Raw genomic sequence first — 112,031 nt, forward strand, 5'->3', positions numbered from 1 at the left:
TCAAGCGTCTGCGCCTGCTCAAGGCGCAGCAGATGCTGATTGGCGAGGGCCTGGGTGTGGCCCAGGTGGCGCACCGCGTGGGCTACCAGAGCACATCGCAGTTCAGCCGCGAATACAAGCGCCAGTTCGACCGCAGCCCCGGGGAAGAACAGCCCTACCAGAGCCTGCCGGCCTAGAGCCCGGTCACTGACGCAGCACCATCGCCACGATGGTCGCCTGCAACTCCTGCTTGGCCTGCGCGGCGGTCAGCTCACCGGCCGCCGCGGCCTGCGACAGCGCATCCGCCGCCCCCACCAGCACCCACAGCCCGGCATCGCCGATCTGCCCACCCGGCGCGAACGGTGCCAGCGCCTGCCGGCACTTGTCCATGAATGGGCCGTCGTAACCCCGCTTCGACGCCTCCATCTCCGGCGAGCCGGCCAGCGCCGCGCTCACACCGGGAATCTCCCGGCCCTGGGTCGCCACACAGTCCACATAGGCCTCGGCGATCACCCTCGCACGCCCCGGCAGATCGGCCGAACAACCCGCCAATGCCGTGTCGAGCATGGCGGTCTGGCGTGCGTCGTACTCCTGGTACAGCGCCAGCAGCAAGCCATTGCGGGTTTCGAAGTGGTCATAAACCACCGGCTTGGTCACTCCGGCCTGCTCGGCCAGGCGGCCCAGGCTCAAGGCATCGGTGCCCTCATCGCGAACCAGTAGCCAGGCCACATCGAGCAACTGACGGCGGCGCTCCTCACGGGACAGGCGCTTGCGCGGGGCGTTCTTTTCATCGCTTGACATCGATTACCTACCAAAAGTAACTTACCAAGGGTAACTTACTGCGAGTATATAGCGCTCGCCATTGCTCTGCATCCCACTTTTGGAGAATCCGCCATGCATGCCCTGATCGTCATCGGCCACCACGACCCCGACTCCCTCACCCATGCCCTGGCCCGGCAGATTGCCGACGGCCTGCGGCAGGCCGGCCATACCAGCGAGTTCGCCGACCTGGGCCGCGAAGGCTTCGACCCCCGCTTCGGCCTGGCCGACCACGCCGTGCACCGGCGCCTGGGTGCGCCACCGGCCGACGTGCTGGCCGAGCAGGCACGCATCGAACGCGCCGACACCCTGGTGCTGGTCTATCCCATCTACTGGTGGTCGTTGCCGGCCCTGCTCAAGGGCTGGGTCGAGCGGGTGTTCAGCAACGGCTGGGCCTTCGACTATGCCGCCGATGGCAGCACCACCAAGCTGCTGCACGGCCTGACCGCGCATCTGGTCGGCGTGGCCGGTGCCGACGCCGGCACGTTCGAGCGGCACGGCTATGGCGAAGCGATGCGCGTGCAGATCGAGCACGGGATCTTCGATTACTGCGGTGCCCAGGTATTGAGCTCGACCCTGCTGGACGACAGCGAAGGAGCCGATCCTGTGCGGCACCTGCAGACGGCGCGTCAATTGGGGGCAGCGCTGTTCGTTGAAACTGCGCATGCGCAATTGACACCTGCCGACTCAGTCGCCTGACAGCATTCGCGGCGCCTGCTCAACGGGTGAACCCGCGAACACCGGCAACGCCGGTGCCATCCACCACACAGGGCAATCGCCTACAACGGGCCAGCCCTGTGCACACCGGCATCGTCCAGCCCCCATTGCGCCAAAGGCCAGTACCGGCCTTTGCGCGACTCGTAGAGCACGAAGCTGCGCGCCGTAAGGTGGAAGTCCGGCGCCACTTGCGCCTCGGGCACCTGCGCCCGGAAATCCCGCGCCAGCGTCAGATGCGGCCGGTACTCCTTCGGCTGACCACCCACGGCCAACGGCAGCACCGCCTGCTGCAAGGCATACACCAGCTGACGCAAGGCGACAGGCACCTGCCCAGGCTCCAGTACCAGCGCGCTCGCACGCTGCCAGACCTGCAGACGGTCGAGCGGCAAGCGCAACGGCGCCTGGGGCCGCTTGAGGCGATCGATGGCGGCACAGATCGCTGGAACCTGGCTTGGGTCCACATCGCCGAGGAACAGCAAGGTGACATGAAAATTCTCCGCCGGCACCGGCTTGCCGCTGCGCAGGCCCAGCCCGCGCCGCCATTGCGCCAGGGCCCGGCACTGCGCCTGGCCGACCGGCAAGGCGAAGAACAGGCGCTTGAAAGGGGCGCCGCTGGGGCGCGCGTCCTGAATCATGTGAAGCTCTCCCTGGCAGCGGTCGAAACACTCATCACAAGGTAAAAAGGCTACATCAGGCTGTTGAAACGTTTACGCAAGCTATCAGCCATTGCACCTAAGTCGGCCAGATAAGACGTAACAATAAGTACAAACCCGGCCCACGATTGTTTATGCTGGCGGGCTTACGCCATGGCGCATGGCCATTTTTTCGACAAGTAAACGTCCATGAAAATTGCACTCGTACTGATCTTCGTCCTTTCGATCGCCTACGTTCACCTGCGCGGACGGGTTCGTCACAAGCTGACCCGCCAGCTGGGCGACCACTCCAGTTTCCTGGCGCCGGTCAACGCCTTCCTCTACCTGTTCTCCAGGCACCCGGCCAAGCCATACCTGCCGGTCGAGGCCTTCCCCGAGCTGCAGCCGCTGCAGGATCACTGGCAGGAAATCCGCGAGGAAGCCCAGCAACTGCTGCATGCCGGCGAGATCAAGAAGTCCGCCAACTACGACGATGTGGGCTTCAACTCGTTCTTCAAGACCGGCTGGAAGCGCTTCTACCTGAAGTGGTACGGCGAGAGCCACCCTTCGGCGATGACCCTGTGCCCGCGCACCACCGAACTGCTAAAGGGCATCGGCACGGTCAAGGCGGCGATGTTCGCCACCCTGCCGCCGGGCGCCAAGCTGGTGCGCCACCGCGACCCTTACGCCGGCTCCTACCGCTACCACCTGGGCCTGGACACGCCCAACGACGATGGCTGCTACATCGACGTGGATGGCGAGAAGTACTCCTGGCGCGACGGCCAGGGCGTGGTGTTCGACGAGACCTACATCCACTACGCGGCCAACACCACCGAGCACAACCGCATCATCCTGTTCTGCGACGTCGAGCGCCCGCTCAAGTACCGCTGGGCGACCGCCTTCAATCGCTGGTTCAGCCGCAACGTCATGGCCGCCGCCGCCGCGCCCAACGATGCCAACGACAAGACCGGTGGCATCAACCGCCTGTTCACCCGCATCTACAAGATCCGCGAACGCGGCAAGGCGATGAAGAAACGCAACCGTACCCGCTACTACCTGGAGAAGTGGGCCGTGGTCGCGGCGCTGGTGCTGGTGTTCATCTACATCTGATCTGGCCGACCGAAAGTGACCGGCCACATGGCCGCTCACTTTCGTTGAGGGCACAGGTTGCCAGGCGCCATGGACCTATCATTTTTGCCAGTTGTGATGAGTGCTTGCCTCTCATTAGTGTGAAAGCACTCGACAACTGATGAGGAAATGGGCCATGAGCAATGCCTTCAAAACTGCCTACTTCGAACTTGCGTTTTCGTTCGGACGTGTCACAGGAACTCTAAAACCGGCGCTCCACGAACACCATGAGCAGTTGCAGGCCACCTCCGCCTTTCTCGAGTTCCTTCCCGCCGAAAGTGACGAGGATGACGAGGATGACGATGTGTATGTGTTTCATGGCTATCAGTTCATCGAGACGTCACCCGAGTTGAAGGCACAAGGCATCCGTCTCTATCTGACCACTGAGGGCCACGTAACATCGGCTTGCGTGCTGCGAAATGATCAGTTGTTCTATGCCGATGAGGATAGGATTGATGTCGAAGTCACGAAATGGCAGCCGCAGCACGGGGTATTCAACGCAACGTTCAATATCGAAGCTCCCGGCCACCGGAATGTTCTACACACCGTTGCCGGGAATCTCTCGCTGGGACGCTGGGATCTACTGATCGTCGACTGACGGCGCACGCGCCCAGCACGTCGCAAGGCCGTTACCGGCCTGCCGCAGTGAGAGGGGATGTCAGACACTGTCGATGTTTCCCTCTTCCACCCACGTCTCACCTCACTGCCTACCATATCGACTAGCCTGAAAGCTCCTGTTGCCAACCAGACAAGGTGAAGACGATGAGCATGATGGACTGGGACGCCTACCGTAAGCAGTTGATGGCCGGCATCGGCGATCTCAAGCACCTCTCCCCCGACACCGTGGCCGGCTACGTGACCGCCAGCGGCGTCGGGGCCAAGACCAACCACCTGGATGCCAAGACCCGTGAGCTGATCTCCCTGGCGGTGGCCGTGACCACCCGCTGCGACGGCTGCATCGCCGTGCATTCGCAGCAGGCAGTCAAGCATGGCGCCAGCCGCGAGGAAATCGCCGAGGCCCTGGGCGTGGCGGTGGCGATGAATGCCGGCGCCGCCCTGGTGTATTCGGCCCGAGCCCTGGATGCGGTGGGCAAGGCCAACGGCTGAGGACAATTCCGGCGCCGCCCTTGCACGGCGGCGCCGCCCCCACCAGACTTGGCGACCCAGCCCGCGCAGGAACCGCCATGATCCACATTCGCCCCATGACCCCTGAAGACTTCGAGCGCTTCTGGCCCACCTTCCAGGCCATCGTCCAGGCCCGCCAGACCTACGCCTTCGACCCTGCCATCGACTTCGAGCAAGCCCGCACGCTATGGCTGCACACGCCCCTGCGCACGCTGGTGGCCGAGCAGGATGGCGAACTGCTCGGCTCGTACTTCCTCAAGGCCAACGCCGCCGGCCCCGGCGGGCACGTGGGCAACTGCGGCTACATGGTCTGCGCGAACGCCCGTGGCCGCGGCGTGGCCAGGCTGATGTGCGAACACTCGCAGAAACTCGCCCGCCAGGAGGGCTTCCTGGCCCTGCAGTTCAACTCGGTGGTGGCGACCAACGAGGTGGCGGTGGCGCTGTGGCACAAGCTTGGTTTCGAGACGGTCGGGCGCCTGCCCAAGGCGTATCGACATGCCGAGCTGGGCCTGGTGGACAGCCTGGTGATGTACAAGTGGCTGGCCGACGAGCCGGTGGTAGAGAAGCCGGCGCTGCTGATCGGGCGCAAGAACATCGAAGCTCGGGTCTCGCGCCGCCGCGGGCGCTGAGTGCACGGTGCGCGCCAAACACCTCTGGATCGCTGCTTCGACAGTTGTTCCGGCCCACTCGAACGATTGACTCCCCCGCCATTCGATGGTCAGATGCGCGCCAGTTTCAGGTGTCCTGCGCCGCCGCGCGCAGGGTGAAACGGGAAGCCGGTGCGTCGTTGTCACGACTAGTCCGGCGCTGCCCCCGCAACGGTAAGCGAGCGAGCCCTTCGACAGACCACTGTGCGCATGCATGGGAAGGTGAAGGCCTCATGACCCTCGCAAGCCCGGAGACCGGCCTGATGCTTCACTTGGCAACCCGCGGTGGGCGGGCGCAGGCCGGTATTCGCGCGCGCGCCTGCGTGCGTGGGTCGCTCGTCCATGCGTTGTTTCCACCGGGATCCATTCATTCCTGCAGCAGTGGAACGACATGTCCCGATACAACAAGCTTCACACCCTGGCGGCCTGCCTGGCCGTCTCCCTGCCGGCACTGGCCGACGAGCACGAGGGCAGCGCCCTCACCCTGCCCTCCACGGCGATCACCGACACCCGCGACCAGGCAGCCATCGACCTGGCCACCCCGACCCAGGCCGGTTCGCGGCTGAACCTCAGCGCCCTGGAAACCCCGGCCAGCACCAGCAGCATCACCGCCGAACAGATCCTGCAACGCAACAACCTGACCGTGCAGGACGCCGTCACCCGCTCGCCGGGCATCACCTTCATCGGCACCCCGGGCAACGGCGGCACCGCCCTCTCCGCCCGCGGCTTCACCGGGCACAGCTCGGTCATGACCCTGTTCGATGGCGCGCGCCTGTACACCGGAGCCGGCACCCAGAGCTTCCCGGTCGATCCATGGATGGTCGAGCGCATCGACGTGATCCGTGGCCCCGCCTCGGTGCTGTATGGCGAGGGCGCCACCGGCGCGGTGGTCAATGTCATCCCGAAAAAACCCTTCGCCGGCGAGATCCGCAACCATGTGCGCCTCGGCTACGGCTCCTGGGACCGCCAGCAACTGGGCCTGGACAGCGGTGGCAGCCTGAGCGAGCGCCTCAGCTACCGCGTCACCCTGAACAAGCAGGAAGGCAACGGCTACGTCGACCGCACCGACTCGCGCAGCCTGGCCCTCAGCGCCGCGCTGCGTTTCGACGCCAGCGACGACCTGAGCTTCACCCTTGCCCACGAGCGAGGCGACGCACAGCCGACCAACTATTTCGGCACCCCGTTGATCGACGGCCATCTGCGCGACAGCCTGAGCAAGAAGAACTACAACGTGCGCAACGACGTGCAGCGCTACCACGACGAATGGACGCGCTTCAACACCGACTGGGTCATCAGCGACAACGTCAGCGCCAGCAACCAGCTGTACTACATCAAGAGCCGCCGTCACTGGCGCAACGCCGAGGATTACACCTGGCAGCCGGATACAGGTTTGCTACAACGTGGCAGCTACCTGGAGATCAAGCACAACCAGGAGCAGATCGGCGACCGCCAGAGTTTCACCTTCGACCACACGCTGTTCGGCTTGCGCAGCAAGACCGTGGTCGGCGCGGAGTACAATCGGATCCGCTTCAACGTCGACAGCAACTCGCCCTATATCGATGCCGAGCCGGGCGACTACATCGACCCCTGGCAACCGGCGCCCGGCGGGTTCCACAGTGACTCGCCGCTGAAACCTCAGACCCTGTCCACCACCCGCACCTTCGCGCTGTTCGCCGAGAACCGCACCGAACTGACGGACCGCCTGTCGCTGGTCACCGGCGTGCGCCGGGACCAGAACCACATCGAGCGCGACAACCTGGTCAGCGACACCCGCAACGACCGCAGCTTGCCAGGCGGCAACTGGCGGGTCGGCCTGGTCTACGCCCTGACCGACGACCTGTCGCTCTACGGCCAGTACTCCACCAGCGAAGACGGCGTCAGCAATCTGGTCAGCCTGAGCCCGACGCAGATGAACTACGACCTGACCGAGGCGAAGCAGACCGAGTTCGGCGTCAAGCAGCGCTTCTGGGAAGGCCGTGGTGAATGGACCCTGGCGGCCTACCACATCGTCAAGAAGAAACTGCTGGTCTATGACCCGGTATCCAAGCTCCAGCAGCAGGCCGGCCAGCAGACTTCCGATGGCCTGGAGGCCACGCTGGAGCTGGCGCTGGGCAACCAGTGGCAGCTGTCCGCCAACGCCGCGCTGGTGCGGGCGGAGTACGACGAGTACCTGCAGAGCACCTCCCAGGGCGTGATGGACCGCGCCGGCAATCGCCCGGCCAACGTCCCGCGGCGCACCGCCAACCTGTGGCTGAGCAAAGGCTTCGGGCAGACCGTCGACGCCGGCATCGGCCTGCGTTATGTGGACCAACGCTATGCCGATGTCGCCAACAGCCAGCAGGTGCCCGGCTACACCGTGGTCGACGCCAACCTTGGCTGGCAGGTGCTGCCGGACGTGCGCCTGGGCCTGCAGGTGAACAATCTGCTCGATCGCCAGTACGTGGCGTCGGCGCACAGCGGTGAGCAGTGGCTGCTGGGCACGCCACGCTCGTACTTCGCCACCCTCGACTACAGCTTCTGAACCACGGCTGGCGCGGCACTGGATAAACGCCGCGCCAGCTGCTCGAGCACGATGGCACGCGCCGGTAAAGCCGTTGCCTTCGATATCAGTTATGCATTGAATGCATTTGTCTGCGACGCCGAACCCATGGCATGAATGCGTGTCCACGCCTTTACGTGACCGCATTCCGATCCAGGAGATTCCGCGCATGAGCAAGCCCCCCTACACCCCGCCCAAGGTCTGGACCTTGGAGGCGCCTTCCGGCGGCCAGTTCGCCAGCATCAACCGCCCGGTCGCCGGGCCCACCCACGACAAGGCCCTGCCGGTGGGCAAACAGCCGTTGCAGCTGTACTCCCTGGCCACGCCCAACGGCGTCAAGGTGACCATCCTGCTCGAAGAACTGCTGGCGCTGGGGCATGCCGGCGCCGAATACGACGCCTGGCTGATCCGCATTGGCGAGGGTGACCAGTTCGGCAGTGGCTTCGTCGACGTCAACCCGAACTCGAAGATCCCGGCCCTGCTCGATCGCAGTGTCGAACCGCCGGTGCGGGTATTCGAATCCGGCTCGATCCTGCTCTACCTCGCGCAGAAGTTCGACGCCTTCCTGCCCAAGGCGCCGGCCGCGCGTACCGAGAGCCTGAACTGGCTGTTCTGGCAGATGGGCTCGGCGCCCTACCTGGGCGGCGGTTTCGGCCACTTCTACGTGTACGCGCCGGAAAAGTTCGAGTACGCCATCAACCGCTTCACCATGGAAGCCAAGCGTCAGCTCGACGTGCTCGACCGTCGCCTGGCCGAAAGCGCCTACCTCGGTGGCGACGAGTACAGCATTGCCGACATTGCCGTGTGGCCGTGGTATGGCCAGCTGGTCCGCGGCAACCTGTATGGCGCGGCGGAGTTCCTCGCGGTGCATGAATACCCGCATGTGCAGCGTTGGGCACAAACCATCGCCCAGCGCCCGGCGGTACAGCGCGGCACCCGGGTCAACCGGACCTGGGGCGATGAGGCGAGCCAGGTGCCGGAGCGGCATTGCGCGGCCGATCTGGCTTGACCTCCTCGCGGGAGCGACGGTGCGTCGCTCCCGCAACGTTTTGCCCCGCTGCAACGAAGCATTTCCCCACTGCATGCCTGCGCCCCTCGGGACCTTCTTGCTACACTCGCCGCCATGATTTTTCCACCTGCACAACTGTGGTGACAGCATGATCGAGGTAACCGAGGTTTCCATTGCCGAGCTGCGCGACGCGCTCGAATCCGGCCGCACGACCGCCGTCGAGCTGGTCAAGGCCTACCTGGCGCGCATCGACGCCTACGATGGCAAGAACACCGCCACCGCACTCAATGCCGTGGTCGTTCGCAACCCTGAAGCACTCGAGGAAGCCGAGGCTTCCGACGCCCGCCGCGCCCGTGGCCAGACCCTCGGCCCGCTGGATGGCATCCCCTACACCGCCAAGGACAGCTACCTGGTCAAGGGCCTGACCGCTGCCTCCGGCAGCCCGGCGTTCAAGGACCTGGTCGCCCAGCGCGATGCCTTCACCGTCGAGCGCCTGCGCGCCGGCGGCGCAATCTGCCTGGGCAAGACCAACATGCCGCCCATGGCCAACGGGGGCATGCAGCGTGGCGTCTACGGCCGCGCCGAGAGCCCGTACAACGCCGACTACCTGACCGCGCCGTTCGCCTCGGGCTCGTCCAACGGCGCCGGGACCGCCACCGCCGCCAGCTACAGCGCCTTCGGCCTGGCCGAGGAAACCTGGTCCAGCGGCCGCGGCCCGGCGTCGAACAACGGCCTGTGCGCCTATACTCCGTCGCGCGGGGTGATCTCGGTGCGCGGCAACTGGCCGCTGACGCCGACCATGGACGTGGTGGTGCCCTACGCCCGGACCATGGCCGACCTGCTGGAAATCCTCGACGTGGTGGTCGCCGACGACGCCGACACCCGCGGCGACCTGTGGCGCCTGCAGCCATGGGTGCCGATCCCGGCCGCCTCCAGCGTGCGCCCGGCCTCGTACCTGGACCTGGCCGTGGGCGCCGACTCGCTCAAGGGCAAGCGTTTCGGCGTGCCGCGCATGTACATCAACGCCGATGCCGAAGCTGGCACCTCGGAAAAGCCCGGCATAGGCGGCCCCACCGGCCAGCGCATCAACACCCGCGCCAGCGTCATCGACCTGTGGAAGCAGGCGCGCCAGGCCCTGGAAGCGGCCGGCGCCGAAGTGGTCGAAACCGATTTCCCGTTGGTGTCCAACTGCGAGGGCGACCGCCCGGGCGCGCCCACCGTGTTCAATCGAGGCATCGTCAGCAAGGAGTTCCTGCACGATGAGCTGTGGGAACTGTCCGGCTGGGCCTTCGACGATTTCCTGCGCGCCAACGGCGACCCGCAGCTCAACCGCCTGGCCGACGTCGACGGTCCGCGGATCTTCCCCCACGACCCGGGCACCCTGCCCAACCGTGAAGACGATCTGGCCGCCGGCATGGACGAATACGTCAACATGGCCAAGCGCGGCCTGAAGACCTGGGACCAGATCGCCACCGTGCCGGATGGCCTGCGCGGGCTGGAGCAGACCCGCAAGCTCGACCTGGAAGACTGGATGGACGCTCAAGGCCTGGACGCGGTGCTGTTCCCTACCGTGGCCGATGTCGGCCCGGCGGATGCCGACGTCAACCCCGAGTCGGCGGACATCGCCTGGAGCAACGGCATCTGGGTGGCCAACGGCAACCTGGCGATCCGTCACCTGGGCGTGCCGACCGTGACCGTGCCGATGGGCGTGATGGCCGACATCGGCATGCCGGTCGGCCTGACCTTCGCCGGCAAGGCCTACAGCGACAACAATCTGTTGAAATTCGCCGCCGCCTTCGAGTCGACCGGCTCGCGCCGCATGATCCCGCCACGCACGCCGAAACTGGGCTGATCGCAGGAGCGACTGCGGGAGCGGCGCAAGGCCGCTCCTGCAGAGATCGTGGGCATGACACGCATCGGCGTGGAAAAATTCAACAAGGCATGTAAAAATCAACTAAATGTTGATTCGATACGGCCCGCATGACCACCTCGCAAGAACGCCAGCTCACCCTCACCGTCCTCAAGGCCGCCCTGCAGGCCCTGGCCAGCGTTGCCCCGCGCAATGTCGAAATCCTCCTGCACGACCTCGATCACCCCGAACATTCGGTGGTGGCCATCGCCAATGGTCACCTGTCGGGACGCCAGGTCGGCAGCCCGATCCTCGCCGCCCCCGAACAGGACCAGGGTTTCAAGGCGCTGATGCAGGCCTCGGCCGACCAGCAAGGCTGCGAACCGGTGGTGCTGCCCGACTACCCCACCACGCTCAAGGGCCGCTCCCTGCGCAGTGCCACGGCGATCTTTCGCGACAGCGCGGGCCAGCCCTTCGCCAGCCTGTGCGTGAACACCGACGTCACCGGCCTCGACGCGGCCATGGCGTTTCTCCAGCATTTCCAACCCCTGGGCGCCACGCCGACAGCCAGCGGCGAGCCGGCCGACATGGCCGTACTGATGGCCGAGATCATCCAGGGCGCGCTGCAACGCAGCGGCCAGGGACGGATGAGCAAGCAGGCCAAGGTCGACGCCGTGCGGGTGATGCAGGAGCGTGGCCTGTTCATCGTCAAGGGCGGCGTCGAGAAGGCCGCCCAAGCCCTGGGCGTGACCCGCTACACCATCTACAACTACCTGGAACAGCTGCGGGGCGAGAGCTCCCCGGCCCCACACCCATGATCCCGGAGCCCGCCATGCCGTTGCACATTTCTACCCCGCTTTTCGAGTCCCGCCCCTTGTCGCTGAGCGCCGGCCGCCCGGTCTGGCTCAAGCTCGAAGCCCTGCAGCCCTGCGGCTCGTTCAAGCTGCGCGGTGTCGGCCACGCTTGCGAAGTGCACCATGCCCGGGGTGCCCGGCACTTCGTTTCATCGTCCGGTGGCAATGCCGGGCTGGCGGTGGCCTATGCCGGGCGCAAGCTGGGCGTGCCGGTGACCGTGGTGGTGCCCGAGACCACCACCGAGCGGGCCAAGGAATTGCTGCGCCTGGAAGACGCCTGCGTGGTCGTGCACGGCGGCTCCTGGCAGGAAGCCAATGCGCACGCGCAGACCCTCATCGCAGCGGGTGATGCGTTCATCCACCCGTTCGACGACCCGCTGCTGTGGGCCGGCCACGCGAGCATGATCGACGAGGTGGCCCAGGCAGGCTTCAAGCCCGATGCGGTGCTGTTGTCGGTTGGCGGCGGCGGCCTGTTGTGTGGCGTGGTCGAAGGCCTGCGGCGCAATGGCTGGCAGGATGTTCCGGTGCTGGCGGTGGAAACCGCAGGCGCGGCGTCGCTGCACGCGGCCATGGCGGCCGGACACACCGTGGAGTTGCCAGGCATCACCTCGGTGGCCACCTCGCTTGGGGCCAAGCGAGTGGCGGAACAGGCCTTGGCCTGTACGCGACAGCACCCGGTGCTCAGCCACCTGGTCAGCGATCGCGAGGCGCTCGATGCCTGCGAACGGCTGCTACGCGACCATCGGCTGCTGGTGGAGCCGGCCTGCGGGGCTGCGCTGGCGCTGCTCGAACACCCTGACGCACTGGCGGCCTACGGCAATGTCCTGGTGATCGTCTGCGGCGGAGCGACCGCCACGCTGGAGCAGCTGCGCGCCTGGCGCGAAACCTGTTGATTCGACACCGGCCCTGTAGGCGCAGGTGTCGGCAAGTGATCTGACGCTATATACTTTTGAATATATCGATTCAGAAGTACGCTCTTGCCATGCCCAGTATCCGTGACCGCAATCTGCAACTGATCCTCACTGCCGCCAGCGAAGAGTTCGCCCTCCACGGTTTCGTCGCCGCCCGGGTCGATGACATCGCCGCCCGTGCGGGCCTGCCCAGGGCCAACGTGTTCTACTACTTTCGCAACAAGCGCCTGCTCTATACGGCCGTGCTCGACCTGGTGATGGAGCCCCTGCTGCGCGCCACGCGCAGCCTGGTGCCGGACGCCCACCCCGAACAGGCCCTGCCCCGCTACTTCAAGGCCAAGGCCGAAGTAGCCCGCCAGCACCCCGGCGCCGTGCGCGTCTGGCTCAAGGAGATGCTGCATGGCGCCCAGCAACTGCCGGGCGAACGCGCCGAGCTTCTGCGCCTGGGCGCCAGGCAGACCCTGGCCTGCCTGGCGCAGTGGATGGAGCGCGGGCTGATCGTGCAGGCCGCGCCCGAGCATCTGCTACTGTTCCTCTGGTCCACTTCCCTGGCAAGCTTCCGCTTCGCAAGCGCGCCGGGCAACTCGGGAAAGATCAAGCCTTCCCGCGCCGCCAGCCAAGCCCAGGCCGACATGCTCCTGCGCGCCCTGCGCCCGGAGCCCTGTTCATTGGACAGGACAGCCTGAACGCTATATCAAGAAAAATACAACGATTAGCCTATCGACAAGGAGTATCGCCATGACCCCGGCCAACGCCGCCAAGGAAGCCGTAGGCGCCCCCTACCAGCTGGCACTGATGAAGCACGCCCAGCGCATGACCTGGGAAGCCGTCGAACGGATCGCCCAAGGCATCCACCCCGGCATGCGTGAGTCGCAGGCCCGGGAGCTGAGCCAGCAAGTGCTGGTCGAACTGGGCATGCAGCGCATCTGGCACCCCACCCACATCCGCTTCGGCAGCAATACGCTGAAGACCTTCAAGGAGCGCTCCGAAGGCGATCCGGTGCTGGGCGAGAACGATATCTACTTCATCGACATGGGCGTGGTCTGGGAAGGCCACGAAGGCGATGCCGGCACGACGTTCGTCACAGGCAACGACCCGCAGATGAAAGCCTGCGCCGCCGCGGCGAAGACCCTGTTCGATGAGGTGCAGGCCCGTTGGCGCCAACAAGGCACGAGCGGCGTGGCGCTGTACGACTTCGCCGCCGAACGTGCGCGCAACATGGGCTGGACGCTCAACCTGGACATCAAGGGCCATCGCGTCAGCGACTTCCCCCACGCCATCTACCGTGCCGGAAACCTGGGCGCTTTCGAGGAGCAACCCAGCGAGGGATTGTGGATCCTGGAGATCCAGATCGCCCATCCCCAATTGCCCTATGGCGCCTTCCACGAGGACCTGCTGGCCTGACCCGCCGACGTCTCAGAGCCTGGCCGCCACCTCGGCCACCCAATCGATGAATACCCGCAGGCGCGCGCCCACATGGCGGCTCGGCGGGTAGGCGACGAACAACGGCATCGGCGTCAGCTGCCAATCCTCGAACAGACGCACCAAACTGCCCCTGGCCACCTCCTCGCGGGCCATGTAATCCGGCAGCCAGAGCACACCGAGCCCGGCCAGGCCGGCCGCGAGATAGGCATTGCCGTCGTCCACCGTCAGCACCGGGCGGCCCTGCACCTGCAAGCGCTCAGCCCCGCGCTCCAGGTTCAGGGGCATGGGCTTGCCGGTACGCGCCCAGAGAAATCCCACCACATGGTGCGTCGGCCCCTCCAGCTCGCGAGGCTGGGCGGGGGTGCCGACACGTTGCAGATAGGCCGGCGCGGCATACACGCCCAACCTCAGATCGGCCACCCGCCGCGCCATCAGCGACTGGTCGAGCAATTCGCCGCCACGCACCACGCAGTCGACATGCTCGCCGATGATGTCGACCATGCGATCGCTGACGCCCAGTTCGATCTGGATATCGGGGTAGCGCGCATGAAAGTCCGCCAGCGCGGGCACCAGCACCAGGCGGGCCAGCGGGCTCGGCACATCGACCCTGAGCTTGCCACGCGGCCTCAGCGCCGCCTCGCCAAGGCTGGCTTCGGCATCTTCGAGATCGGCCAGCAGACGCTGCACCCGCAGGTAGAACTGCTCGCCATCGTTGGTCACGCTCACCCGCCGGGTGGTGCGATTGAGCAGGCGTACCCGCAGACGTGCCTCCAGTTGCTGGACCAGCTGGGTGACGCTGGTGCGGCTGATGCCCAAGGTCTCGGCGGCCTTGGTGAAACTGCCTGTCTCCACCACCCGGGCGAAGGCGCGCATGGCGTCGAAGCGGTCCATCGGTATCTCCAATTGTTTGCCCAAGGCAAACGATCTTAACCCTGATTGGCTGATTATCAGGGCACGAAGGCTAGATACAGTGCGGCCATCCCCACAACGAAGGACGCCCTCATGACTCGACGCGACGTGATCTTCCCGCCCGGCCGCCAGGCACTCTACGAGCGCAACCGTTATTCACCCGCGATCCGCGCCAATGGCCTGCTGTTCGTCTCCGGCCAGGTCGGCAGCCGCGAGGACGGCTCGCCGGAACCCGAGCTCGAGGCCCAGGTGCACAGGGCCTTCGCCAACCTCGAAGCGATCCTGCGCGAAGCCGGTTGCCGTTTCGACGACGTGCAGGATGTGACGGTGTTCATGGTCGATCCGCAATCCACGTTCGACACCATCTGGCAGGTGGTCCCGCAATACTGGGGCGACGCGCCGCATCCGACACTGACAGCGGTTGGGGTGACCTGGCTCTACGGTTTCGATTTCGAGATCAAGGTCATCGCGAAGTTGCCTTGACCTGTGCGGGGGCGAGCAGCGGGACGATCTCGGCACGCAGCCCATCCGCATCGACCTCGATCAGCGCCAGGGTCACCGGCAGGCTGAAACGCCGGGGCCCGGCGCTACCCGGGTTGAGATAGAGGCGTCCTTCGCGGCGCTCGATCAGCGGCTTGTGCGAGTGGCCGGTGATCACCACCTGCACCTGTGGGTCGAGATGGGCCGGCACATCGGCCAGGTCGTGCACCAGCAGCACCTGCCAGCCCTGCACATCGAACCGCAGCACGTCCGCCAGGCCCGCCGCCCACGGCAGCGCCAGGTCATTGTTGCCACGCACCACCCGCAGGGGTGCGACCGTCCCAAGCGCGTCCAGCACGTGTGGCTTGCCGATGTCACCGGCATGCACGACCAGCGCGCAGCCCTCGAGCGCCACCAGCGCCTCGGGACGCATCAGCCCGTGGGTATCGGCTATCACCCCTACTCTCATGCCCTGCTCCTTTGCCATATAGGCCACCTGCCGGCGCCGATTGGAACCGTCATATTCTTCTGCTCAACTGGCCTGGTTGGAAACAACTCCGGCCGACTGCCCGGGACCCGCACCAGGGTGGGTGCGCACCGATCTTCCCACGCCTGTGCCGACAGGTACCCGCGCGACTCGGACGAAATGCGCCTCGCGCCCTTTCGTAGCGCGGCAAGTGAAGGCACAATGCGTGTCCTTTTTTTGGCCGGCCTGGCCGGGGGCCTTTAAATGATCAAGACGCCGTACTACCTCATCGATAAAACCAAGCTGCTGGGCAACATGGAGAAGATCGCCTACGTGCGCGAACACTCCGGTGCCAAGGCCCTGCTCGCCCTCAAGTGCTTCGCCACCTGGTCGGTGTTCGACCTGATGCAGCAGTACATGGATGGCACCACTTCGTCCTCGCTGTACGAGCTCAAGCTCGGCCGCCAGAAGTTCGCGGGCGAGACCCACGCCTACAGCGTGGCCTGGGCCGACGATGAAGTCGAAGAGATGCTCGAGAACTGCGACAAGATCATCTTCAACTCCATCGGCCAGCTGCAGCGCTTCGCCGAACAGTCCGCCGGCAAGGTCCGCGGCCTGCGCGTCAACCCGCAGGTGAGCAGCTCCGACTACCTGCTGGCCGACCCGGCCCGCCCGTTCAGCCGCCTGGGCGAATGGGACCCGGCGAAGATCGAAACCGTGATCGAGCAGATCTCCGGCTTCATGTTCCACAACAACTGCGAGAACGGCGACTTCGGTCTGTTCGACAAGATGCTCTCGCACATCGAGGAACGCTTCGGCCACCTGCTGCACAAGGTCGAGTGGGTCAGCCTTGGCGGCGGCATCCACTTCACCGGTGAAGACTACGCTCTGGACGCGTTCTGCGCGCGCCTGAAGCACTTCTCCAAAAAGTACGGCGTACAGGTTTACCTGGAGCCGGGCGAAGCGGCGATCACCAACAGCGCCTCGCTGGAAGTCACCGTGCTCGACACCCTGTTCAACGGCAAGCACCTGGCCGTGGTCGACAGCTCGATCGAAGCGCACATGCTCGACCTGCTGATCTACCGCCTCAATGCCAAGATGGCGCCCAACGCCGGCGACCACACCTACATGGTCTGCGGCAAGTCGTGCCTGGCCGGCGATATCTTCGGCGAGTATCAGTTCGACAAGCCGCTGCAGATCGGTGACCGCCTGTCGTTCGTCGACGCCGCCGGTTACACCATGGTCAAGAAAAACTGGTTCAACGGTCTGAAGATGCCATCGATCGTGATCAAGCAGCTCGACGGCAGCGTCGAGGTGGTCCGCGAGTTCGGTTTCGAAGACTACGTTTCGAGCCTGTCGTAAGACGGGCTTTCATGAAGGAGAAAAGCTGAATTGAAGAAGAACGTTCTTATCATTGGTGCAGGAGGTGTCGCCAAGGTGGTGGCCCACAAGTGCGCACAGCATAACGACGAACTGGGTCGTATTGCGATTGCGTCACGGAACATCTCCAAATGCCAGGCCATCATCGACAGCGTCAAGGCCAAGGGTAGCCTCAAGGTACCCGCCGACATCCAGGCCTTCTCGCTCAATGCCCTCGATGTCGAGGCGACCAAGGCACTGATCCGCGAGACCGAATCGCAGATCGTGATCAACGTTGGCTCCGCCTTCCTCAACATGTCGGTGCTGCGTGCCTGCATCGATACCGGTGTCGCCTACCTGGACACCGCCATTCACGAAGAACCGGGCAAGATCTGCGAAACCCCGCCCTGGTATGGCAACTACGAGTGGAAACACCTCGAGGAATGCCAGCAGAAGAACATTACCGCCATTCTCGGTGTCGGCTTCGACCCGGGTGTGGTCAACAGCTACGCGAAACTCGCGCAGCAGCAGTATTTCGACCGCATTGACTCGATCGACATCCTCGACGTCAATGCCGGTTCCCACGGCAAGTACTTCGCCACCAACTTCGACCCGGAAATCAACTTCCGCGAGTTCACCGGGCAAGTGTGGAGCTGGCAGAACAGCCAGTGGACCAGCAATACCATGTTCGAGGTCAAGCGCACCGACGACCTGCCGGTGGTGGGTTCGCAGAACCTCTACCTCACCGGCCACGACGAAGTGCACTCGATTTCGAAGAACCTGAACGTGCCGAACGTGCGCTTCTGGATGAGCTTCGGCGAACACTACATCAACGTGTTCACCGTGCTGAAGAACCTCGGCCTGCTCTCCGAGCAACCGGTCAGGACCGCCGAAGGCCTGGAAGTGGTACCACTGAAAGTGGTCAAGGCCGTACTGCCTGATCCAGCCTCCCTGGCCCCGGGCTACACGGGCAAGACCTGCATCGGTGACCTGGTCAAGGGCAGCAAGGACGGCCAGCCGCGCGAAGTGTTCATCTACAACGTGGCAGATCACGAAGAAGCCTACGCCGAGACCGACAGCCAGGGCATTTCCTACACCGCAGGCGTGCCTCCGGTGGCCGCCGCGCTGCTGGTCGCCCGTGGCGAGTGGGACGCCGGCCGCATGGTCAACGTCGAGGAGCTGCCGGCCGAGCCGTTCCTCAAGGCGCTGGACGTGATGGGCCTGCCGACCCGCGTCAAGGATGAAAAAGGCGATCGTCCGTGGGACGCTGAAGCCTGAGTTGCACGACGAAGGGGCGCCAGATGGCGCCCCTTCTGTTTGTGCGAGAGGGCCATCACAGGCAGATCGCTACTTCCTGGCCTCCAGTATCAGGTTGAACGGTGTCTGCGTCGCCCTGCGAAACCGTCTGAACCCTGCCTCTTCGAACACCGCCCGCAACCGCGCCTCCCCTGCCTGCGCCCCCAGTCCCAGCCCCACTTCCTGAGACAGCGAATTCGGCGTGCAGATGAAGGTGGACGCCGCATAGAACAGCCTGCCGACCGGATTGATGTTGGCATCCAGCGTATCTTCGGCAAACGGTTCCACCAGCATCACCGTGCCGTCGTCCTTGAGTGCCCGATAGGCATGTCGCGCCGCCCCGACCGGATCGCCCATGTCGTGCAGGCAGTCGAAGAAACACACCAGGTCCAGGTCGCGGCCGGGATAGTCCTTGGCCGAGGCCTGCTGGAAGCTGACCCGGTCGGCGACCCCCGCATCGCGGGCCCGCTCGGTGGCGGTGAGCACCGACGGAGCGTGGTAGTCGTAGCCAGTAAATTGCGAGGCTGGGAACGCCTCGGCCATGACGATGGTCGAGGCACCATGGCCACAACCGACATCGGCCACCAGGGCGCCGGCCTGCAGTTTGGCCACCACGCCCTCCAGGGCCGGCAGCCAGTCGGCCACCAGGAAGGTCCGGTAACCCGGCCTGAAGAAACGCTCGGTACCACTGAACATGCAGGGATGATGATCGCCCCAGGCGAGTGCGCCGTTGCCGCGCATGGCCGCGACCAGCTTGTCCTTGTCATGGAACAGCGCCGCCAGCACCGAGGCGCCGCCGGCCATATAGACCGGGGAATCCTCCAGGGCCAGTGTCATGGCCTGCTCCTCGGGCAGGGTGAACTGTCCATCACGATGCACCAGATAACCCGCCGCCGCCTGGCCATTGAGCCACTCACGCACCAGCCGTGGCTGGCAGCCGGTGCGTTCGGCCAGTACCTCGGGCGTGATCGGCTGGCTGTCGGCCATGGCCCGGTACAGCCCGAGCTCATCCCCAAGGATGACATTGGCCAGCGTCGCCGCCGCGCCCATGTCGCCCACCAGCTTGCCCATGAATTCGTGAAGCCGTGCCTCGTCCATGACCTGCCCTCCTCTCGCCAGAAGGCCACCGTCGGCGACGTCAGGTCCAGAGGCGGTGGTCGGATGGATGATCGGACCGCTTTGAAGCCGGTCCAGGCTTTAAGTCTAGACCCGCCTGCGCTATCTTCGCCGCGCTGCCGGCAGCCCCGCCAATACCGGACGGCCGCACCCGTGCAGCGAAGGAATTGCCTGCATGCTCTCCAGCCGTACCCTTGTCCTGATCCTCGGCGTCGCTTTCATCATGCTCGACCAGTGGGTGAAACTGATCGCCCTGGTCGCCCTGAACAACCACAGCTATGTCTTCGGCAACCAGATGGTCTGGCTCGACCTGGCCCTGAGCCTGAACCCGGGCGCGTTCCTCAGCCTCGGCGCCAGTCTGTCGCCGGGCCTCAAGCAACTGATCTTCGTGGCGGCGGTGGGTGTGGCGTGCTGCTGGGCGGTGACCTGGGCGCTCAGGCACTGGCAGGCGACACCGGTGAGGGCCGGCGCGGCCTACTTCATCGCCATGGGCGGTCTGGCCAACCTGATCGACCGCGTGCTGCGCGACGGTCATGTGGTCGACTACCTCGTCCTCAACCTGGGCCCATTGCATACCGGCGTCTTCAACCTCGCCGACATCGCGATCATGGCAGGTGCCCTGATCCTGGTGCTGGGTGCCCTGAAAAAACCGACAGAGATCTGAAGCCCGCCCTGGCAGGCTTTCGGGCGCCTGGGCGCAGGTCACTGCACCAGCTGGTTGATCTCGATGATCGGCATCAGCACCGCCATGACGATCAGCAGCACCACCCCACCCATGACCACGATCATCAGCGGCTCAAGCAGCGCGGTCATGCCCATCGCCCGCCGCTCGATGTCCTTGGCCAAGCTGTCGGCGGCGCGGTCAAGCATCGGCGGCAGGTTGCCGGTCTTCTCGCCGCTGGCGATCAGGTGGATGAGCAGCGGCGGAAAGACCTTCTCCAGCGCCAGCGCCGAAGCCAGCCCGGCGCCCTCACGCACCCGGGCGGTGGCTTCACTGACGCACTGGTCGAGGCGGTCGTTGCCCAGGGTCTGACGCGCCGCCTCCAACGCCCGCAGCAGCGGCACGCCGGCGCTGCCGAGAATCGCCAGGGTAGACGCGAAACGCGCGGTGTTCAGGCCCAGCACGAAGCGCCCGAACAGTGGCAGGCGCAGGATCCGCCCATGCCAGGCCAGGCGCGCCGCCGGGGCACGCAGGTAGATCCGCCAGCCCCACAACGCTGCGGCCATCACAACGAAGCACAGCACCCCCCACTCGCGCACGAAGTCGCTGGCGCCGAGCATGGCCAAGGTCAGCCCGGGCAGGTCCTGGCGCGCCTGGGTGAAGGCGCTGACCACCTGCGGCACCACGTAGCTGAGCAGGAAGATGACGATGCCCACCGACACCAGGCCAACCACGCCGGGATAGATGAAGGCCGTGAGGATCTTGCCGCGCAGGGTGTTGCGGTCCTCGATGTAGTCGGCCAGGCGCTCCATCACCTGGGCCAGGTCGCCGGACTCCTCGCCCGCCGCCACCAGCGCCCGGTAGATGTCGGGAAAGTCACGCGGCCGCTCGGCCAGCGCATCGGCCAGGCGCATGCCGCTGCGCACATCGGCGCGCACCGCCCCGAGTACCTGGGCGACATGCTTGCGCTCGGACTGCTCCAGGGTCGCGCCCAGCGCCGCCTCCAGCGGCAGGCCGGCGGCCAGCAGGCTGGCCAGCTGGCGCGTGGCCCAGGCCAGGTCGCCATCGGACAGTTTCGGGCTGAACAGGCCAACACCCTGCCCGGCCGCCTGGACCTCGACCTCGAGCGCGGTCAGACCTAGGAGGCGCAACTGGACCATCGCCGCCCCCGGGCTGTCGGCCTCGAGCAGGCCATTGACGATGCGCCCCTGGGCATCGGCGGCTTCGTAGCGATAGCGATTCATCAGGCGTCCCTTGTCACACGCAGGATTTCTTCGAGGCAAGTGCTGCCACTGTCGACCCAGCGCTGGCCGTCCTCGCGCATGCTGCGCATGCCATTGCGCCGGGCCGCGGCGCGCAGGGCCTGTTCGTCGGCGCCCTGGTGGACCAGGCTGCGCACCTCGTCATCCACGCAGAACAGTTCGTGGATGCCGGTGCGGCCGCTGTAGCCGCACTGGTTGCAGTGCGCGCAACCCACCGCCCGATACTGCCCGGGCGCGGTCGGGTCGGGTTCGCGGCAGTGCGGGCACAAGCGCCGCACCAGGCGCTGGGCCAGCACCCCGAGCAGCGCCGAGGCCAGCAGGAACGGCTCGACCCCCATGTCGACCAGGCGGTTGACCGCCGACACCGCGTCGTTGGTGTGCAAGGTGGCGAGCACCAGGTGGCCGGTCAGTGAGGCCTGCACGGCGATCTGCGCGGTCTCCAGGTCGCGGATCTCGCCGATCATGATCACGTCCGGGTCCTGGCGCAGGATCGCGCGCAGGGCCACGGCAAAGCTCATGTCGATGCGCGAATTGACCTGGATCTGACTGATCCCCGGCAGGTCGTACTCCACCGGGTCCTCGACGGTAAGAATGTTGCTGACGCTGGCGTCCAGCCGCGCCAGGGCGGCATACAGGCTGGTGGTCTTGCCCGAGCCGGTGGGGCCGGTGACCAGCACGATACCGTGGGGCTGGCGAATCAGCTGGTCGAGCCGCGCCAGCAGCGTCGCGTCCATGCCCAGGGCCTCCAGGCGCAGGCGCCCGGCCTGCTTGTCCAGCAAGCGCATCACCACCCGCTCGCCATGCCCGGTGGGCACCGTCGAGACACGAATATCGATGGGCCGCCCGGCCACACGCAAGGCGATGCGACCGTCCTGGGGCAGGCGCTTCTCGGCGATGTCCAGCTGCGCCATGATCTTGATCCGCGACACCAGCGCGCCATGCAGCGCCTTGCGCGGAGAGACCACATCGCGCAGGGTGCCGTCGACCCGGTAGCGCACCAGGCAGTGGCTCTCGAACGGCTCGATATGGATATCGCTGGCCTGGTCCCGCGCCGCCTGGGTGAGCAAGGCGTTGATCATGCGAATCACCGGGGCGTCGTCCTGGGCCTCGAGCAGGTCGGTGACCTCCGGGATGTCCTGCAGCAGGCGGTCGAGATCGACCTCGTTCTCCGCCGCGCCCACCACGGCCGCGGCGCTGCCGGTATCGGCGTAGGCGCTGACCAGCAAGGCGTCCATCCGCGCCTCGTCGAGCGCCTCGACGCGCACCTGGCCATGCCGCCGGCGCACCTCGGCCAGCGCCCAGGCGGGGCTTGACGGGCACCGCGAAAGCAGCGCCCCATCCTCGCCGTGCACCTGCAACACCAGGCGCTGGGCCTTGGCCCAGGCGTATGGCAGGCGACTCACCGGGCGGCCTCGTCGACCGGCACCGCGCGGATCGATGCCCGCGGCGTGCCCAGCACCGCCGGCTGGGCGCGACCTTGGCCGGGCACACCCTGCTCGGCCGGCGGCAGCAACGGCATGTCCATGTCCGGCAAGGCCCAGGAATGTTCGGGCTTGAGGTTGCCCTGGGCGCGGCGAATGAAGTCGTAGCGGTTGAGGGTGATGCTGCGCCCGACAGCGGCGTCGCGCACGATGTACGGGCGCAGGAATACCATCAGGTTGGTCTTGGTGCTGGCCCGGCGCTCGCTGCGAAACAGCGCGCCGACGCCCGGCAGTCCGGAGAGCCACGGAATGCCCTCGTTGCTCTGGGTATAGCCGTCCTGCAGCAGGCCGCCGAGGACCATGATCTGGCCATCGTCGAGCAGGATGCTGGTGTCGATGGCGCGCTTGTTGGTCACCGTGCCGGCAGCGCCGGAGGCGCGCTGGTCGACGCTGCTGACCTCCTGATAGACATCGAGCTTGACCGTGCCGCCCTCGGAGATCTGCGGGCGCACGTTCAGGCGCAGCCCCACTTCCTCGCGCTGGATGGTCTGGAACGGGTTGTTGCTGTTGCCGCCGCCATCGGTGACGTACTGGCCGCTGACGAAGGGGATGGTCTGGCCGACGAAGATGCTCGCGGCCTCGTTGTCCAGGGTCAGCAGGTTGGGCGTCGACAGCACGTTGCTGCCGCCCTTGCTCTTGAGCGCGCGAGCCAGGACCTTGAGGTCGAGCACTTCGCCGATGCCCGGGATCGTCACGCTGCCATCGACCACCCCCACCGACAGCCCCGGCGGCAGCACATCGATACTGCTCGGCCCCTTGACCAGCCCGCTGCCACCGAGGTTGGCGCCACCGAACACACCGTTCTTGCCCAGGTTGCCGGCCTGCCACTGGATACCGAATTCGTTGGCGTCATCCTCTCCCACTTCGACGATCAAGCTTTCCACCACCACTTGGGCACGGCGCTGGTCGAGCTGGTCGATGACCTCGCGCAGGCTGCGGTACAGCGGCTCGGGCGCGGAAATCAGCAAGGTGTTGGTGGTCTTGTCGGCCTGGATGGTCGCGCCGCCGGCGGAAAACGCCGTGCCCTGGTCGTTCTGCGATTGAGCGTTGCCGTAGCCGTTCGGCGTGCTGCCGGCGCCCAGGCCATTGCCACGGTTCGAGCTGGCGCTGGCGCCGCTGCCGGTGCCGGCACTGTTGGCCGGTGTGGTCGTGCTGTTGCCAGAACTGCCGCTGCCGCCTGTGAGCATGCCGCCGCCACTGAGCATCGCCCGGGTGCCATCAGTGCCGGCACTGTCGCTTTCGCCGGTCAGCAGCCCACGCAGGCTCTGCGCCAGCTTGTCGGCCTGGGCGTTGCGCAGGTACACCACATGCAGGTTGCCAGCGCTGTTCTGGGCGTTGTCGAGCTTGTAGATCAGGTCTCGGGCCAGCTGGGTGCGTTCGGGGCTGCCGGAACGGATCACCACGCTGTTCGAGCGCGGATCGCCGAGCACGCTGATCTTCTGCGTCGGGTCGCTGCCCTGGCTGTCGAGCAGCTCATTGACCATGCTGGCGATATCGCTGGCGATGCCGTTCTGGATCGCCACCACATCGGTGTCGATGGCACTGGGGATATCGACGCGGTCGAGAATCTGCGCCACCCGCTCGAGGTTCTCGGCGTAATCGGTGACGACGATGGTGTTGTTGCCCGGATAGGCGTTGATCGGGTTGTCGGGCGAGACGATCGGACGCAGCACCGGGATCAGGTTGACGGCGTTCTCGTACTGCAGGCGGAAGGTACGGGTGACCATGCCGTTGCCGGCATCGCGATCGCCACTCACCAGCGCGCCGCCCAACAGCTTGGCATCGGCCTGCGGCACCACCTGGGCCACCCCGCCCACATCGACCACGCTGAAGCCTTGCATGCGCAGGGCCGACAGCAGCATGGCGTAGGCCTTGCTCGCAGGCACCTCGCCTTCGGAGACCAGGGTCAACTGGCCCTTTACCCTGGGGTCGACCAGGAACTGCCGTCCGGTGGCCCGGGACAGACCACGCACCACCGCCTGGATGTCGGCGTCGACGAAATTCAGTTGCACCGGCTGCTCACCCAGCGGATTGATCGGCACCGCAGCCTGCACGCCACGGCTGTGGCGTTGCCCGACCCGGGGCGGCAACGGGCGAGATGCCGGTCGTGCACCGGCGCCGACCTGGACAGGGTGATCCGGCGTGGCTGCCAACGTCCGCGCCTCGGCCAGGGGCCGGCCCAGCTCGCTGCTGGCCAGGGGTTTGTGCGGGGCCGGCGGACTGGCGCAGGCGCCAAGCGCCAGGGCCAGCGCCAAGGGCGCGAACGGCAGCAGTCGTGAGGGAAGGCAGGTCATGAAGGGTCCTTAGCGCCAGGCGCCTGATCCATGCGAAGGGTTCCGGAAAACGTCACGGGGCTGGCGGACTCGGCGTCCGGGTCCCGGCGCAGGTCGAGCCGGCCGATGCTCAGCCCAAGCCGGGGTGGCACACGCTGCAGCCAAGCCATGGCAGCTTCGGCCGGGGCCTGCTGCCAGCTCAGCCAGCGGGCCTCGCCCTCGACGCGGAGCCGGGAATGGGCCTGCAGACCAGCGTCATCCAGGCTGCGCTGCAACGCTTCGTCGAGATCGGTGGGCCGCGCCGCCAGACGCGGGGCCAGCAGCGTATCGAGGGTCTGGGCCTGGCTGCGTAACCGAGGCGTTTCGGCCTGCCAGTGCTCGATCCTGGCCAGCGCCGGCGCAATGAGCACCTGCCAGCCGAACAGCACGGCGAGCAACGCACCGGCCGCGCCCACCGCTCGCCGCTCACGCGGGGCCAGGGCTCGCCAGCGTTGCCGGGCCGCGCCCAGGTTGGCCTTAATCGACATGGGCCAGTTCCTCGCTCGCCGCGCTGGACGCGCGCAAGGTCCAGCCCTGCCCGCTGGCCTGGGCGTCGATGCCGCGGGCGGCGAGGTCGGCCTGCCAGGCGCTGTCGGCGGGGGCCTTGCCACCCTCGGCCAATGGCGTGATACGCAGCACGCCGTCCTGATAGGTCATTGCCGCGACATTGCCTGCCAGGAACGGCATGACCCGACCGGCACCGTCGAGCAACGCGCCCAACCCCGTCGTCGTGGTGACCGATCCGTTCTGTAGTTGCTGGCGGGCCTGCTGCAACGGATTGAGCACCACCGGCAACTGTGGGAAGGCTTCGCGTACCTGGGCGACCATCCGCGAGCGCAGCGCCTCGCCCTCGCTGGCCAGCTGCGCGGCGTAAAGGTTCAGGCCCAGGCACCAGATCAGCGCCGCCGCGCTCCAGATCGCCACCGTGCGCGTCCAGTCCAGCGGTTTTGCCGGTGCTTGCAGGCCGCCGCTCAGGTCAGGCGGCGCCAGCGCCTCGGCCGGTTGCGCGAACAGACCGCTCAGACGGATCTTGTCGGCCTGCAACCAGGCCTGCAACTGCGCCAGTTGCGCCAACCCCAGCCAGGCCACGGCCACCCGACCATCGGCTTGCCGGGCGCCGTGGGCGACATGGACCTGCCCGCTGTCCCCCAGCAGCAACCCCTGCACCGCGCAGCGTACGGCGGCCTCCAGGCGTTTGCCGGTCAGCGGCGGCAATGCGATGGCCAGAGCCAGGCTGTCGTCTTCATGCAGGTGCAGGCGCCAGGTGGCACCCCTGGCCTGTGCGGCCAGCTGCGCACGCGTTGCCTGGCCATGGTGTTCGCCGTGGTGGTAGTCGAGGAGCGATGCCGCCTCCAGCGTTGCCAGCGGCGGCAGTCGAATCTGCAGCGTCGTGCTCATGTGCCCACCCGTGTCCAGATCACATCCGGCAACTGCCCCTCGCGCAGGCGCAGCAACGCTTGCATGGACAGCACGCGCGCGCCCTGGCGCGCCTGGCCGTGCAGGCGGAACCAGTCGCTGTTGATCCCCACCCGCACATTGGCCATGGCCAACTGCGGCATGCGCAGGCGATTGACGAAGTCGCCACGATTGACGAACCAGCGCCCGGCATCGCGTTCGGCGACCAGCGCCGCGGCCTGCTGCAACGGCAGGCCCGGCACCTGGGCCGCCAGGACTTCGGCGCTGGCGGTGTTGCCATTGACCCAGGTAAGCGCTGGCAGCACGGTCACGAAATGGCGCAGACGCCGCAGGATCTCGGCATCCATGCCCTTGAGCGCCGCCAGGGCATCCAGGTCGCGCAGCATCGGACGCCTGGCGGGCAGCGGCGCGGCGGCCGACGGAGAAGTCAGGCGGCCGCTGTCGAAGCCCTGACGGACGGCGGCGGCAACCACCGGACGCTGCGGGTAGCTGTCGATCACCTGCCCGGCAATCGCCGATGCCAGGCGCTCGTCGATGCCGATCAGCCGGCACAGGCGCTGGAAGGTGGCCAATGCCTCGCCATCGACCAGGCCATCGACCACCAGGTTGCGCAAGTTGAACTTGCCCTGCTCGTCTTCCAATTGCCCGTCGAACAGCACCCCGCCCGACGGTACATCGAGGATCGGCCGCGCCCACGGTTGGCCGATGCGTACCAGCGGATCGCGCTGGCGCTGCTCGAACAGGCGCTGGCGGCTAAGCTGCACGCCACCTTCCAGTGCCCATCGACCCTGCAGCGCCAACTGGCGATTCTCCACCTGCCGGGTGAACAGCCCCTGGCGCTCGATCATGCCGGCGGCGATCACCGCCACCACCGCCGCGATCAACAAGGCGCTGATCACTGCCATGCCCTCCTGGCGCGCCATGGCCGATCACAACTGCCACGAGCCGATATCGCTGTTCACCCCTTCTCCACCGGGCTGGCCGTCGGCACCCAGGGAAAACACATCGATCTCACCGTTGGCACCCGGGTTCAAGTACTGGTACGGGCGGCCCCAGGGGTCGTTGGGCAAGCGATCGAGGTAGGCGCGCCATTGACCATCCTTGGCCTGCGCCGGCTTTTCCACCAGCACCTTCAGGCCTTGGTTCTGGCTCGGATAGCCACCGTTGTCCAACCGGTAGAGCTTGAGCGCCTGCATCAACCCGGCGATGTCCTGGCGCGCCGCCGTGGCGCGGGCCTGGTCGGGGCGGTCGAGCACCTTGGGCACGACCATCGCCGCGAGGATGCCGAGAATCACCACCACCACCATGATCTCGATCAGGGTGAAGCCTTGCTGGCGGCTACGGCGACCTGCGGCGCTGCGACGGGCGATCTGCATCTCGGCATTCCTTGCTTGAATTCGAATCGGGGGCCGATTGTTGCAAGCCGGTATGTCACGGATATTGAAAAAGCTCGGGAGTGGCCGTCGTCAAACCGTCATCGCGCCGCTCTACAGTGCCGCTTTGCCCTGGGCGGAGGGAACGTCGTGCGCGCCACCGAGGACGGCTTCACCCTGATCGAAGTGCTGGTGGCGTTGACCATCGTCGCCGTGGCCATGGCCGCCGCCGTGCGCGCCACCGGGCTGATGACCCAGGGCAACGGGCTGCTGCGCGACAAAGGGCTGGCCTTGCTGGCGGCCCAGGGGCGGCTGGCCGAGCTGAAACTGGAAGGCGACGCTCGCCCCGGCGTGCAGCAGTTCGAATGCGACCAGGGGCGCCTGCGCCTGCGCTGCGAGCAACGCGTAGCGCGCGCGCAGGGCGGTGTCATGGAGGTGTCCGTGCAGGTGTTCGACCGTCAGCACGAAGGGCCGGCGCTGGCGCGATTGCAGACGCTGCTCGGTGCACATCCCCCATGACAAGGGTCGCGCCCCGAACTCAGGATGCCAGCGGAGCTCGCTCGCCTTCCTCGACCCGCGCGGCATAGCGCTGCGCCAGCACCGCGCACACCATCAGCTGGATCTGATGGAACAGCATCAACGGCAGGATCATCGCGCCGATGCCACCACCGACGAACAGCACCTGGGCCATCGGCACCCCGGTTGCCAGGCTCTTCTTGGACCCGGCGAACAGGATGGTGATGCGATCCTCGACACTGAAACCGAGCACCCGCCCGAGCAGGCGCGTGCCCAGCAACACCACCGCCAGCAGGATTGCGCACACGGCGAACAGCCCAGCCAGATGCTGCGGCGACACCGTGTGCCACAGGCCGGTGACCACCGCCGCGCTGAACGCGGTGTACACCACCAGCAGGATCGAGCCCTGGTCCACCACCTTCAGCCAGCGCGCGTTGCGCTTGACCCAGTCTCCGATCCAGCGCCGGGCGATCTGTCCGGCCACGAACGGCACCAGCAACTGCAGGGTGATCTTCAGCACCGCATCCAGGCCGGGGCCGGTGTCCCCGGAGGCGCCGAGCAACATCACCACCAGCAATGGCGTGAGGAAGATCCCCAGCAGGCTCGAAGCCGCCGCGCTGCAGATCGCCGCCGGCACGTTGCCTCGGGCCAGCGAGGTGAAGGCGATGGCCGACTGCACCGTGGCTGGCAAGGCGCACAGGTAGAGCACGCCCAGGTACAGCTCGTTGCCCACAAGGGGCACGAACAGCGGCTTGAACGCCAGGCCCAGCAACGGGAACAGCACGAAGGTGCAGGAGAACACCAGCAGGTGCAGGCGCCAGTGGCCAGCGCCGGCGATGATCGCTTCGCGCGACAGCTTGGCGCCGTGCAGGAAGAACAGCAGGCCGATGGCCAGGTTGGTCAGCCAGCCGAACAGCACCGCGCCTTCGCCGGAACACGGCAGCACGGTGGCAATGAACACCACCCCGAGCAAGGCCAGGGTGAAATTGTCGAACAGCATGCGCAGGTACTTCATCACAGGTTCCGTCTTGTCTTTGTGCAAGCCTGGACGATAAGGTCTTGGCCTTCGAACCGCTAACGCCGGAACCCCTGCCAGTGTCGCCCAACGGACACCACGATCATCGCCTGGACAGCCTCGGGCAGTTGCCCCGCCCGGTTTACGGCCAGGCCGACAGCCTGCCGAACATCGCCCTTGGCTATCGTCACCAGCATCCCTGGGGACAGTTGTCCCATGCCCGCTCGGGGCTGTTGCGCGTGCGCACCCGCGAAGGCCTGTACCTGGTGCCGCCGCAGCATGCGGTATGGATCGCGGCGCGGGTGCCGCACCAGGTCAGTTGCGACGCCGGCACCCACATCCGCAGCCTGTACATCCAGCCCGACGCCTTGCCCTGGCCCGCCGCGCAGTGCCGGGTCATCGCCGTGGAGGCGCTGCTGGGCGAGTTGATCCAGACCTTCGCCGGCCTGCCGGTCGAGTACGACAGCACAGGCGCCGACGGGCGCCTGGTGCAGGTGCTGCTCGATCGCCTGGCCTGCGCCCGGGAAGCGCCGTTGTTGTTGCCGCTGCCACGCGACCGCCAGTTACGACAGATCTGCAATCGCCTGCAGCGCGCAGCGGACGACCCGCGTAGCCTGGGTGACTGGGCGCAACGTCTGGGCGTCTCGCAGAAGACCCTGAGCCGCCGCTTCCTGCGCGAAACCGGCCTGACGTTCCGACACTGGCGCCAGCGCGCGCGCCTGCTCACCGCCCTGCCAGCACTGGAGCGCGGCGAACGGGTCACCGACGTTGCCCTGGCCTGCGGCTACGCCTCGCTGTCGGCGTTCATCGCCGCGTTCGGCGAGCATTTCGGCCAGTCACCCGGCGAATTCCTGCGTCGCCGGCCCCACTGATTCACGACAAGGAACGCCCACCATGAAACGTCCCCACCTGCTACTGGCCACTGCCCTGACACTGGCCGCGCCGCCCCTGCTGGCCGATGAGCTGCAAAGCACCGTCGATGGCGTCATCCAGCCGCTGATGCGCGAGCAGAACATCCACGGCATGGCCGTGGCGGTGTATGCCAACGGCCAGGCGCGCTACTTCAGCTACGGCTGGGCGAACAAGGCCGACCAGCAGGCCGTGAGCCACGACACCCTGTTCGAGGTGGGTTCGGTGAGCAAGACCTACACCGCCACCCTCGCCGCCCTCGCCAGCGCCGAAGGCAAGCTCGACCTCGCGGCCCCCGCGAGCCGCTACCAGCCCGCCCTGGCCAAGGCACCGATCGGCAGTGCCAGTGTGCTGGAGCTGGGCGCCTACAGCGGCGACTGCCTGCCGCTGCAGTTCCCCGACGAGGTACAGACGCCCGAGCAGACCCTGGCCTGGTTCCAGCACTGGCAGCGCCGCGCCGAACCAGGCACCCAGCGCTGCTACTCGAACCCGAGCCTGGGCCTGTTCGGTGACCTGGCCGCCCGGCGCCCCTTCGCCGAGCTGATGACCCAGCAGCTGCTGCCTCGCCTGGGCCTGAAACACACCTACCTGGAAGTCCCGGCCAGCGCCCGTGGCCTCTATGCCCAAGGTTACGATGCCCAGGACCGACCGGTGCGCGTCAGCCCAGGTCCTTACGCCGACCAGGCCTATGGCATCAAGACCAGCGCCAGCGACCTGCTGCGCTACGTGCAACTGCAACTGCAGCCGGCCGAGCTCGATCCGGCCCTGCGCCAGGCCATCGCCATCACCCACTCGGGCTTCTTCCAGGTCGGCGCCATGACCCAGGGCCTTGGCTGGGAGCGCTACCCCTATCCGGTCGCGCTCGAGACCCTGCTGGCCAACAACGGCACGAAGATGATCCGTGAAGCCCAGGCCACCCGTGCCCTGACCCCGGCCCTGCCGGCCGAGCCCGCCGCCTGGTACAACAAGACCGGCGCCACCACTGGCTTCGGCGCCTACGTGGCGTTCGTGCCGTCGAAAGGCATGGGCATCGTCCTGCTGGCCAACCGCAACTACCCCAACGAAGAACGCGTGCGCGCCGCGCAACGCATCCTCTCGAGCCTGGAGTGACGGCATGCTGAACATCCTGGGCAAGGCCTCGTCGATCAACGTGCGCAAGGTACTGTGGACCTGCGTCGAGCTGAACCTGCCCTTCCGTCGCGAAGACTGGGGCAGTGGCTTCAAGCCCACCGACTCGCCCGAGTTCCTGGCGCTGAACCCCAACGCCATGGTGCCGGTAATCGTCGATGGCGATTTCGTGCTGTGGGAGTCCAACACCATCCTGCGCTACCTGGCCAACCAGCACGGCGGGGCACACCTCTACCCCGGCGCGACCCGTGCCCGGGCGGCGGTGGACCAGTGGCTGGACTGGCAGGCCACCGACCTCAACGACGCCTGGCGCTATCCGTTCATGGCCCTGGTGCGGCAGTCGCCAGCCCATCAGGACCCGGCCCTGCTGGCCAGCGCCAGCGCCCTGTGGACGGCGAAGATGAGCCTGCTCGAACAGCACCTGCAGGCCACCGGTGCCTATGTTGCCGGTGAGGCATTCAGCCTGGCCGACGTCGCTATCGGCCTGTCGCTCAACCGCTGGTATCGCACGCCACTGCAGCACCCACCGCTGCCGGCATTGGCGGCCTATCATGCGCGCCTGCGTCTGCGCCCAGGCTTCCTGGAACATGGCGACAATGGAACTGCCTGACAGTAAAAGCAGGATTGTCGGACAAGATGTAGTGCATAAAAATTTTCACTACAAATGTATTGACGCCTTTCCCAGGCCTTGGGCATGATGAGGCCGTCTCCCTGATCGGGAGCGGTGGCAAGGGTGTTCCAGACGGCTTGCGCGGTAACGCAGGCCGTCCGTGGAGAGGGAAACTGCCCAGAAGGCAGCGTGAGAAAGCCCCTGTTGCGATGCTGCTGTAGCAGCCTTGGTTAGCGCGCTACATAACGTGGCGCCCAATGTGAAATTCAGCCGAACTTCACCAACGAATGAGAGTAATGGGGGCTTTATGATGAACTTGAACAACAATCCAACCATCGACCAACTGGCTCAGCTGTTCGCCGCGCGCAAGGACAGCCTCGACGACCACCTGCTGTGGGTCAGCCAGTCCGGCGAGGTCCGCCTGGACCGCCTGCCGCCGAACACGGTCGAAGATGAATTCGAATCGCACATGCCCAGCATGCGTGCCCGCTTCAAGGTCTACCGCCGTGGCCAGGGCTACGTCGGCAAGAAGGCCGCCGCCGACACCACCTTCGTCGGCCGCGTCCTCGAGACCCTGCAACAAGAATGGCCTACCGCCCGCGAGCGGCAGGCAGTCAAGGTGATCGACTCGCTGAACTGAACCAGCCAGTACCGCACCGCATCTTCAGCCCGGCCCCACAAGGCCGGGCTTTTTCATGCCTGCATGAGGGCCACCGGTTGCCCGGCGCAACCGTCACGCTCAGGCCTGAAGCCGCTCGGGCTCCGGCAGCGGCAAGGCGCCGGTGGCCAAGGCACGGGCACGGTCCACGCCCCACACCAGCGCGCGGGTCATGGTCTCGCCAGGACGTGTGGGGTAGTACTCCTCCAGCAGGGCCTTGCCGTCGCGGGCATACAGCCCCAGGAACAGCTGCGTGGCCCCAAGGCGGGAAAGCCGCACCTGCACATCGATGCTGGTGCCGTCGCTCAACTCCTCGTCGTGACAGCGGCTGTGCAGCTGCGCATCGGCCCACTGCCAGTAGGTCTCTTCCCTGATTCGCATTGAAGTCAATACTCCGTATCTGAAATGCCGCGCAAGAAAAGCACAGCCACGGGCCCGCGGCGAGGGGGACACGCCGATACCATGAGCGGGGTCAAGAAATGGCGGGAAAAGCTTGCCGTTGGGCGGTTTCGTGACGACTGGACAGATGCCATCGCAGGGCAAGCCCCGCGATGGCGTTCAGCGCTGGTTCATTTCTTCGAGGGCACACGTGGCGTGAAGCGGCCCTTCTTGGCGCGCTGCAGATGCGCCGGTTGCAGCTGCTGCGATTCGTCCAGGGTCATGTTGGCAAAGCCCAGGCGTAACGCCGACTGGCCACAGCGCACCTGGCTGTTGATCGGAAACGCATCGTTCAGGTCTTCGAAATAGGATTCGCTCATGCCCAGTGTCCCTCCAATGGCGACCGTGCCGACAAGCAACGCGCTTGCCTAGATAAGCGGCGGTCCGTTGAAATGAGACTAGCCGGTCATTTGCGGACCAGCCGGACAAAACCTGCCAGCCCGACCAGTGGCAACTGGCCTTACTTCAAGCGCACCGCCGTGCCGGTGGCGAACACCACGACCATGCCGCCCTGCACCGAAGGCATGCTGATCTCGAAGTCCACCCCCACCACGGCATCGGCCTGCAACTGCCGTGCCCGTGCCTCGAGTTCCTCGGTGGCCTGCTCACGCGCCAGCTTCAGCGCGCTTTCCAGAGTCTGCGAACGGCCCCCGAAGAAGTCGCGAAAACGTGCGAAGAAATCGCGCACGAAGTTGATCCCCTGCACCGATTCGGCGCTGACCACGCCGAGGTACTCGGCAACGGGACGGCCTTCGAGCTGGCTGGTGGTGGTGATGATCATGGGGAACTCCTGAGGCAAGGCGAAAGGGCGCGATCCTAGCAAATCCGCGCCGGGCAAATTACACAAGCAACAGCTTGAACAATTATTTTCCGGCTCCTAGACTCCCAGCGCAGGCACACGCAAGGAGCGCCCATGACCGCCATTCCCGAACAGCCACCTGCCCGCTGGAGCGAACTGCTCAGCGGTGGCAACGCGCTGCGTTCGATCGCCCTGGCCGGTGGCGTCGCCCTGCACGCCATCAATGTCTATATCGTCACCACCCTGCTGCCCACCGTGATCGAGGAGATCGGCGGTCTGGCCTTCTATGCCTGGAACACCACGCTGTTCGTGGTGGCGTCGATCATCGGCTCCACCCTCTCCACCCGCCTGTTGGCCCGCGGCGGACCGCGCGTGGCCTACCTGCTGGCACTGCTGGTGTTCGTCATCGGCTCGACGCTCTGCGCGCAGGCCACCAGCATGCCGATGCTGCTGGTCGGGCGCAGCGTGCAAGGTCTGGGCGGCGGTATCCTGTTCGCCCTGAGCTATGCCCTGATCCACCTGGTGTTCGCCCCCCGCCTGTGGCCGCGCGCCATGGCCCTGGTCTCGGCGATGTGGGGCGTGGCCACACTGTGCGGCCCGGCCGTGGGCGGCGTATTCGCCGAAGGCGGGCACTGGCGCTGGGCATTCTGGTCACTGTTGCCGGCGGCCGCGGGCCTAGCGCTGATCGTCTGCCTGCGCCTACCGGCGCGACAGACTCGCGACGACGACGGTGCGCGTCCGGCCTATGGACTGATCGCCTGTCTGGTGGCCTCGGTGCTGGCGATCTGCGCGGCCAGCCTTTCCGGCTCGCCGTGGATCAGCCTGGCCTGCATCCTCGCGGGCCTTGCCCTCGCCGCGCTGATCGCCCGCCTCGATCCCCGGGCGCGCCATCACCTGCTGCCCACCGGCGCCTACAGCCTCAGGCAGCCGATGGGCGCGCTGTTCGCCATGATGTGCCTGCTGGTGACGGCCATCACCAGCGAAATCTACGTCCCCTACTTCCTGCAGCGCATCCATGGCTTCGGCCCTCTGGCCGCCGGCTACCTGACCGCCGTGATGGCGGCCGGCTGGACGGTCGGCGCCCTGGCCAGCGCCGGGCGCGATCGCGACGGCGGCGCCTGGCAGATCCGCTTCGGCCCGCTGCTGGTGGCCGTTGCGCTGCTGACCCTGGCGTTGCTGACGCCCGCTGCCACATGGATGGCCGACACGCCCGGCCTGGTCCTGTATGCCCTGGCCCTGGCCGGCGTGGGCCTGGGTATCGGCCTGGGCTGGCCACACCTGCTCACTCGGGTGTTGCAGGCCGCGCGCCCAGGAGAGGAAAACCTCGCCTCGGCCTCGATCACCACCGTACAGCTCTATGCCACCGCCCTCGCCGCGGCCCTGGCCGGCCTGGTCGCCAACGGCGCCGGGCTGGTCGAACCCGGCGGCGTCGAGGGTGCACGCCAGGCCGCGCTGTGGCTGTTCGCCGTGTTCGCCTGCGCGCCATTGCTGGCACTGCCGCTGGCGCTTCGAATCACCTCTCGACGCAAGGAGTGCCCATGAAGGAATCCAAGGAAGTCTACGAACGTATCAGCGAGCAGTTCGAGGACTTCACCAGCCACGCCAGCCAACGCGGGGTGGAGGTCGACACGTTCCGCTACATGGCCGGTGACGTAACCGGCGAGGACATCCTCGACCTGGCCTGCGGCCACGGCTTCTTCAGCCGCCGCCTCAAGGACTGGGGCGCGGCCCGGGTACACGGCGTTGACATCTCGCCGAGCATGATCCATCAGGCGCGCCAGGCCAACGACGGCATCGCCTACGAAGTCCGGGACGTGGCGAAGATGGGCGGCATCGGCCAGTTCGACAAGGTCACGGCCGCCTGGCTGTTCAACTACGCCGCCAGCGTCGAGGAGCTACGGCGCATGTTCGAGACCGTCTCGCTCAACCTCAAGCGCGACGGGCAACTGATCGCCTACACCGCCAACCCGGCCTTCGATCTGGGACGGGGCAATTTCACCGATTACGGCATTCGGGTACTGGACGAGCAGCCGGTGGAAGGCGGCTTTCACTGCCAGGGCCAGTTCATGAGCACGCCACCCGCGGACTTCACCTACTACCGCTGGCACAAGCACGTCTACGAGCAGGCCGCCCACGACGTGGGCCTGCGCAACGTGCGCTGGATCGCGCCGCTGATCAGCGGGATTCGCAAAAGGGCGCATCCGCCGGGGTACTGGGACCTGTTCGAGCAGAACAGCCTGCAGATCGGCTTGATCTGCAGCCGTTGAAATGATCGGGGCTTGCGCATTTCCCTGTGGGAGCGGCCTTGCGTCGCGAAAGGGCCGCAAGGCGGCCCCGGCAATTTCAGCGTTTCACCGCAACAAGGGCTGCTGCGCACCTTTCGCGACGCAAGGCCGCTCCCACAGGGACAATACGGCGCTCACGAAGGCCTCAGACCTGCACTAGCCATTCGTCCACCAGCCCCTGACGCGCGAGGGCCTCGCACCATGCGGGCTCGGCCTCGACCTGGACTTCGTTGCAGTCGAGCTCGTGCAGTACCTGCAGCACCCGCTGCGCGGTGACATCCTCCAGCACCTGGCAACGTACCCGGGCATGGCGCCCGTCACGCCGGGCCTGCGCCGCATGCAGCAGCAGCGTTGGCACGCGGCCGTCGAGCACCTTGGCCGAGGCCGGACACGCCAGTTCCCGGTCGACCAGCACCCGCAACGGCGCTACCGGCTCGGCCCGCTGCGCAGGGACCTGCGCCAGCAGCGAGGTGTCGCACGCCTTCACCCAGTCGCAGGTGCTCAGCAAGGCCGAGGCCCGTCCGCGCCAGTGCTCCAGCGGTGCCTGCTCATCGCAGTGGCTGAGCATCGCGCCCTCGCCCGCCGCGCCGATCGCCAGCGCCGCGGGCCGCAACACCCGCACCCAGGGGCGTCGGCGCTCGATGCGCGAGAAGAACCCGCGATTGAGCGCCCGCGCCTCCGGGCACGGTAACGCCTCGACCTCGATACCCGCCTGGCGCAGCCGCTCGGCGCCGATGCTCTGCGAGGCATCGGCGCTGGCGCTGACCACCCGGCGCACGCCGGCGGCCACCAACGCATCGGCGCACGGCGGCGTGCGCCCCTGATGGCCGCAGGGTTCAAGTGTGACGTAGGCGGTGGCCCCTCGCGCCGCCGTGCCCGCCTCGCGCAGCGCGTGCACCTCGGCATGGGCCGAGCCGGCGCACTGGTGCCAGCCACGCCCCACCACCTGGCCATCGTTGACGATCACGCAGCCGACCCGTGGGTTGGGCATCGTGCTGTACAGGCCCTGGCAGGCGAGTGCCAGGGCCATGTCCAGGTAATGCCGGTCGAGAGTGCTCACGTACGGACCAGCGCCAGCAGGTAGCGCGCTTCGCCGTGCTGACGCTCGATCACCTCCAGGCCCTGCCAGGTGAAACCGTGGGCCTGCAGGGTCTGGCGGATGCCATCGTCGGTGAAGAAGTAGCCTTTGCGCCCGTTGTCCATCTCCCGCCAGCCTGCCTCGGGGTGGGCATCATCGACACCGAACACGTTCAGTCCCACCAGCGCGCCTGGGCGCAGCAGGCGGCGCACATGGGCCAGGTACGGGCCCCACTCCTCCGGGTGCTGGTGGTGGAAGCAGCCGTTGTCCAGGGCTGCGTCGAACACCGTCCCCGCCACAGGCTGCCAGTCCTGCATGGCCTTGTTGACCAACGCCAGGCGATCGCCCCAGCGCTTGCGCAGCAATGGCCAGCTGGAGTTCTCGACGATGTCGAGGCCGGTGACCCGGTGGCCAGCGAGGATGAACGTGGAGGCATCGCGCCCGCGCCCCACGCCGATATCCAGCACATGCTGGTCGGCGCGGTCGTCCAGGCGCTCGAGGAAGGCCTGGGCCGCCTGGATCATGCCGATATCCCACGACCATTCGTCTTCGCCATGGCTATAGCGATGCACGAACGATGTGTCGAGGGCCTTGCGGTAGTCATCCTGGGCCATGAAGCCCGTTGCTTGCTTGCTCATCGTGCTGCTCCTTCAGGATGCCAGGCGGGCGTCGATGCCGTAGATGCGCCCGTCATAGGAGCTGGCGAGAAACGCATCGCTGGTGGCGTCATGGGTCAGGCAGGAAATGCCGCTGGCGGTCGGCCGCTGCACCGGCAACCAGCGCCGCGAAGCCAGGTCGAACAGCGCCACGGTGCCGTTGTAGGCCGCGGTGGCGATCACCCGGCCATCCTCGGAGGCGGCGATGCACTTGATCGAATGCTGGTGCGGCGAGTCGAACACTTCGTCGCCGGTATCCAGCCACAGGCGCAGCTTGAGGTCGCGGCCGATGCTGGCAAAGCCGCCGGTGATCGGGCAGCAGCCGTTGGAAATGCGCGTGTGCGCGCCCTCGATATGCCGCACGCAGCTGAAGTCGGCGATGCTGTGCAACGCCGCGTCGGCCGAGGCGCAGACGCTGAACAGGTGACGGTCGTCGGCGGCCACGCCCTTGATCGCGTTGTCGTGCATGGGGATCGACGCCACCAGGCGCAGGCCACCCTTGCCGTCGTGGGCGAACACCAGCCCTTCGCCGGTGTAGGTGCCGATCAGCGCCAGGCCCTCGCCGTGCCGGACGAAGGTGGCGCCACAATTGAGCGGCGACCGGTGCTGGTACAGCATGCGCCCGGACAGACCATCGAACACCTGGCCCATCTGGCCACCGGTGAGCAGCAGCGGGCCGAACGGCAGGAGGAAGTTGCACAGGCTGCCGACAGAGGTCACCGGCTGATCGTCGCGGTGCAGGATGCCGGCATCGCCGATGCTGTACTGACGCTCGTCGCTGCGCACCACGGCATTGATGCTCACCGCAGGCTCGATGCCCGACACGTGCCACCGGTCCTGCTCGTAGTTCCAGGTGGCATAGCGTGAGCCGAAGGTGGCGAACACCAATTGCTCGTCGCCGACGAAAGCGCAGCTGCGTGGCCAGACGATGCTCGGCAGCGCGGTGCTGCGGCGCTTGACCAGGTTGCGCCCGGCATCGAAGGTCCAGAGGATCGCCGAGCGGTCGTAGCTCAGGCTCACCAGCAGGCGCTTGTCGTCGTTCCAGACGATGCGCTTGATCCCCGCCGCATGGGCCGGCACGGTCTGCACCTGACCTTGGGCGATGATCGAGATGCGCCCCTCGTCGTCACCGGCGAACACCACGCCCTCGCGGGTGATGGCGATGGTGTCGGTTTCCACGCCGCCGATGTCCACCTCGTCGCATTGCTGGCCGGTGCGGGTGTCCCACTGGCGCACGGTGCCGTCGTCGCTGCTGGAAATCAGGCGCTGGCCGTCCGGCGACCAGACCACCGAGATGACATCGGCCTGGTGACCGTGAAACGCCTGCAGCTGCGCGCCGTCGAGGTCGAAGATGCGCAGCACGTGATCGCGCGAGCAGGTCGCCACACGTTGGCTGTCGGGCGAGAACACCGCCATTTCCACGTCATCGCCATGCCCTTGCAGCACGGCCTTAAGGCGCATGCTCGGCACTTCCCAGATTCGCGCGGTGTAGTCGCTGCTGGCGCTGACAAGGTACTTGCCGTCACTGCTGAACGCACACTGGTTGGCCAGGTGGTCGTGGTGCACGCGATGGATCGGCTCGCCGGTGGCGGCGTTCCACAGGATCACCTGGTTGTCATAACCGGCGGTGGCGACGAAATGCGCGGCATGGGCGGCGATACCGCTGATGGGGCCAATGTGTTTCATCGAAAGATCCTTTTTCGAGGTGGGTCAGAGCTTGATCGAATGGCTGGACTTGACGGCCTTCGCCTGCAGGTAGTTGCGGTTGTGATTGGTCAGGAACACCCCGGTGGGCACCTGCTCGATCACATCGATGCCACCGGCGCGCAGCTGGGCGACCTTTTCCGGGTTGTTGGTCAGCAGCCGGCACTGGTTCACCCCCAGGGCGCGCAGGATCTGCACGGCCGGGTCGAACGAACGCGAGTCGGCCAGGTGATTGAGGCGCAGGTTGGCCTCGTAGGTGTCCAGGCCCGAGTCCTGCAGCAGGTAGGCCTCGAACTTGGAGTACAGGCCGATGCCGCGCCCTTCCTGGCGCAGGTAGATCAGGTAGCCGCCGACCTCCTTGAGGGTGCGCAGCGCTTCCTGCAATTGCGGACCGCAGTCGCAGCGCTGCGAGCCGAACACATCGCCGGTAATGCACTCGGAGTGCACCCGCACCAGCGGCACGTCGCACTGGTCGCGGCCGATGCCCACGGCGAAATGCTCCTGATTGCGCTCGAAGCCGTGGAAACCGAAGAAGTGGGCATCGACGTCGCCGCCGAGGATGGAAATCGGCACGATGGTGTGAAGCGAAACATCCTTGTTCATGGGATCAGACCTCTTGCACGGAAGACGGAATTCTCAGTTGTGGTTTTCAACCAGGCGAAAGCCCATGACATAGATCGGTCGTGGGTAACGCCCGTGGCGGCGCGCGGTGCGCGCCAGGTCGCGAAAACGGGTGAAGCTGCCACCACGCGCCACGCGGTGGGTGCCGACATCGAGCACCAGGTCGTCCTCGATGCACGGACCGCCGGGATACGCCTGGTAATCCTCGGCCACGTACTCCTCGACGTTGCCGGCCATGTCGAGCACGCCGAAAGGCGAAGCGCCGTCGACGAACGCGCCGACCGGGGTGCTGTCCAGATAGCCCAGCTCGGCAGTGTTGGCATGTTCCACCTGATACACGTCGCCCCAGGGGAACTGCCGCCCTTCGGCGCCAGCGGCGGCATACTCCCACTGCGCCTCGGTCGGCAGGGCGAAACGCCGGCCAGTGCGCGCGCCGAGCCACCGGGCGTAGGCGTCGGCGTCACTGGCCGACACGCTGTACACCGGATGGTTGGCGTGATGCCTCGGGTAACGGCCGAACGCCCAGCCATCGGGAATGCCGGCATGACCGCTGTCGAGCAGGAACTGGCGGTACTCCTGATGCGTCACGGGGAAACGGGCGATGCGAAACGCCGCCAGCTCGCGTTCATGGCGCGGGGTCTCCTTGTCGATCCAGCTGCGGTCCAGCCCCAGCCCGTCGAACTGATCCATCACCTGCTCCACCGCGCGCGGATCGAGGCCGATGCTGACCCGCGCCGCCGGGATATCGATCATCTGCGGGGCGAAGGTGTCGATGCGCGGATCGCCGCGCACGGCCAGCACCTCGCCGGCCGCGATGCGCCGGACCAGGGGCTGGCTGGGTTGCTCGAGCAGCGCCAGCAGATCCCCTGTCGGGCAGTCGAGCAACGCGCCGAACGCCTCGGCGACCTGTGCCTGCAACGGCTGCTCCTGATAGTGCTCCGGGTACCCCATCAACGCCCGGTCACTGACATCCTTGGGCAGCGGGCTGGGCAGCCGTGGCCAATGCCACTGTTTGTAGCTGTTCATGCGAATACCTGTCTGGGCGCCCGCCTGCCGGACGGCAGGCGGGGGACGACGTGAAATCAGAGGCGGTCGAGCAGCAACCTTGGGTTGCTTTCGATCATTTCCACTTCGGCGCTGTAGACCTCGATCACCAGGCCATCCGGATCTTCGAAGTAGACGGCGCTGCGCACGTTGTCGGGCCCATGGTGATAGCCCGGCGCCGGACCGTTGCCCTTGACCAGCTTGATGTCACCGGCAGCGCTGACCTGCCCGGCGATGCGCCGCACATCTTCGGGCAACGCCCGCACGCCGATGTGGTAGCCGGCCGGATAGCTGAACGACTCGCTCTGCTCGATGAAGAAGTCGAAACCGTTGAGCTCCATGACGGCCTTGCGCGGACCAAGGTTGTAGCAGTAGTTGGCGCCGAGGATGTCGCGATAGAACGCCTTGGAGGCTTCCAGGTCGCGGGTGAGGATGTTGACGTGGTTCAGCTCGGGACGCTGCGCGGCCCGCGCCGCCTCGTCCAGCTCCAGGCCGTCGAGCGAGCGCCACAGCTTGGTCGCCGCGGCGAACTTGGCGAAGCCCGCCAGCCAGCCCTTGATCGCCAGTTCCGGCGCCTGCCCGGCAGCGATGTCCAGCGAATACGGGTAAAGGAAGCCCTGGCTCACCTGCTGCCACTGGGCGATCACGCCACTGCCGGACGGCAACTGCGCCAGCGAACCTTGCACACGCAACAGGACCAGCGCGGTATTGCGGCACAAGGTCGAGGCTTCGGTGAGCAAGGTGTTCAGCGCAGCTGGCGGCGTGGCACTGTCGAGCAACAGGCACACCGCATCCACCGGCCCCTGGCCGACGGCTTTCTGGCTGACCTGCAGGCTGAAGCCCGCCGCCGCCGCCGCGCTACCCAGGCTGTCCAGGGCCTGGGCGGCCGCATCCCCGAGGGGCGCGGCGTGCAATGCCAGAAGACGTAGCATCAGGCAGCCCTCCGTCCGATCAGCAGGGTGTAGCGGCCGATCGGCTCCTGCTCCACCGTCAGTCCGGCCGAGGCCATGCTGTCGATCAGGTAGCGGGTGGAATGCAGTTCGCCGTTGGCCGTGTTGAGCATCATGTGCAGGGAGAAGTCCGCCGACAGGGCCGGATGGATTTCGTCATCCTCCAGCGCCATGCTCAGCACCAGCAGCGCGCCGCCCGCCTCGACCATGCCGGCGGCACCGGCGATCAAGGTACGGACCTGCTCGCGGGTAAAGTAGTGCAGGCAGTCGTTGAGCATCACCACGTCGGCGCGCTCGCCCTGGTACTGCGCCAGGTCCAGCAGGTTGCGGGCATGGAAGCCCAGGCGGCTGTCCAGGCCGTACTTGGCGAAGGTCGCGGCAGCCGCCTCGCGGGTCGGCTCTAGGTCCCAGACTTCGCCGTTGACCTGCGGGTGACGATTGGCAATCTCCGCCAGGTAGGTGCCGTGGCCGCCGGCCAGGTCGATCACCCGGCGCGCCTTGTCGAACAGCGGCAGGTCACGCAGGACGTCGACCATCGGCTGACTGAAGCGGACCATGGCGTCGTTGAAGGCATCGCGGGCCGCCAGGTCATGCTTGAAGCGGTTTTCCTGCTGGAAGTCGAGTGAGCCGCGGCTGCGCAGCACCTCGTCCAGGCGTGGCCAGTTGTGCCATTGCAGGCGCTGGTGATCGATGATCGGACCGATGAATTCGGCGCTGTCGCTGACCAAAAAGCGCTGGCTCAGCGGCACGTTCTCGAAACCCTGCGCGGTTCGCTTGAGCAGGCCCATGGCGACCAGGGCGTTGAGGAAGATGCGCCCCTTGTTAGGCACCCACCCCAGCGCCTCGCTCAAGCCCTGGGCACTGACCGGTTGGCGAGCATGGTCGAACACGCGCTGGGCCAGCGCCGAATGCAGGATGGCGGACTGACGGTACTGGTCGGAGAGTTTCACCAGGTCGACCACACCCTGCAGGCTGCTCACCTCGTCGGCGTGTTCGTAGATGGTCACGGGTTTCTGGGCATTCATGCACTCACGTCCCTGTCGAGTTATTGGTGATGGACCTGTACCCGGCAACTGCCAGCAAGAGGCTCAACAGACTTGCACGCACCCCTCCCTGGGACCGGCAAGCACAGGCTCAGAAAATCAGCCTAGACGTGAGCCCAAGAAACACAAATAAAAACTTTTATATTTTTATCGAATATGAATTTTTAGTTTGATACTCGTTTATCTTGCACAAAACCTCGCCGATCCGGGCTATCCTTCGCCCACTTGCCTGTGCAAAGGATGGCCCAGGAGAGTGCCCGATCCGCTCATTCACGCCCGGTTTCCAGCGCTCCATGACCTCGACCACCGTTGATTCGAACACCACCACCGACCGCATCCTGTTCCTGCTCAAGACCCGCGGGCCGCTGAAGACCGCCGACCTGGCGCAACTGCTGGCCATCACCTTCGAAGCCACGCGCCAGCAAGTACAGAAACTGCAGGCCGCCGACCTCGTCAGCGGCGTGACCGTGCCGGCCAAGGGCGCCGGTCGGCCTTCGCAGAAATGGGCGCTGACCGCCACCGCCCAGCGCCGCTTCCCCGACGCCCACAGCGTGCTGACCTTGCAACTGATCGAGAGTGTCGAAGAGGTGTTCGGCAGCGAGGGCATCGACCGTCTGATCAGCCGCATGGAAGACAGCAACAGCCGCGAATACCAGCAGGCCTGCGACACGGCCACAAACCTGGAGGACAAGGTACGCATCCTCGTCCAGCTGCGCGAACGGGCGGGCTACATGGCGCAAATGCAGGCCGATGGAGAGGCCTGGCTGATCGTCGAGAACCACTGCCCGATCTGCGTCGCCGCCACCCGTTGCCAAGGGTTCTGCCGCAGTGAACTGCAGGTGTTCCAGACGGCGATCGGCGAAACGGCGCGGGTGGAGCGGTGTGAACACCTGATCTCAGGCGATCGCCGCTGTGTCTACCGAGTTTCACCGAAGTAAGCTGCTAGATTCCGACAAACATGGGAGCGGGCCTGCCCCGCGACAAGGCCTCCCCTGCAATCGCGAGGCAAGTCGCGGCGGCGAACCGCCCCACAGTCAAAACACCCTCAGACTCGCCTACGGCGCCTCACTGCCCCATCCCAATGCCTTGTACAAGGCAATCGCATTCAGGTACGAGGCCGTTTCCGCTTCCGCCAGCTCACGCTTGATCGAGAACAGCGCACGCTGGTTCTCCAGTACCGCGAGGTAGGTCCCGGCGCCACGCCGATAACGCTTGTTGGCGATGTCGATGGCCTCGCTGCCGTGCCCGGCGGACGCCACCAGGCTCTGCAGCCGCGACTGGTTGCGCACCAGTTGCGTCACCGCGTTCTCCACTTCCTCGCGCGCCTGCAGCACGGCCTGCTGGTAACGCGCCTGCCGGCCATCGGCCAGCGCTTCCCGGGCTCGCAGGCGTGCCCGGGCATTGCCCAGGCGCAGCGCCGGCCAGGTGACCACCGGGGCCAGCTCGTAGGCCCGAGCGGCGCTGCCCAGGTCGCCACCGCGCAGGGCGAAGAAGCCAATGAAACCGCCCAGGTCCAGGCGCGGATACAGCTCGGCGGTGGCGGCACCGACGTCCTCGGTGCTGGCCGCCAGCTCGCGCTCGGCGCTGACCACGTCGGGCCGCTGGCCGATCAGCGTATCGACGTCGCCCAGCGGCAGCTGGCGGGCCAGGGGTGGCAGGAACGGCGCCGCCCCCTGCTCCTGGCTGCCAGGCACCTGCCCGGTCAGCACATCGAGGCGGTAGCTGGCCTGCTGGATCGCCGCCTGCAACGGCGGCACCGCGGCCTCGCTGAGCAGCAGGTTGGCGTGGGCGTTCTGCTGATCCTCGTACTGGCCGCTGCCGGCACGCACCTGGGCAGTAGTCAGCTGCAGGGTTTCGCGCCAGGCCTCGACCTGGTCCTCGGCCACGGCGAGGCTGCGCTTGAGCCCCAGTTCGAGGTAATAGTTGCGGGCGACTTCCGCGGCGATGCTCAACCGGACCTGGCGCAGATCAGCCGCCGCCGCGTCGGCGCGAGCCTCGGCGGCATCGGTCAGGCGCTGCAGGCGACCGAACAGGTCGATCTCCCACTGCACGTCGAAACCGGCCCGATACTGCTCGCTGCGCATGCGCCGCGGATCGCCGCCATCGGCCGGTTGCTGCTGCTCCAGGCTCTGGGTGTAACCCGCGCGGGCGGTGATCCAGGGATAGCGGTCCAGGCTGCGGTCGTCGAACAGCGCCCGCGCCGCCAGCAGATTGGCATGGGCCTGGCGAATGTCGTGGTTGTTGGCCAAGGCCTGGTCGACCAGACGCACCAGCCGCGGGTCGTCGAAAAACCGCCACCACTGCCCGGGCATCTCGCCACGGGCGGCGAACGCCGTGCGCTGCGGGCTGTGCACGCCGCTGGCCGGCACCTGCGGCTGGCGATAGTCGGGGCCGACGCTGCAGGCCGAGACGGCCAGGGCCAGCAAAGAGGCGACGAATACCGGCTTCATGGCTGGCCCTCCAAGGTTTCGGCCAACGACCGGGCCCGCGCCGAGCGCGCCGTGCTGGCATGGTCGCGGGCCAGCAGGCTGTAGATGGTCGGCAGCACGAACAGGGTGAACAAGGTACCGACCAGCATCCCGGTGACGATCACCACGCCCAGCCCGAAACGGCTGGCGGCGCCGGCGCCGGAGGCGAACAGCAGCGGAATCAGCCCCACCACCATGGCCGCGGTGGTCATCAGGATCGGCCGCAGGCGGATCTGCGCCGCCTTGCCGATGGCCGTGCGCCGGTCCAGGTGCTGCTCGGCTTGCAAGGTGTTGGCGAACTCGACCATCAGGATGCCGTGCTTGCTGATCAGGCCGATCAGCGTCACCAGGCCGATCTGCGTGTAGATGTTCACCGTGGCCACCCCCAGGGCCAGGGGCAGCAACGCGCCGCTGATCGACAGCGGCACGGTGATGAGGATGATCAGCGGGTCGACCAGGCTCTCGTATTGCGCCGCCAGCACCAGGTAGATCACCACCACGGCGGCGAGGAAGGCCAGCATCAGCGCGTTGCCCTCCTGCTGGTACTGGCGCGCGTCCGACTGCCAGTCGACGCTGAAGCCTGCCGGCAGTTCGGCGGCCACCTGTTCGAGGAAGGCCACGGTGTCACCCAGGGTGACGCCGGCGGCCGGGATGCCCTGGAAGGTCGCCGCGTTCTGCTGGTTGAACTGGGTCAGACGGTTGGGCTCGACCTGCTCGCTGACCTGCACCACGGTGGACAGCGGCACCAGCCTGCCCTCCTCGCTGCGCACATACTGGCGGGTCAGGGCCTGCGGGGTCAGACGCTGGTCGCGCGGGCTCTGGGCGATGACGTCGTAGGAGCGGCCGTCGAGGCCGAAGCGGTTGAGGTAGTTCTCACCCACCAGCACCGCCAGCGACTCGCCGATGTCCTGCATGCGGATGCCCATGCTGTTGGCCTTGGCCCGGTCGACCCGCACCTGCACCACGGGGTTGTTGTAGTCCAGGTCGCTGTCGACCACGGCGAACAGGCCGCTCTGGCGCGCCTTGGCCTTGACCTGTTCCATGGTGTCGAACAGCACCCGGTAGTCCTGGGAACTGCGCAGCACCATCTGCACCGGCAGGCCACCGGTGGAGCCAGGCAGCGCCGGCAGCTGGAAGGCGAAGATGCTGGTGCCCTCGACATCGTTCACCGCCGCCTGCAGGTCGAGCTGGATCTGCGAGGCATTGCGCGCGCGCTCGTCCCACGGCTGCAGGTTGATGCCGCCAATGCCCGAGGCGATGCCGTCGCTGCCATTGATGATCCAGGTGCTGACGGTCTCCGGCAGCGTGCGATAGACCGCATCGAGCTTGTCGGCGAAGCGTTCGACATAGGCCAGGTTGGCGTGCTGCGGTGCCTTGATCGCGGTGAGCAGCCCGGCCTGGTCTTCGGTGGGCGCCAGCTCGCGCTGCGGCAGGCTGTACAGCAGCGGCAGGCTGACCAGCACCAGCAAGGCGAAGCCGACGCTGATCCAGCGGTGCCTGAGGGAGAACCCGAGCACCTGGGCATAGCGCTCGGCCAGCCAGTCGAAAAAGCGGTTGGCGGCGTGAGCCATGCGCCCTTCCGACTGACGCGCATCGAGCAGGTACGAACTCATCACCGGCGACAGGGTCAAGGCCACCACGCCGGACACCACCACCGCGCCCGCCAGGGTCAGGGCGAACTCGCGAAACAGCGCGCCGGTCAACCCGCCCATCATGCCGATCGGCGCATACACCGCAGCCAGGGTGATGGTCATGGCGATCACCGGCCCGGCCACCTCGCGGGCACCGATCAGCGCCGCCGCCACCGGCGTGCGCCCCTCCTCGATATGCCGGTGGACGTTCTCCACCACGACGATGGCATCGTCCACCACCAGCCCCACCGCCAGCACCATGGCCAGCAGGGTGAGCAGGTTGACGCTGAAGCCGAACGCCAGCATCAGCGCCGCCGCGCCAAGCATCGACAGCGGGATGGTCACCACCGGGATCAGCACGGTGCGCAACGAGCCCAGGCACAGGTAGATCACCACCACCACGATCGCCAGGGCCTCGAGCAGGGTCTTGCTGACCTCGTCGATGGAGGCCTGGATGAAGCGCGCCGTCTCGAAGGCAAGCTCGGCCTTGACGTCCGGCGGCAGGGTCTGGCGGATCTGCGGCAGCAACTGGCGGATGCCCTCGACGATCACCAGCGGGTTGCCGCCCGGGGTGGCGAACAGCCCCAGGTGTACCGCCGGCACGCCGTCCATGCTGGCGCTGGTCTCGGCCGAGGCCGCGCCGAGCTCGACGGTGCCGATATCGCGGATGCGCACCAGGCCGTTGCCGTCGTTGCGGATCACCAGTTCGCGAAAATCGCCGACGGACGTCAGGTCGGTATCGACGCGGATATTGGCGATCACGTACTGGCCCTTCACCTTGCCCGGCGCGGCCTGGTAGTTGTTGCGGCGCACCGCCTCGGCCACGTCGGCCGCGGTCAGGCCACGGGCGGCCAGGCGTGCCGGGTCGATCCACAGGCGCATGGACAGGGTCTGGCCACCGAACACCTGGACCTTGGCCACGCCTTCGATGGTGCTGAGCAACGGCTCGACCACCCGCGTGAGGTAGTCGGTCATGGCCGGGATCGGCAGGCTCGGGCTGGCGAAGCCGATATAGGCCACCGCCGTGGACTCGCCGGCAGAGCGCTCGATCACCGGATCGTAGGCGCGCTCCGGCAGGCGGTAGCGCACCTGGTTGACCTTGGCCATCACCTCGGTAAGGGCCTGGGTGGAGTCGCGGTTGAGCTCCATGCGCGCGGTCACCAGGCTGCGGCCCTGCACCGACGAGGACGACAGGTAGTCGATACCCTCCACCGACGACACCGCCTGGGCGATCGGCTGGGTGACGAAGCCTTGCATCAGCTCGGCCGGCGCGCCGGGGTATTCGGTGGTCACGGTGATGGTCGAGCTTTCCAGCAAGGGGTACTGGCGGATCGGCAACTGCAACAGCGACAGCAGCCCCAGCAGCAGGATCAGGGTACTGACCACCAGCGCCAGCACAGGCCGGCGCACGAACAGGTCGGTGAATGTCATGGCATGTTCTCGTGGGGGTCAGGCGCCGTTGGCCGGGGCTTGCAGGGTGTCTTCGGTGGCTTGCACGGCGGTGCCGTCGGTGAGCCGCAGCTGCCCGGACACCACCACCTGGTCGTCCTCGCGCAACCCCTGCTCGATCACCACCCGGCCGGCCTGGCGCTCGCCGGTGCGCACCGAGACCCGTTGCACCACGAGCGCGTCGGCGGCGGCGTCGTGCCGCGCGACGAACACCGTGTCGCCATAGGCGGTGTAGGCCACGGCGGTCTCCGGCACCGTCAGCACCTGGCCGACATCCGGGCTGGCGACCTGCACGCTGGCGTACATGCCGGCGGCAAGACGCGCATCGGGATTGGCCAGGGTGGCCTGCACCTGCACCGTGCGCGAGCGGCCGATCAATGGGTCGATGGCGGTGATGCGGGCGGTGAACGGCGTCTCGGGGAAGGCATCCAGGCGCACCTCTACCGCCTGGCCGGGACGCAGCTGGGCGCTGAGCTGTTCTTCGAGGGAGAAGTTGACATAGAGGCTGCGGGTGTCGATCAGGCTGACCACCGGATCGCCGACGTTGAGGTACTGCCCCTGGTTGACCCGACGGATCCCCAGGCGGCCGTCGAAGGGCGCGCGCACGGTCTTCTGGGCGATCACCGCCTCGGTGCGGGCCAGCTCGCCCTGAGCCATGTCGCGGGCGGCCAGGGCGTTGTCCAGCTGCTCCTGGGTGGCGGCGTTCTCGCGCAGCAGGTCCCTCACCCGGCGGTGGTTGATGCGCGCATTGTCGAGCTGCGCCTTGAGCCGCAAGCGCTCGGCCTGTTCCGGGGCGTCGTTGAGCGTGATCAGTACATCGCCTTTGCGCACCTGCTGGCCGGAACTGAAGTTGATCGCGGTGACTCGGCCACCGATCTCGGCCGACACCAGCACCTGATGCACCGCCTCCAGCTCGCCGACGCCGTCGAAGGAGCGCTTTTCCGGGGCCTTCTGCACCGTGGCCAGGGCAACCTTGACCAGCTGCCGTGGCGGCGTCGCGGTGGCCTGCGCGCGGCCATCATGCCGCCAGGCCAGGCCCCCGGCAGTGACCAGGGCCAGCACCAGGGCACTGGCGAATATCGTTTTACCGTTCATTGCACGACCTCGCCTCAGGCCCAGCCCAGGTTGAACAGGAAGAACGCCAGGAGCGCCCACAACACCAACACCAGATGGGTGAGCTGCAGGCTCTCCTGGCGTATCCAGTAACCGAACCACAGGCCACCGAGCAGCATGGCGAAGGTGAAGGCGAGGAGCGCGCTCAGCGCCAGGTTCAACCAGGCCCTGGCCATCAGCGGATCCTGGGCGATGATCAGCCCATAGCAGCCGATCCACGCCGACAGGCTGGCGACGATCTGCAGCAGCAGGATCACCAGCAGCGCGGCGCGCGCCAGCCCGACCGACTGGCAGGCTCTGCGCAGCAAGGGGAATTCGATGGCGGGCGGCTGGCGCAGCGGCGCCATCGCCAGGGTGGCGCCGATGGCACCCACGGAACTGGCGAAGGCCTGCAGGTTGTTCAGTACCGCGATGCTCAGCCAAAGCGCCAGGCCGACGGCCTGGGTGGCCTGGAACAGCCACAGGGAGGTGTGCAAATCCATATCAACGTCCGTATTGATGGCCTGGATCGAAGGCGTCCAGGCAATTACACAAGAAAGTGCTTGGATATTAATGGCAGCCTTGCCGATGCACAAGCGCTCCCATTACAGAAGCGCCGCCAAGACGGGGGATTGATGCGGGTCAGTGTCGCGACGATCTATCAGCGACACGCTGTCGCGCAGGGGCGCCAGAGGTGGCTATTGGGCGCTGGCGGCGCGCAAGCGCTGGCCCAGGCGCGGGCCGAACACATTGATCAGCAGCCCGAACATCACCAGCAGCGCGCCCCAGCCTTGCGCCTCGGTCAGGCGCTCGCCCAGCAGCAACGCCGAAGAACTCAGGCCGATCACCGGCACCAGCAGCGAGAACGGCGCCACCTTGCCCGCCGGATGGCGCGACAGCAACGTGCTCCACAAGCTGTAGCCAACCATGGTAGCGATGAAGGCCAGGTACGCCAGCGCTAGCACCGAGCTCCAGCCGATGTTGGCCAGGGCATGGCCGATCCGCTCGGGGCCCTCCAGCCACCAGGACAACGCCAGGAACGGCAGCGGCGGGATCAGCCCGCCCCAGATCACCAAGGCCACCAGGTCCACGTTGCCGAAGCGCCGGGTGATGATGTTGCCCATGCCCCACATCGCCCCCGCGCACAAGGTCAGCAGCAAGGCGATCAATGGCACATGCCCGCTGTCCTCACTGCCGATAACCGCCAGCCCGCTGGCCGCCACCAGCAGCCCGAGCACACTGGCCAGGCGCAGGCGCTCACCGAGGAACAGCGCGGCGAAGCCCAGGGTGAAGAACGCCTGAGACTGCAGCACCAGCGAGGCCAGCCCCGGCGGCATGCCGCTGTACATGGCCTGGAAGAGGAAAGCGAACTGCCCCAGGGAGATGGTCGCGCCATAAGCGATCAACCAGCGCCATGGCAGGTTCGGACGGCGGATCAGGAACACCGCCGGAAAGGCCACCAGCAGAAAGCGCAATGCCCCCAGCAGCATCGGCGGCAAGCCATCGAGGCCAACCTTGATGACCACGAAATTGACGCCCCAGGCGATGATCACCACCAGGGCGATCAGCAGATCCTTGAGTGGCATGGCACGCATTCCTTCTTCAGGCTTGTATTAGACATATTTCGTTACAGCATAAGGTCATTCCCAAGCCACGGACCAGCACAGTCGGACGACAACCTTGCGCAACAGTCGGCTGTGATGGCCGAAAAATCCGCTCGGCAGGGATCACAAGCTTCACTTGACCAGACTTGTATATACATGCTGATATCGAGTTTCGGCCATCGCCCTGCGTCCCGCCGATAGCCGCCGCCCTTCACAAAAACAACGAAGCGGAGCCTCCTCGATGTCCAGCAAACCCGTGATCGAGCGCCGCTCGATCGACTACATCCCCGAGTCTGAACGCCATGGACGGGTGTACAGCCAATTCACCTTGTGGCTGGGAGCCAACCTGCAGATCACCGCGATCGTCACCGGCGCCCTGGCCGTGGTCCTTGGCGGCGATGTGTTCTGGTCATTGATCGGCCTGTTCGTCGGACAGGCGATCGGTGGTGCGGTGATGGCCCTGCATGCCGCCCAGGGGCCACGCCTCGGGCTGCCGCAGATGATCTCCAGCCGCGTGCAGTTCGGGGTGTATGGCGCGGCCATTCCCATGGTCCTGGTATGCCTGATGTACCTGGGCTTCACCGCCACCGGCACGGTGCTCTCCGGCCAGGCCATCGGCCAGTTGCTGAACATCAGCGACAGCGCCGGCATCCTCATCTTCGCCGGGGTGATCGTGCTGGCGACCCTGGCAGGCTACCGAGTGATCCACTGGATCGGCCGAGTGGCCAGCGTGCTGGGGATCATTGCCTTCGTCTATCTGTTCAGCCGCATCCTGATGCTGGCCGACATCGGCCAACTGCTCGACAACCGTCACTTCAGCTGGGCCAGCTTCCTGCTGGCGGTGTCGCTGGCCGCTTCGTGGCAGATCGCCTTCGGCCCGTACGTGGCCGACTACTCGCGCTACCTGCCCAGCAACACCTCGCCGCTCAAGACCTTCCTCGCCGCGGGCCTGGGTTCGGTGATCGGTGCCCAGGCGTCGATGATCCTCGGCGTGTTCGCCGCAGCCATCGCCGGTGGCCAGTTCTCCGGGCGCGAGGTGGCCTACATCGTCGGCCTGGGTGGCGCCGGCACCACGGCGGCGCTGCTGTACTTCAGCATTGCCTTCGGCAAGGTGACCATCTCCACGCTCAACAGCTACGGCAGCTTCATGTGCATCGCCACGATCATCAGCGGTTTTCGCGGCCACCTGCAGATCAGCCGCGTCCAACGCCTGGTGTTCGTGCTCGGCATCGTCGGCGCGGCGACCCTGGTCGCCCTGCTCGGCCAGCATTCGTTCCTCAGCGCCTTCAAGTCGTTCATCCTGTTCCTGCTGACCTTCTTCGTGCCGTGGAGCGCGGTGAACCTGGTGGACTACTACTTCATCACCAAGGAGCGCTACGACATCCCGGCGCTGGCCGACCCCGAGGGCCGCTATGGCCGCTGGAACTGGCCGGGCATCGGGGTATACACCTTCGGCGTGCTGGTGCAGATGCCGTTCATCGACACCAAGCTGTACACCGGTCCGATGGTCGCCCACCTGGGCGGCGTGGATGTGTCGTGGCTGATCGGGCTGGTGGTGCCGAGCGTGCTGTATTACTGGGTGGCCCGCCGCCGGGCGACCGAGGCGCCGGCCAGCATCATCGTGCCAGGAACGCGCTGAGCCCGGCGCGCCGGCAGGGGCGCTGTCATTTTTCGGTCAAGCAACTGTCGTAATCTGCGGTGCAACTCTGTGCCAAAGGTCACCGGCATGCGCCGCCTGCTTCTCCTCCCGTTATGCCTGCTGCCGGGCCTGGCCTTCGCCGAGCCTGCGCAGCTGCGCATCCAGGGCTCCAATACCATTGGCGCCACCCTGGCCCCGGCGCTGGTCCGTGGCCTGCTGCAAGCGCAAGGCGCCAGTGCCATCGAAAGCCTGTCAGGCGCGGCGGCCAACGAGACGGTGATGCGTGCCCACGCTCGCGATGGCCAGCCCATGCGCATCGAGATCGCCGCCCACGGATCGAGTACGGGATTCACCGCGCTGGCCGACGGCGAGGCCGACCTGGCAGCCGCCTCGCGGCCAATCAGCGATCGTGAAGTCCAGCAGCTGCAGGCCTTGGGCAACCTGCGCTCGGCGGACTCCGAACAGGTGATCGGCCTGGACGGCGTGGCGGTGATCGTCCATCCGGACAATCCGCTACCGCAACTGAGCACCGCGCAACTGGCACAGGTCTTTTCCGGGCAGATCCAGCGCTGGGAACAACTGGGCGTGCCAGGCGGCGCGATTCACCTCTACGCCCGCGACGATCGCTCCGGCACGTTCGAGACGTTCCGCGCGCTGGTGCTGGAGCCGCAGCACAGCCAGCTGTCCGGCCAGGCCCGGCGCTTCGAGTCGGCCGATGCGCTGGCCGCGCAGGTCAAGGCCGATCGCCAGGCCATCGGCTTCAGCGGCCTGGCCACGCTGCATGGGGCCAAGGCCCTGGCGGTGGCGGAAGGTGACGCGCCGGCCCTGCCCCCCAGCCGCGCGCTGATCGCCAGCGAGGACTACCCGCTGTCGCGCCGCCTGTTCTTCTACCTGCCCGCCGCCGCCACGCGCCAGGCCCGGGCCCTGGCCGAGTTCGCGCAGAGCCCCGCCGGGCAGGCCATCGTCGCCAGACACGGGTTCGTCTCCCAGCAGATCAAGGCCTTGCCGGTCATGGTGCAGGCCGACATGCCACCACGCTACCGCACCCTGGCCAGCGAGGCTCATCGCCTGAGCGTCAACTTCCGCTTCCAGGAAGGCAGTGCCAGCCTCGACAACAAGGCCCTGCGCGATGTGCAGCGGGTCGGCGCCTACCTGCGCCAGGCCGGCAAGCTGCAGAGCAAAGCGGTGCTGGTGGGTTTCGGCGACCCCAAGGAAACCCCGGGGCGCGCCGCCCTGCTCTCGCGCCTGCGGGCCATGGCGGTGCGCCGTGAACTGGCGCGCGAGGGCGTGGAGTTCAAGGACGTGACCGGCATGGGCGACGAGCTGCCGGTGGCGGATAACGACCAGCAACAGGGACGCTTGCGCAACCGCCGGGTCGAAGTCTGGGTGTACTGACCTGCTCAGCGCGGATCCGGCAGCACCACCCGGGCCACCAACCCGCCTGTGCTGCGATTGCGTAAAGTCAGCTCACCCCCTTGCTCACGCACGCTCGCCCGCGCCGCCGAGAGGCCCAGCCCGACCCCGCCGGTGTCGCGGTTGCGTGACCCTTCCAGGCGGAAGAACGGGTCAAACACGCGCTCCAGCGCGTCCTCGGGGATACCGGGGCCCTCGTCGCTGATCTCGATGACGATGTCGCGCGCATCGTGGTGCAACGCGATGCAGGGATGGCGCGCATACTTCACGGCGTTTTCCAGCAGGTTGACGATCACCCGCTTGGTGGCCAGCGGGCGGCCGTGGTGCACCAGGTGCGCGGGGCCGCTGAAGTCAACGGCGATCTGCTGGTCGCGGTAGTCGTCGACGATGGTCTGCAACAGCTCCGACAGATCGTAGGCGGTACGCTGCTCGACCTGCGTGCCTTCGCGAAAGAACGCCAGGGCAGCGTTGATCATCGACTGCATCTCATCGACGTCGCGGATAAGCTTGCGCTGGTGGTCCAGGTCTTCCATGAACTCGCTGCGCAGGCGCATGCGCGTCAGCGGTGCGCGCAGGTCGTGGGAGATGGCCGCGAGCATCTGCGTGCGTTCGCGGATGAAGTGCTGGATCTGCGCCTGCATGGTGTTGAAGGCGACGATCGCCTGGCGGATTTCCTCGGGGCCTTCGACGGTGATGGGCGGTGCCTGCAGGTCACTGCCGAAGCGCCGCGCCGCGCTGGCGAAACGTTGCAACGGGCTGGCCAGCTGGCGTGTGGCAAGCCAGGCCACCAGCAACGTCGCCACCAGCCCCAGGCCGATGACCACCGCCAGGCGTGCCGCCGCGCTCAGGCCCCAGCTGCGCTCGGGCGGCACGAACAGCAGCCAGCTGCCATCGGCCAACGCGACCAGCGCCACGTAGTGCGCCTGGGCGCTGCCCTCTGGCCAGTCGCCCGGGTTGTACACCTCGATAGGGCGGGATGGCCCCAACAGCTGCGCCATCGCCGGCACCTGCCCCGAGCTGAGCGCGGTGCCCGGCCCAGGCAGGTCGAAGTCGCCACGCCGGGTGCTCCATGTCACCTGCAGGGTCGGCGTGCTGGCCGCCAGGGCCAGTTGCCCGCGCAACGCCGCCGGCGCGGTCTCGACCACCCGGGTGGTCACGGCGATCTGTTCGAGCAGGCCAGTCCGGTCGATGGGCGGACGCGCCCAGATGCCGGCGACCTGGACGAACAGGGCGTTGAGCGCCAGCGAGGCCAGCAACGCAGCGAAGATGGTCAGGGCGATCCGCCACCTGAGGGTGTCGCGGCGCAGCAGGCGGCGGATCACGAACGGGTCACCTTGGCGCAGAACAGGTAACCGCCATTGCGCACGGTGCGGATCAGCTCCGAGCGCTTGCTGTCCGGCTCGATCTTGCGGCGCAGCCGGCTGACCTGCACATCGATGCTGCGGTCATAGGCGTCGTGCCCCTGGCCACGGGTCAGGTCGATCAGTTGCTCGCGAGTGAGAATGCGCTGGGGATGTTCGAGAAACACCACCAGCAGATCGAACTCGGCGCCCGACAGCGGGATCATCACGTTCTCTGGCGAGCGCAGCTCGCGGCAGGTGATATCCAGATGCCAGCCGGCAAAGCCGATCACCGGCCGCACCAACTCGCCATGGGGCACAGGTTCCCGGGCGCGGCGTTGCACTGCGCGTAGCCGGGCCAGCAGCTCCCGCGGGGCGAATGGCTTGGTCAGGTAGTCGTCGGCGCCAAGCTCCAGGCCGACGATGCGATCGCTCAGCTCGGCCATGGCGGTGAGCATGATGATCGGCACGCCGACCTGCGCGCGTACCTTCTGGCACAGGCTCAGGCCACCTTCGCCCGGCAGCATCAGGTCGAGAATGATGGCGTCCGGACGCTGCCGGGCGATCGCCGCCCACATCGCCTGGCCATCGGCGGCCAGGTCGACCTCATAGCCTTGCTGGACGAAGAACTTCTTCAGCAAGGCGAGAATTTCCACGTCGTCATCGACGATCAGCAATCTGCTCACGTTCACACAGGTCCACGAAAAAAGGGCGACTCTAAAACCATTGCGGCGCCGGGTCATATATTTCAACCGTGCAACATTGCGTCGGCGCCGACATCAACCGGACATCATCAGGCAAACATACTCCCGCACCCTGCCGGCCTTCCACTATCGCAGGGCCAGCCCATGAAGATCGCCAACCGCAGCTCCCGCGCCGGGGAGCACGATTGCTCCTCGCCAATGATTCTCAGCCAACGCGCCACGCAGCGCGGTGACGACGCGTCGCTGGTGGTCCAGCAGGTGAGCCTGGCGCTCTCCGACGACAAGGAACGGATCACGCTGCGTCGCTATTTCGAACACTACGACCCTGCCTGCGGCGAATGGGTCGAGTACATCCATTCGGTGCCTACCCGCGAGCTGGTGCACTGGCTGATGGCCCAGGGCAAACTGCTCATCGAGTCGTCCCAGGGCGGACGTTACCCGCAGGCTCAGCCATGAGTCGCCGCCATGCCATCGCCCTCTTGTTCAGCGGCGCGCTGGGGCTTGCCGGCTGCAGCGGCAACCAGCTGCCCCCGGCTGGCTATCTGACCGACTACAGCGTGCTTGCGCCTCACCCGTCCCCCTCCAGCGGCACCTTGTTGAGCTGGGTCGACCCGAAGCTGCCCCGTGGTCGCTACATCCAGGTCTATGTCGCGCCGAGTCGGTTCTATCCGGCACCGGCGCCGAGCACGCGGATCCCGCAGGACACGCTTGACCAGATCACCCGTTACTACGACTCGGCACTCAGGCAGGAACTGGGCAAGGTGATGACCGTGGTCGATGCCCCGGGCCCTAACACCCTGGTGGTCAGGCCTGCGATTACCCGGGTCAGCGCCAACACCCAGGGCCTGCGCTTCTACGAATGGTTGCCGATCACCCTGGTCGCGGCCGGGGTGAGCAGCGCGGTCGGCGTGCGTGACCGCGACAGCCAGATCGCCACCGAGCTGTCGTTCGAGGCGGGCACCAGTGGCAAGGTCATCGCCGAGGCCATGCTCGCCGGTACCGGAACACCGCTGGAAAACGACCGCCAGGTGATGACCGCGGAAAACGTCAAGGCCGTGCTCGACGGCTGGGCCAGCGACCTGCGCCAGCTGTACGCGGCGAACCATCGATAGCAAAACGGTCCATGCGTGCGCTCTCCCTGTGGGCGCAAGCCTGCCCTCGATGAGGCCAATACAGGCAAAGAAATGTAACAGCCTGCCATTCGGCAATCCCGGCAATCGCGACTAGGCTCAAGCCCATGTGATGCCGGGCCCCTCTGACGGTTTGCACCGCCATGTCGGAATCACTGTTGCCATGCAACGTCGACATTCAAGGAGGGGCTCATGACGGCTCTGCAGACATTCCTCTTCACCCCATTCCTCGGCACCAGCGCCTGGTTGTGGCTGGTCTTCATCGTTATCGTCATCAGCTTGCTGGTCCTCGACCTCGGGGTGCTGCACCGCCAGGATCGCGAGATCGAGATGCGCGAAAGCCTGCTGCTCTATTCCGGCTACTTCAGCGTCGGCGTGCTGTTCGGCGTCTGGGTCTGGTACGAGCTGGGCGCGCAGTCGGCGCTGGAGTTCTACACCGGCTTCCTGGTCGAACAGTCGCTGTCGATGGACAACGTGTTCGTCATGGCGATGATCTTCAGCTTCTTCGCCATCCCCCGCCGCTACCAGCACCGCGTGCTGTTCTGGGGCATCCTCGGGGTGGTGGTGCTGCGGGCGATCATGATCGGCGTGGGTGCCGCGCTGGTCCAGCACTTCGCCTGGGTGCTGTACATCTTCGGCGCCTTCCTCCTGTTCACCGGGGTGAAGATGGCGCTGACGAAGGACGACAGCCACCCGGACCTGGCCAACAACCCGATACTACGTTTCGTGCGCCGGCACATGCGGGTCACCGATCAGCTGCACGGCCGGAATTTCTTCGTCCACCTCACCCCGCCCGGGGCGAGCAAGGCGGTCCGCTATGCCACGCCGTTGTTCCTGGCCCTGGTGCTGATCGAGCTGGCCGACCTGGTGTTCGCCGTCGACAGTGTGCCGGCGATCTTCGCCATCACCCAGGACCCGTTCATCGTCTACACCTCGAACATCTTCGCCATCCTCGGGCTGCGCTCGCTGTACTTCGCGCTGGCGGCGCTGATGCACCGTTTCGTCTACCTCAAGTACGCACTGGCCCTGGTGCTGATTTTCATCGGCTGCAAGATCTTCTACCACGGCCTGGTGGGCAAGGTGCCCGCCGCGCTTTCGCTAGGGGTGACCTTCGGCTTGTTGTTCGGCGGGGTGCTGCTGTCGCTGCTGCGCACCCGCAACCAACCGCCACCGGCTGCCGCGCAGGAAGCACCAGCCGAGCCGCTGCCCGCCACGGACAAGCCAGTGTCCACAGAGGCTGGCGACGACAAGCCGGAGAAGAAAGACCCGCACATGCGGGTCTGACGGCCGTCAGGGTGCAAGGCCCTCGACGATGATCACCTGCGCCGCCGCCACGCCCTGGCGATGGCGACAGGCCTCCTGATACAGGTCGGAGCGATAGCACGCCACGGCCTGTTCGTACGAATCGAACTCGATCACCACGCTGCGCTGCGGCGTCGCCCGCCCCTCCATCGCCTCGCTGCGTCCGCCACGGGCGAGGAAGCGCCCACCGAAAGCGATGAACGCTGCGGGGGCGCGCTGGGTGTACTGCTGGTACTGCTCGGGGTCGGTAACGTCCACATGGGCGATCCAGTAAGCCTTCATTCGTCGCGCTCCTGTTGCAAGGTCAATTGCGTATTATGGTATACCATAAAACTTTCCTGACCACCGCGAGCATGCAACATGGCCTTCAACAGCATCGAAGAACTCCTCGAGGACTACCGGCAAGGCAGGATGGTCCTGCTGGTGGACGACGAGGACCGGGAAAACGAAGGCGACCTGCTGATCGCCGCCGAGCGCTGCGATGCCCAGGCGATCAACTTCATGGCCCGCGAGGCGCGTGGCCTGATATGCCTGACCCTTACCGACGAGCATTGCCAGCGCCTGGGCCTCGAGCAGATGGTGCCGAGCAACGGCAGCGCGTTCAGCACCGCCTTCACCGTGTCGATCGAGGCCGCTTCGGGGGTCACCACCGGTATATCCGCGGCCGACCGGGCACGCACCGTGGCCGCCGCCATGGCCGCGGACGCCCGCCCTGAAGACCTGGTGCAACCGGGCCATGTCTTTCCCCTGCGTGCCCGAGAAGGTGGCGTGCTGACCCGCGCCGGCCACACCGAGGCCGGCTGCGACCTGGCGCGTCTGGCCGGTTTCATGCCGGCGTCGGTGATCGTCGAAGTGCTCAACGACGACGGCACCATGGCTCGACGACCGGACCTGGAGCGTTTCGCCGCACGCCACGGCATCAGGATCGGCACCATCGCCGACCTGATCCATCACCGGCTGAGCACCGAGCAGACCATCCGGCGTATCGGCGAGCGGGAACTGCCGACCGTGCATGGCACATTCCGCCTGGTCACCTATGAAGACCACATCGAGGGTGGCGTGCACATGGCCATGGTCATGGGCAGCATCCGCCGCGAACAGCCGATCCTGGTGCGCGTGCACGTGATCGACCCGCTGCGCGACCTGGTCGGTGCCGAGTACGCCGGCCCCGCCAACTGGACCCTGTGGGCGGCACTGCAGAAAGTCGCCGAGGAAGGCGCCGGGGTGGTGGTGATCCTGGCCAACCACGAATCCTCCCAGGCCCTGCTCGAACGCGTGCCGCAACTGACGCAGCCCGTACGCCCTTACCAGCGTGGACAGACCAAGGTGTACTCGGAGGTCGGCACGGGCGCGCAGATTCTCCAGGACCTGGGCGTGGGCAAGCTGCGCCACCTCGGGCCGCCGCTGAAGTATGCCGGGCTGGCGGGATATGAACTGGAGGTGGTGCAGAGCATTCCTTTCGAACCGGGGTCGATGGACTAGCCCTCGCCCTATCGTCGACAGCGGGGTGATGGCCGGTCAGTGCCAGGCTCTTGCGAAAAGTTTGGAATACCATAATATGACATTCCATAAGCCTTGAATCTGCCGGCCACACCTGCGATCACCGCTCGGCCACGCTCCACCCGTTTGACGCTGCTCCCCGAATACAATTGGCGGGCGACAGAAGCCCGCCTCGAATAACAAAAGCAACGAGGGCGTAACCATGCTGTTGAGCAAACGAGTCACCGCTGTGCTGTCCGCCAGCCTGCTGACCCTGGCCTGCCAGGCCACCCTGGCGGCCGAGAGCCTGAATTTCGTCAGCTGGGGCGGCACCACGCAGGATGCGCAGAAAGCCGCGTGGGCCGAGCCCTTCGTCAGGCAGACCGGCATCAAGGTCGTGCAGGACGGTCCCACCGACTACGGCAAGCTCAAAGCCATGGTCGAAAGCGGCAACGTGCAGTGGGACGTGGTCGACGTCGAGGCTGACTTCGCCCTGCGCGCCGCCAGCGAAGGCCTGCTCGAGCCCCTCGACTTCACCGCCATCCAGCGCGACAGGATCGACCCGCGCTTCGTCTCCGACCATGGCGTCGGTTCGTTCTTCTTCTCCTTCGTGCTCGGCTACAACGAGGGCAAGCTCGGCGCCGGCAAGCCCAGCGACTGGTCGGCCCTGTTCGACACCAAGACCTTCCCCGGCAAGCGCGCCCTGTACAAATGGCCAAGCCCCGGCGTGCTGGAACTGGCCCTGCTGGCCGATGGCGTGCCGGCCGACAAGCTCTACCCGCTGGACCTGGACCGCGCCTTCAAGAAACTCGACACCATCAAGAAGGACATCGTCTGGTGGGGCGGCGGCGCCCAGTCGCAGCAGTTGCTGGCCTCTGGCGAAGCCGCGCTCGGCCAGTTCTGGAACGGCCGCGTCTACGCCCTGCAGCAGGATGGCGCGCCGGTGGGCGTGAGCTGGAAGCAGAACCTGGTCATGGCTGATTTCCTGGTCATCCCCAAGGGCGCGAAGAACAAGGACGCGGCCATGAAGTTCCTGGCCAGCGCCAGCGGCGCCCAAGGCCAGGCCGACTTCGCCAATGCCACCGCCTATGCCCCGGTCAACCTCGACAGCGTCGGCCTGCTCAAGCCGGAGCTCGCCCCCAACCTGCCGACCGCCTACGCCCAGGACCAGGTGACGCTGGACTTCGCCTACTGGGCGAAGAACGGCCCGGCCATCGCCACCCGCTGGAACGAGTGGCTGGTCAAATGAAAGTCGCCATCAATGCCCTGCACAGTGCGCAAGGTGCCCCGGCAGGCAGCGGCGCGCCGGGGGCGGCCCTGCGCCGCCCAGCCCTTCGCCAACGCTGGCGCGGCAGCCGCAACCTGCTGCCGGCCCTGCTGTTTCTCGGCGTGTTCTTCTTCGCCCCACTGATCGGCCTGCTGCTGCGCGGCGTCCTCGAGCCCGTGCCGGGCCTGGGCAACTACGAGCAGCTGTTCGCCAACTCGGCCTACGCCCGGGTACTGTTCAACACCTTCTCGGTGGCCGGCCTGGTCACCCTGATCAGCGTGCTGCTGGGCTTCCCGCTGGCCTGGGCGATCACCCTGGTCCCCAAGGGCTGGGGCCGCTGGCTGCTGAACATCGTGCTGCTGTCGATGTGGACCAGCCTGCTGGCGCGCACCTACTCGTGGCTGGTGCTGCTGCAAGGCTCGGGGGTGATCAACAAGCTGCTGATGGCGCTGGGCATCATCGATGCGCCGCTGGAGATGGTGCACAACCTCACCGGCGTGGTGATCGGCATGAGCTACATCATGATCCCGTTCATCGTCCTGCCGCTGCAGGCGACCATGCAGGCCATCGACCCGATGGTGCTGCAGGCCGGCTCCATCTGCGGCGCCAGCCCATGGAGCAACTTCTGGAAGGTGTTCATCCCGCTGTGCCGTTCGGGGCTGTTCTCCGGCGCGCTGATGGTGTTCGTCATGTCGCTCGGTTACTACGTGACCCCCGCCCTGCTCGGCGGCGCGCAGAACATGATGCTGCCGGAGTTCATCGTCCAGCAGGTGCAGTCGTTCCTCAACTGGGGCCTGGCCAGCGCCGCCGCCGCGTTGCTGGTGGCGATCACCCTGGTGCTCTTCTACTTCTACCTGAAGCTGCAACCGGAATCCCCGGTCGGCAACGCGAGGTAAGCCAGCATGCTCCTGACCCCCAACGCCATGGGCCGGCCGCTGCGCATGGGCCTGTACCTGACCACCGGTGCGATCGCCGCATTCCTGCTGCTGCCGATCCTGTTCATCGTGCTGCTGTCATTCGGTTCGTCGCAGTGGCTGGTGTTTCCGCCGCCCGGCTGGACCGTCAAGTGGTACGAGCAGTTCTTTTCCAATCCGCAGTGGATGCAGGCGGCCCTGGCCAGCCTCAAGGTCGCGGTGCTGACGACCGTCGCCGCCGTGGCTCTCGGCCTGCCCACCGCCTTCGCCCTGGTGCGCGGGCGTTTCCCGGGCCGCGAACTGCTCTACGGGCTGTTCACCCTGCCGATGATCGTGCCGCTGGTGATCATCGCCGTGGCGGTGTACGCGCTATTTCTCAAGCTGGGCTACACCGGCACCCTGCTGGCCTTCGTGGTCAGCCACGTGATCGTCGCCCTGCCCTTCACCATCATTTCGATCATCAACTCGCTCAAGCTGTTCGACCAGTCGATCGAGGATGCCGCGGTGATCTGCGGCGCCTCGCGCCTGCAGGCGATCTTCAAGGTGACCTTCCCGGCCATTCGCCCAGGCATGATCGCCGGCGGGCTGTTCGCCTTCCTGGTGTCGTGGGATGAAGTGGTGCTCAGCGTGATGATGGCCAGCCCCGAGTTGCAGACCTTGCCCGTGAAGATGTGGACCACCCTGCGCCAGGACCTCACGCCCGTCATCGCCGTCGCCTCGACGCTGCTGATCGGCCTGTCGGTACTGATCATGGTCATCGCCGCCGCCCTGCGGCGGCGCAACGAAGTCAGCGCCTGAGCGCCCGGAGACGACAACAATGAGTGCAGTGATGAAAGACGACGCGCGCGCCACCTCCCTGGTCAGCCTGCGCAACCTGAACAAGCACTACGGCACCTTCGCCGCGGTGGACAACATCGACCTGGAGATCCAGGACGGCGAGTTCCTCACTTTCCTCGGCTCCAGTGGCTCGGGCAAGTCCACCACCCTGTCGATGCTGGCCGGCTTCGAGACCCCGAGCAGCGGCGAGATCCTGGTCGAGGGCAAGTCGCTGGTGAACGTGCCACCGCACAAGCGCGACATCGGCATGGTGTTCCAGCGCTACTCGCTGTTCCCGCACCTGAGCGTGCGCGACAACATCGCCTTCCCGCTGACAATCCGCAAGCAGAGTGCGGCCGAGGTGGCCAGGCGCGTGGACGCCATGCTCAGGCTGGTGCAGTTGGAGCCGTTCGCCCAGCGCCGCCCGGCGCAGCTGTCCGGTGGCCAGCAACAGCGCGTGGCGATCGCCCGGGCGCTCGTCTACGAACCACGCATCCTGCTGATGGACGAACCTCTCGGCGCGCTGGACAAGAAGCTGCGTGAAGACCTGCAGGACGAGTTGCGCCAACTGCACCGGCGCCTGGGGATCACCATCGTCTACGTGACCCACGACCAGGAGGAAGCCATGCGCCTGTCGCAACGCATCGCCATTTTCAGTCACGGCCGGATCGTCGGCCTGGGCAGCGGCTACGACCTCTACCAGAACCCGCCGAACGCCTTCGTCGCCTCGTTCCTGGGCAACTCCAACTTCCTGCGGTTAAAGGCCAGCGGCAATGGCGCGGGCAGCTTCGAGGGGCAACCGGTGGCGGTGCGCCTGACCTCGGGGCTGACCGCCGGACAGGATGCGTTGATCATGGTGCGGCCAGAGAAAGCCCTGGCGCTGACGACAGAACAGGCGATGCGAGAGCCCCTGTCACCCGGCTGGAACGAAGTCAGCGCCACGGTGCGTGAAGTGCTGTTTCTTGGCGAAAGCCAGACCTGCCACGTGGTCACGCAAGGCGGCACCGAGCTGACGGTGAAGGCATTGTCGGCCGCAGGCATGCCCATGCAACCGGGCGACCAGGTCAAGGTACGCTGGGCCGTGGCCGATGCCTGCCTCTATACCGAGTGGGCCGAAAGCGACCTGAGCAAGGCGGCGGGGGCACACTGAGCGCATCGCGGGTGAACCCGCGCCCACGGGCCACGTCGCTCACCGGCGCCGCTGCATCCAGGCGGCGCCCAGGCCGCTCAGGCAGATGATGGCGATCCCCACCAGGCTTGCGGTATCCGGCACCTGGTGGAAGATCACCAGCCCCAGCAAGCCGGCAAACACGATCTGGCAGTAGCTGAACGGCGCCAGCAGCGCCGGCGCGGCATGGCGGAAGGCTTGGGTCAGCAACAGGTGCGCGGTCATCCCGCAACCGCCCAGGGCCAGCATCAGCAACAGGTGCGGCCACTGCGGCGCCTGCCAGAAGAACGGCACCAGCGCCGTCATGATCAGGGTGTTGCACAACCCGGCGTAGAAGTTGCTGGTGGTCGGGCTGTCATGGGCCGCCAGCTTGCGCGTCAGCAGCTGATAGAAGCAGAACCCCAACGCAGAGCCGAACGGGAACAGGATCGCCGGGGTGAACATCGAACCGCCCGGATGCACCACCACCAGTACACCGACGAACCCCAGCACCACCGCCAGCCACTGCCCGAGGGTCACCCGCTCCTTGAGCAGGGGCACCGACAGCGCGGTGACCAGCACCGGGGCCAGGAAGTTGACCGAGGTCGCCTCGGCCAGCGGCAGGTACTGCAGGCCGGCGGTGAACAACAGGCTGGTGCTGAGCAGGCTCAACGCGCGCAAGGTCTGCAGCAACGGGCGTCGGGTACGCAGCACCGCCAGGCCGGCCTTGGGCAGGAAAATGCCGGCCATCAACAGGGTATGCACCAGGTAGCGGACCCAGACCACCATGATGATCGGGTAGATCCCGCCGAGGAATTTCGACAGCGCGTCATGGCTGGCGAACAGGAAGGTGGCCACCACCACCAGGGCGATGCCGCGCAGCGGCTGGTTGACTCCGGAAAGCGGCGTACTGGAACTCATCGGGTTCTCGGGCAATGGCCACGGCCTGACGCCGGGGCATGCGCGGATTCTAGAAGAGATGCGCGGTGATGAACATTGGCTGGGCGGGGGTAATTGTTCCAACCGGTACATTTCGTGCGCTGATCGACCAGAATGTCGCGCAGGTGCTCAAGGCGTCGTTCCGTGATCCGCCGTCAGACCTTGCCGACCTGCACGACCTGGGTCAAGCGCTCGCTTGCCGGCGCCGGCCTGCCATACAGGTAACCCTGGAAATGCGAGCAGCCCTCGGCCAGCAGCCGCTCCATCTGCTCCGCCGACTCCACTCCCTCGGCCGTGGTCTTGATCATCAGGCTGTTGGACAGCTCGGTGATGGCGCGGACGATCGACATCGCCTCGCGGCTCTCGCACATGTCATGGACAAACGACTTGTCGATCTTGATTCGGTCGAACGGGAACGAACGCAGGTAGCCCAGCGAGGAATAACCGGTGCCGAAATCGTCCAGGGAGATCGACACCCCCAGGTCCTTCAACGCGCGCAGCACGCGCACGTTCTCTTCGCTATTGCCCAGCAGCACCGATTCGGTGATTTCCAGCTCCAGGCGCGTGGCGGACAACCCCGAGTCGGCCAGGGCCAGGGCCACGGTGTGCACCAGGCTGGCGTTCTTGAACTGCACCGGCGAGAGGTTCACCGACACGGTCTGAGCGGTGCCCCAGCGGGCCGCTTCCTGGCACGCCAGGTTGAGCGCGCGGGCACCGATCTCGTGGATCAGGCCGGTTTCCTCGGCGATGGGGATGAAGTCCATGGGCATGATCATGCCGCGCGTCGGATGCTCCCAGCGCAGCAAGGCCTCGTAGCCAGTGACGCTGCTGCTCTGCGGGTCCACCACCGGCTGGTAGTGCAGCTGCAGCTGGCCCAGGTGCAGGGCGGTACGCAGGTCGGTCTCCACCAGGCGGCGCTGGCGAGCGGCGACATCCAGCTCGACATGGAAGCACTCGAAGCGGTTGCGGCCGTTGCGCTTGGCCTCGTACAGGGCCATGTCGGCGTAGCCCAGCAACTGCTCGGCCTGGTCGTGATCGTCCGGCGCCACGGCCACGCCGATGCTCACCCCGACGCTGAACTGGTGCCCCTCGATATGAAACGGCGGGCAGATCGCCTCGATCAGGCGCTGGGCGGTGATGCGCGCGGCCTCGGGCGTTTCCAGCCCGGCCAGGACCACGGCGAACTCGTCGCCGCCCAGACGCGCCAGGGTGTCATGCTCGCGCAACTCGCGGCGCAGGCGCTTGCCCAGGGCGCGCAGCAGCTTGTCGCCGAAGGCATGGCCGAGGGTGTCGTTGATGTTCTTGAAATTGTCCAGGTCCAGGCACAGCGCGGCGGTCAGCTTGCCGCTGTCCTCGCCGCGCAGCAGCGCCTGCTTGAGGCGTTCGTGGAACAGCGTGCGGTTGGGCAGGCCGGTCAGCGCGTCATGGTGGGCCATGTGGTGGATCTGCGCGTGGGCGGCCAGCTCTTCGGTGGCGTCCTCGGCGACGAACAGCACATAGTCGCCCTGCCCTTCGCGGTTCTGGCAGAGCATGGCACGGCTGCGCAGGGTACGCGGGCCGCTGGCGGTGTCGACCCGGGTCTCGGCGGCATAGCCCTTGCTGCTGCGTGCGCCCCGGGCCAGTTGCTGCTCCAGGTAGTCGGCCGCCGCCGGTGCCAGGCACTGCTCGGGGAGCTTGCCGATCATGCTCGCGCCCTGGTCGCCGAACAGCCGCTCGGCCTGCTGGTTGGCCAGGAGGATCTGCTGGCTCTGCAGGTCCTGGACGATGACGCTGGCGGGAATGTTGGCGATCACCGAATCGAGGAACTGCGACAGGGTGGTCATCTCCTGGCTGTACTGCTCGGCCAGTTCCTTGGCCTGGAGCAGCTCCAGCTCGCCTTGACGCCGTTCGGAGATATCACGGGTGATCTTGGCGTAGCCGATCAGCTGGCCGCTGGCCTCGTCCTTGATCGGCTCGATCACCACGCTGGTCCAGAAATGCGAACCGTCCTTGCGCTGGCGCACGCCCTCGGCCTGGAACCGCCCTTCGACCCGCGCCGTGGCCAGGCTCAGGGCCGGCAACCCGGCATCGCGGTCCTCGTCGGTGTAGAACACCGAAAAGTGCCGGCCGACGATCTCTTCGGCCAGGTAGCCCTTGGCCCGCTGCGCCCCGGGATTCCAGTTGGCGACGATTCCTTCGGGGGTGAGCAGATAGATGGCGTAGTCCGCCACGCTCTGGATCAACAACCGGTACATCATGTCGGAACTGGGGGCGAGCGGCATGGAGTCCACCTGAACCTGCAAGGCACGAAAAGGAAACTTCCGGACCGCTTGTCGGAACAGTCCGAAATGACGAAGTGCTGGCATTATGCCGCTTGACGAATGGCTTTTGTGAAGTCCGTCACAAAAAATCCTGTATCAATCAGTGCCGACGATGCATCACCAGAAAGTTGCGCAACGGCGGTTCGTCCTCGAGGGCAATCTCGCGTACCTGGCGTGGCAGACCGGCCACGAGGGCCTGGCAGAACGCCAGGGCCGGCGCATCCGCGGGGTAGCAGCGCAGCAACCAGTCGCCCTGCCCCTCGCTCAGCACTTGCCGGGCCACGGCAGAACCGATGCCGAGACGACGGTACTTCTTGAGAATGAACAGATCGGCCAGCTCCAGCGCATCGATGCCCGGCAGCTCGCTGCGCTCGACCAACACGAAGCCGGCGATGAAACCGTCGACCAGCACCAGGCTGGCGCTCCAGTCCGGCGACTGCCAGTAACGCTGGAAATGCGGCTCATGGATATAGAAGCGTCCGTCCACCTCGACATCCTCCTGCTCCCAGTCGGAGGATTCGTAGGCGTAGAACTGGTAGAGATTGCGGATCAGGTCGACGTGCTCGGGACCGGTCTGAAGCAATTCGATCGGGGCAGACATGCAGGGGGCTCGAAGTGATCGGGAGAGCGAGTCTACACCTGTTCATTCAACCCTGTTGAGCAGGGCTCGCCGACGCGCCCAGGCTCAGTACGGGGCGTCTGGCAACGCCGCCAGCGCATCGATCTCCACCAGCATCCCGTCCAGCGCCAGGCGCGGCACCGGGATCAGCGTGCAGGTCGGCGTCATCCTGCCGCCCCAGGCCCATTGCGCCTCGGCCACCCACTCACGCAAGCGCGCCTCGGAGTGGTCCACCACCAGCAGGGTGAGCTTGCACACCTGTGCCAGGGTGGCCCCCCGGGAGGCCAGGGCAATCTTCAGGTTCACCAGGGCCTGGCGCGCCTGCTCGTCGAAACGGGCCGACAGGTTGCCTTGCAGGTCCTCCCCGCCCTGCCCGGCGACGTACACCAGCCGGCTGCCGGCGCGCACCTCGGCGACATGGGAATAGGCATTGGCGCTGGGGTCGTAGAGACCTTCGGGGTTGGACAGTTCGAACGCGGCTGGCTGAGACATGGTTTCGCTCCATCACTGATTGGCAGGAGCGAGCGAGTATCGGACCTCAGGTTAAGTCGAGGTCAAGCCCTGACCACGCAACCATCCCCCCTGTTCATTTCTCCTGCAGTACCGCTCTGCCCTTCACCGCGCGCGGCCCGCGCCAGGCCCAGAACAGCAGCCCCGGGAACGGGGCGTAGACGACGAACACCACCCACAGCATCTTGCGTTCGGCGCGTCGGTCGCTGCCGATGATGTGCCAGATGGCCCACAGCTCCAGCAGGATGACCAGCAGCGCGACGACGAACCAGAATGTTCCGAATTCCATGAAGCTTCTCCCGTTGGCATGTACTGGGTTGGGTTGCAGTGCGTGCCAAGGGTTCATTCGGATCTTTCACCGCGTCAGTGACTGCCCTCCTGCTCCAGCGCGTTGGTGAGTGCCTGCGCATCGGCATACTCGTGCCGCGCCACCAGTACGCCCTTGTCCAGCGTCAGCCACAGTACCTTGCCCTCGGCCCCGGCATAGCGGCTGGCAACCTGGCCCTCGCGGTCGAGCAGCACCCGGTAGCTGTAGTCGCGCATGGCCGGGATGGCGAACAGCTTGCTGATCAGCGCCGGCATGCGCTGGATATCGGCAACGAAGGCCGCGTGCCGAGCTTCCAGGTAACCCTTGGGGCGCTCGGCCAGGGCAGCTTTCATCAGCTTGGCGCCGTCCATGTCTCGGGCCACCAGCAGGATGCGCGTGTCGGGGCCAAGGCTGTAGGGCTGGTCATGCTGGTCGAGCAAGGTCCAGGGGGCGAGCGCCTCACCCGGTTGCACGGCGTGGGCGAGTAGCGGGAGCAGGCTGAGCAGCAATGCGGCGAGGTATTTCATTTCGATCAGGATCCTGGTGACGTTGCGAGATCGCCAGCATAGCCCAAAGCGTCGGCTGATCCCGCGGTTGTCTTTCCCCCCTCCCCGACGCACACTCATCCCCGCCAGCCAGGAAGCGGAGTCCGCAGTGCCCACGCCACGTCAATTCAGCAAGAAGACCAGCACCAGCAACATGCTGCGGCTCAAGTCCACCGACGGCAGCACGCAGCGCCCCTACCGGGTCGACTTCGTACTGCTCGAGCACTTTTCCATGGCCAGTTTCACCGTGGCCATGGACGTTCTGGTCACGGCCAACCTGCTGCACGCCGAAAGCTTTGCCTTCACGCCGCTGTCTCTGGCGGGCGACCGTGTGCTCAGCGACCTGGGCCTGGAGCTGGTCGCCACCCCGTTCGACACACGGCGCTTGCCGGACGTCGATCTGCTGGTGATCTGCGGCGGCCTGCGCACCCCGCTGAAATACCCTGACCTGGATCGCCTGCTGGTCGACTGCGCCAACCACGGCATGACCCTCGGCGGTCTGTGGAACGGCGCCTGGTTCCTGGGGCGCGCCGGGGTACTCGATGACTATGGCTGCAGCGTGCACCCCGAGCAGCGCGCCAGCCTGGCCGAGGTCAGCCCGCAGACCCGCATCACCCCGGCCAGCTTCACCCTCGACCGCGACCGCCTGACCGCCGCCAGCCCCAACGGCGCCATGGAGCTGATGCTCGGCCTGGTGCGGCGCCAGCATGGCGACGCCCTGGCCGAGGGCGTCGAGGAGATCCTGTCGTTTTCCGGTGCGCGTTATCGCCAGGTCGGGCCGGGGGCGAAGAAGTCCATGAGCCTGCACCTGCGCACCATCGTCGAGCTGATGGAAAACAACCTCGAGGAGACCTTGAGCCTCGACCAGCTGGCCGCCTATTCGGGACGTTCACGGCGGCAGATCGACCGCTTGTTTCAGGCCCAGCTGGGCACCTCGCCCCGGCGCTACTACATGGAACTGCGCATCACCAAGAGCCGGCGGCTGCTGCAGTATTCGGACCTGTCGGTGATGGAAGTGGCGGTGGCCTGCGGCTTCGTTTCGGTGTCGCACTTCAGCAAGTGCTACGCGGCCTACTTCGGCTATCCGCCGTCGCGGGAGCAGCGGCTGGGGGAATGAAGCCGCCCATTCCCCCTCACCGTACCGCGAAAGGGCCGCAAAGCGACCCCCGCGATCTCAACGGTCCTGCGCGCCTTCGAACCACGCCAGCTTGTCACGCAACTGCACCACTTCCCCGACGATTACCAGGGTCGGCGCATGCACTTCATGGCGCGCCACCAGCGCCGGCAGATCAGCCAGAGTACCGGTGAACACCCGCTGGTTGCGGGTTGTGCCCTGCTGCACCAGGGCGGCCGGCGTGCTCGCCGCGCGGCCGTGACGGATCAGCTCGGCGCAGATGGTCGGCAGGCCGACCAGGCCCATGTAGAACACCAGGGTCTGCGCGGGCGCCACCAGGTCATGCCAGGGCAGGTTGCTGGTGCCATCCTTCAAGTGCCCGGTGACGAAGCGCACCGACTGGGCGTAGTCGCGATGGGTCAGCGGAATCCCGGCATAGGCCGAACAACCGCTGGCCGCGGTGATGCCGGGCACCACCTGGAACGGGATGCCCTGCTCAGCCAGCTCCTCGATTTCCTCGCCACCACGGCCGAAGATGAACGGATCACCGCCCTTGAGTCGCAGTACACGCTTGCCCTGACGGGCCAGATCGACCAACAGGCGGTTGATCTGGTCCTGAGGCACCGCATGGTCGGCGCGGCGCTTGCCGACGTAGATGCGCTCGGCGTCACGCCGGCACATCTCGATGATGGCCGGGGCCACCAGACGGTCATACAACACCACATCGGCCTGCTGCATCAGGCGCAAGGCTCGGAAGGTCAACAGATCCGGATCACCCGGCCCCGCCCCCACCAGATACACCTCGCCACCCTGCTGGGCCGGTGCGCCATCGACCATCGCCTGCAGCAGACGCTCGGCCTCGCCGCCCTGACCTGCCAGCTGGCGTTCGGCGATCGGGCCCTGGAACACGTTCTCCCAGAAACCGCGACGCTGATTGACGTCCGGGTACAAGGCCTTGACCTTGTCGCGAAAGCGCGCCGCCAAACCGGCCAGCTCGCCATAGGCGGACGGGATCCAGGCTTCCAGCCTGGCGCGAATCAGCCGCGCCAGCACCGGAGCGTCGCCACCGCTGGAGACCGCCACCACCAGCGGTGAGCGGTCGACGATGGCCGGGAAGATCACCGTGCACAGGGCCGGCGCATCCACCACGTTGACCGGCAGGTTGAGCGCCTGGGCGTCGGCCGACACCTGGGCGTTGAGCCCGGGGTCATCGGTCGCCGCGATCACCAGGCGGCAGCCGTCCAGGTCGGATGCCTGGTACCCGCGCACCAGGACCTCGCCCCCTCCCTCACGGGCCAGCGCGGCGAGCTGGCCATCGACGTCCGGCGCCACCACCCGCAGCGCGGCGCCGGCATCGGCCAGCAGACGCGCCTTGCGCAAGGCGATCTCGCCACCGCCGACGACCAGCGCACGGCCACCCTGCAGCTTGTGGAACAGCGGCAGGTAGTCCATTCAGCGAATGACCTCGACGCCACCCATGTAGGGCTTGAGCACGTCCGGCACCCGGATCGAACCATCGGCCTGCTGGTAGTTCTCCAGCACGGCGACCAAGGTACGGCCCACGGCCAGGCCCGAACCGTTGAGGGTATGCACCAGTTCCGGCTTGCCGGTTTCCGGGTTGCGCCAGCGGGCCTGCATGCGGCGCGCCTGGAAGTCACCGCAGTTGGAGCAGGAGCTGATCTCGCGGTACTTGTCCTGGCTCGGCACCCATACCTCGAGGTCGTAGGTCTTCACCGCGCCAAAGCCCATGTCGCCGGTGCACAGGGCCAGCACACGGTACGGCAGCTCCAGCAGCTGGAGCACGCGCTCGGCGTTGGCGGTCAAGCCTTCCAGCGCTTCCATGGATTTCGACGGTTCGACGATCTGCACCATCTCGACCTTGTCGAACTGGTGCTGGCGGATCATCCCGCGGGTGTCGCGGCCCGAAGCACCGGCCTCGCTGCGGAAGCACGGGGTATGGGCCACCAGCTTCAGCGGCAGTTGCTTGGCGTCGAGGATCTCGCCGGCCACCAGGTTGGTCAGCGACACTTCGGCGGTCGGGATCAGGTAGAAGTCGGCCTCGCCTTCGCGGCTGATCTTGAACAGGTCTTCCTCGAACTTCGGCAGCTGGCCGGTGCCCTGCAGGGCCGGAGCCTGCACCAGGTACGGGGTGTAGTGCTCCTCGTAGCCGTGCTCGCCGGTGTGCAGGTTGATCATGAACTGCGCCAGGGCGCGGTGCAGGCGGGCGATCGGCCCACGCAGCACGGCGAAGCGGGCGCCGGACAGCTTGGCGGCGGCTTCGAAGTCCAGGCCACCGCTGATCTCACCCAGGGCGACGTGGTCCTTGATCTCGAAATCGAAGGCCTGCGGTGTGCCCCAGCGGCGCACCTCGACGTTGTCGTCCTCGCTGGCACCCACCGGTACGCTGGCATCCGGCAGGTTGGGAATGGTCAGCACGATCGCATCCAGCTCCGCCTGGATACCATCCAGTTCGGTCTTGCCGGCGGCCAGCTCATTGGCCATGCGCTCGACGTCGGCCATCAGCGGCGCGATGTCCTCGCCCTTGGCCTTGGCCTGGCCGATGGACTTGGAACGGGCGTTACGCTCGGCCTGCAGCTGCTCGGTGCGGGTCTGCACCGCCTTGCGGCGCTCTTCCAGTGATTCGATGCGCGCGACATCCAGGCTGAAGCCACGGGAGGCCAGGCGATCCGCCACTTCCTGAAGTTGGCCGCGTAACAGTTTGGAATCGAGCATATCGTTCTCTCGTTATATGTAGGTGTTGGTTCAGAATCGGGTCAGGGACAGGCCGGCCCAGGTCGCGAGCAGCCCGCCCACCACGCTAATACCGGTATAGCCCAAGGCCAGTGGTACCTGCCCGCTTTCGAGCAGGCGCACGGTGTCCAGCGAAAAGGAAGAAAAGGTCGTCAGGCCGCCAAGGAAGCCCACGATCAGGCCCGCGCGCAGCTCGACCGGCACCATTGGCCTGTGCAGAAACAGGCCGTAGAGCAGGCCGATCAACAGGCAGCCGATCAGATTGACCGCCAGCGTACCGAGATAGAAGTGCCGTGGCCAGTGGGCAGCCACCCAGTTCGAGGTGGCAAAACGCAACAGCGTGCCGGCGATGCCACCCGCGCTGACGGCGGCGATGAGTGCGATCACGGCTTTCTCCGCTGTCGGGGGCTGGTGCGGTCGAGCTCGGCCAGATACCGCAGCTTCTCGCCGATCTTCAGTTCCAGGCCACGGGGCACCGGCTGATAGTACTGGCGCGGCTCGAGCTGCTCGGGGAAGTAGTCTTCACCGGCGGCATAGGCGTCCGGCTCGTCGTGGGCGTAGCGGTATTCCTCGCCGTAACCCAGCTGCTTCATCAGCTTGGTCGGTGCGTTGCGCAGGTGCAACGGCACCTCGAGCGAGCCGTGCTCGGCGGCTTCGCGCATGGCGGCCTTGAAGCCCATGTACACCGCGTTGCTCTTCGGGGCGCAGGCGATGTAGGTGATGGCCTGAGCCACCGCCAGCTCGCCTTCGGGGCTGCCCAGGCGCTCCTGCACGTCCCAGGCCGCCAGGCACAGGCTCAGGGCGCGGGGGTCGGCGTTGCCGATGTCCTCGCTGGCCATGCGCACCACGCGGCGGGCGATGTACAGCGGGTCACAACCACCGTCGAGCATGCGCGCATACCAATACAGCGCGCCGTCGGGGTTGGAGCCGCGCACCGACTTGTGCAGCGCCGAGATCTGGTCGTAGAAGGCCTCGCCGCCCTTGTCGAAGCGCCGACGGCTGTCGCCCAGCAGGCTCTGCAGCAGCTCGACGCCGATCTCGCCGCCATCTTCGGCCAGGTCGGAGGCGTTTTCGAGGAAGTTGAGCATGCGCCGGCCATCGCCGTCGGCGGCGGCCATGAGCATCCTGAAGGCCTCGTCGCCCAACCGCAGGTTGCGCCTGCCAAGGCCGCGTTCCTCGACGAGCGCACGGTCCACCAGCTTGCGCAGGGCCGCCTCGTCCAGGCTCTTGAGCACGTACACCCGCGCCCGCGACAACAGGGCGTTGTTGAGTTCGAAGGACGGGTTCTCGGTGGTGGCGCCGATGAAGATCAGCGTGCCGTCCTCCACGTAGGGCAGGAAGGCGTCCTGTTGCGACTTGTTGAAGCGGTGCACCTCGTCGACGAACAGGATGGTACGCCGGCCGTACTGGCCGGCCTGCTGCTTGGCCACCTCGACCGCCTGGCGAATTTCCTTGACGCCGGCCAGCACCGCCGAGACCGTTTCGAAGTGCGCATCGCAGAACTGCGCCAGCAGCCGCGCCAGGGTGGTCTTGCCCACCCCCGGCGGCCCCCAGAAGATCATCGAGTGCAGCGCCCCCTGCTCCAGCGCCTCGCGCAGCGGCTTGCCACGCGCCAGCAGGTGCTCCTGGCCGACGTACTCGTCCAGGTTGGACGGCCGCAGGCGCGCGGCCAGGGGCTGGGCGACGGGTTCGCTTCGAAACAGGTCCATCACAGGCTCCGGTTACTCCTTGATGACGTCAGCGCCCTTGGGGATGGCGAACTGGAACTTGCTGTCCGGCACCGCCTGGTTGGCCTTGACGCCATTGAACAGGATGTTGGTGCGCTGGCCGACGCTGTCGATCAGCTGCATGTCATTGATCAGGCCCTTGCGGAACGACACGCGCAGCGAGTCGAACAGGGTGTCCCTGGTCTTGGGTTTCAAGGTGAAGTCCATGACCTCGCCCTGCTCCTTCGAGGTGATGTCGAAACTCTGGCTGATCTTCGACACGTCACCGGACAGCAGCAGCGCCGGGGTCTGGTTCAGGCGCACATCGAGCTTCTTGATGGTCGCCTGCTCCAGGTCAGGGTCCCACAGGGTGACGTTCTTGCCGTCGGAGACCACCACCTGCTCCTGCGGCGCGTCGGTGTGCCAATAGAACAGGCCCGGGCGCTTGACGGTCATCTTGCCAGTGGTTTCCTGCAGGCTGGTGCCGCTGGCGTCCAGGGTCAACTGGGAAAAATTGGCTTCGATGGTCTGCGACTTTTCCAGCAACTGGGTCAGGCGCTGAACGTCCTGTTCGCCGGCCTGGGCCGACAGGCTGGCCGCGGCCAGGGCAGAAACCAACAGCATGCGAATCGCGCGCATGGGAATCCTCGTAGAACGGTTAAGGGGCCGGGCACACACCGTGCCCGGCAAGGTGATCATCAATCGCGTGGGCCGCCCGGGGCAATCACTTCCCGCGAGCCGTTGCTGTTCATGGGGGTGACCACGCCGGCCATCTCCATCGCCTCGATCATCCGCGCGGCGCGGTTGTAGCCGATCTTGAGCTTGCGCTGCACCGCCGAAATGGATGCCCGGCGGCTTTCCAGCACGAACTGCACGGCTTCGTCGTAGAGCGCGTCGGCTTCCGAGTCTTCGCCATCGCCGCCGCCACCGCCGCCCTCGAAGCCGCTGCCGGCCTCCTCGACGCCGTTGAGGATGTCATCGTTGTAGTCCGGCGCGCCGCGCAGCTTCCAGGCCTCGACCGTGCGATGCACCTCGTCGTCGGAGACGAAGGCGCCGTGCACGCGGATCGGCAGGCTGGTGCCCGGCGGCATGTAGAGCATGTCACCATGGCCAAGCAGCTGTTCGGCACCACCCTGGTCGATGATGGTCCGCGAGTCGATCTTGCTCGACACCTGAAACGCCATGCGTGTAGGGATGTTGGCCTTGATCAGGCCGGTGATCACGTCCACCGACGGGCGCTGGGTGGCCAGGATCAGGTGGATACCGGCGGCACGGGCCTTCTGGGCGATACGCGCGATCAGCTCTTCGACCTTCTTGCCGACGATCATCATCATGTCGGCGAACTCGTCGACCACCACCACGATGGTCGGCAGGGTCTTCAGCGCCGGCGGCTCGTCGTCCATGCTCTCGCGGCGATACAACGGGTCGTGGATGATCTCGCCGGCTTCCTGCGCGTCCTTGATCTTGCGGTTGAAGCCCGCCAGGTTGCGCACGCCCATCGCCGCCATCAGCTTGTAGCGGCGTTCCATCTCGGCCACGCTCCAGCGCAAGGCGTTGGCGGCGTCCTTCATATCGGTGACCACCGGGCAGAGCAGGTGCGGGATGCCCTCGTAGATCGACAGTTCCAGCATCTTCGGGTCGATCATGATCAGCCGCGCGTCTTCCGGGCTGGACTTGAACAGGATCGACAGGATCATCGCGTTCACGCCCACCGACTTACCGGAACCGGTGGTACCGGCCACCAGCAGGTGTGGCATCTTCGCAAGGTCGGTGATCACCGGCTTGCCGCCGATGTCGTGGCCCAGGGCCAGGGTGACCGGCGACTTCTGCTCGTCGTACTGCGGCGTGGAGAGCACCTCGGAGAAACGCACCATCTGGCGGTTCTCGTTGGGGATCTCGATACCCACGGTGGTCTTGCCGGGGATGACCTCGACCACGCGCACGCTGGTCACCGCCAGGGAACGCGCCAGGTCCTTGGCCAGGTTGGCGATCCGGCTGACCTTGACGCCCGCGGCCGGCTGGATCTCGTAGCGGGTGATCACCGGACCCGGGTGGATCGAGTCGACCGAGACCTCGACGCCGAATTCCTTCAGTTTGATTTCCAGCAGGTGACCGACACCGGCCAGGGATTCCGGCGAGTACTCGATCTTCTTCTGCTCGGCCGGGTCGAGGATGGAGATCGACGGCAGCGTGCCTTCCACGGCGCTGTCGACGAACAGGGGCGCCTGCTTCTCCTTCATGACCCGCTTGCTCGGCTCGGGCGCCTTGGCTACCGGGGCCGGCATGTTGATCACCGGCGCTGGCTGCTGCTCACGCTGGGCAACATGCTTGGTCAGCGCCTCGTCGCGCTCGATGATGCGCTCGCGGGCCTTGACCTGCTCGCGCTTGTCCGCCACCACGGGGACGACCACCTCATCGACCTGCTCATCCACTTCACGCAGTTGCGCCACCAGGCGCTTGCGCTCGTTGCGCGCCTCCCACCAGCGGTTGGCGGCGTTCTGCACCAGCTCGAACAGGTCGAGGGTGATCTTGCCGGTGACATCCATCACCTTGAACCAGGACAGGTCGGTGAACACGGTCAGGCCGAACAGGAACAACGCAATGAACATCAGCGTGCTGCCCTGCACGTTCAGCAGATTGCGGGCCAGGTCACCCAGGCTTTCACCCAGCGCGCCACCGGCGGAAAACGGCAGGCTCGCCGAGGGATGGAAATGGATATGCGCCAGGGCGGCGCCCGACAGCACCAGGAACACCAGGCCGATCAGCCGCCAGGAAAACAGCCAGCCGCTCCACTGCCAGGGCTGGTGGCGCTCGCGGAAGATCTGCCAGGTCTTGATCGCCAGCAGCAACGGGAAGATATAGGCGAAATAGCCGAGCACCATGAACAGGATGTCGGCGAAATAGGCCCCGGCGCGACCGGCGGCGTTCTGCACCTGCTCGGCGTTGCTGGTGTGGCTGAAGCCAGGATCGGACGTGTCGTAGGTGAGCAGGGCCATCCACAGGTACAGGCACAGGGCGCCAACGGCGATCAGCGCGCCTTCCTTGAGGCGATAGTGCAGCTGCTGCCGCCACAGGGGCACTGGCAAGGGGGCTGGAGTTGCGGTGGATTTCTTCAAAACGCGTCTATTCCTGCGCGTACTGCGCGTCCAATAGTGATTGGCCGTCCGCCGGCCAATGAGCCACTACTTTTAACATTACTGCCCGCCAGCCGCCATGACGGCACGCTATATGGCGCGTGAACGGGGGCTACTTTCATATGGTTGCAATTTGAGCATGCATTTTCTTTTGTGACAAAGGCTTATGCTGTGTTTTTGCACAGGTGTGACAGCAAAAGTGGCAGATGGTGCCGGTCGCTGCCGCGACCAGACGACATTTGTCGACCGGTGCAGGAAGCCTGTGGGAGCGGCCCATCGCGACGCAAGGCCGCTGCCACAGGGATCGCGCAAGGCGTTGACCTCATTTGCCAGCCACGCCATGCTGGCCTCTCCCCTCCCCCGCCGCCCAAGAACACCATGCTCACCTGGCTGACCCGCGACTCGCTGACCTTCCCGCCCCTGAAAAAGGCCATGCATGATCCCAACGGCCTGCTCGCCGCCGGCGGCGACCTGACCCCCGAGCGCCTGATCGCCGCCTACCGCCACGGTTGCTTCCCCTGGTACCAGGACGGTCAGCCGATCCTCTGGTGGTCGCCCGACCCGCGTACCGTGCTGTTCCCGGACGAGCTGCACGTCTCGCGCTCGCTGGCCAAGCTGATTCGCCAGGGCCGTTACCAGGTGAGTTTCGACAGCGACTTCCCGGCGGTGATCGCCGCCTGCGCCGCGCCACGGGACTATGCCGACGGCACCTGGATCACCGACAACATGCGCGCCGCCTATTGCGAACTGCATCGCCGCGGTATCGCCCACTCGGTCGAGGTTCGCCAGGATGGAAAGCTGGTCGGCGGCCTCTATGGCCTGGCCATGGGCCGCCTGTTCTTTGGCGAATCGATGTTCAGCCGTGCCGACAACGCCTCGAAAGTGGGTTTCGTGACCCTGGTCGAGCACCTCAGACAGGCCGGTTTCGTGCTGATCGACTGCCAGATGCCCACCAACCACCTGCACAGCCTGGGCGCCCGCGCCATCAGCCGCACCCGCTTCGCCGAGTACCTGGCGCAATACCTGGACCAGCCCAGCGGCGCCAGCTGGGTTACCTAGTCGAGTTCCCGGAGCTGGCTTACACTTAGAGACAAAGTCTCACCTAAGGGGTTGATCATGACAGAGTTGGCGCGGTTGAAGTTCTATGCCACTCAACCCCACTCCTGCAGCTACCTGCCGGAGGAGCAGGCCACCACGCTGTTTCTCGACCCGAGTCAGCCGATGGACGTGCACGTCTATGCCGACCTGTCGGAAATGGGCTTTCGCCGCAGCGGCGATCATCTCTACCGCCCCCATTGCCAGCATTGCAACGCCTGCGTGCCCGCGCGCATACCCGCCGCGCGCTTCATCCCCAACCGCCAGCAGCGGCGCATCCTCAAGCGTAATGCCGACCTGACCGTCAGCCCCGCCCGTCCGACCTTCAAGGAAGAATACTTCGACCTGTATCGACGCTATATCGAACAGCGCCATGCCGATGGCGACATGTACCCGCCGAGCCGCGACCAGTTTTCCACTTTCCTGGTCCGCGACCTGCCCTTTTGCTGGTTCTACGAGTTCCGCCTGGAGGGCCGGTTACTGGCCGTGGCGGTGTGCGACATGCTGCCCAATGGCCTGTCGGCGGTCTACACCTTCTACGAGCCCGACGAGGAACGTCGCAGCCTGGGCCGCTACGCCATCCTCTGGCAAATCACCGAAGCCCTGCGGCAAGACCTCGAAGCCGTGTACCTCGGCTACTGGATCAAGAACTGCAAGAAGATGAACTACAAGACCCAGTACCGCCCCATCGAACTGTTGATCAACCAGCGCTGGGTCACCCTCAACTGAAAGGCATTGGCTTGAAACACAATTTTCGGGCATAATCCACGCCACTTTTTTGCCCGGTGCAGTCGCGCGTCGGGCCATCACTGGATACCGAGGGCTTTACTGCATGTCGAAAGAAGACAGCTTCGAAATGGAAGGCACTGTCGTCGACACCCTGCCCAACACCATGTTCCGCGTGGAGTTGGAAAACGGGCACGTCGTTACCGCGCACATCTCTGGCAAGATGCGCAAGAACTACATCCGTATTCTCACTGGCGACAAGGTCCGCGTCGAACTGACGCCATATGACCTGAGCAAGGGCCGCATCACCTACCGTGCGCGCTAAGCTCAAGCCATGAAAAAGCCCGGCCATGTGCCGGGCTTTTTTGTGGGCTTCCATAAAACGAGGCGGCGGTGCAGCTCTTTCGCCGGCAAGCCGGCTCCCACAGGAACCGCACAACCTTGTGGGAGCCGGCTTGCCGGCGAAAGGGCCGCACAGCGACCCCTGCCTTATGCGACCTCAGCCGTGGTCTCGTAGTCGAACACCAGTTCGCCATCACGCAGGTCGATGTGCACCACGCCACCGTGCTCGGCCAGTTCGCCAAACAGGATCTCCTCGGCCAGCGGCCGCTTGATCTTGTCCTGGATCAGCCGCGCCATCGGCCGCGCGCCCATCTGCACGTCGTAGCCCGAGGCCGCCAGCCAGCCGCGAGCGGCATCGCTGACTTCCAGCAGTACACGCTTGTCTTCCAGCTGCGCCTGCAGTTCGATGAGGAACTTGTCGACGATGCTCTTGATCGTCTCGTGGGACAGACGGCCAAACTGGATGATCGTGTCCAGACGGTTGCGGAACTCCGGCGTGAAGCTCTTGCGAATGACTTCCATGGCATCGGACGAGTGATCCTGGTGCGTGAAGCCGATCGAGGCCCGCGCGGCGGTTTCGGCGCCGGCGTTGGTGGTCATGATCAGGATCACGTTGCGGAAGTCCGCCTTGCGCCCGTTGTTGTCGGTCAGGGTGCCGTGGTCCATCACCTGCAGCAGCAGGTTGAAGACTTCCGGGTGTGCCTTCTCGATCTCATCGAGCAACAGCACGCAGTGCGGCTGCTTGGTGATGGCCTCGGTCAGCAGGCCGCCCTGGTCGAACCCGACATAGCCGGGCGGCGCGCCGATCAGGCGCGACACGGTGTGCCGCTCCATGTATTCGGACATGTCGAAGCGCACCAGTTCCACGCCCAGCGCCTTGGCCAGCTGGCGGGCCGCCTCGGTCTTGCCCACACCGGTGGGGCCGGCGAACAGGAACGAACCGACCGGCTTGTCCGGCGCCTTGAGGCCGGCACGGGACAGCTTGATGGCCGTGGCCAGCGAGTCGATCGCCGCATCCTGGCCGAACACGGTCAGTTTCAGGTCACGCTCGAGGTTGCGCAGCAATTCCTTGTCGGAACTGGTGACGTGCTTCGGCGGAATCCGCGCGATCTTGGCGACGATGTCCTCGACCTGAGGCACGTCGATGCGCTTGACCCGGTTGGCCTCCGGCTGCAGGCGCTGGTAGGCGCCGGCCTCGTCGATCACATCGATGGCCTTGTCCGGCATGTGCCGATCATTGATGTAGCGCGAGGCCAGTTCGGCGGCGGCGCGCAGGGCCTCGTCGCTGTACTCGATGTTGTGGTGGCTTTCGAAGCGGCCCTTGAGGCCACGCAGGATGCCCACGGTGTCTTCCACCGACGGCTCGGTGACATCGACCTTCTGGAAGCGCCGCGCCAGCGCGCGATCCTTCTCGAAGATGCCGCGGAACTCCTGGAAGGTGGTCGAACCGATGCAACGGATCTCGCCGGACGACAGCAGCGGCTTGAGCAGGTTCGACGCATCCATCACGCCACCGGATGCCGCACCGGCGCCGATGATGGTGTGGATCTCGTCGATGAACAGGATCGCCTGCGGCCGCTTGCGCAGTTCGCCGAGCAGCGCCTTGAAGCGCTTCTCGAAGTCGCCGCGGTACTTGGTACCGGCCAGCAGCGCCCCCAGGTCGAGCGAGTAGACCACGCTCTGGGCCAGCAGGTCGGGCACCTGGCCGTCGACGATGCGCTTGGCCAGGCCTTCGGCGATGGCGGTCTTGCCCACACCCGCCTCACCCACCAGCAGCGGGTTGTTCTTGCGCCGGCGCGCTAGGATCTGCGCCACGCGCTCGACCTCCTGCTCGCGACCGACCAGCGGGTCGATACGCCCGGCACGCGCCAGTTCGTTCAGGTTGCTGGCATAGGCATCCAGCGGATTGCTGGACGACGAGGTCTCTGCGCCCTCCTCGTCCTGCATGTCCTGGTCGCTTTCGTTGTGCGGTCCGTGCCCCGGCACCTTGCTGATGCCATGGGCGATGTAGTTGACGACGTCGATGCGGGCCACGCTCTGCTGCTTGAGCAGGAACACGGCCTGACTTTCCTGTTCGCTGAAGATCGCCACCAGCACGTTGGCGCCGGTGACTTCACGCTTGCCGGAGCTTTGCACATGGAACACGGCGCGCTGCAGCACGCGCTGGAAGCCCAGCGTCGGTTGCGTTTCCCGATCCTCGTCATGCACGGGGATCAACGGCGTGGTCGAATCGATGAACTCTTGCAGATCGTGCCTGAGCTTGTCGAGATTGGCGCCACAGGCGCGCAGAACGGTCGCGGCGGCTTCGTTGTCAAGGAGTGCCAACAACAGGTGTTCGACGGTCATGAACTCATGACGCTTCGAACGGGCCTCCTTGAAGGCCAGATTGAGGGTGACTTCGAGCTCGCGGTTTAACATAGCTTCACCTCATACCCAAGTGGTCGGCGATTAACCGTCCTTCTCGATTTCACAGAGTAGCGGATGCTGGCTTTCCCTGGCGTATTGGTTGACCTGCATGGCCTTTGTCTCGGCGATGTCCCGGGTAAACAATCCGCATACTGCCCGCCCTTCGGTATGGACGGTCAGCATGATCTTCGTTGCCAGCTCGCGGTTCAGATTGAAGAACGTCTCGAGCACTTCGACGACGAAATCCATCGGCGTGTAGTCATCGTTGAACAAAACCACCTTGTACATCGGTGGCGCCTGCAGGATCGGCTTGGCCTCCTGAACCGCAAGGCCTGCGCCATCGTCCTCATGCCCGTCCTCATGCGACTGCGGGCGATCCTGATTGAATGTTAGTCGAATCTCACTGAGTACATGCATGGAAAGAATTTCATCATGATCGACAGGTTAAGGTTGTGGGTTGACCGCGCAGGCCGCGCTCAGCGTGGGCGCCAGCTGACCTTGACTATCGGCAAAACGGTGTTACAACCAATAAGAACCCACCGTGGTCGATAAAGATCCGCGCAGTCAACCAGATTTTCTCGCAAGGTTCGTATGCGGATGAAGTGGATGATACTCCAGTGATGGAGTCCTTTGCAGAGGGACATAGGGATGGCAAGCGGTAAAGTCAAGTGGTTCAACAATGCCAAGGGCTACGGATTCATCAACGAAGACGGTAAGACCGACGACCTGTTCGCCCATTATTCGGCGATCAAGATGGACGGCTACAAGACCCTCAAGGCCGGACAAACCGTGAATTTCGAGATCGTCCAGGGCCCCAAGGGGCTGCACGCAGTCAACATCGATGGCACCAAGAACGACGCCGCTATCGAAGCGCAACGCGAGCCTGCCACGGCTAACCGTTGATCCGCTCTGCCGTCTGCCGGTAAACGTAAAAGCCGGTCGCTTCTTTAACAAGCAAGCGACCGGTTTTTTTCGTCTGGCTTACATGTGCTTGATCAGCGCTTCGCCAAAGCCCGAACTGCTCACCAGTGTCGCGCCATCCATCAGACGCTCGAAGTCATAGGTGACTGTCTTCGCCGCGATGGCACCGTTGGTGCCCTTGATGATCAGGTCGGCCGCCTCGGTCCAGCCCATATGGCGCAGCATCATCTCGGCCGAGAGGATCACCGAGCCTGGGTTGACCTGGTCTTTCCCGGCGTACTTGGGCGCGGTGCCGTGGGTCGCCTCGAACATGGCCACGGTATCCGACAGGTTGGCACCTGGCGCGATGCCGATACCCCCCACCTCCGCCGCCAGGGCGTCGGACAAATAGTCACCGTTGAGGTTCAGGGTGGCGATCACGTCATATTCGGCGGGGCGCAGCAGGATCTGCTGGAGCATGGCATCGGCGATGGCGTCCTTGACGACCACCTCGCAGCCGGTCTTCGGATTCTTGAACTTCATCCAAGGGCCGCCGTCGAGCAGTTCGGCGCCAAATTCATCGCGCGCCACCTCGTAGCCCCAGTCCTTGAAGGCCCCTTCGGTGAACTTCATGATGTTGCCCTTGTGCACCAGGGTCAGCGACTTGCGGTCGTTGTCCACCACGTATTGCAGGGCCTTGCGCACCAGGCGCTTGGTGCCCTCCTTCGAGACCGGCTTGACACCGATGCCGCAGTCCTGGTCGAAGCGGATCTTGGTGACGCCCATTTCCTCCTTGAGGAACTTGATCACCTTGTTCGCCTCGGGCGAGCCTGCCTTCCACTCGATACCGGCATAGATGTCCTCGGAGTTCTCGCGGAAGATCACCATGTCGACATCGCCCGGCTTTTTCACCGGGCTCGGCACACCCTGGAACCAGACCACCGGACGCAGGCACACATAGAGGTCGAGCTGCTGGCGCAGCGCCACGTTGAGGGAGCGGATGCCACCGCCCACCGGTGTGGTCAGCGGCCCCTTGATCGACACCACATAGTCTTTCACCGCATCCAGGGTTTCCTGTGGCAGCCAGGTGTCCTGGTCATACACCTGCGTGGCCTTCTCCCCGGCATACACCTCCATCCAGGCGATCTTGCGCTTGCCGCCGTAGGCCTTCTGCACGGCGGCATCGACCACCTTGATCATCACCGGCGAGACGTCCACGCCGATACCGTCGCCCTCGATGTAGGGAATGATGGGGTTGTCGGGAACATTGAGCGAATGGTCTGCATTGACGGTGATCTTGGCACCATCAGCCGGAACCTTGATTTTCTGGTATCCCATGCTGCACTACTCCGCTTTTCCTGGGGTGATTGGAACTCGTGCGATCCACTGAGCCTAAACCACATCCGCTGACCTGCAAGGTGGCATCCCGGGGTCGGCACGCCCATTGGCGGGCAAACCCGCGCCCACAGAACCAGGCACCTCCCCGCCGAGCGGGTTTACCCGCGAAAATGCATGGCCCAGGCCTGCGGCAACACGCCACATTGCCCCTACGTCTTTGGTCTTATAAATGGCGCGATCGCACTTGACCTTGCTGATTAGCCCAAAGGGTTTGATATACTGCGCCGCGACCACAGGGTCATCGGGGCGAACCCTTGGAAAATGCGGCTCGCCCTTGGTCAAGAATGACCGCAAAGCCTGGGCCGTTACCGCGTCCCAGCACTTGACGCTCGACTGATGCATCCACCATCACCGCTCGCAGCCTCTCGACTTTCCGCTCATGGCGTCGCCAGGGCGAAGCGCCTACCCTGCGCACCTCGAGACTCGAGTACGCTCAGCACATAGAGAGTTAACCCGCATGCCCACCCGTTCCAAGATCATCTACACCTTCACCGACGAAGCCCCTGCCCTCGCCACCTACTCGCTGCTGCCGATCATCGAAGCCTTCACCGCTTCGGCTGACATCGCCGTCGAAACCCGCGATATTTCCCTGGCTGGCCGTATCCTCGCGGCGTTCCCCGAGCAACTGGGCGCAGAGAAGCAGGTAGGCGATCACCTGGCGGAACTGGGCCAGCTGGCGACCACTCCTGAAGCCAACATCATCAAGCTGCCGAACATCTCCGCATCGGTACCGCAGCTGAAAGCCGCCATCAAGGAACTGCAAGCCAAGGGCTTCAACATCCCTGACTACGCCGACGAGCCAGCCAGCGCCGAAGAGAAAGAATCCCGCGCCCGCTACGACCGCATCAAAGGCTCGGCCGTAAACCCGGTACTGCGCGAAGGCAACTCCGACCGCCGCGCCCCGCTGTCGGTCAAGAACTACGCGCGCAAGCACCCGCACAAGATGGGCGCCTGGGCCGCCGACTCCAAGTCGCACGTCGCCCACATGACCCAGGGTGACTTCTACGGCAGCGAGAAAGCCGCACTGATCGAGGCCGACGACAGCCTGCGCATCGAGCTGGTCGGCAAGGACGGCAGCACCACCGTGCTGAAAGAAAAGACCGCCGTCAAAGCCGCCGAAGTCATCGACTGCGCCACCATGAGCCGCAAGGCCCTGAAAGCCTTCATCGCCGAGCAGATCGCCGATGCCAAGGCCTCCGGCGTGCTGCTCTCGGTCCACCTGAAAGCCACCATGATGAAGGTCTCCGACCCGATCATGTTCGGCGTCATCGTCGAAGAGTTCTACAACGACGTGCTGGCCAAGCACGCTGCCGCACTGGCTGAAGTCGGCTTCAACGCCAACAACGGCATCGGCGACCTGTACGCCCGCATCAAGGATCTGCCAGCCGACAAGCAGGCCGAGATCGAAGCCGACATCCAGGCCCTGTACGCCGTTCGCCCAGCCCTGGCCATGGTCAACTCGGACAAGGGCATCACCAACCTGCACGTGCCGAGCGACGTCATCGTCGACGCCTCGATGCCGGCGATGATCCGCGACTCGGGCAAGATGTGGAACACCGCAGGTGAACTGCAAGACGCCAAGGCGATCATCCCGGACCGCTGCTACGCCGGCATCTACCAGGCCACCATCGAAGACTGCAAGGTCAACGGCGCGTTCGATCCGACCACCATGGGCAGCGTGCCGAACGTCGGCCTGATGGCACAGAAGGCCGAAGAGTACGGCTCCCACGACAAGACCTTCCAGATCAAGACCGACGGCGTCGTGCGCGTGGTCGACGGCAAGGGCAATGTCGTGCTGGAACAGAACGTCGAAGCCGGTGACATCTTCCGCATGTGCCAGACCAAGGACGCGCCGATCCAGGACTGGGTCAAGCTGGCCGTCAACCGCGCCCGCCTGAGCAACACCCCGGCGGTGTTCTGGCTGGACCCGGCCCGCGCCCACGACGGCGTGATGATCGAGAAGGTGCAGCAGTACCTGAAGGATCACGACACCTCCGGCCTGGACATCCGCATCCTCGCACCGGTCGACGCCATCAAGTTCTCCCTGGCCCGCATCCGCGAAGGCAAGGACACCATCTCGGTGACCGGCAACGTGCTGCGCGACTACCTGACCGACCTGTTCCCGATCATGGAGCTGGGCACCAGCGCCAAGATGCTGTCGATCGTTCCGCTGATGAACGGCGGCGGCCTGTTCGAGACCGGCGCCGGCGGTTCGGCACCGAAGCACGTGCAGCAGCTGGTGGAAGAGAACTTCCTGCGCTGGGACTCGCTGGGTGAATTCCTGGCCTTGGCCGCTTCCCTGGAGCACCTGGGCAACACCTACGACAACCCGCGCGCCAAGGTCCTGGCCAACACCCTGGACCAGGCCACCGGCAAGTTCCTCGACACCAACAAGTCGCCTTCGCGCAAGGTCGGCGGTATCGACAACCGCGGTAGCCACTTCTATCTGACCCTGTACTGGGCAGAAGCACTGGCCGCCCAGACCGACGACGCCGCCCTGCAGGCGCGCTTCGCCCCGCTGGCCAAGACCCTGGCCGAGAACGAGGCGACCATCGTCGCCGAGCTCAACGCGGTCCAGGGCAAGCCGGCCGACATCGGCGGCTACTATGCCCCGGATGCCGAGCTGACCGCCAAGGTCATGCGCCCGAGCCAGACCCTGAACAGCGCCATCGCCGCACTGTAAGGTTCGCTTGACGTAACAGCACAGACCCCGGCCACGCACCGGGGTTTGTGCTTTCTGCAGAGCAGATACGGCCCCTTGTAGGAGCGGCCTTGTGTCGCGAAAGGGCTGCGAAGCGGCCCCAGGATTTCAGCTTCGCAGCGGAAATTGTCGGGGCCGCGTTGCGGCCCTTTCGCGACACAAGGCCGCTCCTACAGGCCCGCGCCACCTGAGGAAACACAAATGACCTGGCAACCCCACATCACCGTCGCCACCATCGTCGAACACGAAGGCAAGTTCCTCTTCGTCGAGGAATTCAAGGCCGGCCAGCACGTGTTCAACCAGCCCGCCGGCCACCTGGAAGCCAACGAAACCATCACTCAGGCCGCCCTGCGCGAAACCCTGGAAGAAACCGCCTGGGAAGTCGAACTCACCGGCGTGGTCGGCATCTACCTCTATACCGCCCCGAGCAATGGGGTCACCTACCAGCGCATCTGCTTCGCCGCCCGTCCCGTACGGCATCATGCCGACCTGGCGCTGGACAGCGACATCGTTCGCGCCGTATGGCTGACCCGCGAGGAACTGCTGGCCGAACCGTCGCGCTGGCGCAGCGAACTGGTGCCGCGCTGCCTCGACGACTACCTGGAAGGCCCCCTGCACAGCCTCGAACTGTTGCGCGACTGACGTCAGCCCGCGGGTTTGATAGAATCCGCGCTTTTCCCCAGATACACACCGGTAGCCATGACCAGCCCAGCACTCAAAGACCCCGCCAAGACCCGCGTCATCGTCGGCATGTCCGGCGGCGTGGACTCTTCCGTCTCCGCCCTTCTGCTCATGGAGCAGGGCTACCAGGTGGAAGGTCTGTTCATGAAGAACTGGGAAGAGGACGACGGCACCGAATACTGCACCGCCCGTGAAGACCTGGCCGACGCCCAGGCCGTGTGCGACCGCATCGGCATCAAGCTGCACACCGCCAACTTCGCCGCCGAATACTGGGACAACGTGTTCGAGCACTTCCTCGAAGAGTACAAGGCCGGGCGCACGCCGAACCCGGACATCCTCTGCAACCGCGAAATCAAGTTCAAGGCGTTCCTCGACTACGCCCTGTCCCTGGGCGCCGACCTGATCGCCACCGGCCACTACGTGCGCCGTCGCGACACCGGCGAGCTGACCGAACTGCTCAAGGGCCTGGACCCGAACAAGGACCAGAGCTACTTCCTGCACGCCGTCGGCGGCCAGGAGATCGCCCGCACCCTGTTCCCGGTGGGCGAACTGGAAAAACCCGAAGTGCGTGCCATCGCCGAGAAACACGGCCTGGCCACCGCCAAGAAGAAGGACTCCACCGGCATCTGCTTCATCGGCGAACGCCGTTTCAGCGACTTCCTCAAGCAGTACCTGCCGGCCCAGCCAGGCAACATCGAAACCACCGACGGCGAAGTGATCGGCCGCCACCACGGCCTGATGTACCACACCATCGGCCAGCGCCAGGGCCTGGGCATCGGTGGCCTGAAGGACGCCGGCGACGAGCCGTGGTACGTGCTGCACAAGGACCTGACCCGCAACGTGCTGGTGGTCGGCCAGGGCAACGAGCACCCGTGGCTGTTCTCCCGCGCCCTGCTGGCCTCGGAGATCTTCTGGGTCAACCCGATCGACCTCGGCAGCCCACGCAAGCTCACCGCCAAGGTGCGCTACCGCCAGGGCGATCAGCAGTGCACCCTGGAGCGCACCGAGAGCGGCTACCGCGCCGTGTTCGATGAGCCTCAGCGCGCCGTCACCCCGGGCCAGTCGGTGGTGTTCTACGACGGCGAGGTGTGCCTGGGGGGCGGTGTGATCGAAGTCGCCGAGCCGTGGAGCCCGCGTCAATGAACAACCTCCAGGAGCAGCTGGTCGCCCTCGGTGGCGTGTTCCAGGCCGCGGTACTGGTCGATCGCATCGCCCGCACCGGCCAGGCCAGCGAAGCCAACATCGGCTGCATGCTCGGCAGCCTGCTGGTACGCGACCCGAAGGACACCCTGGAGGTGTTCGGCGGTGACGACCTCAACCTGCGCGACGGCTACCGCGCACTGGTCGGCGCCCTGGAGCGCGACCCCAGCAGCCTGCAGCGCGAGCCGCTGCGCTATGCCCTGTCGATGCTCGGCCTGGAGCGCCAGCTGAACAAGCGGGGCGACCTGCTCGACACCATCGGCAACCGCCTGCCGCAGATCCAGTCCCAGGCCGAGCATTTCGGCCTGGTTCACGAAAACGTCATCGCCTCCAGCGGAGCCTTGTACCAGGACACCCTGAGCACCCTGCGCCAGCGCATTCAGGTGCACGGCGACATGCGCTTCCTGCAGCAGGCCAGCAACGCCTCGAAGATCCGTGCCCTGCTGCTGGCCGGCATTCGCGCCGCGCGCCTGTGGCGCCAGCTCGGCGGGCACCGCTGGCAGCTGGTGCTCAGCCGCCGCAAGCTGCTCAACGAGCTGTACGGGATGACACGTACTACCGATTGACACAGAAACCTGCAGGAGCGGCCTTGTGTCGCGAAAGGGCCGCAGCGCGGCCCCAGGATCTCGAGCCTGACTCAAGATTGCCGAGGCTGCTGCGCAGCCCTTTCGCGACACAAGGCCGCTCCTACAGGGGATCGCAACATTTTTGATAGGCCCGACCTTTGGTCAGCCACCCGACTCGGGCGCGTTTTTCATGTATGATATGCGCCCTTCCAAAAGCCTGACTGTCCGAGAACACCCCATGCAGCTCTCCTCGCTCACTGCGGTTTCCCCTGTAGACGGCCGTTACGCCGGCAAAACCCAGGCCCTGCGCCCCATCTTCAGCGAATTCGGCCTGATCCGATTCCGCGCCCTGGTCGAAGTGCGCTGGCTGCAGCGCCTGGCCGCCCACCCGCAGATCGGCGAAGTGCCGGCGTTCTCCGCCGAAGCCAACGCCGTGCTGGACAGCCTGGCCACCGACTTCAAGCTCGAGCACGCCGAACGCGTCAAGGAAATCGAGCGCACCACCAACCACGACGTCAAGGCCATCGAGTACCTGCTCAAGGAGCAGGCCGCCCAGTTGCCTGAACTGGCCAAGGTCAGCGAATTCATTCACTTCGCCTGCACCAGCGAGGACATCAACAACCTGTCCCACGCCCTGATGCTGCGCGCCGGCCGCGACGAGGTGCTGCTGCCGCTGATGCGCCAGATCGCCGAGGCCATCCGCGCCCTGGCCCACGCCCACGCCGACGTGCCGATGCTGTCGCGCACCCATGGCCAGCCGGCTTCGCCGACCACCCTGGGCAAGGAACTGGCCAACGTCGTCTACCGCCTGGAGCGCCAGATCGCGCAAGTGGCCGCCGTGCCGCTGCTGGGCAAGATCAACGGTGCCGTGGGCAACTACAACGCGCACCTGTCGGCCTACTCGCAGATCGACTGGGAAGCCAACGCCCGCGCCTTCATCGAGGACGAGCTGGGCCTGGTGTTCAACCCGTACACCACCCAGATCGAGCCGCACGACTACATCGCCGAGCTGTTCGACGCCATCGCCCGCTTCAACACCATCCTCATCGACTTCGACCGCGACGTCTGGGGCTACATCTCGCTGGGCTACTTCAAGCAGAAGACCGTCGCCGGTGAAATCGGCTCCTCGACCATGCCGCACAAGGTCAACCCGATCGATTTCGAGAACTCCGAAGGCAACCTGGGGATCGCCAACGCGCTGTTCCAGCACCTGGCCAGCAAGCTGCCGATCTCGCGCTGGCAGCGTGACCTGACCGACTCCACCGTGCTGCGCAACCTGGGCGTAGGCTTCGCCCACAGCGTCATCGCCTACGAAGCCAGCCTGAAAGGCATCGGCAAGCTGGAAGTCAACGCCGCCCGTATCGCCGCCGACCTGGACGCCTGCTGGGAAGTCCTGGCCGAGCCGATCCAGACCGTGATGCGCCGCTTCAACATCGAGAACCCCTACGAGAAGCTCAAGGAGCTGACCCGTGGCAAGGGCATCACCCCTGAAGCGCTGCTGACCTTCATCGACGGCCTGGACATGCCGGCCGAAGCCAAGGCCGAGCTCAAGCAACTGACGCCTGCGACCTACATCGGCAACGCGGTGGCCCAGGCCAAACGCATCTAAGCTGACCGTCGCGTCCAACGCCCGGCCTGGCCGGGCGTTTTTATTCCCGTACGAAAACTACGTTTTTTCAATAGGTTGAACATGAATTCTGATACTCCACTGCAACTGTTGGGCGGCCTCACGGCCCGTGAATTCCTGCGCGACTACTGGCAGAAGAAACCACTGCTGGTGCGTCAGGCCTTCCCCGACTTCGTCAGCCCCATCGATGGCGACGAGCTGGCCGGCCTGGCATTGGAAGAAGAAGTCGAGTCGCGCCTGGTGCTGGAACACGGCGAGCGTCCATGGGAGCTGCGCCGTGGCCCGTTCGCCGAGGACGCCTTCAGTGATCTGCCCGAGCGCGACTGGACCCTGCTGGTCCAGGCGGTTGACCAGTTCGTGCCAGAGGTCGCCGAGCTGCTGGAAGAATTCCGTTTCCTGCCCAGCTGGCGTATCGACGACGTGATGATCAGCTACGCCGCCCCCGGTGGCAGCGTCGGTCCGCACTTCGACAACTACGACGTGTTCCTGCTGCAGGGCGAGGGCAAGCGCAACTGGAAAGTCGGCCAGATGTGCAACAGCGACAGCCCGCTGATCGACCATGCCGACCTGCGCATCCTCGCCGACTTCGAGCAGAGCGACGAATGGACCCTGGAGCCGGGCGACATGCTCTACCTGCCTCCACGCCTGGCTCACTACGGCGTGGCCGAGGACGAGTGCCTGACCTACTCGGTCGGCTTCCGTGCCCCGAGCGCAGCCGAAGTGCTGACTCACTTCACCGACTTCCTCGGCCAGTTCCTGCCAGAAGAAGAGCGCTACAGCGATGCCGACGCCCAGCCGGTCAGCGATCCGCACCAGATCCAGCATGACGCCCTCGACCGCCTCAAGGCGCTGATCGACAAGCACATGGCCGACAAGGACCTGCTGCTGACCTGGTTCGGCCAGTTCATGACCGAGCCGCGTTATCCGGAGCAGGTCGTCGGCGAGGAGTTGACCGAGCAAGAGCTGCTCGACTATCTCGGACAGGGCGCCATCCTCATCCGTAACCCGAGCGCACGCATGGCCTGGTCGGAGTTCGGCGACGACCTGCTGCTGTTCGCCAGCGGTCGCAGCTGCCCACTGCCAGGGAAATTGCGCGAACTGCTGAAGCTGATCTGCTCCGCCGACGCACTGCACAGCGAAAATCTTGCGCAGTGGCTGCAGGACGAAGACGGCCTGATGCTGGTACAACAGCTGGTCATGCAAGGCAGCCTGGGATTCGCCGATGAATAAGATCAGTGTTCGACTGGCCGACTGGCACAAAGACAACGCCGACATCCACCGCATCCGCAGCGCCGTGTTCGTCGCCGAACAGCACGTGCCGCCGGAACTGGAGTTCGATGCCGAGGATCCGACCGCCGTGCACTTTTTGGCCATGGAGGGCGACTATCCGATCGGCACCGCCCGCCTGCTGCTCGACGGCACCATCGGCCGGGTATCGGTGCTCAAGGACTGGCGCGGCCTCAACGTCGGGGATGCGCTGATGCGTGCGGTGATCATCGAGGCGCAGAACCGCGACCTTGGCAAGCAGATGCTCAGCGCCCAGGTGCATGCCACCCCGTTCTACGAGCGCCTGGGCTTTCGCGTGGTCAGCGAGGAGTTCCTCGAGGCCGGCATCCCGCACGTGGACATGGTCCGCGACTCACGCGAGATCGCCTGAGCCATCACGTTGGCGGCCTGCTCCTTGTAGGAGCGGCCTTGCCGAGGCGTCGGACCGGTCGGAAAGGGCCGCATGGCGGCCCCGGCGATCTTTGTGTCAACGCTGAAATCCTGGGGCTGCTACGCAGCCCTTTCGCGACACCAGGCCGCTCCTACCGGGTTACGCTCTACCCCTCAGGCAATCACGATCTGCCCGTCCCCTACCCCCTGACCCGCGATTCCCACCAGCGTCACGCTGTCCCCGCCGAACTTCAGCACCAGGTCATCGCCGACCTGGCTGGCATGGGCACGCCAGTCCGGCGCCGCCGTCCCGCCGTCCACACCAATGAACACCAGCCGGTCCTGGCCGGTGAAGTCCAGCACCCGGTCCTGGCCGAAATGGTCGCTGAACAGGAAGGTGTCGCGCCCCCCGCCCCCCATGAGCACGTCGTTGCCCGCGCCGCCGACCAGCACGTCATTGCCGGTGCCGCCCTGCAGCCGGTCGTCCCCGCCGAGGCCGAACAGCCATTGACCCTGGCTGCCCGCCACCAGCTGGTCGCCGGCCTGGGTGCCGTTGAACGAGGATGCGTAGGGCGTGATCTTGCCGCTGTCGAACAGACCTTGCGCCGCCACCCCGTGGCTGACCTCCCTGCTGAAGATCAGCAGGCTCGACTCTTTGCTCACCAGGCTCTCGACATTGCGCACCAAGCTGATGCCGCCCTGTGCGTCGCGCACGTACAGCGTGCCCTCGCCGTCCCGGGCGATACTCAGGTTGGCCAGGGCATCCTGCAGCTTCAGGCTGTCATGCCCTGCGCCGCCATCGATCAGGTTGAAACCGCCGTCATCGCGGAAGGTGTCGTTGCCCGCCCCCCCTTCCAGATAGTCGTTGCCCCGCCCGCCGTGAATCAGGTCATCCTTCTGCGAACCGATGATGAAGGTACTGCCCTTGTGCGGCTCGGCGTTGCGGTTCAGATCCTCGACCCAGGTCGAGCCACGGGTGACGTCGGACAGATTGCTGACCACGATGGTCGAGTCGCGGCTGGTCCACTGATAGAAGGACGAATCCAGTACCCGGCCCAGCCCATCGGCATAGGCCGAGGGCAGGTGCGACAGCCAGGTGGCGATGTTGCCGATGGAGAACGGCAGCAGGTTCCAGGCATCGGAGGCGTAGTGATCGTTGAAGTTGACGATGTTGTTGGTGGCCGAGGCCTTGGCGCCGTCGTGCACGCCCAGCGTGCCCCAGGTCGCCGAGGTGCCGTCGAGCACTCGGAACACCGGGTCGTTCTCATAGCCGATGTTCAACACCTTGCTGGCATCGGCGGCCTGTGTCGGCGAGGCGAAGGCGACGTAGCGCGCATCCTGGTAGAAGCCGCCCCAGCGCGAGGCGCTCAGGTCCGCGAGGCTGTTGACCGCCAGGCCGCCGAGGCTGTGGCCGCTGACGGTGACATCGGCGCCGCTCAGGCCATTGGCCTTGGCGAAGGCCGCCACATCGGCGAGCAGCCGGTCGAAAGCGTTACCGGCATAGTCGCGGGCATAGCCGGCCGGGCCAATCGCCGCCAGCAGGTCGTTGATGGCATCGCCGATGCTGTCGCCCAACAGATTCTCGCGCGGGCCGCTGGTGCCGCGAAACGCGATACCGACGCCGGTGAGCTGGCCGGCGCCATCGTAGCGACCGAGGATTTCCACCTGCGCCGAGGTATAGCCCGGCGCTTCGCCGTGGAAAGTGCCACGCGCGTCGATCTTGCCCTGGTAACCCAGCTGCGCCGCGCTGATCGGCGTCCAGCCAGCGGCCTTGACCTGGGCCAGGGCCTTGGCCTCGGAGTCGGGGTTCCACGGGATCCCGGGAATCACCCCCTGGCTGTCGGTGCCGCCAATCAGGGCCTTGACCAGCGTGGCCGGCAGGCCCAGGCCGAAACCATGCTTTTGATAGCCGGCGGCGAAGCCATCGTCGATGCCGTGGTAGGCATAGGTGGCCAGGGCCATGGCGTCCTTGTAGAGCGAGGTGCTGGCGCTGCTGTCGAGTTTTCGGTAGTCGAATACGGGCATTGGTTTACATCCCTGTTTCTAGTAGGAGAGGCGCCCCCAGCGACTTCGTCCATTGACACGACTGGCAGGCGAAAGGCAAAGCTGGCACGCACCCGGCGACACGTCCAACCCGAAGCCATGGCAAACCTGGCAAAGATGCGGGCATAAAACCTGTACATGCATACAGATAAAACTTGCCTGCACGGCCTGCCTTGCGCATCCTAGTGCGCATCTTTCACGATGAAGCGTTTTCGGCCATGCGGCTCTTTCTCTGCGAAAAACCCTCCCAGGCAAAAGACATCGCCAAGGTGCTCGGCGCGCAACGCCGTGGCGACGGCTGCTGGCAAGGCACCGATGTCTGCGTGACCTGGTGCATCGGCCACCTGCTGGAGACCGCCCCGCCCGACAGCTACGACGAACGCTACAAGCGCTGGTCGCTCGACGACCTGCCGATCATCCCCGAGAAGTGGAAGATGACGGTCAAGCCCAAGACCGCCAGCCAGTTCAAGGCGGTCAAGCGTCTGCTCGGCGAGGCCCGTGAGCTGGTGATCGCCACCGACGCCGACCGCGAGGGCGAGATGATCGCCCGCGAGCTGGTCGAGCATTGCCGCTACCGAGGGCCGATCCAGCGCCTGTGGCTGTCGGCGCTGGACGATGCCTCCATCCGCAAGGCGCTCGGGCGCTTGCTGCCGGGCCAGGAGACCTTCAGCCTCTACCACTCGGCCCTGGGCCGCTCGCGGGCCGATTGGCTGATCGGCATGAACATGAGCCGCCTGTTCACCCTGCTCGGTCGCCAGTCCGGTTACCAGGGCGTGCTGCCGGTGGGCCGGGTGCAGACACCCACGCTGCGCCTGGTGGTGGACCGCGACCGCAGCATCGCCGACTTCGTGCCGGTGCCGTACTGGGCCATCGAGGTACAACTGGAAAGCGCCGGCAGTGTGTTCAACGCCCAGTGGCGCGCCCCGGAGGATGCCTGCGACGATCAGGGCCGCTGCCTCAAGCAGGCGCTGGCGCAACAGGCCGCCAAGGACATGCGGGCCGCCGGCAGCGCCCGGGTGCTGAAAGTGGCCACCGAACGGGTACGCGAGGCCGCTCCCCTGCCCTTCGACCTCGGCACCCTGCAGGAGGTGTGCTCGAAGAAGCTCGGCCTCGGCGCCCAGGAGACCCTGGACATCGCCCAGGCCCTGTACGAGACCCACAAGCTCATCACCTACCCGCGCAGTGACAGCGGCTACCTGCCCCTCAGCCAGCACGGCGAAGCAGCCGGTATTCTCGCCGCCCTGCAGCGCGCCGACGACAGCCTAGCCCCGCTGCAGCCGCATCTGGAACCGCAACGCCGCTCGCGGGCGTGGAACGACCAGAAGGTCAGCGCCCACCACGGCATCATTCCCACCGCGGCCGCCAGCGACCCGGCACGCCTGGCGCCCAAGTACAAGGCGGTGTATACCCTGATCCGCGCCCGTTACCTGGCGCAGTTCCTGCCCAACCACGAATATGACCGCACCCAGGCCGAGTTCGACTGCGCTGGGCAGGCACTGCGGGCGGTGGGCAAGCAGATCGTCGAGCCGGGCTGGCGCCGCGCGCTGCCCGAGGCGCTCACGCCCACCAAAGGCCGCGAGGCACCACCGGCCCAGGTACTGCCGCCATTGCGCGAAGGCCAGGATTGCGCGGTGCATGGCCTGCAGCTGAAAGACCTGTGGACCCAACCGCCCAAGCCCTTCACCGAAGGCGACCTGATCAAGGCGATGAAGAACGTCGCCAAGCTGGTGGCCGACCCCCGGCTCAAGCAGAAGCTCAAGGAAACCACCGGCATCGGCACCGAGGCCACCCGCGCCAGCATCATCCAGGGCCTGCTCGACCGCGGCTACCTGGTCAAGAACGGCAAGGCCTTGTCTGCCACGCCCGCGGCCTTCAGCCTGATCGACGCCGTGCCGCGCGCCATTGCCGACCCAGGCACCACGGCCATCTGGGAGCAGGCGCTGGACATGGTGCAGAACGGCGAAATGAGCCTGGACGAGTTCGTCGCCCGGCAATCGGCCTGGATGGGCAAGCTGGTGCAGCGCTGCGCGGGCATGCGCCTGACCATCAGCGGGCCGGCCGCCGGCAAGGCCGCGGCGCCGTGGAAGAAAAAACGCAAACGTGCGGACAAGAGCAAGGCCACGGCAGGCGCAAGCAAAGCAACGGCGGGCAAGACCAGGCCGCCACGGCGCAAGGCGTCGACCTAGCAGGCATGCTGCCTCGGCCGTGCCGCCCTGTGCGCGGGCAAACCCTGTACAGAAGGCACGGCGACTAAGTCCCGCTCTTCAACCGGCTGAACGCCCGGGTCAATTCGCGGTTGAACGCCTTGCCATTGTCATTCTTGCTGTACAACCGCGCCCGCACCTCGGCCGGGGGGTAGGTCCCCGGGGCATTGCGGATCCGCGGATCCACCAGCGCGTCGGCCGCCGTGATCGCATTGGCGTAATGGATGGTGTCGGTGATCGGCGCGATCACCTCCGGGCGCATCAGGTAGTCCATCAGCGCCCAGGCAGCCTCCGGGTGCGGCGCATCCTTGGGCACCACCAATGCGTCCAGCCAGATCAACGTGCCCTGCCGAGGGATGCGGTAGTCCAGGGTGAATGCCTTGTTCGCCTGTTCCGCCTGGGTCTGGGCGATCGCCACGTTGCCGTTCCACGACATCGCCACGCAGGTCTCGCCGTTGGCCAGGTCGTTGATGTTGCGGTCATTGTCGAAGTAGCGGATGTACGGACGCACCTTGCGCAACTGCGCTTCGGCGGCCTTGAGGTCCTCCAGGCGCTGCTGGTTGATGTCCAGGCCCAGGTAGCGCATCACCGCCGCGAACACCTCGTTGGGATCGTTGAGCAGGCTCACCCCGCAGTCGGCGAATTTCGCCACCACCTGCGGATCGAACAGCATCGCCCAGCTGTCGGTCGGCGCATCCGCCAGCCGCGAGGCCACCGCCTGCGCCTGGAAACCCACGCCCGTGGTGCCCCAGGCATAGGTGCCGGCATAGCGGTTGCCCGGGTCGAATACTGCCATGTGCTGGCGGAACTCCTCGCCCACTCCCTGCAGGTGCGGCAGCCGCGACTTGTCCAGCGGCTGCAGCGCGCCGCTGGCAATGGCCCGGCTCAGGTGCTGGCCGGCGCTGAGCACCACATCGTAGCCGCTGCCTCCGGTCAGCAGCTTGGTTTCGGCGGTTTCCAGCGAGTCGAAGTGATCGGCGACCACGCGAATCCCGGTCTGCTGTTCGAAACGCTTCAAGGTATCCGGTGCCAGGTACTCGCCCCAGATGTACAGGTTTACGGTAGGCTGCGGCGCGTCGGCGGCCAGGACCGACGTCGCCGCGCAGCCCAGGACCAGCGCCAGGGCCAAGCCTTTCATCAGCGGCGACCTCCGGCGTATTGCGGCATGGTGATACAGGCGACATTGCCACCGCCGAGCAGGATCTCGCGGCTGTTGTCGATACCGATGATGCGATGGCCGGGGAACAGCTCGGCCAGGGTGGCCTGGGCCACGGCGTCGTTGCGGTCGCCGAACAGCGGCACGACGATGGCCGAATTGCCGGCGTAGTAGTTGATGTACGAAGCGCAGATCTGCGTGCCGGCCTGACGTACGTGGGTGCCTTCGACCTGGTCCAGGCCCGCCGCCTCCTCCGCCGTCCAGCGCAGCACCTCGGGCTGTGGCAGCTTGTGCACCTTGAGTGCGCGGCCGCGACTGTCGCGGGTGCCGCGCAGAATGTCGTAGGCCTCCTGGTAGATCTCCCACTGCGGATCGTCACGGTTGTCGGTCCATTGCAGCACCACCTCGCCGGGGCGCACGAAGCAGGCCAGGTCGTCGACATGGCCATCGGTCTCGTCGAACTTGCAGCCACGGGGCAACCAGATCACCTGGTCGGCGCCCAGGTAATCCTGCAGGCGGCGGGTCACTTCGTCCTTGCCCAGGTGCGCGTTGCGATTGCGGTTGAGCAGGCACTGCTCGGTGGTCAGCAGGCTGCCCTGGCCGTCACTCTGGATGCCACCCAGTTCGGCGATCAACGGTGCGCGGTAGCGGTCCAGGTGCTCGATCTCGAGGATCTTGCGGGCGATCTGGTCATCCTTGTCCCAGGGGTAATAAAGGCCGCCGTCCAGGCCGCCGTAGGCGTTGAACTCGAAGTCCACGCCACGCACCTCGCCGCTTTGATCGTTGACCACGAAGCATGGCCCACTGTCGCGGAACCAGGTGTCGTTGCAGGTCATCTCCACCACCCGCACGTGGGCCGGCAGCAGGTTGCGGGCGTTGGCGTACTGGGCAGCCGAGGCGCAGACGGTCACCGGCTCGCTGGACGCGATGGCCGTGACGATCTCGACCCAGACCTTCTGCGCCGGCTTGGCGCCATTGCGCCAGACATCCGGACGCTCCGGCCAGCCCAGCCAGCAGCGGGTCTTGGGCTCGAATTCGCCAGGCAGGCGGAAACCATCGGCCTTGGGCGTGGTGGTGAGCGAACGTGCCATGGTCAACCTCGGTATCGGTGAGTGATGACTGCACGCTACGCCCCGCCGACGCAGGCTTCCAACGATGAAAACTCAGCGATAGGTGAACTGGATTCAGCTATCGCCCAGCTGTTCGATGAACCATTCGATGAATTGCGCCACCGCGCCACGCTCCAGGCGCAGCCGCTCGCAGACCAGCGCATATTGCCCCTGGGCGGTGACGCTGGCGCTGAACGGGCGAACCAGGCGACCGCTCTGCAGGTCGGCCTGGCAGGTGAGGTTGTCGCCCATGGCCACGCCCTGCCCGAGCAAGGCGGCTTCCAGTGCCAGCGCCGCATGCGGAAAGTACAGCTGGCGCGTGGGCAGGGCGTCCTCGGCATGGGTCGCCAGCCAGGTGGTCCAGGTACGACCGTCCTGGTCATCGTGCAGCAGGCAATGGCGCACCAGGTCACGTGGCCGCTTCAGGCCGCCCTGGTTGAAGAGCCCGGGGCTGCATACCGGGAAGAACTGCAGCAGCGGCAAGGGCCGGACGAAGTGGGTACTGGCATCCAGGGCGCTGGTGCCATAGGTGATGGCCAGGTCCACGTCCAGTGCTGGGGCTCCGGCGTCGATCGGCTGCTCGTGCAGGTGCAGGGTGATATGTGGGTAGCGGCTGCTGAAGTCGGCGAGCCGCGCCACCAGCCACTTCTGGGCCAGCTCGGCGGTGACCGCGACCCGCAGCACAGCCTGGGAGGCCGGATCGCGCAGTTCGTCGCAGGCCTTGCCGATCAGCTCGAAGGCCTGCTGCAGATGATGCAGCAGCCGCTCGGCCTCGGCGGTCGGGCGTACCTGGCGCCCCACCCGCTCGAACAGGGCCACGCCCAGTTGCTCTTCCAACTGGCGGATCTGGTGACTGACAGCGCTGTCGGTGACGCACAGCTCGGCCGCGGCGCGGCCGAAGTGCCCGTGGCGGGCGGCGCATTCGAAGGTGCGCAAGGCGGTGAGGGATGGCAGGCGGCGCATGGCGAAATGCCTTGTCGTTGTTTTCAGGGGCCGCTGGATCATATCGCCAACCTGGCAAAAAACACGATCGACTGGCGATGTGAAAATTCTCTGCTACTTTTTCATGAAAATAATCAAAACAAATTTCACGAGGTCCCGGCATGTTCAAGCAATCCGCCCAGCACGTCGCCAGCTATTACGCTAAGACCTACCCTGCCCCGATCCCCCTGCGGCCTGCACTGCAAGGCAGCCATGACACCGATGTGCTGATCGTCGGGGCCGGGTTCAGCGGGCTGCACACTGCCTTGCGCCTGGCCCTGGCCGGCAAGCGCGTCAGCGTACTGGAGGCCAGCCGGGTGGCCTGGGCGGCGTCCGGGCGCAACGGCGGCCAGGCGTTGCTGGGCTGGTCCTGCGACATGCCACCGCTGGAGAAAGCCCTGGGCCTGGAACGTACCCGGCGCCTGTGGGACAGCATGTGCTGGGCGGCCGAGGAAATGCGCGACCTGCCTCTGCGCCACGGTTTCGAGGTGGACTACCGCCCGGGCAGTCTGTGGACCGCGGTGCTGCCACGCCGGGTGAAGCTGCTGGAAGAAGCCCGGGAGGAAGCCGCCAGCAAGTTCGGCTACGACTGCCTGCGCCTGATCGGGCGCGACGAGTTGCCCGCCTGGATCGACAGCCCCCGCTACCAGGCCGCCCTGTACGATCCCAACGGCGCCCACCTCAACCCGCTGAAGCTGGCCCAGGGCCTGGCCGGCATCATCGAGCAGGCGGGAGGCCGGATCTTCGAGCAGAGCCAGGTGCTCGACTATCGCGAGCAGGGCGCCGGCTTCGTGGCCCGCACCGACAAAGGCGAAGTGCGCAGCGCCGTACTGGTGCTGGCCTGCAATGCCTATATCGACGGCCTCGACCGCACGCTGTCGCGCCGCCTGCTGCCGGTGGGCTCCTACCAGATCGCCACCGCGCCGCTGGACGCGGACTTCGCCGCGTCACTGCTGCCGCGCGACAGTTGCGTGATCGACAACCAGTTCGTCCCCGACTACTTGCGCCTCACCCCCGACCACCGCCTGCTGTTCGGCGGCGGCTGCACCTACCTGGGCGGCATCCCCAGGGATGTCGCCGGCGCCACCCGGCCTTACCTGGAGCGGGTGTTCCCGCAACTGCGCGGGGTGGCCATCGAGCACGCCTGGGGCGGCCATATCGACTGCAGCATCCAGCGCACCCCGGACATCGGCCGCCAGGGCCAGCGCTACTGGCTGCAGGGCTTTTCCGGCCACGGCGTGCTGCCGACCCTGGCCGGCGCGCGCGCGGTCAGCGACGCGATCCTCGGCGACGACGACCTGCTGGCGCTGTACCAGGGCATCGACAATGGCCGCTTCCCCGGCGGCGATCTGCTCGCCGCGCCACTGGAGGCGGCGGCCAAGGCCTGGTACAGGATGCGCGACCATGTCTGAGCCGATCGACGACAGCCAGGCCCTGGCGCGACTGGTACGCGACCTGCGCAAGCACCGGGGGCTGACCCTGGACGAGCTGGCCGGACGGGTCAAACGTTCACTGGGCTTTCTCTCCCAGGTCGAACGTGGCCTGTCACGCCCGACCGTGGCCGATCTCACCGCCATCAGCGAAGCGCTGCAGGTACCCACCACCTACTTCTACCAGGCCGTGCCGCCCCGGGAGATCGACTGGGTCACCCGCCCTGGCGAACGCCGCACCTTGTATTACGCCGGCGGTGTCACCGACGTGCTGGTCTCGCCGACCCTGAACGGTCGCTTCGCCATGCTCGAAAGCCACCTGACACCGGGTGCCAGCAGCGGCGAGGGGCACCTGGACGACAGTTCGGAACAGGGTGGTTTCGTGCTTGAAGGTGAGCTGACCTTGTGGCGGGAAGACCATGAGACCGCCGTCACCTTGTTTGCCAATGACAGCTTCCAGCTGCCGCCCCACAGCCAGTTCCGCTACGCCAACCTGACCGAACGGACGACCCGGGTGCTCTGGGTGTTTCGCTGAGCGCAGGCTGTGTTGTCGAGCTGTAAACAACGCCCTCTGTGGGCGCGCGCCAGATCAACGATCTCATGTGTTGTTCCAACGGAGCACAAGCAATGACCAGCGACAGCCGCTTTCCCGATCTGCTCAGCGAAGTACGCGCCTTTCGCGCCGCCCACCCGGACGTGCGCTACGTCGACCTGATCAGCCTGGACATCCCCGGACACTTCTACGGCAAGCGCTATCCCATCGACATGCTGGAAAAGGTGGCGGCCGGCAGCCCGCTGAAGCTGCCGCAGAACTGCGTCCTGCTCGGTGCGCAGGGCGGGCTGTTCCCGATCGGTGACTACTGCTTCAACGACGGCGACCCCGATGCCCCGCGCCGCCTGGTACCCGGCACGCTCAAGCCGGTGACCTGGGAGCGTGAGCCGCTGGGGCAGATGCTGATCAGCTCCGACGGCACCGCGGCCCCCATCGAGTTCGAGCCACGCGAAGTGCTGGCCCGCGTCCTGCGGCGTCTCGAGCGCCGTGGTATCCGCCCGGTGGTGGCCTTCGAACTGGAGTTCTACCTGTTCGACCGGGCGTTGCAGGACGGCATGCCGCAGTTCCCCCGCGACCCGTCCACCGGCGATGCCGACGATCAGCCGAACATGCATATCGAACGCCTGTCGCGCTTCGCCGACGTGCTGCGCGAGATGGTCGATACCGCCAATGCCCAGGGCGTGGACGCCAATGTCATCACCGCCGAGCTGGGGCCGGGGCAGTTCGAGATCAACTTCGGCCATTGCGACGACGGCCTGCGCGCCGCCGACTGGGCGGCGCTGTTCTGCCGCAGCACCCGTGGCGTGGCGTTGAAGCATGGATTGCGTGCTTCGTTCATGAGCAAGCCTTACCTGCAAGCGCCGGGCAGCGGCATGCACGTGCATGTCAGCCTCTACGACCAGGCCGGCGACAACCTGCTCGCCGCCGACGCCCAGCGCCCGCTGCGCCACGCCGTGGCCGGCTGCCTGGCGTGGCTGGCGCACTGCATGCCGATCTTCGCCGCCAATCACAACGCGTTCCGCCGCTACGGCGCCATGGTCAATGCCGCCAGCCGCGCCAGCTGGGGCTTCGAAGACCGCGATGCGTGCATCCGCATTCCCGAGTCGGACCCGCGCAACCTGCGCATCGAGCATCGCCTGGCCGGCGCGGACGCCAACCCGTACCTGGTGCTGGCGGCGATTCTCTGCGGCATGGAACATGGGCTGGATGCCGGCCAGGAGCCGATCGCAGCGCTGAACGAGGATCGCGGCAGCGGGATCGACTTTCCCAAGGACATGCTCAGCGCGGTGGCCGCGATGCGTGGACACCCGGCGGTCAACGAGGGACTGGGAGCGGAGTTCGTGATGGTCTATTGCGAGAACAAGCGCCAGGACCACCTGGCATTTCTGCAGGAGGTCAGTGCCCGCGAATACCGCTGGTTCCTGTGACATCCATCGCCGGACAAGCCCGCTCCCACGCATCCATGACTACGAACCGGCGTTGGAGCGGGCTTGCCCCGCGATGAGGCCGGCACTGGTATCGCCTGGCGCCCAGGATTACCATGTACCGCCTTCAGCGCGGCCTTTTGCCGCACCCCGCCCCTTCGCCAGCCAAAGCCCCATGCCCTTCGAACTCACCGTAGAACCGCTCACCCTGCTGATCCTCGCCCTGGTCGCCTTCGTCGCCGGTTTCATCGACGCCATCGCCGGCGGTGGCGGCCTGCTGACCACCCCGGCGCTGCTCACCGCCGGCATGCCACCGCACCTGGTGCTGGGCACCAACAAGCTCAGCTCCACCTTCGGCTCGGCCACCGCCGGTTTCACCTACTACCGACGCAAGCTGTTCCACCCGGCACAGTGGCGCCCGGCACTGTTCGGCACCCTGGTGGGCGCGCTGATCGGCGCGGTGGTCGCCCACTACATGCCGGCCGAGTGGCTGAACAAGATGCTGCCGGTGATCGTCTTCGCCTGTGGTGTCTACCTGCTGTTCGGCGGCACGCCCAAGGCGCCGCTGGACGCCGACATACCGATCAGGAAGAAATGGCAGTTCCCGCAAGGCTTCACCCTGGGTTTCTATGACGGCGTCGCCGGGCCCGGCACCGGCGCCTTCTGGACCGTGAGCACGCTGCTGCTCTACCCCATCGACCTGGTCCGCGCCAGCGGCGTGGCGCGCAGCATGAACTTCGTCAGCAACATCGCGGCGCTGACGGTGTTCATCATTTCCGGGCAGGTGGATTACATCGTCGGCCTGTGCATGGGCCTGTCGGTGATGGTCGGCGCCTTCTTCGGCGCCCGCACGGCGATCAGCGGCGGCAGCAAGTTCATCCGTCCGGTGTTCATCACCGTGGTGCTGGCGCTGACCATCCGCCTAGCGTGGCAACACTGGTTCGGCCAGGCCTAGCCTTCTGGCCACATAAAGATCGATCAGATACCGGGCGATCGAGCGCCCGGCCGGCAATGGCGGCAGGTCATGGACGCTGAACCACTGGGCGTCCTCGATCTCGTCTGGCTGCATGACGATCTCCCCACCCGCGTATTCGGCATGGAAGCCCAGCATCATCGAGTGCGGGAACGGCCAGCACTGGCTGCCGACGTACTGGATGTTCCTCACCTCCACCGCCACCTCTTCACGCACCTCGCGCACCAGGCAGTCCTCGGCCGACTCGCCCGGTTCGGCGAAACCTGCCAGGGTGCTGTACACCCCGGTGACGAAGCGTGGCGAGCGGGCCAGCAACACGTCGTCGCCGCGCGTGACCAGCACGATCATGCTCGGCGAGATGCGCGGGTAGCTGCGCAGGTCGCAGGGCTGGCAGTACATCGCCCGCTCCCAATGGATCTGCGTCATCGGCTGGCCGCAACTGCCGCAGAAGCGGTGCTCGCAGGCCCAGGTGCCGATCTGCGCGGCGTAGCCGAGCACCTTGTAGGTATCGAAATCGCCCTCGAGCATGAACCGGCGCAACCCCTGCCAGCCGCAACCCGCTACCTCGCTGGCACTGCGCAGCTCCAGCAGGAACACCGGCTGGCCGTCGAAATGGCCGATGCCGTGCTCGCACAGCACGTCCAGGTCCTGGCGCTTGAGCCAGTCGCGGGGGAACAGCGCGCCGTTGGCGTCCACCAGGAACCCTTCCGGGCTGCGGGCGACGACCAGCCCCCCGGGGATCTGCGGGTCGAGTACTGCGGTTGTCCAGCGTGCTGACATGGTTCGGGTTCCTGAGAGGCGCCCGCCAACCCGGTCAGTCGGCGAACGTCGGTTGCTGTTTGCTCATGTGCGCGGCCACGGCCACCCGCAGGTCTTCGGACTGCAGCATGGCGGCGTTCCAGGTGGCGATGTAGTCCAGGCCATCGTCGATGCGATGGTCACGCATGTAGCTGATCATTTCCTTGGTGCCGGCCACGGCGACCGGGGATTTTGCGGCAATCTCGCGGGCGATGGCAAAGACTCCGTCGAGCAACGCCGCCTGGTCATCATAGACACGGTTGACCAGGCCGATGCGCAGCGCCTCCTGGGCATCGACCTTGCGCCCGGTGTAGGCCAGCTCGCGCATGATGCCGTCGCCGATGATGCGCGGCAAACGTTGCAGGGTGCCGACATCGGCGGCCATGCCCATGTCGATCTCCTTGATCGAGAACTGCGCATCAGCGGCGCAGTAGCGCATGTCGCAGGCCGAGACCAGATCGATGGCTCCCCCGATGCAGTAGCCCTGGATCGCCGCCAGCACTGGCTTGCGGCAGTTGTCCACGACGGTGAACGAACGTTGCAGGCGCTGGATGGTACGGCGCAGCAGGCGCGCGTTGCGCCCGACGTCCTTGCCCAGCTGCTGCGCCAGGGCAGCCAGCATCATCAGGTCGATACCGGAAGAGAAGTGCTTGCCGGCACCGCTGATGACCACCGCGCGCACCGCGTCGGTGTCGTCGATCCACTGGAAGATCTCGACGATCTCCTCCCAGAAGGCGGCGTTCATCGCGTTGATCTTTTCCGGGCGGTTGATCTGCACGTGGGCGATGTTGTCGGTCAGTTCGACCTTGAACGCGGTGTAGTCGGTCACGGACGGCACTCCATTGGGGAAAGGGTTCACAACGCAGGATCTTAGCGCACCCGCAAGGCCGCACATGTGCCAAAAGCGGGACTGGATACCTTGCACCGCGCGCGACGATGGGGCACCGTGCGCGACTGCTGAATCAAAAGGATACAAATTCATGTCCCGTTCCCTGACCGGCGCCCTCGCCCACGGCTTCCTGGGCCAGTCGCCGCGTTGGTACAAGGCTGTCATCTGCCTGTTCCTGCTCCTCAACCCGTTGCTGCTGGCGACCCTCGGCCCGGTGGTCACCGGATGGGCGCTGGTGATCCAGTTCATCTTCACCTTGGGGATGGCGCTCAAGTGCTACCCACTGATGCCCGGCGGCCTGCTGCTGGTCGAGGCGCTGCTGCTGCGCATGACCACGCCCGAGGCGCTGTACCAGGAGCTGCAGCACAACTTCCCGGTGATCCTGCTGCTGATGTTCATGGTCGCCGGCATTCACTTCATGAAGGAGCTGCTGCTGTTCCTGTTCTCGCGGATCCTCCTGGGCGTGCGCTCCAAGGCCGTGCTGAGCCTGCTGTTCTGCGTGCTGTCGGCGTTCCTGTCGGCGTTCCTCGACGCCCTGACCGTGACGGCGGTGATCATCAGCGCGGCGGTGGGCTTCTATGCCGTCTACCACCGTGTCGCCTCGGGCACCAATCCCCGCGAGGAGTCTGCGCTGGACAGCGACCATCAGGTCGAACAATTGCACCGCGATGACCTCGACCAGTTCCGCGCCTTCCTGCGCGGCCTGCTGATGCACGGGGCGGTCGGCACGGCGCTGGGTGGCGTCTGCACCCTGGTGGGCGAGCCGCAGAACCTGCTGATCGGCCATGAGATGGGTTGGCACTTCGCCGATTTCTTCAGCAAGGTCGCTCCCGTGTCGATGCCGGTGCTGGCAGCAGGCCTGGTGACCTGCGTGCTGCTGGAGAAGCTGCGGCTGTTCGGCTACGGCACGCTGATGCCCGAACGCGTGCGCCAGGTGCTGGCCGCCTACGCCGCCGAGGACGATGCCGCGCGCACATCGGCACAGCGCGTCGCCCTGCTGGTGCAAGGCCTGGCCGCGCTGATCCTGATCGTCTGCCTGGGCCTGCACATCGCCGAGGTGGGCCTGATCGGCCTGCTGGTGATCGTGCTGATCACCGCCTTCACCGGCATCACCGACGAGCACCGCCTGGGGCGCGCCTTCCAGGATGCCATGCCGTTCACCGCGTTGCTGGTGGTGTTCTTTGCCGTGGTCGCGGTGATCCATGAACAGCAGCTGTTCAGCCCGCTGATCGCCTGGGTGCTGGCGCTGCCGAGCGAGCAGCAGCCAGGCATGCTCTACCTGGCCAACGGCCTGCTGTCGGCGATCAGCGACAACGTGTTCGTCGCCACCATCTACATCACCGAGGTCAAGCAGGCGTTCCTCGATGGCGCGATGAGCCGCGAGCATTTCGAGACCCTGGCGGTGGCGATCAACACCGGCACCAACCTGCCCAGCGTGGCCACGCCCAACGGCCAGGCGGCGTTCCTGTTCCTGCTGACCTCGGCGATCGCGCCGCTGATCCGGCTTTCCTACGGGCGCATGGTGTGGATGGCGCTGCCCTATACCGTGGTCATGGGGGGCCTGGGCTGGTGGGCGGTGACCTACTGGCTGTAGCTGGGACCTGTGGGAGCGGCTGCAGCCGCACACCGGCCAAGCCGGTGCCATCCACCGCGTTGGATGCTTCGCGGGTAAACCCGCTCCCACAGACAGCGCGCCCCTGCGCAGCTGTCTCTCCTCAGGTGCGCACGCTCGTCGAACCCTGACTATCGTTCAGCACGGCTGTCGATTTTCCCCTGTCCCAATCGACTACCCAGCACACCCACCCGAGGAGGTTCACCCCATGCGCAAGCTCATCGTCGCCGCCTTCATCACCCTCGACGGCGTCATGCAGGCCCCTGGCGGGCCGGGGGAAGACACCAGCGGCGGCTTCACCCACGGCGGCTGGATTCCTCCGTTGGCCGACGAGGCCTTCGGCCAGGCCATGCAGGCATTGTTCAGTCAGCCGTTCGAACTGCTGCTGGGACGGCGTACCTACGATATCTTCGCTGGGTTCTGGCCCAACGTCGGTCCCGAGGCACCGGATCGCCCACTGGCCGACCTGTTCAACGGTGTGGCCAAGCATGTCGCCACCCATCGTCCGGAGTCCATCGACTGGCACAACAGCCACGTCCTGGGGGCCGACGTAGCGGCTGCGGTCCACGCGCTCAAGCAACAGCAAGGGCCGGCGCTGCTGACCCAGGGCAGTGGCGAGCTGGTACGCCAGTTGCTGGCGGCCGGGCTGGTGGACGAACTGCGCCTGCTGATCCACCCCTTGCTGCTGGGTCGCGGCAAGCGCCTGTTCGGTGACGATGCGCAGGCGGCGACGTTCGAGCTGGTGGAGTCGGCCGCCACTCCCAAAGGCGTGCTGCTGGCGCACTATGTGCGCAGTGGCCGGGTGCTGACAGGGTCATTTTGAACGACATCAGCAGCTCAGGCATGATTCAGCCACACCCGATCCAGGCCCAGGACTGGCCCCTTTACCGCGACTTGTGTCTGCAAGCATTGCTGGACTCCCCCGACGCGTTCGGCAGTACCCATGCGACGGAAGTGGCGAGCACAGGGCCATGATCCGGGTATAAGATCGAGGCCCCTGTGCCAGAGATCCCCGCCATGCTGCCCACTGCCGCCTCCCAACACAGTGCTCGACGCACCAAGCTGCAGGCCTTGCGTGGCCGCGTCGGCCTCGGGCTGGTGGCAGGGCTGTCGGTGCTGGCCGGCATGACCGACGCCATCGGGCTGCTGGCCCTGGGCGATTTCGTCTCGTTCATGAGCGGCAACACCACGCGCCTTGCGGTGGCGATCAGCCAGGTCGACCTGGCGCTGATCCTGCGCCTGGCCGTGGCAATTTTCAGTTTCGTCCTCGGCAATGCCCTGGGCGTGCTGCTGGCACGACTGTCGCGCCGCCGCGCCGCGCCATTGCTGCTGATCGTCGCCGCCCTGCTCGCCTTCGCCGCTGGCTGGCCCACGGGCGCCACGTTCCCGGCGCTGATAGCGGCGACTCTCGCCATGGGCATGCTCAACGCCGTGGTCGAGCACGTGAACGGCCTACCCATCGGCTTGACCTACGTCACCGGCGCGCTATCGCGCTTCGGTCGTGGTCTGGGGCGCTGGATGCTGGGGGAACGACGGCATGGCTGGCGGGTCCAGCTGGTACCTTGGACGGGCATGCTGCTGGGCGCGGCGCTGGGGGCCTGGCTGCAGCAACGGTTCGGTCTGCTGGCGCTGTCGGCCAGTTGCGGCCTGGCTTGTATCTTGGCGCTGCTGACGCGGTTCATCCCGCGGGCCTGGCAACTGGGCTACATGCCGCGCTGAGCCCGTTCAGCGTGACAGCGGCCCGCAGTGCATCACGCTGTTGCACACCAGTAGCTGGGCAAGCGCAAACCCCACCACGCTACCGCAAAAGCCCAGCCCGGCGACCTGCCATGGCAGGCTGCCCCTGGCCCGCCGAGGTATCAGCCAGGCTGTCGCCGCCAAGCCTGCCAACAACCCAGGGGCGGAAAAAACATGCCCCAGCCCCAGCAACCCATCGGGATGCAAGCGCCCGCCTTGCAGGCGCAGGTAGGCCAGCAGCGTCGCCGCTACCGCCGCCGTAGCGCCGGTGATGAACAGGGCTGGAGCGCGCAGCGCCAGGCTGGCCATCAGCACCATCGCGTACAATCCCATCACATACCAACCGCCAAGGTACAGCGGATAGCCCAGCGTGGCACCTGACAGCCAGAGCGCCACCATGATCAAAGCGGAAAACACCAGGTCTTCCCTGAGCCCCATCGACATGTCCACTCCCTGCCTCCAGACCTGACGCTGATCAGTCTAGCCAGCGGCACGCCAACGGCCGCCTCGATAGTCACTATCGAGCACGACAATTTCTAATGCCCGGCCACGCCCAATAACCTTGATTCATCGATTCGATGCCGACGAATCCCCGAATCACGGACTGCCCGCCATGAACATCATCAACCGCCTGCTGTTCGCTGCCCTGACCGCCGTTGCCATCGCCGTGCTGAGCGGCTGTGCCACTCACCCCGAACTGCGGCCCTACACCGCCGAGGAAACCCGCCAGCTGCAGCTCGAAGCGCTGCAGCGCCAGGGGTTGAGCCATGCAGAGTACGAACGCCGCAGGCTCGCAGTGTTGCGCGCAGGCCAAGAGCAGGTGGTGACGGATTCCGCCAGCAACGCCGGCTCCACCCGCGGCTGATCGCGGCAAAGGCTTTACCCCGGCGCTTGCAAAGCTGTTAGCCTTGCCCTGTTCAGGTCACCACGGACAGCCCATGGCCAACCACAAGATCGAGATCCGCCGGCGCAACGTCGAGAAGATCCTCCATGCCGCCGAGCAGGTGTTCGCCGAGAAAGGCTACGGCGCCACCTCCATGGGCGATATCGCCGAACTGGCGCAACTGCCGCGCTCCAACCTGCATTACTACTTCAACACCAAGGACGACTTGTATCGCGCCGTGCTGCAGGACCTGCTGGACGTGTGGAAGCAGGACGCGCTGTGCTTCGAGCGCTTCGACGACCCACGGGTGGTGCTGACCAGCTACATTCGCGCCAAGATGGGCCACTCGCGCTCGCGCCCCCTCGGTTCGAAGATCTGGGCCGAAGAGATCCTGCACGGCGC

Annotated in this window: 110 protein-coding genes and 1 riboswitch (2 of these 111 running past the window's edge); of the genes, 57 read left to right on the top strand and 53 right to left on the bottom strand. The window is 66.0% G+C overall.

All coding sequences use genetic code 11. From position 1 onward, the window contains the following. Positions 1-176, top strand: the 3' portion of a protein-coding gene (locus tag N7422_RS03490; RefSeq protein ID WP_279805216.1) for an AraC family transcriptional regulator. 730 nt of this gene lie to the left of the window's left edge; only the last 176 of its 906 coding nucleotides appear in the window; the start codon falls outside the window, past its left edge; it ends in the stop codon at positions 174-176. Positions 177-183: 7 nt separating this feature from the next. Here N7422_RS03490 and N7422_RS03495 read toward each other — a convergent pair whose 3' ends face one another. After that, complete coding sequence (locus N7422_RS03495) at positions 184-780, bottom strand: TetR/AcrR family transcriptional regulator (RefSeq protein ID WP_279805217.1); 597 nt, start codon at positions 778-780, stop codon at positions 184-186. 93 nt (positions 781-873) lie between these two features. Between N7422_RS03495 and N7422_RS03500 the strand changes: the two genes are divergently transcribed. After that, on the top strand, positions 874-1,497 hold the full coding sequence (locus N7422_RS03500) for an NAD(P)H-dependent oxidoreductase (protein ID WP_279805218.1): 624 nt from the start codon (positions 874-876) through the stop codon (positions 1,495-1,497). An 80-nt stretch (positions 1,498-1,577) separates the two neighbouring features. Here the strand turns inward: N7422_RS03500 and thpR are convergent, their stop codons facing one another. Next, positions 1,578-2,150 carry an RNA 2',3'-cyclic phosphodiesterase gene (thpR, locus tag N7422_RS03505; protein WP_279805219.1) on the bottom strand — a complete coding sequence of 191 codons (573 nt, stop codon included), beginning with the start codon at positions 2,148-2,150 and terminating at the stop codon, positions 1,578-1,580. A 207-nt stretch (positions 2,151-2,357) separates the two neighbouring features. Between thpR and lpxO the strand changes: the two genes are divergently transcribed. From lpxO to N7422_RS03560, 11 genes are all read left to right on the top strand, one after another. Beyond that, the gene (lpxO, locus tag N7422_RS03510) at positions 2,358-3,257 is read left to right on the top strand and encodes a lipid A hydroxylase LpxO (RefSeq protein ID WP_279805220.1); all 900 of its coding nucleotides are present in this window, start codon (positions 2,358-2,360) and stop codon (positions 3,255-3,257) included. Between the two features lie 154 nt (positions 3,258-3,411). Continuing rightward, the gene (locus tag N7422_RS03515; RefSeq protein WP_279805222.1) at positions 3,412-3,873 is read left to right on the top strand and encodes a hypothetical protein; all 462 of its coding nucleotides are present in this window, start codon (positions 3,412-3,414) and stop codon (positions 3,871-3,873) included. A 164-nt stretch (positions 3,874-4,037) separates the two neighbouring features. Beyond that, a complete protein-coding gene (locus N7422_RS03520; protein ID WP_279805223.1) occupies positions 4,038-4,382 on the top strand; it encodes a carboxymuconolactone decarboxylase family protein in 345 nt (114 codons plus the stop codon). A 77-nt stretch (positions 4,383-4,459) separates the two neighbouring features. Further along, complete coding sequence (locus N7422_RS03525) at positions 4,460-5,029, top strand: GNAT family N-acetyltransferase (protein ID WP_279805225.1); 570 nt, start codon at positions 4,460-4,462, stop codon at positions 5,027-5,029. Positions 5,030-5,120: 91 nt separating this feature from the next. Next, positions 5,121-5,326: riboswitch (cobalamin riboswitch) on the top strand. 112 nt (positions 5,327-5,438) lie between these two features. Next, complete coding sequence (locus N7422_RS03530) at positions 5,439-7,568, top strand: TonB-dependent receptor (protein WP_279805226.1); 2,130 nt, start codon at positions 5,439-5,441, stop codon at positions 7,566-7,568. A gap of 187 nt (positions 7,569-7,755) precedes the next feature. Beyond that, complete coding sequence (yghU, locus tag N7422_RS03535) at positions 7,756-8,595, top strand: glutathione-dependent disulfide-bond oxidoreductase (RefSeq protein ID WP_279805227.1); 840 nt, start codon at positions 7,756-7,758, stop codon at positions 8,593-8,595. Between the two features lie 148 nt (positions 8,596-8,743). Then, positions 8,744-10,447 carry an amidase gene (locus tag N7422_RS03540; protein WP_279805228.1) on the top strand — a complete coding sequence of 568 codons (1,704 nt, stop codon included), beginning with the start codon at positions 8,744-8,746 and terminating at the stop codon, positions 10,445-10,447. 128 nt (positions 10,448-10,575) lie between these two features. After that, a complete protein-coding gene (locus N7422_RS03545) occupies positions 10,576-11,262 on the top strand; it encodes a PAS domain-containing protein (protein WP_279805230.1) in 687 nt (228 codons plus the stop codon). Between the two features lie 14 nt (positions 11,263-11,276). Continuing rightward, entirely contained in the window at positions 11,277-12,191 is a 915-nt protein-coding gene (locus N7422_RS03550) for a pyridoxal-phosphate dependent enzyme (RefSeq protein WP_279805231.1), read from the top strand. 89 nt (positions 12,192-12,280) lie between these two features. Then, on the top strand, positions 12,281-12,895 hold the full coding sequence (locus N7422_RS03555; RefSeq protein ID WP_279805232.1) for a TetR family transcriptional regulator C-terminal domain-containing protein: 615 nt from the start codon (positions 12,281-12,283) through the stop codon (positions 12,893-12,895). 52 nt (positions 12,896-12,947) lie between these two features. Continuing rightward, positions 12,948-13,613 carry a M24 family metallopeptidase gene (locus N7422_RS03560; protein WP_279805233.1) on the top strand — a complete coding sequence of 222 codons (666 nt, stop codon included), beginning with the start codon at positions 12,948-12,950 and terminating at the stop codon, positions 13,611-13,613. Positions 13,614-13,625: 12 nt separating this feature from the next. On the opposite strand, the gene N7422_RS03565 is transcribed toward N7422_RS03560, so the two are convergent. Continuing rightward, positions 13,626-14,525, bottom strand: a complete 900-nt coding sequence (locus tag N7422_RS03565) for a LysR family transcriptional regulator (protein WP_279805234.1) — start codon at positions 14,523-14,525, stop codon at positions 13,626-13,628. Positions 14,526-14,636: 111 nt separating this feature from the next. On the opposite strand from N7422_RS03565, the gene N7422_RS03570 reads away from it, so the two are divergent. Next, positions 14,637-15,026, top strand: coding sequence for a RidA family protein (locus tag N7422_RS03570; RefSeq protein WP_279805235.1), 390 nt, complete (start codon positions 14,637-14,639; stop codon positions 15,024-15,026). Here the strand turns inward: N7422_RS03570 and N7422_RS03575 are convergent. Next, a complete protein-coding gene (locus N7422_RS03575) occupies positions 15,007-15,492 on the bottom strand; it encodes a metallophosphoesterase family protein (protein ID WP_279805236.1) in 486 nt (161 codons plus the stop codon). The genes N7422_RS03570 and N7422_RS03575 overlap by 20 nt on opposite strands. A 261-nt stretch (positions 15,493-15,753) precedes the next feature. Between N7422_RS03575 and N7422_RS03580 the strand changes: the two genes are divergently transcribed. Both N7422_RS03580 and N7422_RS03585 read left to right on the top strand, forming a co-directional pair. Beyond that, entirely contained in the window at positions 15,754-16,851 is a 1,098-nt protein-coding gene (locus N7422_RS03580) for a carboxynorspermidine decarboxylase (RefSeq protein ID WP_279805237.1), read from the top strand. Positions 16,852-16,881: 30 nt separating this feature from the next. Beyond that, the gene (locus N7422_RS03585; RefSeq protein ID WP_279805238.1) at positions 16,882-18,126 is read left to right on the top strand and encodes a saccharopine dehydrogenase family protein; all 1,245 of its coding nucleotides are present in this window, start codon (positions 16,882-16,884) and stop codon (positions 18,124-18,126) included. A gap of 69 nt (positions 18,127-18,195) precedes the next feature. Here N7422_RS03585 and N7422_RS03590 read toward each other — a convergent pair whose 3' ends face one another. Then, positions 18,196-19,242 carry a class I SAM-dependent methyltransferase gene (locus N7422_RS03590; protein ID WP_279805245.1) on the bottom strand — a complete coding sequence of 349 codons (1,047 nt, stop codon included), beginning with the start codon at positions 19,240-19,242 and terminating at the stop codon, positions 18,196-18,198. Positions 19,243-19,435: 193 nt separating this feature from the next. Here N7422_RS03590 and N7422_RS03595 point away from each other — a divergent pair, with 193 nt between their 5' ends. Next, positions 19,436-19,924, top strand: a complete 489-nt coding sequence (locus N7422_RS03595) for a signal peptidase II (RefSeq protein WP_279805246.1) — start codon at positions 19,436-19,438, stop codon at positions 19,922-19,924. A 38-nt stretch (positions 19,925-19,962) separates the two neighbouring features. Here the strand turns inward: N7422_RS03595 and gspF are convergent, their stop codons facing one another. The 7 genes from gspF to gspG are packed head-to-tail and all read right to left on the bottom strand — an operon-like array spanning position 19,963 to position 27,768. Next, the gene (gspF, locus tag N7422_RS03600; RefSeq protein ID WP_279805248.1) at positions 19,963-21,165 is read right to left on the bottom strand and encodes a type II secretion system inner membrane protein GspF; all 1,203 of its coding nucleotides are present in this window, start codon (positions 21,163-21,165) and stop codon (positions 19,963-19,965) included. Next, a complete protein-coding gene (gspE, locus tag N7422_RS03605) occupies positions 21,165-22,586 on the bottom strand; it encodes a type II secretion system ATPase GspE (protein ID WP_279805249.1) in 1,422 nt (473 codons plus the stop codon). Before gspE ends, gspF begins: the two co-directional genes overlap by 1 nt. Beyond that, complete coding sequence (gspD, locus tag N7422_RS03610; RefSeq protein WP_279805251.1) at positions 22,583-24,958, bottom strand: type II secretion system secretin GspD; 2,376 nt, start codon at positions 24,956-24,958, stop codon at positions 22,583-22,585. The genes gspE and gspD overlap by 4 nt, the downstream gene beginning before the upstream one ends. Next, on the bottom strand, positions 24,955-25,464 hold the full coding sequence (gene gspM / locus N7422_RS03615) for a type II secretion system protein GspM (protein WP_279805253.1): 510 nt from the start codon (positions 25,462-25,464) through the stop codon (positions 24,955-24,957). Before gspM ends, gspD begins: the two co-directional genes overlap by 4 nt. Next, positions 25,454-26,374 carry a GspL/Epsl periplasmic domain-containing protein gene (locus N7422_RS03620; protein WP_279805254.1) on the bottom strand — a complete coding sequence of 307 codons (921 nt, stop codon included), beginning with the start codon at positions 26,372-26,374 and terminating at the stop codon, positions 25,454-25,456. The genes gspM and N7422_RS03620 overlap by 11 nt, the downstream gene beginning before the upstream one ends. Further along, positions 26,371-27,297, bottom strand: a complete 927-nt coding sequence (gspK, locus tag N7422_RS03625; RefSeq protein ID WP_279805255.1) for a type II secretion system minor pseudopilin GspK — start codon at positions 27,295-27,297, stop codon at positions 26,371-26,373. Before gspK ends, N7422_RS03620 begins: the two co-directional genes overlap by 4 nt. Positions 27,298-27,321: 24 nt before the next feature. Then, positions 27,322-27,768: a type II secretion system major pseudopilin GspG gene (gspG, locus tag N7422_RS03630; protein WP_279805256.1), complete on the bottom strand. Its 447-nt coding sequence runs from the start codon at positions 27,766-27,768 to the stop codon at positions 27,322-27,324. A 147-nt stretch (positions 27,769-27,915) separates the two neighbouring features. Between gspG and gspI the strand changes: the two genes are divergently transcribed. Further along, positions 27,916-28,284 (top strand): type II secretion system minor pseudopilin GspI, encoded by a 369-nt coding sequence (gene gspI, locus N7422_RS03635; protein ID WP_279805258.1) that lies wholly within the window; start codon positions 27,916-27,918, stop codon positions 28,282-28,284. A gap of 19 nt (positions 28,285-28,303) precedes the next feature. Here gspI and N7422_RS03640 read toward each other — a convergent pair whose 3' ends face one another. Beyond that, positions 28,304-29,296 (bottom strand): bile acid:sodium symporter, encoded by a 993-nt coding sequence (locus N7422_RS03640; protein ID WP_279805259.1) that lies wholly within the window; start codon positions 29,294-29,296, stop codon positions 28,304-28,306. Between the two features lie 80 nt (positions 29,297-29,376). On the opposite strand from N7422_RS03640, the gene N7422_RS03645 reads away from it, so the two are divergent. From N7422_RS03645 to N7422_RS03660, 4 genes are all read left to right on the top strand, one after another. After that, positions 29,377-30,168 carry a helix-turn-helix transcriptional regulator gene (locus N7422_RS03645; RefSeq protein ID WP_279805261.1) on the top strand — a complete coding sequence of 264 codons (792 nt, stop codon included), beginning with the start codon at positions 29,377-29,379 and terminating at the stop codon, positions 30,166-30,168. 22 nt (positions 30,169-30,190) lie between these two features. Next, entirely contained in the window at positions 30,191-31,315 is a 1,125-nt protein-coding gene (gene ampC / locus N7422_RS03650; protein ID WP_279805263.1) for a class C beta-lactamase, read from the top strand. 4 nt (positions 31,316-31,319) lie between these two features. Beyond that, on the top strand, positions 31,320-31,943 hold the full coding sequence (locus N7422_RS03655; protein WP_279805264.1) for a glutathione S-transferase: 624 nt from the start codon (positions 31,320-31,322) through the stop codon (positions 31,941-31,943). Positions 31,944-32,250: 307 nt separating this feature from the next. Next, positions 32,251-32,583 (top strand): hypothetical protein, encoded by a 333-nt coding sequence (locus N7422_RS03660; protein ID WP_279805266.1) that lies wholly within the window; start codon positions 32,251-32,253, stop codon positions 32,581-32,583. A gap of 99 nt (positions 32,584-32,682) precedes the next feature. Here the strand turns inward: N7422_RS03660 and N7422_RS03665 are convergent, their stop codons facing one another. The 3 genes from N7422_RS03665 to N7422_RS03675 form a co-directional block, all read right to left on the bottom strand. Further along, on the bottom strand, positions 32,683-32,982 hold the full coding sequence (locus N7422_RS03665; protein ID WP_279805268.1) for a hypothetical protein: 300 nt from the start codon (positions 32,980-32,982) through the stop codon (positions 32,683-32,685). Positions 32,983-33,170: 188 nt separating this feature from the next. Further along, positions 33,171-33,359: a hypothetical protein gene (locus tag N7422_RS03670; RefSeq protein ID WP_279805269.1), complete on the bottom strand. Its 189-nt coding sequence runs from the start codon at positions 33,357-33,359 to the stop codon at positions 33,171-33,173. Between the two features lie 140 nt (positions 33,360-33,499). Continuing rightward, positions 33,500-33,820 (bottom strand): YbjQ family protein, encoded by a 321-nt coding sequence (locus tag N7422_RS03675; RefSeq protein WP_279805270.1) that lies wholly within the window; start codon positions 33,818-33,820, stop codon positions 33,500-33,502. A 132-nt stretch (positions 33,821-33,952) separates the two neighbouring features. Between N7422_RS03675 and N7422_RS03680 the strand changes: the two genes are divergently transcribed. Next, positions 33,953-35,380: an MFS transporter gene (locus tag N7422_RS03680; RefSeq protein WP_279805272.1), complete on the top strand. Its 1,428-nt coding sequence runs from the start codon at positions 33,953-33,955 to the stop codon at positions 35,378-35,380. Further along, complete coding sequence (locus tag N7422_RS03685) at positions 35,377-36,105, top strand: class I SAM-dependent methyltransferase (RefSeq protein ID WP_279805274.1); 729 nt, start codon at positions 35,377-35,379, stop codon at positions 36,103-36,105. The genes N7422_RS03680 and N7422_RS03685 overlap by 4 nt, the downstream gene beginning before the upstream one ends. Positions 36,106-36,268: 163 nt before the next feature. Here N7422_RS03685 and ribD read toward each other — a convergent pair whose 3' ends face one another. The 7 genes from ribD to N7422_RS03720 are packed head-to-tail and all read right to left on the bottom strand — an operon-like array spanning position 36,269 to position 43,201. Then, positions 36,269-37,183: a bifunctional diaminohydroxyphosphoribosylaminopyrimidine deaminase/5-amino-6-(5-phosphoribosylamino)uracil reductase RibD gene (ribD, locus tag N7422_RS03690; protein WP_279805275.1), complete on the bottom strand. Its 915-nt coding sequence runs from the start codon at positions 37,181-37,183 to the stop codon at positions 36,269-36,271. Then, the gene (locus N7422_RS03695; protein WP_279805277.1) at positions 37,180-37,839 is read right to left on the bottom strand and encodes a class I SAM-dependent methyltransferase; all 660 of its coding nucleotides are present in this window, start codon (positions 37,837-37,839) and stop codon (positions 37,180-37,182) included. The genes ribD and N7422_RS03695 overlap by 4 nt, the downstream gene beginning before the upstream one ends. A 12-nt stretch (positions 37,840-37,851) precedes the next feature. Then, the gene (locus tag N7422_RS03700; RefSeq protein ID WP_279805279.1) at positions 37,852-39,543 is read right to left on the bottom strand and encodes a WD40 repeat domain-containing protein; all 1,692 of its coding nucleotides are present in this window, start codon (positions 39,541-39,543) and stop codon (positions 37,852-37,854) included. Between the two features lie 24 nt (positions 39,544-39,567). Next, positions 39,568-40,164, bottom strand: a complete 597-nt coding sequence (ribA, locus tag N7422_RS03705; RefSeq protein WP_279805280.1) for a GTP cyclohydrolase II RibA — start codon at positions 40,162-40,164, stop codon at positions 39,568-39,570. Positions 40,165-40,197: 33 nt separating this feature from the next. Further along, positions 40,198-41,208: an SUMF1/EgtB/PvdO family nonheme iron enzyme gene (locus N7422_RS03710; protein ID WP_279805281.1), complete on the bottom strand. Its 1,011-nt coding sequence runs from the start codon at positions 41,206-41,208 to the stop codon at positions 40,198-40,200. Between the two features lie 56 nt (positions 41,209-41,264). Further along, positions 41,265-42,158, bottom strand: a complete 894-nt coding sequence (locus tag N7422_RS03715) for a VOC family protein (RefSeq protein ID WP_279805282.1) — start codon at positions 42,156-42,158, stop codon at positions 41,265-41,267. After that, the gene (locus N7422_RS03720; protein WP_279805283.1) at positions 42,158-43,201 is read right to left on the bottom strand and encodes a methyltransferase; all 1,044 of its coding nucleotides are present in this window, start codon (positions 43,199-43,201) and stop codon (positions 42,158-42,160) included. The genes N7422_RS03715 and N7422_RS03720 overlap by 1 nt, the downstream gene beginning before the upstream one ends. Positions 43,202-43,512: 311 nt before the next feature. Between N7422_RS03720 and N7422_RS03725 the strand changes: the two genes are divergently transcribed. Then, the gene (locus N7422_RS03725) at positions 43,513-44,157 is read left to right on the top strand and encodes a transcriptional regulator (RefSeq protein WP_279805284.1); all 645 of its coding nucleotides are present in this window, start codon (positions 43,513-43,515) and stop codon (positions 44,155-44,157) included. Between the two features lie 117 nt (positions 44,158-44,274). Here N7422_RS03725 and N7422_RS03730 read toward each other — a convergent pair whose 3' ends face one another. The 5 genes from N7422_RS03730 to N7422_RS03750 all read right to left on the bottom strand — a co-directional run bounded on the left by N7422_RS03730 (position 44,275) and on the right by N7422_RS03750 (position 51,445). Then, positions 44,275-45,669: a TolC family protein gene (locus N7422_RS03730; protein ID WP_279805286.1), complete on the bottom strand. Its 1,395-nt coding sequence runs from the start codon at positions 45,667-45,669 to the stop codon at positions 44,275-44,277. Continuing rightward, a complete protein-coding gene (locus N7422_RS03735; protein WP_279805287.1) occupies positions 45,666-48,749 on the bottom strand; it encodes a MexW/MexI family multidrug efflux RND transporter permease subunit in 3,084 nt (1,027 codons plus the stop codon). Before N7422_RS03735 ends, N7422_RS03730 begins: the two co-directional genes overlap by 4 nt. Positions 48,750-48,767: 18 nt before the next feature. Further along, on the bottom strand, positions 48,768-49,862 hold the full coding sequence (locus tag N7422_RS03740; RefSeq protein WP_279805288.1) for an efflux RND transporter periplasmic adaptor subunit: 1,095 nt from the start codon (positions 49,860-49,862) through the stop codon (positions 48,768-48,770). Positions 49,863-49,876: 14 nt separating this feature from the next. Next, positions 49,877-50,362 carry a DUF2165 family protein gene (locus tag N7422_RS03745; protein WP_279805289.1) on the bottom strand — a complete coding sequence of 162 codons (486 nt, stop codon included), beginning with the start codon at positions 50,360-50,362 and terminating at the stop codon, positions 49,877-49,879. A 195-nt stretch (positions 50,363-50,557) separates the two neighbouring features. After that, positions 50,558-51,445 carry an EamA family transporter gene (locus N7422_RS03750; protein WP_279805290.1) on the bottom strand — a complete coding sequence of 296 codons (888 nt, stop codon included), beginning with the start codon at positions 51,443-51,445 and terminating at the stop codon, positions 50,558-50,560. 259 nt (positions 51,446-51,704) lie between these two features. Here N7422_RS03750 and N7422_RS03755 point away from each other — a divergent pair, with 259 nt between their 5' ends. Beyond that, positions 51,705-53,102 carry a cytosine permease gene (locus N7422_RS03755; protein WP_279805291.1) on the top strand — a complete coding sequence of 466 codons (1,398 nt, stop codon included), beginning with the start codon at positions 51,705-51,707 and terminating at the stop codon, positions 53,100-53,102. A gap of 87 nt (positions 53,103-53,189) precedes the next feature. Continuing rightward, the gene (locus N7422_RS03760; protein ID WP_279805293.1) at positions 53,190-54,497 is read left to right on the top strand and encodes a phosphate ABC transporter substrate-binding/OmpA family protein; all 1,308 of its coding nucleotides are present in this window, start codon (positions 53,190-53,192) and stop codon (positions 54,495-54,497) included. 5 nt (positions 54,498-54,502) lie between these two features. Here N7422_RS03760 and N7422_RS03765 read toward each other — a convergent pair whose 3' ends face one another. Together N7422_RS03765 and N7422_RS03770 are read right to left on the bottom strand one after the other, a co-directional pair. Further along, entirely contained in the window at positions 54,503-55,837 is a 1,335-nt protein-coding gene (locus N7422_RS03765) for an ATP-binding protein (RefSeq protein WP_279805295.1), read from the bottom strand. Beyond that, positions 55,834-56,598 carry a response regulator gene (locus N7422_RS03770; RefSeq protein ID WP_279805296.1) on the bottom strand — a complete coding sequence of 255 codons (765 nt, stop codon included), beginning with the start codon at positions 56,596-56,598 and terminating at the stop codon, positions 55,834-55,836. Before N7422_RS03770 ends, N7422_RS03765 begins: the two co-directional genes overlap by 4 nt. Before the next feature lie 105 nt (positions 56,599-56,703). On the opposite strand from N7422_RS03770, the gene N7422_RS03775 reads away from it, so the two are divergent. From N7422_RS03775 to N7422_RS03785, 3 genes are all read left to right on the top strand, one after another. Next, entirely contained in the window at positions 56,704-57,015 is a 312-nt protein-coding gene (locus N7422_RS03775; protein WP_279805297.1) for a hypothetical protein, read from the top strand. Continuing rightward, a complete protein-coding gene (locus N7422_RS03780; protein WP_279805299.1) occupies positions 57,012-57,671 on the top strand; it encodes a DUF3313 domain-containing protein in 660 nt (219 codons plus the stop codon). Before N7422_RS03775 ends, N7422_RS03780 begins: the two co-directional genes overlap by 4 nt. A gap of 210 nt (positions 57,672-57,881) precedes the next feature. Beyond that, on the top strand, positions 57,882-58,973 hold the full coding sequence (locus tag N7422_RS03785) for a TerC family protein (RefSeq protein ID WP_279805300.1): 1,092 nt from the start codon (positions 57,882-57,884) through the stop codon (positions 58,971-58,973). Positions 58,974-58,979: 6 nt separating this feature from the next. Here the strand turns inward: N7422_RS03785 and N7422_RS03790 are convergent, their stop codons facing one another. Then, a complete protein-coding gene (locus N7422_RS03790) occupies positions 58,980-59,273 on the bottom strand; it encodes a DUF1330 domain-containing protein (RefSeq protein WP_279805302.1) in 294 nt (97 codons plus the stop codon). A 78-nt stretch (positions 59,274-59,351) separates the two neighbouring features. Here N7422_RS03790 and ribBA point away from each other — a divergent pair, with 78 nt between their 5' ends. The 5 genes from ribBA (at position 59,352) to N7422_RS03815 (ending at position 64,617) form a co-directional block, all read left to right on the top strand. Then, the gene (gene ribBA, locus N7422_RS03795; protein ID WP_279805303.1) at positions 59,352-60,473 is read left to right on the top strand and encodes a bifunctional 3,4-dihydroxy-2-butanone-4-phosphate synthase/GTP cyclohydrolase II; all 1,122 of its coding nucleotides are present in this window, start codon (positions 59,352-59,354) and stop codon (positions 60,471-60,473) included. 220 nt (positions 60,474-60,693) lie between these two features. Continuing rightward, positions 60,694-61,719 carry an ABC transporter substrate-binding protein gene (locus N7422_RS03800; RefSeq protein ID WP_279805304.1) on the top strand — a complete coding sequence of 342 codons (1,026 nt, stop codon included), beginning with the start codon at positions 60,694-60,696 and terminating at the stop codon, positions 61,717-61,719. Beyond that, positions 61,716-62,633 (top strand): ABC transporter permease, encoded by a 918-nt coding sequence (locus tag N7422_RS03805; RefSeq protein WP_279805306.1) that lies wholly within the window; start codon positions 61,716-61,718, stop codon positions 62,631-62,633. Before N7422_RS03800 ends, N7422_RS03805 begins: the two co-directional genes overlap by 4 nt. Positions 62,634-62,639: 6 nt before the next feature. Then, positions 62,640-63,449 carry an ABC transporter permease gene (locus N7422_RS03810; protein ID WP_279805308.1) on the top strand — a complete coding sequence of 270 codons (810 nt, stop codon included), beginning with the start codon at positions 62,640-62,642 and terminating at the stop codon, positions 63,447-63,449. Positions 63,450-63,468: 19 nt separating this feature from the next. Continuing rightward, positions 63,469-64,617 (top strand): ABC transporter ATP-binding protein, encoded by a 1,149-nt coding sequence (locus N7422_RS03815; protein WP_279805310.1) that lies wholly within the window; start codon positions 63,469-63,471, stop codon positions 64,615-64,617. A 39-nt stretch (positions 64,618-64,656) separates the two neighbouring features. Here the strand turns inward: N7422_RS03815 and N7422_RS03820 are convergent, their stop codons facing one another. The 6 genes from N7422_RS03820 to N7422_RS03845 all read right to left on the bottom strand — a co-directional run bounded on the left by N7422_RS03820 (position 64,657) and on the right by N7422_RS03845 (position 69,816). Continuing rightward, positions 64,657-65,535 carry a DMT family transporter gene (locus tag N7422_RS03820; protein WP_279805311.1) on the bottom strand — a complete coding sequence of 293 codons (879 nt, stop codon included), beginning with the start codon at positions 65,533-65,535 and terminating at the stop codon, positions 64,657-64,659. A 173-nt stretch (positions 65,536-65,708) separates the two neighbouring features. Further along, a complete protein-coding gene (locus N7422_RS03825) occupies positions 65,709-67,814 on the bottom strand; it encodes an EAL domain-containing protein (RefSeq protein WP_279805312.1) in 2,106 nt (701 codons plus the stop codon). Between the two features lie 139 nt (positions 67,815-67,953). After that, positions 67,954-68,454 carry a GNAT family N-acetyltransferase gene (locus N7422_RS03830; RefSeq protein WP_279805313.1) on the bottom strand — a complete coding sequence of 167 codons (501 nt, stop codon included), beginning with the start codon at positions 68,452-68,454 and terminating at the stop codon, positions 67,954-67,956. Positions 68,455-68,538: 84 nt separating this feature from the next. Further along, positions 68,539-68,964, bottom strand: coding sequence for a RidA family protein (locus N7422_RS03835; protein WP_279805314.1), 426 nt, complete (start codon positions 68,962-68,964; stop codon positions 68,539-68,541). Positions 68,965-69,058: 94 nt separating this feature from the next. Further along, a complete protein-coding gene (locus N7422_RS03840; protein WP_279805315.1) occupies positions 69,059-69,271 on the bottom strand; it encodes a PLDc N-terminal domain-containing protein in 213 nt (70 codons plus the stop codon). A gap of 74 nt (positions 69,272-69,345) precedes the next feature. Continuing rightward, a complete protein-coding gene (locus tag N7422_RS03845; protein WP_279805316.1) occupies positions 69,346-69,816 on the bottom strand; it encodes an FAD/FMN-containing dehydrogenase in 471 nt (156 codons plus the stop codon). Positions 69,817-69,943: 127 nt separating this feature from the next. On the opposite strand from N7422_RS03845, the gene N7422_RS03850 reads away from it, so the two are divergent. After that, a complete protein-coding gene (locus N7422_RS03850; protein ID WP_279805318.1) occupies positions 69,944-70,951 on the top strand; it encodes a GlxA family transcriptional regulator in 1,008 nt (335 codons plus the stop codon). 57 nt (positions 70,952-71,008) lie between these two features. Here N7422_RS03850 and cysG read toward each other — a convergent pair whose 3' ends face one another. From cysG to ftsK, 6 genes are read right to left on the bottom strand one after another with little or no spacing between them, the layout of a single operon-like run. Continuing rightward, the gene (gene cysG, locus N7422_RS03855; RefSeq protein ID WP_279805320.1) at positions 71,009-72,400 is read right to left on the bottom strand and encodes a siroheme synthase CysG; all 1,392 of its coding nucleotides are present in this window, start codon (positions 72,398-72,400) and stop codon (positions 71,009-71,011) included. Continuing rightward, a complete protein-coding gene (gene serS, locus N7422_RS03860; RefSeq protein WP_279805321.1) occupies positions 72,401-73,681 on the bottom strand; it encodes a serine--tRNA ligase in 1,281 nt (426 codons plus the stop codon). A 30-nt stretch (positions 73,682-73,711) separates the two neighbouring features. Continuing rightward, on the bottom strand, positions 73,712-74,086 hold the full coding sequence (gene crcB, locus N7422_RS03865) for a fluoride efflux transporter CrcB (RefSeq protein ID WP_279805322.1): 375 nt from the start codon (positions 74,084-74,086) through the stop codon (positions 73,712-73,714). Then, a complete protein-coding gene (locus N7422_RS03870; RefSeq protein WP_279805324.1) occupies positions 74,083-75,408 on the bottom strand; it encodes a replication-associated recombination protein A in 1,326 nt (441 codons plus the stop codon). Before N7422_RS03870 ends, crcB begins: the two co-directional genes overlap by 4 nt. A 12-nt stretch (positions 75,409-75,420) precedes the next feature. Further along, complete coding sequence (lolA, locus tag N7422_RS03875) at positions 75,421-76,044, bottom strand: outer membrane lipoprotein chaperone LolA (RefSeq protein ID WP_279805326.1); 624 nt, start codon at positions 76,042-76,044, stop codon at positions 75,421-75,423. A gap of 59 nt (positions 76,045-76,103) precedes the next feature. Further along, the gene (gene ftsK, locus N7422_RS03880; RefSeq protein WP_279805327.1) at positions 76,104-78,521 is read right to left on the bottom strand and encodes a DNA translocase FtsK; all 2,418 of its coding nucleotides are present in this window, start codon (positions 78,519-78,521) and stop codon (positions 76,104-76,106) included. Between the two features lie 396 nt (positions 78,522-78,917). On the opposite strand from ftsK, the gene aat reads away from it, so the two are divergent. From aat to infA, 3 genes are all read left to right on the top strand, one after another. Then, on the top strand, positions 78,918-79,598 hold the full coding sequence (gene aat / locus N7422_RS03885; RefSeq protein WP_279805329.1) for a leucyl/phenylalanyl-tRNA--protein transferase: 681 nt from the start codon (positions 78,918-78,920) through the stop codon (positions 79,596-79,598). Between the two features lie 57 nt (positions 79,599-79,655). Further along, the gene (locus N7422_RS03890; protein ID WP_279805330.1) at positions 79,656-80,363 is read left to right on the top strand and encodes an arginyltransferase; all 708 of its coding nucleotides are present in this window, start codon (positions 79,656-79,658) and stop codon (positions 80,361-80,363) included. 103 nt (positions 80,364-80,466) lie between these two features. Beyond that, positions 80,467-80,685: a translation initiation factor IF-1 gene (gene infA / locus N7422_RS03895; RefSeq protein ID WP_002553999.1), complete on the top strand. Its 219-nt coding sequence runs from the start codon at positions 80,467-80,469 to the stop codon at positions 80,683-80,685. A 164-nt stretch (positions 80,686-80,849) separates the two neighbouring features. On the opposite strand, the gene clpA is transcribed toward infA, so the two are convergent. After that, positions 80,850-83,120, bottom strand: a complete 2,271-nt coding sequence (clpA, locus tag N7422_RS03900) for an ATP-dependent Clp protease ATP-binding subunit ClpA (protein ID WP_279805332.1) — start codon at positions 83,118-83,120, stop codon at positions 80,850-80,852. Positions 83,121-83,150: 30 nt separating this feature from the next. Further along, complete coding sequence (clpS, locus tag N7422_RS03905) at positions 83,151-83,525, bottom strand: ATP-dependent Clp protease adapter ClpS (RefSeq protein ID WP_023630410.1); 375 nt, start codon at positions 83,523-83,525, stop codon at positions 83,151-83,153. A 231-nt stretch (positions 83,526-83,756) separates the two neighbouring features. On the opposite strand from clpS, the gene cspD reads away from it, so the two are divergent. Further along, positions 83,757-84,011 (top strand): cold shock domain-containing protein CspD, encoded by a 255-nt coding sequence (cspD, locus tag N7422_RS03910; protein WP_279805335.1) that lies wholly within the window; start codon positions 83,757-83,759, stop codon positions 84,009-84,011. A 78-nt stretch (positions 84,012-84,089) separates the two neighbouring features. On the opposite strand, the gene icd is transcribed toward cspD, so the two are convergent. Continuing rightward, a complete protein-coding gene (icd, locus tag N7422_RS03915) occupies positions 84,090-85,346 on the bottom strand; it encodes an NADP-dependent isocitrate dehydrogenase (RefSeq protein WP_279805336.1) in 1,257 nt (418 codons plus the stop codon). Between the two features lie 517 nt (positions 85,347-85,863). Here icd and N7422_RS03920 point away from each other — a divergent pair. The 7 genes from N7422_RS03920 (at position 85,864) to N7422_RS03950 (ending at position 93,838) form a co-directional block, all read left to right on the top strand. Continuing rightward, a complete protein-coding gene (locus N7422_RS03920; RefSeq protein WP_279805337.1) occupies positions 85,864-88,089 on the top strand; it encodes an NADP-dependent isocitrate dehydrogenase in 2,226 nt (741 codons plus the stop codon). A gap of 219 nt (positions 88,090-88,308) precedes the next feature. After that, positions 88,309-88,749, top strand: a complete 441-nt coding sequence (locus N7422_RS03925) for an NUDIX hydrolase (RefSeq protein WP_279805338.1) — start codon at positions 88,309-88,311, stop codon at positions 88,747-88,749. Positions 88,750-88,806: 57 nt separating this feature from the next. Beyond that, positions 88,807-89,931 (top strand): tRNA 2-thiouridine(34) synthase MnmA, encoded by a 1,125-nt coding sequence (mnmA, locus tag N7422_RS03930; RefSeq protein WP_279805340.1) that lies wholly within the window; start codon positions 88,807-88,809, stop codon positions 89,929-89,931. Further along, positions 89,928-90,554, top strand: a complete 627-nt coding sequence (hflD, locus tag N7422_RS03935) for a high frequency lysogenization protein HflD (protein WP_279805341.1) — start codon at positions 89,928-89,930, stop codon at positions 90,552-90,554. The genes mnmA and hflD overlap by 4 nt, the downstream gene beginning before the upstream one ends. Positions 90,555-90,792: 238 nt before the next feature. Continuing rightward, positions 90,793-92,163 (top strand): adenylosuccinate lyase, encoded by a 1,371-nt coding sequence (purB, locus tag N7422_RS03940; protein ID WP_279805343.1) that lies wholly within the window; start codon positions 90,793-90,795, stop codon positions 92,161-92,163. A gap of 81 nt (positions 92,164-92,244) precedes the next feature. Continuing rightward, positions 92,245-93,411: a cupin domain-containing protein gene (locus tag N7422_RS03945; RefSeq protein WP_279805344.1), complete on the top strand. Its 1,167-nt coding sequence runs from the start codon at positions 92,245-92,247 to the stop codon at positions 93,409-93,411. After that, positions 93,404-93,838, top strand: a complete 435-nt coding sequence (locus tag N7422_RS03950; RefSeq protein ID WP_279805345.1) for a GNAT family N-acetyltransferase — start codon at positions 93,404-93,406, stop codon at positions 93,836-93,838. The genes N7422_RS03945 and N7422_RS03950 overlap by 8 nt, the downstream gene beginning before the upstream one ends. 173 nt (positions 93,839-94,011) lie before the next feature. Here the strand turns inward: N7422_RS03950 and N7422_RS03955 are convergent, their stop codons facing one another. After that, positions 94,012-95,862, bottom strand: a complete 1,851-nt coding sequence (locus N7422_RS03955) for a polyurethanase (protein ID WP_279805346.1) — start codon at positions 95,860-95,862, stop codon at positions 94,012-94,014. Positions 95,863-96,098: 236 nt separating this feature from the next. Here N7422_RS03955 and N7422_RS03960 point away from each other — a divergent pair, with 236 nt between their 5' ends. Further along, positions 96,099-98,066 carry a DNA topoisomerase III gene (locus N7422_RS03960; protein ID WP_279805347.1) on the top strand — a complete coding sequence of 656 codons (1,968 nt, stop codon included), beginning with the start codon at positions 96,099-96,101 and terminating at the stop codon, positions 98,064-98,066. Positions 98,067-98,130: 64 nt separating this feature from the next. Here the strand turns inward: N7422_RS03960 and N7422_RS03965 are convergent, their stop codons facing one another. From N7422_RS03965 to N7422_RS03975, 3 genes are all read right to left on the bottom strand, one after another. Continuing rightward, the gene (locus N7422_RS03965) at positions 98,131-99,222 is read right to left on the bottom strand and encodes an extracellular solute-binding protein (RefSeq protein WP_279805348.1); all 1,092 of its coding nucleotides are present in this window, start codon (positions 99,220-99,222) and stop codon (positions 98,131-98,133) included. After that, positions 99,222-100,331, bottom strand: a complete 1,110-nt coding sequence (gene aguA / locus N7422_RS03970; protein ID WP_279805349.1) for an agmatine deiminase — start codon at positions 100,329-100,331, stop codon at positions 99,222-99,224. The genes N7422_RS03965 and aguA overlap by 1 nt, the downstream gene beginning before the upstream one ends. 93 nt (positions 100,332-100,424) lie before the next feature. Further along, on the bottom strand, positions 100,425-101,312 hold the full coding sequence (locus N7422_RS03975) for a LysR substrate-binding domain-containing protein (RefSeq protein ID WP_279805350.1): 888 nt from the start codon (positions 101,310-101,312) through the stop codon (positions 100,425-100,427). 140 nt (positions 101,313-101,452) lie between these two features. On the opposite strand from N7422_RS03975, the gene N7422_RS03980 reads away from it, so the two are divergent. The 4 genes from N7422_RS03980 to N7422_RS03995 all read left to right on the top strand — a co-directional run bounded on the left by N7422_RS03980 (position 101,453) and on the right by N7422_RS03995 (position 105,692). Continuing rightward, positions 101,453-102,742 carry an FAD-binding oxidoreductase gene (locus tag N7422_RS03980; RefSeq protein ID WP_279805351.1) on the top strand — a complete coding sequence of 430 codons (1,290 nt, stop codon included), beginning with the start codon at positions 101,453-101,455 and terminating at the stop codon, positions 102,740-102,742. Further along, the gene (locus tag N7422_RS03985) at positions 102,735-103,295 is read left to right on the top strand and encodes an XRE family transcriptional regulator (protein ID WP_279805352.1); all 561 of its coding nucleotides are present in this window, start codon (positions 102,735-102,737) and stop codon (positions 103,293-103,295) included. Before N7422_RS03980 ends, N7422_RS03985 begins: the two co-directional genes overlap by 8 nt. Positions 103,296-103,387: 92 nt before the next feature. After that, the gene (locus tag N7422_RS03990; protein ID WP_279805354.1) at positions 103,388-104,740 is read left to right on the top strand and encodes a glutamine synthetase family protein; all 1,353 of its coding nucleotides are present in this window, start codon (positions 103,388-103,390) and stop codon (positions 104,738-104,740) included. A 172-nt stretch (positions 104,741-104,912) separates the two neighbouring features. Next, positions 104,913-105,692: a TSUP family transporter gene (locus N7422_RS03995; protein WP_279805355.1), complete on the top strand. Its 780-nt coding sequence runs from the start codon at positions 104,913-104,915 to the stop codon at positions 105,690-105,692. Here the strand turns inward: N7422_RS03995 and nudC are convergent. Together nudC and N7422_RS04005 are read right to left on the bottom strand one after the other, a co-directional pair. Continuing rightward, positions 105,660-106,490, bottom strand: a complete 831-nt coding sequence (gene nudC, locus N7422_RS04000) for an NAD(+) diphosphatase (RefSeq protein ID WP_279805356.1) — start codon at positions 106,488-106,490, stop codon at positions 105,660-105,662. The genes N7422_RS03995 and nudC overlap by 33 nt on opposite strands. Positions 106,491-106,524: 34 nt before the next feature. Then, on the bottom strand, positions 106,525-107,337 hold the full coding sequence (locus N7422_RS04005; RefSeq protein ID WP_279805357.1) for a crotonase/enoyl-CoA hydratase family protein: 813 nt from the start codon (positions 107,335-107,337) through the stop codon (positions 106,525-106,527). 151 nt (positions 107,338-107,488) lie between these two features. Here N7422_RS04005 and nhaB point away from each other — a divergent pair, with 151 nt between their 5' ends. The 3 genes from nhaB (at position 107,489) to N7422_RS04020 (ending at position 110,728) form a co-directional block, all read left to right on the top strand. Next, entirely contained in the window at positions 107,489-108,991 is a 1,503-nt protein-coding gene (gene nhaB / locus N7422_RS04010) for a sodium/proton antiporter NhaB (RefSeq protein WP_279805358.1), read from the top strand. A 226-nt stretch (positions 108,992-109,217) separates the two neighbouring features. Then, entirely contained in the window at positions 109,218-109,832 is a 615-nt protein-coding gene (locus tag N7422_RS04015) for a dihydrofolate reductase family protein (protein ID WP_279805360.1), read from the top strand. A 194-nt stretch (positions 109,833-110,026) separates the two neighbouring features. Beyond that, positions 110,027-110,728 carry a YoaK family protein gene (locus N7422_RS04020; protein ID WP_279805448.1) on the top strand — a complete coding sequence of 234 codons (702 nt, stop codon included), beginning with the start codon at positions 110,027-110,029 and terminating at the stop codon, positions 110,726-110,728. A gap of 6 nt (positions 110,729-110,734) precedes the next feature. On the opposite strand, the gene N7422_RS04025 is transcribed toward N7422_RS04020, so the two are convergent. Next, the gene (locus N7422_RS04025; RefSeq protein WP_279805361.1) at positions 110,735-111,190 is read right to left on the bottom strand and encodes a hypothetical protein; all 456 of its coding nucleotides are present in this window, start codon (positions 111,188-111,190) and stop codon (positions 110,735-110,737) included. A gap of 169 nt (positions 111,191-111,359) precedes the next feature. Here N7422_RS04025 and N7422_RS04030 point away from each other — a divergent pair, with 169 nt between their 5' ends. Further along, positions 111,360-111,611 carry a hypothetical protein gene (locus N7422_RS04030; protein WP_279805362.1) on the top strand — a complete coding sequence of 84 codons (252 nt, stop codon included), beginning with the start codon at positions 111,360-111,362 and terminating at the stop codon, positions 111,609-111,611. A 73-nt stretch (positions 111,612-111,684) separates the two neighbouring features. After that, positions 111,685-112,031: the 5' portion of a TetR/AcrR family transcriptional regulator gene (locus N7422_RS04035; protein ID WP_279805363.1), read on the top strand. 274 nt of this gene lie beyond the right edge of the window; only the first 347 of its 621 coding nucleotides appear in the window; the start codon lies at positions 111,685-111,687; the stop codon falls past the right edge of the window.

It is taken from the genome of Pseudomonas sp. GD04091 (genome assembly GCF_029836165.1).
Classification (GTDB): Bacteria; Pseudomonadota; Gammaproteobacteria; order Pseudomonadales; family Pseudomonadaceae; genus Aquipseudomonas.

Excerpts from the sequence above, each read along its gene's own strand:
- N7422_RS03950 (WP_279805345.1), top strand. The coding sequence starts at position 93,404 with ATGAATAAGATCAGTGTTCGACTGGCCGACTGGCACAAAGACAACGCC.
- N7422_RS03700 (WP_279805279.1), bottom strand. The coding sequence starts at position 39,543 with ATGAAACACATTGGCCCCATCAGCGGTATCGCCGCCCATGCCGCGCAT.
- N7422_RS03775 (WP_279805297.1), top strand. The coding sequence starts at position 56,704 with ATGAAGATCGCCAACCGCAGCTCCCGCGCCGGGGAGCACGATTGCTCC.
- N7422_RS03960 (WP_279805347.1), top strand. The coding sequence starts at position 96,099 with ATGCGGCTCTTTCTCTGCGAAAAACCCTCCCAGGCAAAAGACATCGCC.
- N7422_RS03890 (WP_279805330.1), top strand. The coding sequence starts at position 79,656 with ATGACAGAGTTGGCGCGGTTGAAGTTCTATGCCACTCAACCCCACTCC.
- N7422_RS03780 (WP_279805299.1), top strand. The coding sequence starts at position 57,012 with ATGAGTCGCCGCCATGCCATCGCCCTCTTGTTCAGCGGCGCGCTGGGG.
- lolA (WP_279805326.1), bottom strand. The coding sequence starts at position 76,044 with ATGCGCGCGATTCGCATGCTGTTGGTTTCTGCCCTGGCCGCGGCCAGC.
- N7422_RS03840 (WP_279805315.1), bottom strand. The coding sequence starts at position 69,271 with ATGGAATTCGGAACATTCTGGTTCGTCGTCGCGCTGCTGGTCATCCTG.
- gspG (WP_279805256.1), bottom strand. The coding sequence starts at position 27,768 with ATGCAGATCGCCCGTCGCAGCGCCGCAGGTCGCCGTAGCCGCCAGCAA.
- N7422_RS03955 (WP_279805346.1), bottom strand. The coding sequence starts at position 95,862 with ATGCCCGTATTCGACTACCGAAAACTCGACAGCAGCGCCAGCACCTCG.
- N7422_RS03750 (WP_279805290.1), bottom strand. The coding sequence starts at position 51,445 with ATGCCACTCAAGGATCTGCTGATCGCCCTGGTGGTGATCATCGCCTGG.
- N7422_RS03740 (WP_279805288.1), bottom strand. The coding sequence starts at position 49,862 with ATGAACGGTAAAACGATATTCGCCAGTGCCCTGGTGCTGGCCCTGGTC.
- N7422_RS03820 (WP_279805311.1), bottom strand. The coding sequence starts at position 65,535 with ATGAGTTCCAGTACGCCGCTTTCCGGAGTCAACCAGCCGCTGCGCGGC.
- N7422_RS03640 (WP_279805259.1), bottom strand. The coding sequence starts at position 29,296 with ATGAAGTACCTGCGCATGCTGTTCGACAATTTCACCCTGGCCTTGCTC.
- N7422_RS03620 (WP_279805254.1), bottom strand. The coding sequence starts at position 26,374 with ATGAGCACGACGCTGCAGATTCGACTGCCGCCGCTGGCAACGCTGGAG.
- N7422_RS03555 (WP_279805232.1), top strand. The coding sequence starts at position 12,281 with ATGCCCAGTATCCGTGACCGCAATCTGCAACTGATCCTCACTGCCGCC.
- N7422_RS03575 (WP_279805236.1), bottom strand. The coding sequence starts at position 15,492 with ATGAGAGTAGGGGTGATAGCCGATACCCACGGGCTGATGCGTCCCGAG.
- clpA (WP_279805332.1), bottom strand. The coding sequence starts at position 83,120 with ATGTTAAACCGCGAGCTCGAAGTCACCCTCAATCTGGCCTTCAAGGAG.
- N7422_RS03980 (WP_279805351.1), top strand. The coding sequence starts at position 101,453 with ATGTTCAAGCAATCCGCCCAGCACGTCGCCAGCTATTACGCTAAGACC.
- N7422_RS04025 (WP_279805361.1), bottom strand. The coding sequence starts at position 111,190 with ATGTCGATGGGGCTCAGGGAAGACCTGGTGTTTTCCGCTTTGATCATG.
- N7422_RS03570 (WP_279805235.1), top strand. The coding sequence starts at position 14,637 with ATGACTCGACGCGACGTGATCTTCCCGCCCGGCCGCCAGGCACTCTAC.
- N7422_RS03830 (WP_279805313.1), bottom strand. The coding sequence starts at position 68,454 with ATGTCTGCCCCGATCGAATTGCTTCAGACCGGTCCCGAGCACGTCGAC.
- N7422_RS03590 (WP_279805245.1), bottom strand. The coding sequence starts at position 19,242 with ATGGACGAGGCACGGCTTCACGAATTCATGGGCAAGCTGGTGGGCGAC.
- N7422_RS03670 (WP_279805269.1), bottom strand. The coding sequence starts at position 33,359 with ATGAGCGAATCCTATTTCGAAGACCTGAACGATGCGTTTCCGATCAAC.
- clpS (WP_023630410.1), bottom strand. The coding sequence starts at position 83,525 with ATGCATGTACTCAGTGAGATTCGACTAACATTCAATCAGGATCGCCCG.
- thpR (WP_279805219.1), bottom strand. The coding sequence starts at position 2,150 with ATGATTCAGGACGCGCGCCCCAGCGGCGCCCCTTTCAAGCGCCTGTTC.
- N7422_RS03580 (WP_279805237.1), top strand. The coding sequence starts at position 15,754 with ATGATCAAGACGCCGTACTACCTCATCGATAAAACCAAGCTGCTGGGC.
- N7422_RS03720 (WP_279805283.1), bottom strand. The coding sequence starts at position 43,201 with ATGAATGCCCAGAAACCCGTGACCATCTACGAACACGCCGACGAGGTG.
- N7422_RS03500 (WP_279805218.1), top strand. The coding sequence starts at position 874 with ATGCATGCCCTGATCGTCATCGGCCACCACGACCCCGACTCCCTCACC.
- gspK (WP_279805255.1), bottom strand. The coding sequence starts at position 27,297 with ATGGCAGTGATCAGCGCCTTGTTGATCGCGGCGGTGGTGGCGGTGATC.
- icd (WP_279805336.1), bottom strand. The coding sequence starts at position 85,346 with ATGGGATACCAGAAAATCAAGGTTCCGGCTGATGGTGCCAAGATCACC.
- N7422_RS03735 (WP_279805287.1), bottom strand. The coding sequence starts at position 48,749 with ATGACATTCACCGACCTGTTCGTGCGCCGGCCTGTGCTGGCGCTGGTG.
- N7422_RS04020 (WP_279805448.1), top strand. The coding sequence starts at position 110,027 with ATGCTGCCCACTGCCGCCTCCCAACACAGTGCTCGACGCACCAAGCTG.
- N7422_RS03985 (WP_279805352.1), top strand. The coding sequence starts at position 102,735 with ATGTCTGAGCCGATCGACGACAGCCAGGCCCTGGCGCGACTGGTACGC.
- N7422_RS03495 (WP_279805217.1), bottom strand. The coding sequence starts at position 780 with ATGTCAAGCGATGAAAAGAACGCCCCGCGCAAGCGCCTGTCCCGTGAG.
- nhaB (WP_279805358.1), top strand. The coding sequence starts at position 107,489 with ATGTCCCGTTCCCTGACCGGCGCCCTCGCCCACGGCTTCCTGGGCCAG.
- N7422_RS03995 (WP_279805355.1), top strand. The coding sequence starts at position 104,913 with ATGCCCTTCGAACTCACCGTAGAACCGCTCACCCTGCTGATCCTCGCC.
- cysG (WP_279805320.1), bottom strand. The coding sequence starts at position 72,400 with ATGGACTACCTGCCGCTGTTCCACAAGCTGCAGGGTGGCCGTGCGCTG.
- N7422_RS03595 (WP_279805246.1), top strand. The coding sequence starts at position 19,436 with ATGCTCTCCAGCCGTACCCTTGTCCTGATCCTCGGCGTCGCTTTCATC.
- N7422_RS03530 (WP_279805226.1), top strand. The coding sequence starts at position 5,439 with ATGTCCCGATACAACAAGCTTCACACCCTGGCGGCCTGCCTGGCCGTC.
- N7422_RS03805 (WP_279805306.1), top strand. The coding sequence starts at position 61,716 with ATGAAAGTCGCCATCAATGCCCTGCACAGTGCGCAAGGTGCCCCGGCA.
- N7422_RS03560 (WP_279805233.1), top strand. The coding sequence starts at position 12,948 with ATGACCCCGGCCAACGCCGCCAAGGAAGCCGTAGGCGCCCCCTACCAG.
- N7422_RS03810 (WP_279805308.1), top strand. The coding sequence starts at position 62,640 with ATGCTCCTGACCCCCAACGCCATGGGCCGGCCGCTGCGCATGGGCCTG.
- N7422_RS03790 (WP_279805302.1), bottom strand. The coding sequence starts at position 59,273 with ATGAAGGCTTACTGGATCGCCCATGTGGACGTTACCGACCCCGAGCAG.
- N7422_RS03760 (WP_279805293.1), top strand. The coding sequence starts at position 53,190 with ATGCGCCGCCTGCTTCTCCTCCCGTTATGCCTGCTGCCGGGCCTGGCC.
- N7422_RS03680 (WP_279805272.1), top strand. The coding sequence starts at position 33,953 with ATGACCGCCATTCCCGAACAGCCACCTGCCCGCTGGAGCGAACTGCTC.
- N7422_RS03655 (WP_279805264.1), top strand. The coding sequence starts at position 31,320 with ATGCTGAACATCCTGGGCAAGGCCTCGTCGATCAACGTGCGCAAGGTA.
- gspD (WP_279805251.1), bottom strand. The coding sequence starts at position 24,958 with ATGACCTGCCTTCCCTCACGACTGCTGCCGTTCGCGCCCTTGGCGCTG.
- N7422_RS03685 (WP_279805274.1), top strand. The coding sequence starts at position 35,377 with ATGAAGGAATCCAAGGAAGTCTACGAACGTATCAGCGAGCAGTTCGAG.
- N7422_RS03835 (WP_279805314.1), bottom strand. The coding sequence starts at position 68,964 with ATGTCTCAGCCAGCCGCGTTCGAACTGTCCAACCCCGAAGGTCTCTAC.
- N7422_RS03540 (WP_279805228.1), top strand. The coding sequence starts at position 8,744 with ATGATCGAGGTAACCGAGGTTTCCATTGCCGAGCTGCGCGACGCGCTC.
- nudC (WP_279805356.1), bottom strand. The coding sequence starts at position 106,490 with ATGTCAGCACGCTGGACAACCGCAGTACTCGACCCGCAGATCCCCGGG.
- lpxO (WP_279805220.1), top strand. The coding sequence starts at position 2,358 with ATGAAAATTGCACTCGTACTGATCTTCGTCCTTTCGATCGCCTACGTT.
- N7422_RS03925 (WP_279805338.1), top strand. The coding sequence starts at position 88,309 with ATGACCTGGCAACCCCACATCACCGTCGCCACCATCGTCGAACACGAA.
- N7422_RS03920 (WP_279805337.1), top strand. The coding sequence starts at position 85,864 with ATGCCCACCCGTTCCAAGATCATCTACACCTTCACCGACGAAGCCCCT.
- N7422_RS04015 (WP_279805360.1), top strand. The coding sequence starts at position 109,218 with ATGCGCAAGCTCATCGTCGCCGCCTTCATCACCCTCGACGGCGTCATG.
- ribBA (WP_279805303.1), top strand. The coding sequence starts at position 59,352 with ATGGCCTTCAACAGCATCGAAGAACTCCTCGAGGACTACCGGCAAGGC.
- N7422_RS03550 (WP_279805231.1), top strand. The coding sequence starts at position 11,277 with ATGCCGTTGCACATTTCTACCCCGCTTTTCGAGTCCCGCCCCTTGTCG.
- N7422_RS03710 (WP_279805281.1), bottom strand. The coding sequence starts at position 41,208 with ATGAACAGCTACAAACAGTGGCATTGGCCACGGCTGCCCAGCCCGCTG.
- mnmA (WP_279805340.1), top strand. The coding sequence starts at position 88,807 with ATGACCAGCCCAGCACTCAAAGACCCCGCCAAGACCCGCGTCATCGTC.
- gspM (WP_279805253.1), bottom strand. The coding sequence starts at position 25,464 with ATGTCGATTAAGGCCAACCTGGGCGCGGCCCGGCAACGCTGGCGAGCC.
- N7422_RS03825 (WP_279805312.1), bottom strand. The coding sequence starts at position 67,814 with ATGCCGCTCGCCCCCAGTTCCGACATGATGTACCGGTTGTTGATCCAG.
- N7422_RS03845 (WP_279805316.1), bottom strand. The coding sequence starts at position 69,816 with ATGAAATACCTCGCCGCATTGCTGCTCAGCCTGCTCCCGCTACTCGCC.
- N7422_RS03675 (WP_279805270.1), bottom strand. The coding sequence starts at position 33,820 with ATGATCATCACCACCACCAGCCAGCTCGAAGGCCGTCCCGTTGCCGAG.
- N7422_RS03975 (WP_279805350.1), bottom strand. The coding sequence starts at position 101,312 with ATGCGCCGCCTGCCATCCCTCACCGCCTTGCGCACCTTCGAATGCGCC.
- yghU (WP_279805227.1), top strand. The coding sequence starts at position 7,756 with ATGAGCAAGCCCCCCTACACCCCGCCCAAGGTCTGGACCTTGGAGGCG.
- N7422_RS03870 (WP_279805324.1), bottom strand. The coding sequence starts at position 75,408 with ATGGACCTGTTTCGAAGCGAACCCGTCGCCCAGCCCCTGGCCGCGCGC.
- N7422_RS03785 (WP_279805300.1), top strand. The coding sequence starts at position 57,882 with ATGACGGCTCTGCAGACATTCCTCTTCACCCCATTCCTCGGCACCAGC.
- N7422_RS03565 (WP_279805234.1), bottom strand. The coding sequence starts at position 14,525 with ATGGACCGCTTCGACGCCATGCGCGCCTTCGCCCGGGTGGTGGAGACA.
- N7422_RS03945 (WP_279805344.1), top strand. The coding sequence starts at position 92,245 with ATGAATTCTGATACTCCACTGCAACTGTTGGGCGGCCTCACGGCCCGT.
- N7422_RS03800 (WP_279805304.1), top strand. The coding sequence starts at position 60,694 with ATGCTGTTGAGCAAACGAGTCACCGCTGTGCTGTCCGCCAGCCTGCTG.
- N7422_RS03725 (WP_279805284.1), top strand. The coding sequence starts at position 43,513 with ATGACCTCGACCACCGTTGATTCGAACACCACCACCGACCGCATCCTG.
- cspD (WP_279805335.1), top strand. The coding sequence starts at position 83,757 with ATGGCAAGCGGTAAAGTCAAGTGGTTCAACAATGCCAAGGGCTACGGA.
- aguA (WP_279805349.1), bottom strand. The coding sequence starts at position 100,331 with ATGGCACGTTCGCTCACCACCACGCCCAAGGCCGATGGTTTCCGCCTG.
- N7422_RS03815 (WP_279805310.1), top strand. The coding sequence starts at position 63,469 with ATGAGTGCAGTGATGAAAGACGACGCGCGCGCCACCTCCCTGGTCAGC.
- gspF (WP_279805248.1), bottom strand. The coding sequence starts at position 21,165 with ATGAATCGCTATCGCTACGAAGCCGCCGATGCCCAGGGGCGCATCGTC.
- N7422_RS03660 (WP_279805266.1), top strand. The coding sequence starts at position 32,251 with ATGATGAACTTGAACAACAATCCAACCATCGACCAACTGGCTCAGCTG.
- N7422_RS03665 (WP_279805268.1), bottom strand. The coding sequence starts at position 32,982 with ATGCGAATCAGGGAAGAGACCTACTGGCAGTGGGCCGATGCGCAGCTG.
- N7422_RS03770 (WP_279805296.1), bottom strand. The coding sequence starts at position 56,598 with ATGACCCGGCGCCGCAATGGTTTTAGAGTCGCCCTTTTTTCGTGGACC.
- N7422_RS03520 (WP_279805223.1), top strand. The coding sequence starts at position 4,038 with ATGAGCATGATGGACTGGGACGCCTACCGTAAGCAGTTGATGGCCGGC.
- N7422_RS03515 (WP_279805222.1), top strand. The coding sequence starts at position 3,412 with ATGAGCAATGCCTTCAAAACTGCCTACTTCGAACTTGCGTTTTCGTTC.
- N7422_RS03525 (WP_279805225.1), top strand. The coding sequence starts at position 4,460 with ATGATCCACATTCGCCCCATGACCCCTGAAGACTTCGAGCGCTTCTGG.
- hflD (WP_279805341.1), top strand. The coding sequence starts at position 89,928 with ATGAACAACCTCCAGGAGCAGCTGGTCGCCCTCGGTGGCGTGTTCCAG.
- N7422_RS03695 (WP_279805277.1), bottom strand. The coding sequence starts at position 37,839 with ATGAGCAAGCAAGCAACGGGCTTCATGGCCCAGGATGACTACCGCAAG.
- ampC (WP_279805263.1), top strand. The coding sequence starts at position 30,191 with ATGAAACGTCCCCACCTGCTACTGGCCACTGCCCTGACACTGGCCGCG.
- ribA (WP_279805280.1), bottom strand. The coding sequence starts at position 40,164 with ATGAACAAGGATGTTTCGCTTCACACCATCGTGCCGATTTCCATCCTC.
- serS (WP_279805321.1), bottom strand. The coding sequence starts at position 73,681 with ATGCTCGATTCCAAACTGTTACGCGGCCAACTTCAGGAAGTGGCGGAT.
- N7422_RS03730 (WP_279805286.1), bottom strand. The coding sequence starts at position 45,669 with ATGAAGCCGGTATTCGTCGCCTCTTTGCTGGCCCTGGCCGTCTCGGCC.
- infA (WP_002553999.1), top strand. The coding sequence starts at position 80,467 with ATGTCGAAAGAAGACAGCTTCGAAATGGAAGGCACTGTCGTCGACACC.
- N7422_RS03715 (WP_279805282.1), bottom strand. The coding sequence starts at position 42,158 with ATGCTACGTCTTCTGGCATTGCACGCCGCGCCCCTCGGGGATGCGGCC.
- aat (WP_279805329.1), top strand. The coding sequence starts at position 78,918 with ATGCTCACCTGGCTGACCCGCGACTCGCTGACCTTCCCGCCCCTGAAA.
- N7422_RS04030 (WP_279805362.1), top strand. The coding sequence starts at position 111,360 with ATGAACATCATCAACCGCCTGCTGTTCGCTGCCCTGACCGCCGTTGCC.
- N7422_RS03990 (WP_279805354.1), top strand. The coding sequence starts at position 103,388 with ATGACCAGCGACAGCCGCTTTCCCGATCTGCTCAGCGAAGTACGCGCC.
- purB (WP_279805343.1), top strand. The coding sequence starts at position 90,793 with ATGCAGCTCTCCTCGCTCACTGCGGTTTCCCCTGTAGACGGCCGTTAC.
- N7422_RS03755 (WP_279805291.1), top strand. The coding sequence starts at position 51,705 with ATGTCCAGCAAACCCGTGATCGAGCGCCGCTCGATCGACTACATCCCC.
- N7422_RS03545 (WP_279805230.1), top strand. The coding sequence starts at position 10,576 with ATGACCACCTCGCAAGAACGCCAGCTCACCCTCACCGTCCTCAAGGCC.
- N7422_RS03745 (WP_279805289.1), bottom strand. The coding sequence starts at position 50,362 with ATGGATTTGCACACCTCCCTGTGGCTGTTCCAGGCCACCCAGGCCGTC.
- N7422_RS03965 (WP_279805348.1), bottom strand. The coding sequence starts at position 99,222 with ATGAAAGGCTTGGCCCTGGCGCTGGTCCTGGGCTGCGCGGCGACGTCG.